The 115343-nt window shown below is 55.8% G+C and carries 101 protein-coding genes and 2 riboswitches (1 of these 103 cut by a window edge); of the genes, 58 read left to right on the forward strand and 43 right to left on the reverse strand.

The genetic code is table 11. The features are described from left to right. The first annotated feature begins 10 nt into the window (after positions 1–10). Positions 11–265: a zinc/iron-chelating domain-containing protein gene (locus ACREYP_RS07115; RefSeq protein ID WP_008459920.1), complete on the forward strand. Its 255-nt coding sequence runs from the start codon at positions 11–13 to the stop codon at positions 263–265. Here ACREYP_RS07115 and setB read toward each other — a convergent pair. Continuing rightward, entirely contained in the window at positions 262–1446 is a 1185-nt protein-coding gene (gene setB, locus ACREYP_RS07120; RefSeq protein WP_008459921.1) for a sugar efflux transporter SetB, read from the reverse strand. The genes ACREYP_RS07115 and setB overlap by 4 nt on opposite strands. A gap of 386 nt (positions 1447–1832) precedes the next feature. Between setB and fruB the strand changes: the two genes are divergently transcribed. The 5 genes from fruB to nadS all read left to right on the forward strand — a co-directional run bounded on the left by fruB (position 1833) and on the right by nadS (position 6514). After that, complete coding sequence (gene fruB, locus ACREYP_RS07125) at positions 1833–2963, forward strand: fused PTS fructose transporter subunit IIA/HPr protein (protein WP_008459922.1); 1131 nt, start codon at positions 1833–1835, stop codon at positions 2961–2963. Further along, positions 2963–3901, forward strand: a complete 939-nt coding sequence (fruK, locus tag ACREYP_RS07130) for a 1-phosphofructokinase (protein WP_008459923.1) — start codon at positions 2963–2965, stop codon at positions 3899–3901. The genes fruB and fruK overlap by 1 nt, the downstream gene beginning before the upstream one ends. A 16-nt stretch (positions 3902–3917) precedes the next feature. Beyond that, on the forward strand, positions 3918–5606 hold the full coding sequence (gene fruA, locus ACREYP_RS07135) for a PTS fructose transporter subunit IIBC (RefSeq protein WP_336984955.1): 1689 nt from the start codon (positions 3918–3920) through the stop codon (positions 5604–5606). Between the two features lie 289 nt (positions 5607–5895). Beyond that, positions 5896–6243, forward strand: coding sequence for a type II toxin-antitoxin system RelE/ParE family toxin (locus tag ACREYP_RS07140; RefSeq protein WP_336819218.1), 348 nt, complete (start codon positions 5896–5898; stop codon positions 6241–6243). After that, a complete protein-coding gene (gene nadS / locus ACREYP_RS07145) occupies positions 6230–6514 on the forward strand; it encodes a NadS family protein (RefSeq protein WP_008459926.1) in 285 nt (94 codons plus the stop codon). Before ACREYP_RS07140 ends, nadS begins: the two co-directional genes overlap by 14 nt. 42 nt (positions 6515–6556) lie before the next feature. Here nadS and nfo read toward each other — a convergent pair whose 3' ends face one another. After that, positions 6557–7414, reverse strand: coding sequence for a deoxyribonuclease IV (gene nfo / locus ACREYP_RS07150; protein ID WP_008459928.1), 858 nt, complete (start codon positions 7412–7414; stop codon positions 6557–6559). A gap of 86 nt (positions 7415–7500) precedes the next feature. Next, positions 7501–8550, reverse strand: coding sequence for a YeiH family protein (locus ACREYP_RS07155; protein WP_008459930.1), 1050 nt, complete (start codon positions 8548–8550; stop codon positions 7501–7503). A 124-nt stretch (positions 8551–8674) separates the two neighbouring features. Here ACREYP_RS07155 and yieE point away from each other — a divergent pair, with 124 nt between their 5' ends. The 11 genes from yieE to ACREYP_RS07210 all read left to right on the forward strand — a co-directional run bounded on the left by yieE (position 8675) and on the right by ACREYP_RS07210 (position 20915). Beyond that, complete coding sequence (gene yieE / locus ACREYP_RS07160; protein ID WP_008459931.1) at positions 8675–9541, forward strand: DNA-binding transcriptional regulator YeiE; 867 nt, start codon at positions 8675–8677, stop codon at positions 9539–9541. A gap of 184 nt (positions 9542–9725) precedes the next feature. Further along, positions 9726–10511 (forward strand): transporter substrate-binding domain-containing protein, encoded by a 786-nt coding sequence (locus ACREYP_RS07165; protein ID WP_166864868.1) that lies wholly within the window; start codon positions 9726–9728, stop codon positions 10509–10511. Positions 10512–10521: 10 nt separating this feature from the next. After that, on the forward strand, positions 10522–11190 hold the full coding sequence (locus ACREYP_RS07170) for an amino acid ABC transporter permease (protein WP_336819217.1): 669 nt from the start codon (positions 10522–10524) through the stop codon (positions 11188–11190). Beyond that, on the forward strand, positions 11187–11843 hold the full coding sequence (locus ACREYP_RS07175) for an amino acid ABC transporter permease (protein ID WP_336819216.1): 657 nt from the start codon (positions 11187–11189) through the stop codon (positions 11841–11843). Before ACREYP_RS07170 ends, ACREYP_RS07175 begins: the two co-directional genes overlap by 4 nt. Further along, positions 11824–12561 (forward strand): amino acid ABC transporter ATP-binding protein, encoded by a 738-nt coding sequence (locus ACREYP_RS07180; RefSeq protein ID WP_039295413.1) that lies wholly within the window; start codon positions 11824–11826, stop codon positions 12559–12561. Before ACREYP_RS07175 ends, ACREYP_RS07180 begins: the two co-directional genes overlap by 20 nt. Positions 12562–12750: 189 nt before the next feature. After that, positions 12751–14220, forward strand: coding sequence for an amino acid permease (locus tag ACREYP_RS07185; RefSeq protein WP_008459942.1), 1470 nt, complete (start codon positions 12751–12753; stop codon positions 14218–14220). A gap of 180 nt (positions 14221–14400) precedes the next feature. Continuing rightward, positions 14401–15516, forward strand: a complete 1116-nt coding sequence (locus ACREYP_RS07190) for an ABC transporter substrate-binding protein (RefSeq protein ID WP_034809653.1) — start codon at positions 14401–14403, stop codon at positions 15514–15516. Positions 15517–15531: 15 nt separating this feature from the next. Then, positions 15532–16608 carry a FecCD family ABC transporter permease gene (locus tag ACREYP_RS07195; RefSeq protein ID WP_008459946.1) on the forward strand — a complete coding sequence of 359 codons (1077 nt, stop codon included), beginning with the start codon at positions 15532–15534 and terminating at the stop codon, positions 16606–16608. Beyond that, positions 16605–17393, forward strand: coding sequence for an ABC transporter ATP-binding protein (locus ACREYP_RS07200; protein WP_085938913.1), 789 nt, complete (start codon positions 16605–16607; stop codon positions 17391–17393). Before ACREYP_RS07195 ends, ACREYP_RS07200 begins: the two co-directional genes overlap by 4 nt. A gap of 126 nt (positions 17394–17519) precedes the next feature. Continuing rightward, a complete protein-coding gene (gene cirA / locus ACREYP_RS07205; protein ID WP_166991066.1) occupies positions 17520–19490 on the forward strand; it encodes a catecholate siderophore receptor CirA in 1971 nt (656 codons plus the stop codon). 276 nt (positions 19491–19766) lie between these two features. Next, positions 19767–20915, forward strand: a complete 1149-nt coding sequence (locus ACREYP_RS07210; RefSeq protein WP_498881212.1) for an integrase core domain-containing protein — start codon at positions 19767–19769, stop codon at positions 20913–20915. 634 nt (positions 20916–21549) lie between these two features. On the opposite strand, the gene fghA is transcribed toward ACREYP_RS07210, so the two are convergent. After that, positions 21550–22386, reverse strand: a complete 837-nt coding sequence (gene fghA, locus ACREYP_RS07215; protein WP_008455256.1) for an S-formylglutathione hydrolase — start codon at positions 22384–22386, stop codon at positions 21550–21552. A gap of 238 nt (positions 22387–22624) precedes the next feature. On the opposite strand from fghA, the gene folE reads away from it, so the two are divergent. The 6 genes from folE to mglC all read left to right on the forward strand — a co-directional run bounded on the left by folE (position 22625) and on the right by mglC (position 29678). Then, positions 22625–23290 (forward strand): GTP cyclohydrolase I FolE, encoded by a 666-nt coding sequence (folE, locus tag ACREYP_RS07220; protein WP_008455254.1) that lies wholly within the window; start codon positions 22625–22627, stop codon positions 23288–23290. A gap of 20 nt (positions 23291–23310) precedes the next feature. Then, positions 23311–24468, forward strand: a complete 1158-nt coding sequence (gene yeiB, locus ACREYP_RS07225) for a DUF418 family protein (protein WP_498881213.1) — start codon at positions 23311–23313, stop codon at positions 24466–24468. 122 nt (positions 24469–24590) lie between these two features. After that, positions 24591–25646: an HTH-type transcriptional regulator GalS gene (gene galS / locus ACREYP_RS07230; protein ID WP_008455251.1), complete on the forward strand. Its 1056-nt coding sequence runs from the start codon at positions 24591–24593 to the stop codon at positions 25644–25646. 283 nt (positions 25647–25929) lie between these two features. Continuing rightward, positions 25930–26925 (forward strand): galactose/glucose ABC transporter substrate-binding protein MglB, encoded by a 996-nt coding sequence (mglB, locus tag ACREYP_RS07235; RefSeq protein ID WP_008455250.1) that lies wholly within the window; start codon positions 25930–25932, stop codon positions 26923–26925. 201 nt (positions 26926–27126) lie between these two features. Further along, the gene (mglA, locus tag ACREYP_RS07240) at positions 27127–28647 is read left to right on the forward strand and encodes a galactose/methyl galactoside ABC transporter ATP-binding protein MglA (RefSeq protein WP_039295397.1); all 1521 of its coding nucleotides are present in this window, start codon (positions 27127–27129) and stop codon (positions 28645–28647) included. A 20-nt stretch (positions 28648–28667) separates the two neighbouring features. Then, positions 28668–29678, forward strand: coding sequence for a galactose/methyl galactoside ABC transporter permease MglC (gene mglC / locus ACREYP_RS07245; protein ID WP_008455248.1), 1011 nt, complete (start codon positions 28668–28670; stop codon positions 29676–29678). A 144-nt stretch (positions 29679–29822) separates the two neighbouring features. Here the strand turns inward: mglC and ACREYP_RS07250 are convergent, their stop codons facing one another. The 6 genes from ACREYP_RS07250 to ldtB all read right to left on the reverse strand — a co-directional run bounded on the left by ACREYP_RS07250 (position 29823) and on the right by ldtB (position 34775). After that, positions 29823–30401 (reverse strand): hypothetical protein, encoded by a 579-nt coding sequence (locus ACREYP_RS07250; protein ID WP_336817913.1) that lies wholly within the window; start codon positions 30399–30401, stop codon positions 29823–29825. Between the two features lie 328 nt (positions 30402–30729). Next, positions 30730–31449, reverse strand: coding sequence for an outer membrane permeability protein SanA (gene sanA, locus ACREYP_RS07255; protein WP_008455244.1), 720 nt, complete (start codon positions 31447–31449; stop codon positions 30730–30732). Positions 31450–31580: 131 nt separating this feature from the next. Next, positions 31581–32468, reverse strand: a complete 888-nt coding sequence (gene cdd, locus ACREYP_RS07260) for a cytidine deaminase (protein ID WP_498881214.1) — start codon at positions 32466–32468, stop codon at positions 31581–31583. Between the two features lie 128 nt (positions 32469–32596). Then, a complete protein-coding gene (locus ACREYP_RS07265) occupies positions 32597–33292 on the reverse strand; it encodes a CidB/LrgB family autolysis modulator (RefSeq protein ID WP_008455241.1) in 696 nt (231 codons plus the stop codon). Further along, positions 33289–33690 (reverse strand): CidA/LrgA family protein, encoded by a 402-nt coding sequence (locus tag ACREYP_RS07270; protein ID WP_039295384.1) that lies wholly within the window; start codon positions 33688–33690, stop codon positions 33289–33291. The genes ACREYP_RS07265 and ACREYP_RS07270 overlap by 4 nt, the downstream gene beginning before the upstream one ends. A gap of 170 nt (positions 33691–33860) precedes the next feature. Further along, the gene (gene ldtB, locus ACREYP_RS07275; protein WP_008455237.1) at positions 33861–34775 is read right to left on the reverse strand and encodes a L,D-transpeptidase; all 915 of its coding nucleotides are present in this window, start codon (positions 34773–34775) and stop codon (positions 33861–33863) included. Between the two features lie 238 nt (positions 34776–35013). On the opposite strand from ldtB, the gene ACREYP_RS07280 reads away from it, so the two are divergent. Next, a complete protein-coding gene (locus tag ACREYP_RS07280) occupies positions 35014–36609 on the forward strand; it encodes an ABC-F family ATPase (protein WP_498881215.1) in 1596 nt (531 codons plus the stop codon). Between the two features lie 90 nt (positions 36610–36699). On the opposite strand, the gene ACREYP_RS07285 is transcribed toward ACREYP_RS07280, so the two are convergent. Together ACREYP_RS07285 and ACREYP_RS07290 are read right to left on the reverse strand one after the other, a co-directional pair. After that, positions 36700–39063 carry a glycoside hydrolase family 31 protein gene (locus tag ACREYP_RS07285; protein ID WP_498881216.1) on the reverse strand — a complete coding sequence of 788 codons (2364 nt, stop codon included), beginning with the start codon at positions 39061–39063 and terminating at the stop codon, positions 36700–36702. Between the two features lie 14 nt (positions 39064–39077). Continuing rightward, entirely contained in the window at positions 39078–40379 is a 1302-nt protein-coding gene (locus ACREYP_RS07290) for an MFS transporter (protein WP_498881217.1), read from the reverse strand. Positions 40380–40674: 295 nt separating this feature from the next. Here ACREYP_RS07290 and ACREYP_RS07295 point away from each other — a divergent pair, with 295 nt between their 5' ends. Beyond that, positions 40675–41745 carry a LacI family DNA-binding transcriptional regulator gene (locus ACREYP_RS07295; RefSeq protein ID WP_498881218.1) on the forward strand — a complete coding sequence of 357 codons (1071 nt, stop codon included), beginning with the start codon at positions 40675–40677 and terminating at the stop codon, positions 41743–41745. A 91-nt stretch (positions 41746–41836) separates the two neighbouring features. Continuing rightward, a riboswitch (M-box (ykoK) riboswitch) is annotated at positions 41837–42009 on the forward strand. A 72-nt stretch (positions 42010–42081) separates the two neighbouring features. Then, positions 42082–43128, forward strand: a complete 1047-nt coding sequence (locus tag ACREYP_RS07300; RefSeq protein ID WP_008455228.1) for a magnesium transporter — start codon at positions 42082–42084, stop codon at positions 43126–43128. 35 nt (positions 43129–43163) lie between these two features. Here ACREYP_RS07300 and moeB read toward each other — a convergent pair whose 3' ends face one another. Together moeB and moeA are read right to left on the reverse strand one after the other, a co-directional pair. Next, complete coding sequence (gene moeB, locus ACREYP_RS07305) at positions 43164–43910, reverse strand: molybdopterin-synthase adenylyltransferase MoeB (RefSeq protein WP_008455226.1); 747 nt, start codon at positions 43908–43910, stop codon at positions 43164–43166. Position 43911: 1 nt separating this feature from the next. Beyond that, a complete protein-coding gene (moeA, locus tag ACREYP_RS07310; protein WP_498881219.1) occupies positions 43912–45144 on the reverse strand; it encodes a molybdopterin molybdotransferase MoeA in 1233 nt (410 codons plus the stop codon). A 210-nt stretch (positions 45145–45354) separates the two neighbouring features. On the opposite strand from moeA, the gene ACREYP_RS07315 reads away from it, so the two are divergent. The 7 genes from ACREYP_RS07315 to ACREYP_RS07345 all read left to right on the forward strand — a co-directional run bounded on the left by ACREYP_RS07315 (position 45355) and on the right by ACREYP_RS07345 (position 54692). Next, positions 45355–47364: an autotransporter outer membrane beta-barrel domain-containing protein gene (locus tag ACREYP_RS07315; RefSeq protein WP_498881220.1), complete on the forward strand. Its 2010-nt coding sequence runs from the start codon at positions 45355–45357 to the stop codon at positions 47362–47364. 214 nt (positions 47365–47578) lie between these two features. After that, the gene (iaaA, locus tag ACREYP_RS07320) at positions 47579–48532 is read left to right on the forward strand and encodes a beta-aspartyl-peptidase (protein ID WP_498881221.1); all 954 of its coding nucleotides are present in this window, start codon (positions 47579–47581) and stop codon (positions 48530–48532) included. Continuing rightward, the gene (gene gsiA, locus ACREYP_RS07325) at positions 48532–50406 is read left to right on the forward strand and encodes a glutathione ABC transporter ATP-binding protein GsiA (RefSeq protein WP_008455218.1); all 1875 of its coding nucleotides are present in this window, start codon (positions 48532–48534) and stop codon (positions 50404–50406) included. The genes iaaA and gsiA overlap by 1 nt, the downstream gene beginning before the upstream one ends. A gap of 12 nt (positions 50407–50418) precedes the next feature. Further along, positions 50419–51957, forward strand: a complete 1539-nt coding sequence (gene gsiB, locus ACREYP_RS07330; protein ID WP_336817921.1) for a glutathione ABC transporter substrate-binding protein GsiB — start codon at positions 50419–50421, stop codon at positions 51955–51957. Positions 51958–52080: 123 nt separating this feature from the next. After that, the gene (gene gsiC / locus ACREYP_RS07335) at positions 52081–53001 is read left to right on the forward strand and encodes a glutathione ABC transporter permease GsiC (protein ID WP_166872389.1); all 921 of its coding nucleotides are present in this window, start codon (positions 52081–52083) and stop codon (positions 52999–53001) included. A 2-nt stretch (positions 53002–53003) separates the two neighbouring features. Further along, on the forward strand, positions 53004–53915 hold the full coding sequence (gsiD, locus tag ACREYP_RS07340; protein ID WP_336817922.1) for a glutathione ABC transporter permease GsiD: 912 nt from the start codon (positions 53004–53006) through the stop codon (positions 53913–53915). Between the two features lie 36 nt (positions 53916–53951). Further along, complete coding sequence (locus ACREYP_RS07345; RefSeq protein ID WP_336817923.1) at positions 53952–54692, forward strand: MipA/OmpV family protein; 741 nt, start codon at positions 53952–53954, stop codon at positions 54690–54692. A gap of 100 nt (positions 54693–54792) precedes the next feature. Here ACREYP_RS07345 and rimO read toward each other — a convergent pair whose 3' ends face one another. Continuing rightward, positions 54793–56118: a 30S ribosomal protein S12 methylthiotransferase RimO gene (rimO, locus tag ACREYP_RS07350; RefSeq protein ID WP_008455208.1), complete on the reverse strand. Its 1326-nt coding sequence runs from the start codon at positions 56116–56118 to the stop codon at positions 54793–54795. A 243-nt stretch (positions 56119–56361) separates the two neighbouring features. Here rimO and ACREYP_RS07355 point away from each other — a divergent pair, with 243 nt between their 5' ends. Further along, positions 56362–56745: a biofilm formation regulator BssR gene (locus ACREYP_RS07355; protein WP_336817924.1), complete on the forward strand. Its 384-nt coding sequence runs from the start codon at positions 56362–56364 to the stop codon at positions 56743–56745. A gap of 111 nt (positions 56746–56856) precedes the next feature. Further along, entirely contained in the window at positions 56857–57978 is a 1122-nt protein-coding gene (locus ACREYP_RS07360; RefSeq protein WP_336817925.1) for a PQQ-dependent sugar dehydrogenase, read from the forward strand. 1 nt (position 57979) lies between these two features. Here ACREYP_RS07360 and ACREYP_RS07365 read toward each other — a convergent pair whose 3' ends face one another. Then, on the reverse strand, positions 57980–58606 hold the full coding sequence (locus ACREYP_RS07365) for a glutathione S-transferase N-terminal domain-containing protein (protein WP_166991115.1): 627 nt from the start codon (positions 58604–58606) through the stop codon (positions 57980–57982). 248 nt (positions 58607–58854) lie between these two features. On the opposite strand from ACREYP_RS07365, the gene dacC reads away from it, so the two are divergent. Further along, positions 58855–60060, forward strand: a complete 1206-nt coding sequence (dacC, locus tag ACREYP_RS07370; RefSeq protein ID WP_442892439.1) for a serine-type D-Ala-D-Ala carboxypeptidase — start codon at positions 58855–58857, stop codon at positions 60058–60060. Positions 60061–60064: 4 nt separating this feature from the next. On the opposite strand, the gene deoR is transcribed toward dacC, so the two are convergent. The 3 genes from deoR to ACREYP_RS07385 all read right to left on the reverse strand — a co-directional run bounded on the left by deoR (position 60065) and on the right by ACREYP_RS07385 (position 62230). Then, the gene (deoR, locus tag ACREYP_RS07375) at positions 60065–60829 is read right to left on the reverse strand and encodes a DNA-binding transcriptional repressor DeoR (protein ID WP_008455203.1); all 765 of its coding nucleotides are present in this window, start codon (positions 60827–60829) and stop codon (positions 60065–60067) included. A gap of 73 nt (positions 60830–60902) precedes the next feature. Then, positions 60903–61511, reverse strand: coding sequence for an undecaprenyl-diphosphate phosphatase (gene ybjG / locus ACREYP_RS07380; protein WP_034807788.1), 609 nt, complete (start codon positions 61509–61511; stop codon positions 60903–60905). Beyond that, complete coding sequence (locus ACREYP_RS07385) at positions 61508–62230, reverse strand: phosphatase PAP2 family protein (protein ID WP_008455200.1); 723 nt, start codon at positions 62228–62230, stop codon at positions 61508–61510. The genes ybjG and ACREYP_RS07385 overlap by 4 nt, the downstream gene beginning before the upstream one ends. Positions 62231–62423: 193 nt before the next feature. On the opposite strand from ACREYP_RS07385, the gene ACREYP_RS07390 reads away from it, so the two are divergent. Beyond that, the gene (locus ACREYP_RS07390) at positions 62424–63656 is read left to right on the forward strand and encodes an MFS transporter (RefSeq protein WP_166872413.1); all 1233 of its coding nucleotides are present in this window, start codon (positions 62424–62426) and stop codon (positions 63654–63656) included. A gap of 37 nt (positions 63657–63693) precedes the next feature. Here the strand turns inward: ACREYP_RS07390 and metG are convergent, their stop codons facing one another. Beyond that, complete coding sequence (gene metG / locus ACREYP_RS07395) at positions 63694–65730, reverse strand: methionine--tRNA ligase (protein WP_498881222.1); 2037 nt, start codon at positions 65728–65730, stop codon at positions 63694–63696. Between the two features lie 163 nt (positions 65731–65893). On the opposite strand from metG, the gene apbC reads away from it, so the two are divergent. Together apbC and ACREYP_RS07405 are read left to right on the forward strand one after the other, a co-directional pair. After that, on the forward strand, positions 65894–67006 hold the full coding sequence (apbC, locus tag ACREYP_RS07400) for an iron-sulfur cluster carrier protein ApbC (RefSeq protein WP_336817927.1): 1113 nt from the start codon (positions 65894–65896) through the stop codon (positions 67004–67006). 84 nt (positions 67007–67090) lie between these two features. Next, positions 67091–67714, forward strand: a complete 624-nt coding sequence (locus ACREYP_RS07405; RefSeq protein ID WP_336817928.1) for a glutathione S-transferase family protein — start codon at positions 67091–67093, stop codon at positions 67712–67714. 61 nt (positions 67715–67775) lie between these two features. Here the strand turns inward: ACREYP_RS07405 and ACREYP_RS07410 are convergent, their stop codons facing one another. Further along, complete coding sequence (locus ACREYP_RS07410) at positions 67776–68201, reverse strand: GNAT family N-acetyltransferase (protein WP_008455191.1); 426 nt, start codon at positions 68199–68201, stop codon at positions 67776–67778. A gap of 168 nt (positions 68202–68369) precedes the next feature. On the opposite strand from ACREYP_RS07410, the gene ACREYP_RS07415 reads away from it, so the two are divergent. Next, positions 68370–68843 carry a DUF1456 family protein gene (locus ACREYP_RS07415; protein WP_166991130.1) on the forward strand — a complete coding sequence of 158 codons (474 nt, stop codon included), beginning with the start codon at positions 68370–68372 and terminating at the stop codon, positions 68841–68843. Between the two features lie 68 nt (positions 68844–68911). On the opposite strand, the gene ACREYP_RS07420 is transcribed toward ACREYP_RS07415, so the two are convergent. Continuing rightward, positions 68912–69841, reverse strand: coding sequence for a LysR family transcriptional regulator (locus ACREYP_RS07420; RefSeq protein WP_008455185.1), 930 nt, complete (start codon positions 69839–69841; stop codon positions 68912–68914). A 71-nt stretch (positions 69842–69912) separates the two neighbouring features. Between ACREYP_RS07420 and ACREYP_RS07425 the strand changes: the two genes are divergently transcribed. The 3 genes from ACREYP_RS07425 to ACREYP_RS07435 all read left to right on the forward strand — a co-directional run bounded on the left by ACREYP_RS07425 (position 69913) and on the right by ACREYP_RS07435 (position 72635). After that, on the forward strand, positions 69913–70914 hold the full coding sequence (locus ACREYP_RS07425) for an aldo/keto reductase (RefSeq protein WP_336817930.1): 1002 nt from the start codon (positions 69913–69915) through the stop codon (positions 70912–70914). A gap of 70 nt (positions 70915–70984) precedes the next feature. Then, positions 70985–72208, forward strand: coding sequence for an MFS transporter (locus ACREYP_RS07430; protein ID WP_008455182.1), 1224 nt, complete (start codon positions 70985–70987; stop codon positions 72206–72208). A 10-nt stretch (positions 72209–72218) separates the two neighbouring features. Continuing rightward, complete coding sequence (locus ACREYP_RS07435; RefSeq protein ID WP_008455181.1) at positions 72219–72635, forward strand: GlcG/HbpS family heme-binding protein; 417 nt, start codon at positions 72219–72221, stop codon at positions 72633–72635. Between the two features lie 37 nt (positions 72636–72672). Here ACREYP_RS07435 and ACREYP_RS07440 read toward each other — a convergent pair whose 3' ends face one another. After that, positions 72673–73686 carry a LacI family DNA-binding transcriptional regulator gene (locus ACREYP_RS07440; protein ID WP_434082307.1) on the reverse strand — a complete coding sequence of 338 codons (1014 nt, stop codon included), beginning with the start codon at positions 73684–73686 and terminating at the stop codon, positions 72673–72675. Between the two features lie 201 nt (positions 73687–73887). Between ACREYP_RS07440 and ascF the strand changes: the two genes are divergently transcribed. Both ascF and ACREYP_RS07450 read left to right on the forward strand, forming a co-directional pair. Further along, complete coding sequence (gene ascF / locus ACREYP_RS07445) at positions 73888–75345, forward strand: PTS cellobiose/arbutin/salicin transporter subunit IIBC (protein WP_336817933.1); 1458 nt, start codon at positions 73888–73890, stop codon at positions 75343–75345. Between the two features lie 12 nt (positions 75346–75357). Next, entirely contained in the window at positions 75358–76788 is a 1431-nt protein-coding gene (locus tag ACREYP_RS07450) for a 6-phospho-beta-glucosidase (protein WP_336817935.1), read from the forward strand. An 89-nt stretch (positions 76789–76877) separates the two neighbouring features. On the opposite strand, the gene ACREYP_RS07455 is transcribed toward ACREYP_RS07450, so the two are convergent. Both ACREYP_RS07455 and ACREYP_RS07460 read right to left on the reverse strand, forming a co-directional pair. Further along, the gene (locus ACREYP_RS07455; protein WP_008455176.1) at positions 76878–79010 is read right to left on the reverse strand and encodes a TonB-dependent receptor family protein; all 2133 of its coding nucleotides are present in this window, start codon (positions 79008–79010) and stop codon (positions 76878–76880) included. Between the two features lie 190 nt (positions 79011–79200). Continuing rightward, positions 79201–80331 (reverse strand): ABC transporter substrate-binding protein, encoded by a 1131-nt coding sequence (locus ACREYP_RS07460; protein ID WP_336817936.1) that lies wholly within the window; start codon positions 80329–80331, stop codon positions 79201–79203. Between the two features lie 189 nt (positions 80332–80520). On the opposite strand from ACREYP_RS07460, the gene hopBF1 reads away from it, so the two are divergent. Continuing rightward, positions 80521–81132: a T3SS effector protein kinase HopBF1 gene (hopBF1, locus tag ACREYP_RS07465; RefSeq protein WP_008455173.1), complete on the forward strand. Its 612-nt coding sequence runs from the start codon at positions 80521–80523 to the stop codon at positions 81130–81132. An 11-nt stretch (positions 81133–81143) separates the two neighbouring features. Then, positions 81144–81599, forward strand: coding sequence for a GNAT family N-acetyltransferase (locus tag ACREYP_RS07470; RefSeq protein ID WP_442892440.1), 456 nt, complete (start codon positions 81144–81146; stop codon positions 81597–81599). On the opposite strand, the gene ACREYP_RS07475 is transcribed toward ACREYP_RS07470, so the two are convergent. Then, a complete protein-coding gene (locus ACREYP_RS07475) occupies positions 81586–82521 on the reverse strand; it encodes a LysR family transcriptional regulator (protein ID WP_008455169.1) in 936 nt (311 codons plus the stop codon). The two genes, ACREYP_RS07470 and ACREYP_RS07475, sit on opposite strands and share 14 nt — an antisense overlap. 255 nt (positions 82522–82776) lie before the next feature. Between ACREYP_RS07475 and ACREYP_RS07480 the strand changes: the two genes are divergently transcribed. Continuing rightward, on the forward strand, positions 82777–83388 hold the full coding sequence (locus ACREYP_RS07480) for an FMN-dependent NADH-azoreductase (protein ID WP_336817939.1): 612 nt from the start codon (positions 82777–82779) through the stop codon (positions 83386–83388). Between the two features lie 65 nt (positions 83389–83453). On the opposite strand, the gene lpxO is transcribed toward ACREYP_RS07480, so the two are convergent. The 4 genes from lpxO to ACREYP_RS07500 form a co-directional block, all read right to left on the reverse strand. Then, positions 83454–84356 carry a lipid A hydroxylase LpxO gene (gene lpxO, locus ACREYP_RS07485; RefSeq protein ID WP_008455165.1) on the reverse strand — a complete coding sequence of 301 codons (903 nt, stop codon included), beginning with the start codon at positions 84354–84356 and terminating at the stop codon, positions 83454–83456. Positions 84357–84493: 137 nt separating this feature from the next. After that, positions 84494–85429, reverse strand: a complete 936-nt coding sequence (locus tag ACREYP_RS07490; protein WP_336817940.1) for a YadA C-terminal domain-containing protein — start codon at positions 85427–85429, stop codon at positions 84494–84496. A gap of 287 nt (positions 85430–85716) precedes the next feature. Then, positions 85717–86106: a DUF943 family protein gene (locus ACREYP_RS07495; RefSeq protein ID WP_008455161.1), complete on the reverse strand. Its 390-nt coding sequence runs from the start codon at positions 86104–86106 to the stop codon at positions 85717–85719. Beyond that, on the reverse strand, positions 86106–86951 hold the full coding sequence (locus tag ACREYP_RS07500; RefSeq protein ID WP_336817943.1) for a DUF3289 family protein: 846 nt from the start codon (positions 86949–86951) through the stop codon (positions 86106–86108). Before ACREYP_RS07500 ends, ACREYP_RS07495 begins: the two co-directional genes overlap by 1 nt. An 857-nt stretch (positions 86952–87808) precedes the next feature. Beyond that, a riboswitch (TPP riboswitch) is annotated at positions 87809–87905 on the forward strand. Positions 87906–87943: 38 nt separating this feature from the next. Between ACREYP_RS07500 and thiM the strand changes: the two genes are divergently transcribed. The 3 genes from thiM to ACREYP_RS07515 all read left to right on the forward strand — a co-directional run bounded on the left by thiM (position 87944) and on the right by ACREYP_RS07515 (position 90362). Further along, complete coding sequence (gene thiM, locus ACREYP_RS07505) at positions 87944–88732, forward strand: hydroxyethylthiazole kinase (protein ID WP_336817945.1); 789 nt, start codon at positions 87944–87946, stop codon at positions 88730–88732. After that, the gene (thiD, locus tag ACREYP_RS07510) at positions 88729–89529 is read left to right on the forward strand and encodes a bifunctional hydroxymethylpyrimidine kinase/phosphomethylpyrimidine kinase (protein ID WP_008455152.1); all 801 of its coding nucleotides are present in this window, start codon (positions 88729–88731) and stop codon (positions 89527–89529) included. Before thiM ends, thiD begins: the two co-directional genes overlap by 4 nt. A gap of 86 nt (positions 89530–89615) precedes the next feature. Further along, entirely contained in the window at positions 89616–90362 is a 747-nt protein-coding gene (locus tag ACREYP_RS07515; RefSeq protein ID WP_008455149.1) for a GntR family transcriptional regulator, read from the forward strand. Here ACREYP_RS07515 and ACREYP_RS07520 read toward each other — a convergent pair. From ACREYP_RS07520 to ACREYP_RS07530, 3 genes are read right to left on the reverse strand one after another with little or no spacing between them, the layout of a single operon-like run. After that, positions 90336–91316: a PfkB family carbohydrate kinase gene (locus ACREYP_RS07520; RefSeq protein WP_336818210.1), complete on the reverse strand. Its 981-nt coding sequence runs from the start codon at positions 91314–91316 to the stop codon at positions 90336–90338. The genes ACREYP_RS07515 and ACREYP_RS07520 overlap by 27 nt on opposite strands. After that, positions 91303–92316: an ADP-ribosylglycohydrolase family protein gene (locus ACREYP_RS07525; protein WP_336817946.1), complete on the reverse strand. Its 1014-nt coding sequence runs from the start codon at positions 92314–92316 to the stop codon at positions 91303–91305. Before ACREYP_RS07525 ends, ACREYP_RS07520 begins: the two co-directional genes overlap by 14 nt. A 2-nt stretch (positions 92317–92318) precedes the next feature. Further along, positions 92319–93611, reverse strand: a complete 1293-nt coding sequence (locus ACREYP_RS07530) for a nucleoside permease (RefSeq protein WP_336818211.1) — start codon at positions 93609–93611, stop codon at positions 92319–92321. Positions 93612–93870: 259 nt separating this feature from the next. Between ACREYP_RS07530 and fbaB the strand changes: the two genes are divergently transcribed. After that, entirely contained in the window at positions 93871–94923 is a 1053-nt protein-coding gene (gene fbaB, locus ACREYP_RS07535; RefSeq protein WP_008455139.1) for a class I fructose-bisphosphate aldolase, read from the forward strand. A gap of 145 nt (positions 94924–95068) precedes the next feature. Here fbaB and yegS read toward each other — a convergent pair whose 3' ends face one another. The 9 genes from yegS to ACREYP_RS07580 form a co-directional block, all read right to left on the reverse strand. Then, positions 95069–95968: a lipid kinase YegS gene (yegS, locus tag ACREYP_RS07540; protein WP_008455137.1), complete on the reverse strand. Its 900-nt coding sequence runs from the start codon at positions 95966–95968 to the stop codon at positions 95069–95071. 250 nt (positions 95969–96218) lie between these two features. Then, positions 96219–97580, reverse strand: coding sequence for a prephenate-dependent tRNA uridine(34) hydroxylase TrhP (trhP, locus tag ACREYP_RS07545; protein ID WP_008455135.1), 1362 nt, complete (start codon positions 97578–97580; stop codon positions 96219–96221). Between the two features lie 129 nt (positions 97581–97709). Beyond that, positions 97710–97967 carry a hypothetical protein gene (locus ACREYP_RS07550; RefSeq protein WP_008455133.1) on the reverse strand — a complete coding sequence of 86 codons (258 nt, stop codon included), beginning with the start codon at positions 97965–97967 and terminating at the stop codon, positions 97710–97712. 113 nt (positions 97968–98080) lie between these two features. Beyond that, the gene (gene baeR / locus ACREYP_RS07555) at positions 98081–98803 is read right to left on the reverse strand and encodes an envelope stress response regulator BaeR (RefSeq protein ID WP_008455132.1); all 723 of its coding nucleotides are present in this window, start codon (positions 98801–98803) and stop codon (positions 98081–98083) included. Beyond that, a complete protein-coding gene (baeS, locus tag ACREYP_RS07560) occupies positions 98800–100194 on the reverse strand; it encodes an envelope stress sensor histidine kinase BaeS (protein ID WP_008455130.1) in 1395 nt (464 codons plus the stop codon). The genes baeR and baeS overlap by 4 nt, the downstream gene beginning before the upstream one ends. Beyond that, entirely contained in the window at positions 100191–101606 is a 1416-nt protein-coding gene (locus ACREYP_RS07565; RefSeq protein WP_498532504.1) for an MFS transporter, read from the reverse strand. Before ACREYP_RS07565 ends, baeS begins: the two co-directional genes overlap by 4 nt. Continuing rightward, entirely contained in the window at positions 101603–104686 is a 3084-nt protein-coding gene (gene mdtC / locus ACREYP_RS07570; protein ID WP_008455125.1) for a multidrug efflux RND transporter permease subunit MdtC, read from the reverse strand. The genes ACREYP_RS07565 and mdtC overlap by 4 nt, the downstream gene beginning before the upstream one ends. Then, positions 104687–107809, reverse strand: coding sequence for a multidrug transporter subunit MdtB (locus ACREYP_RS07575; RefSeq protein WP_498881223.1), 3123 nt, complete (start codon positions 107807–107809; stop codon positions 104687–104689). Then, positions 107809–109062 carry a multidrug efflux RND transporter subunit MdtA gene (locus ACREYP_RS07580; protein ID WP_498881224.1) on the reverse strand — a complete coding sequence of 418 codons (1254 nt, stop codon included), beginning with the start codon at positions 109060–109062 and terminating at the stop codon, positions 107809–107811. The genes ACREYP_RS07575 and ACREYP_RS07580 overlap by 1 nt, the downstream gene beginning before the upstream one ends. Positions 109063–109332: 270 nt before the next feature. Here ACREYP_RS07580 and ACREYP_RS07585 point away from each other — a divergent pair, with 270 nt between their 5' ends. Both ACREYP_RS07585 and ACREYP_RS07590 read left to right on the forward strand, forming a co-directional pair. Further along, positions 109333–109698 (forward strand): type II toxin-antitoxin system RelE/ParE family toxin, encoded by a 366-nt coding sequence (locus ACREYP_RS07585; protein WP_498881225.1) that lies wholly within the window; start codon positions 109333–109335, stop codon positions 109696–109698. Beyond that, positions 109682–109978 carry a helix-turn-helix domain-containing protein gene (locus ACREYP_RS07590; protein ID WP_166991201.1) on the forward strand — a complete coding sequence of 99 codons (297 nt, stop codon included), beginning with the start codon at positions 109682–109684 and terminating at the stop codon, positions 109976–109978. Before ACREYP_RS07585 ends, ACREYP_RS07590 begins: the two co-directional genes overlap by 17 nt. 46 nt (positions 109979–110024) lie before the next feature. On the opposite strand, the gene yegD is transcribed toward ACREYP_RS07590, so the two are convergent. Further along, a complete protein-coding gene (gene yegD, locus ACREYP_RS07595) occupies positions 110025–111377 on the reverse strand; it encodes an Hsp70 family protein (protein ID WP_498881226.1) in 1353 nt (450 codons plus the stop codon). Between the two features lie 161 nt (positions 111378–111538). Here yegD and alkA point away from each other — a divergent pair, with 161 nt between their 5' ends. The 4 genes from alkA to ACREYP_RS07615 all read left to right on the forward strand — a co-directional run. Beyond that, positions 111539–112381, forward strand: a complete 843-nt coding sequence (gene alkA / locus ACREYP_RS07600) for a DNA-3-methyladenine glycosylase 2 (protein ID WP_498881227.1) — start codon at positions 111539–111541, stop codon at positions 112379–112381. Positions 112382–112582: 201 nt separating this feature from the next. Then, positions 112583–113482, forward strand: coding sequence for a Rossmann-fold NAD(P)-binding domain-containing protein (locus ACREYP_RS07605; RefSeq protein WP_498881228.1), 900 nt, complete (start codon positions 112583–112585; stop codon positions 113480–113482). Continuing rightward, on the forward strand, positions 113482–114510 hold the full coding sequence (locus ACREYP_RS07610; protein WP_336817960.1) for an MraY family glycosyltransferase: 1029 nt from the start codon (positions 113482–113484) through the stop codon (positions 114508–114510). Before ACREYP_RS07605 ends, ACREYP_RS07610 begins: the two co-directional genes overlap by 1 nt. Before the next feature lie 122 nt (positions 114511–114632). Further along, positions 114633–115343: the 5' end (the start) of a polysaccharide biosynthesis protein gene (locus ACREYP_RS07615; protein WP_498881395.1), read on the forward strand. The gene runs 1188 nt beyond the window's last position; only the first 711 of its 1899 coding nucleotides appear in the window; its start codon is at positions 114633–114635; its stop codon lies beyond the right edge, outside the window.

Raw genomic sequence — 115343 nt, forward strand, 5'->3', positions numbered from 1 at the left:
GGAAACGTAAATGGATTGTCGTCCTGACTGCGGCGCTTGCTGTACTGCGCCTTCTATATCAACGCCTATCCCCGGTATGCCGGAGGGGAAGCCCGCCAACACGCCCTGTATTCAGCTGGACGAACGCCTGCGCTGCAAGCTGTTTGGATCGCCTTTGCGGCCTAAAGTCTGCGGCGGCCTCCAGCCTGCCAGAGAGATGTGCGGTACCTCACGCCAGCAGGCAATGGCCTACCTGATCCACCTTGAAGCCGCGACGGCACCTTAAATATCTTTGATTTGGGCCATGCAATAAATACTGACGGCTATCATCCCCAGTGCGATGAAAAAGACGCTGTGATAGTTCCAGATCTCGGCCACCACGCCGGCGAGCGAACCGGCAATGATCCACCCTACGCGCGTGGTGTTGGTATACAGCGTGGTGGCGGCCCCTGCCTGGCCAGGCATAAGATCCTGAAAATAGATCATGCCGATCCCGGCCAGAATCCCGATAAAGATAGCGTTGAGCAGCTGCAGCCCCAGCAGCATATATTCATTGGTCAGCGTTATCATTCCGACATAGAAAAGCAACCCGGCGGCAACGGCAAAGCGCATCAGGAAGCGCTTACCGAAGCGTTTGGCGTAGTAACCCGCAATCAGCATGGTCGGGATTTCCAACCCGGCTGCGGTACCCATCATGATCCCGGCGAGCTTCTCCGGGAGGTGTAACTCATTGATGATGTAAAGCGGCATATTGATGATATAGAGGCTGTTACAGCCCCACATCATGGTACAGGCGGCGAACAGGAGCAGGGCGTCGCGGCGGTTGCGACGCGGTGACTCGAGCCGGGCTTCTGCTTTTGCCACCGGTTCTTTGCGCATGGACGGCAAAAAGAGCCACACCATCGCGCCGCAAATCACAAAGGCAAACGCCGCACTCAGGTACATCACCTTGAAGCCAAACCCCATCGCCAGCGCGTAGGCAATTGGCGGCCCAATTACCCAGGCAAGAGACACCTGTGCGCGGAGGATAGAGCTGAACATCACCGCTTCACGCCCGGTGCTGTCGGCATGCTCGCGGGCAAGCGCAAACATCTGCGGGTTGGCGGTGGAGCCGAAGCTGCTCAGAAATACCCCGACGAACAGCAAAATAAAGTAGTTACGGTTCCACGCGAACAGAATGCAGCCCAGCGCACCGAGCAGGCAGCAGGCAAAAATCAGCGTTTTCCGGTCGCCTTTGCGGTCGGAGCGCCCGGCTAAAAACTGGCTCACCAGAATGCCAATCACCGCGCTGCCGGTGAAGAAAAAGCCGACCAGCGCAGGGCGAACGTGGACTTCATCGGTTAAAAACAGGCTTAGCGTTGGGGTTTGTAGTGCCCCGGCGATGCCGGTCAAAAAAGCCACAATCAGAAACGCGGTTGAGGTGAAGTCCAGAGGCTTACGGGCGGCGGTAACGGGAGCGTTTTGCATACTTTTGGACGGCAGGAAAAAGAATGCGCGGAGTGTACCCTCGTTACCCCTAAATAGACAGATTTACCCTTAAGTCCTGCGCGGGAACTCGCACAAATTATCCAGCAAGCGAAGGCCGCTTTGGCGATACGTTGCCAAAGCTGAAATTTGCTGATGCCGGGTTGTAAACTGTTGCCAGTGTGCTGAACACCCGGCCTGCTAAACTGAAAATGTGCTGAAGCTCTAAATTTCGCAAACAGAAATGCGAGAAATGTTGCGTGTCATGCAGCATTAGCGCAACACTCCTTGAAACGTTTCAGCGTCATCTTTTTGCATCCCGCAGCTCGAGATGGCGTATTTTTTCTCAAGCTAGCTGAATCGTTTCAATTCAGCGAGAGAGGCGATCTATGTTCCAGTTATCTGTGCAGGATATTCACCCGGGCAAAGCTGCCGGGAGCAAAGAAGACGCTATCCGCCAGGTTGCCGCCGCCCTTGTGCAGGCAGGCAACGTCGGTGAAGGCTACGTCAACGGTATGCTGGCGCGTGAGCAGCAAACCACCACTTATTTAGGCAACGGGATTGCTATCCCGCACGGCACCACCGACACGCGCGATCTGGTGCTGAAAACCGGCGTTCAGGTTTTTCAGTTCCCGCAGGGCGTGGAGTGGGGCGAAGGGCAGACCGCTTACGTGGCGATCGGTATTGCGGCCAGTTCCGACGAACACCTCGGCCTGCTGCGCCAGTTGACGCATGTGCTGAGTGACGACGAAGTGGCTGCACAGCTGAAATCCGCCACCAGCGCGGAAGAACTGCGGGCGCTGCTGATGGGCGAGAAGCAAAGCAGCGCGCTGCTGCTGGACAACAGCCTGCTGGCGCTGAACGTCGAGGCCAGCGATTTGATGACGCTGCAGGCGCTGAACGCGGGCCGCCTGAAGCAGGCGGGTGCGGTTGATGCCGCTTTCGTCAGCAACGTGATTGCCGGTAATCCACTGTATCTCGGTCAGGGTATCTGGCTGAACGACAGCGCGGCAGGCAACCTGGCCAGCGCCGTTGCTGTCAGCCGTCCGGCGGCCAGTTTTGAAGCGGATGGAAACCCGGTTTCTCTCCTGATGACCGTCGCTGTGGCCGACGACCAGCCCTTGCAGGTGCTGAACCGCCTGAGCGACATGCTGATTGGCAACCGTGCCGACAAGCTTTTAACCGCAGATGCGCCGGCGTTGCTGACGCTGCTGACCAGCGATGATGCCCCGGCAGAAGAAGCGCTCAGCGCCGAATTTACCGTGCGTAATGAACACGGCCTGCACGCCCGGCCGGGTACGGCGCTGGTCAACACCATAAAACAATTCAATAGCGAAATTACCGTGACAAACCTTGATGGAACCGGGAAACCGGCAAATGGACGTAGCCTGATGAAAGTTGTTGCTCTGGGTGTGAAAAAAGGCCACCGGCTGCGCTTTACCGCGCAGGGTGAAGATGCTGAACAGGCGCTGAAAGCGATTGGCGAAGCCATCTCTGAAGGACTGGGGGAGGGCGCGTAATGACCAGACGTGTAGCAACGATCACCCTGAACCCGGCCTATGACCTGGTGGGCTTTTGCCCGGAAATCGAGCGTGGAGAAGTAAACCTGGTGCGCACCACCGGTCTGCATGCGGCTGGCAAGGGCATCAACGTCGCTAAAGTACTGAAAGATCTCGGCATCGACGTGACCGTAGGCGGATTCCTCGGCAAAGACAACCAGGACGGCTTCCAGCAGCTGTTTAGCGAGTTGGGAATCGCCAACCGCTTCCAGGTCGTACAGGGCCGTACCCGCATCAACGTTAAGTTGACCGAAAAAGACGGGGAAGTCACCGACCTGAACTTTTCCGGGTTTGAAGTCACCGGCGCGGACTGGGAACGCTTTGTGGCGGACTCCCTGAGCTGGCTGGGCCAGTTCGACATGGTTTGCGTCAGCGGCAGCCTGCCTGCGGGCGTTTCCCCGGAAGCGTTCACGGACTGGATGACCCGTTTGCGCAGCCAGTGTCCGTGCATCATTTTCGACAGCAGCCGCGAAGCGCTGGTTGCCGGTTTGAAGGCGGCACCGTGGCTGGTCAAACCGAACCGTCGCGAGCTGGAAATTTGGGCCGGTCGCAAGCTGCCTGAATTGAAGGATGTGATTGAGGCGGCGCATGCGCTCCGTGAGCAGGGGATTGCGCATGTGGTGATTTCTCTAGGCGCGGAAGGCGCGCTGTGGGTTAACGCTTCAGGGGAATGGATTGCCAAACCACCCACCTGTGAAGTTGTTAGTACCGTTGGCGCAGGAGATTCCATGGTTGGCGGCCTGATTTATGGCCTGCTGATGCGCGAGTCCAGCGAACACACGCTGCGCCTTGCTACCGCCGTTGCGGCCCTGGCCGTCAGCCAGAGCAACGTAGGCATTACCGATCGTACACAGCTGGCCGCCATGATGGCTCGTGTCGACCTGAAACCTTTCCACTGACAGCAGGAGACAGGCAATGAAAACGCTGTTAATTATTGAACCGGGACTTGGGCAGGCGCGCGCGTATCTCGCGAAGACGCTGCTCGGTGCCGCAGCGCCAAAAGCGCACCTCGACATTATTGATAACCCGAACGATGCCGAACTGGCGATTGTCGTTGGCAACGCCATTCCCGCTGATACTTCACTGAACGGCAAAAAGGTGTTCCTGGGCGATATCGATCGCGCGGTGCAGCACCCGGAATTGTTCCTGAACGAAGCGAAAGGTAAGGCTCATACGTACGCCGCGCCGACAGCTGTTGCAACCGCCCCAGCAAAAGGGCCGAAGCGTATCGTCGCCGTAACGGCCTGCCCGACCGGCGTGGCGCACACGTTTATGGCGGCGGAAGCCATCGAAACCGAAGCGAAAAAACGCGGCTGGTGGGTGAAGGTTGAAACCCGTGGTTCCGTTGGCGCAGGGAACGCGATTACCCCTGAAGAAGTGGCCGAGGCGGATCTGGTGATTGTGGCGGCGGATATTGAAGTGGATCTGGCTAAATTTGCCGGGAAGCCGATGTACCGCACGTCTACAGGCCTGGCGCTGAAGAAAACGGCTCAGGAGCTGGATAAGGCGCTGGTCGAGGCCAAACCTTACGAAGCCGCAGGTAAAGCCAGCGCGGCTCAGGAATCCGGCAAAAAAGAAAGCGCCGGGGCGTATCGCCATCTGCTGACGGGGGTGTCTTACATGCTGCCGATGGTGGTTGCGGGCGGCCTGTGTATTGCGCTCTCCTTTGCCTTCGGTATCACTGCCTTTAAGGAACCTGGTACGCTTGCCGCGGCGCTGATGCAAATTGGTGGTGGCTCTGCGTTTGCGCTGATGGTCCCGGTTCTGGCGGGGTATATTGCCTTCTCGATTGCGGACCGTCCTGGCCTGACGCCGGGTCTTATCGGCGGCATGCTGGCCGTTAGCACCGGTTCGGGCTTTATCGGCGGCATCATCGCCGGTTTCCTGGCGGGTTATATCGCGAAGCTGATTAGCTCGAAGCTGAAGCTGCCACCAAGCATGGAAGCACTGAAGCCGATCCTGATCATTCCGCTGTTCTCAAGCCTGGTTGTTGGCCTGGCAATGATCTACCTGATTGGCACCCCGGTGGCTAAAATCCTGGCGGGCCTGACCCACTGGCTGCAAACCATGGGCACCGCGAACGCGGTTCTGCTGGGCGCGATTCTGGGTGGCATGATGTGTACCGATATGGGCGGCCCGGTGAACAAAGCGGCTTACGCTTTTGGCGTCGGCTTGCTCAGTACCCAGACCTACGCACCAATGGCGGCGATCATGGCCGCGGGCATGGTACCACCGCTGGCGCTGGGCCTGGCTACGCTGGTGGCTCGCCGTAAGTTTGATAAGGCGCAGCAGGAAGGGGGCAAAGCGGCTCTGGTGCTCGGGCTGTGCTTTATTACCGAAGGGGCGATTCCGTTTGCCGCCCGTGACCCGATGCGCGTGCTGCCTTGCTGCATCATCGGCGGGGCGCTGACGGGGGCGCTGTCCATGGCGGTTGGCGCGAAACTGATGGCCCCGCACGGCGGCCTGTTTGTCCTGCTGATCCCTGGCGCGATTACTCCGGTGCTGGGTTACCTGCTGGCGATTGTCGCCGGTACGCTGGTGGCGGGCCTGTCCTACGCCTTCCTCAAACGTCCTGAAACGGAGCTGGCGGCGAAGGTCGCTTAATCTTCCGCTCAGCTAAAAAACGCCTCGCTAATGCGGGGCGTTTTTCTTTCTATGATCAATGTTGCTCTCCGAACAATCCTTAAAGGCCGCTAAGTCAGTTCCTGAGGCATGTCTCGAGCCTGACTGAAAACCTGCCAGGTCGTTGCACCCCATTTATTCTCACTTTTCACACACCTGCTTTTTCAAGCTTGTTTCTGAGTGAATAAAAATAAATATTTTGGCCTGGCACACAATGAGAGTGTACTATGTACCCATTGGTGTACGTAGTACCCTTAAGGATGAGGGCGCAATGACGCACGCTATAACTTTTATTGAGACGACGTTATTTACCCGGCAGATTAAACAGTTTGCGACAGATGATGAACTTAGCGCGTTGCAAAAGGTTTTAATTGGCTCCCCGGAGAAAGGTGATCTGATTCAGGGCACCGGAGGGTTACGGAAAATCAGAACGGCAACCGGCGTTCGGGGTAAAAGCGGGGGCGCTCGGGTAATCTATTTTTTTGCAACGACAGAGATGATTTGGCTGATCATGGCGTGGCCGAAGCACGTAAAAGACAACCTGACGGCAGCAGAAAAAGCTGAACTCAGGAGGCTGACTAAATTACTAAAAGGTAGCGTAGAAAATGAGCTTCTTTAATGACCTTAAAACCTCGCTTGAAGAGGCGGTGGAAATTAAAAACGGGGGAAAATTACCCGCGAAGGTCGTGCGTTATGATGTGGCGGATGTTCGGGCGATAAGGGAACAGCTGAAGGTTTCGCAAAGTGAAATGGCTCAGGCCTTAGGCACCAGCGTTGACACGATCAAAAGTTGGGAGTCAAAACGTCGCAATCCCACCGGATTAGCGGCCAAGGTACTGGCTACCATTCAAAGCAATCCTGCATTTTATTATGAGCTGGCAGCGCACTGAGTGCAGCTACCAGCAATGACCCTGACGCATCCAGCGACAGCGTTATGCCGTCGCTTCCTCGTGCTGCTGTGCTTTAAGCCAGGCGATCTCTTCGGCCCAGATATCCGGGTTGGTAGTTTCCAGAATTAACGGAATACCATCAAAACGGGCGTCACGCATGATCCAGCTAAACGGCGTGTGGCCGATATTCCCGAGGCCGAGGCTGTTGTGGCGGTCAACGCGGCTGCCAAACTCGCTTTTGGCATCGTTGAGGTGCATCCCGCGCAGGTATTTGAACCCGACGATACGCTCGAACTCACTAAAGGTTTTGTCGCAGTCAGCTTCTGTGCGCAGATCGTACCCGGCGGCAAAGGCGTGGCAGGTATCGATGCAGACGCCAACGCGGGATTTATCTTCCACGCCGTCAATAATCGCCGCGAGATGCTCAAAGCGGAAACCAAGGTTACTGCCCTGGCCAGCGGTGTTTTCGATGACTGCGGTCACGCCTTCGGACTTCTCCAGCGCAATGTTAATCGACTCTGCAATGCGCTTCAGGCATTCCTCTTCCGGAATCTGCTTCAGGTGGCTGCCCGGATGGAAATTCAATAGCGTCAGCCCCAGCTGCTGGCAGCGCACCATTTCGTCGATAAACGCCTCGCGGGATTTTTCCAGCGCATCTTCAACCGGGTGGCCGAGGTTTATCAGGTAGCTGTCGTGGGGGAGGATTTGGCCTGGGCCATAATGGTATTTTTCGCAGGCGCTCTTAAAGTTGTCGATAACTTCGCTGGTCAGCGGCGCGGCGCGCCACTGGCGTTGATTCTTGGTGAACAGGGCAAAAGCGGTGGCTTCCAGTTCGTGGGCGCGAATGGCGGCGTTTTCCAGGCCACCCGAGGCGCTAACGTGCGCTCCAATAAACTTCATCTGTCTTCTCCTGTTTCTTGACGGGCAAAACCCGCTATCGGTAGTCCGTCATGATAGCGGGTCAGGAGGCTTTTTTCCGTATTGAATTATGCTAACAGGTGATGAATTGCCAGGTTAATGGCCGCGCCGCCGACAATCAGCCAGATGAACAGCACCAGCGCCATAAGCAGCGGGCGAACCCCGGCTTTTTTCAGGGCACTAACGTGGGTCGTCAGGCCCAGAGCCGCCATCGCCACTGCCAGCAGGAAGGTATCCAGCGTGACCAGCACATTCACCAGCGCCTGTGGCAGGAAGTGGAAGGAGTTGAAGATCGCCACCACGATAAAGAGTATTGCAAACCACGGGATGGTGATTTTACCGGTTTGCGCCGAGCCAGCCGGTGCCAGAGATTTAACGCGGGCGGCCAGGAAAATCAGGAACGGGGCGAGCATCATCACGCGGAGCATTTTGGCAATCACCGCCGCATTTTCCGTTTCCGGGCTAATGGCGTGCCCTGCGGCAACAACCTGGGCAACTTCATGCATCGTTGACCCGGTGTAAATCCCAAAGGCTTCCGGCGTAAACCAGTGGCTGACGAACGGGTAAATCATCGGGTAGATAAAGATAGCCAGCGTCCCGAAGATAACCACGGTGGCTACGGCCACGGTGACTTTACTGGCTTCGGCTTTCACCACCGGTTCGGTGGCAAGTACAGCCGCCGCGCCGCAAATACTGCTGCCCGCACCAATCAGCCAGCTGGTTTGTCTGTCCAGACCAAACACTTTCTGGCCGAGCCAGCAGGCGAGGGCGAAGGTGCTGCACAGCGTCAGGGCGTCAATCACCAGACCGCTGACGCCAACGTCGGCAATCTGCGAAAACGTCAGGCGGAAGCCATACAGAATAATGCCGAGGCGCAGAAGGTGCTGCTTGGCGAACAGCACGCCGCCGTCGCACTGCTGCCAGATTTTGGGATACACGGTGTTGCCGATTATCATGCCGCAAAGGATGGCGAGCGTCAGGGCGCTAAGGCCGACGCCGGCCACCGCGGGAATGTTGCCAAGCCATAACGCCAGGCCGGTAATGGCGGCGGAAAGCGCCAGCCCCGGTAAAAAATGCCACAGCGTGTGGCGGCGAGCTTGTACGGTGAGTACTGTCATAACCTTCTCCTCTGTCTTAGGGAAAAGGCTACGCCTGGCTGGCATAAAAATAAAATTGATTATATATTTATAATTAATCTTTATAAGTGGTAAGCGACGGCTGCCACCACAGGAAATCTCTCTCATGCATATCACGCTGCGGCAGCTGGAAGTCTTTGCTGAAGTGCTTAAAAGCGGTTCGACCACGCAAGCCTCTCAGATGCTGTCCCTCTCTCAATCGGCGGTCAGCGCCGCGCTTGCCGATCTTGAAGGTCAGCTAGGGGTTCAGCTCTTTGACCGAGTGGGGAAGCGCCTCGTGGTAAATGAACATGGCAGGCTGCTCTACCCGCGAGTGGTGGGGCTGCTGGAGCAGGCCGGTGAAATAGAACAGCTGTTTCGGGAAGATAACGGCGCGATCCGCGTGTATGCCAGCAGCACCATTGGCAACTATATTCTGCCGGAGATGATTGCCCGCTACCGGCGCGACTTCCCGAAGCTGCCGCTGGAGCTTAGCGTCGGCAACAGCCAGGACGTGATCAACGCGGTGGCGGATTTTCGCGTAGATATTGGCCTGATTGAAGGGCCTTGTCATATGGCGGAGCTGGTGACCGAGCCGTGGCTCGACGATGAGCTGGTGGTCTTTGCTTCGCCGGGCAACCCGCTGGTGCACCAGGCGGTAACGCTGGAAAGCCTGGCAAAGCAGCCGTGGATCCTGCGTGAGCGCGGTTCAGGCACCCGCGAAATCGTCGACTATTTACTGCTTTCGCATCTGCCAGAGTTTCAGTTGGGTATGGAGCTGGGCAATTCCGAGGCGATCAAACATGCGGTGCGCCACGGGCTGGGCATCAGCTGCCTGTCTCGCCGGGTGATTGCCGAGCAGCTGGAGAGCGGCTCATTGGTTGAAGTGGCTATTCCCCTCCCTCGTCTGGTGCGGACGCTGTACCGGATCCACCATCGCCAGAAGCATATCTCTAACGCGCTGCTGCGTTTTCTGCGCTACTGCGAAGCATAATGCACCAAAATCTTGCAGCTGCACCTGATTGGGGTGTGGCTGCGAGGCAACCTCACGCCCGTTAACTTCTTTTTCACCGCAATGTAGCAGCGATCTTCGCGATTCATCGTCGTTGGCACATTAGTTGCAGAATTGAATTCAAAGAATCTTTTGTTTCAATCAGGCGACGAGGCTGCACATGACGATGAAAAAATGGTTGTTCTCTTTAGTTGGCGCAACGGTGCTGCTGGCTCAGGCCGGGGCGGTAATGGCCGATCAGCTGCAGGATATCGAAAAACGCGGCGTGCTGCGCGTAGCGGTTCCGCAGGATTTCCCGCCTTTTGGTTCAGTGAACGCTGACCTGAAACCTCAGGGTTACGACATTGATATGGCGGCTTACCTGGCAAAAGGTCTGAAGGTCAAGCTACAGCTGGTGCCGGTCACCAGCGCGAACCGCGTGCCATATCTGCAGACGGACAAAGTTGACCTGGTCATTTCCAGCCTCGGCAAGAACGCTGAACGTGAAAAAGTCATCGATTTTAGCCGCGCTTACGCCCCGTTCTTCCTTGGCGTGTTCGGGCCGAAAGATGGCGCAGTGACAGATGCTAAAGCGCTTAGTGGGAAAACCATTGGCGTGACCCGTGGCGCAGTAGAGGACATGGTATTAACCGACCTCGCGCCGAAAGACGCCGACGTGAAGCGCTACGAAGACAATAACACTACCATCTCCGCCTATCTTTCAGGCCAGGTGCAGTACATCGCCACCGGTAACCTCGTTGTGGCGGCGATTGCCCGCCAGAGCCCAGCCAAAGCGCCGGTCAGCAAATTTATGCTCAAGGATTCCCCTTGCTACATCGGGCTGAAAAAGAATGAACCTGCGCTGAAAGCGAAGGTGGACGAGCTGATTGGTGAGGCGCTGAAGGACAATACCCTGAACACCTTGTCGCAGAAATGGATGCAGGCGCCGCTGCCTGCCAACCTCGGCGCTTGAGGTGCCGGGGATGACCACGCAACTTGATTTTGCCGGTCTGCTGCCTTACTGGCCGGAGTTATTGTCCGGCCTGTGGGTGACGCTGGGGCTCACTTTTATGGCGACGGTCGGTGGCGTGGCTATCGGCATTACCGGGGCGGCCATTCGCAGCGGAAAGCCGGGGCTGTTAAGCCTGGCGTGGGGCGGCTACGTGGAACTGATTCGCAACACGCCGTTCGTTGTGCAGCTGTTCTTTATTGTGTTTGGGCTCCCTGCGCTGGGGTTAAAGCTCAACGCCGGGGAAGCGGCGCTTATCGCGATGCTGATTAACCTCGGGGCTTACAGCACCGAGATTATTCGCGCGGGCATTCAGGTGACGCCGAAAGGGCAGTGGGAGGCGGCTCGCGTGCTGGGGTTAAGCCGTAGCCAGACCTTTTTACGCGTGGTGCTGCCGCCGTCGCTAAAGCGTATTTATCCGTCGCTGGTCAGCCAGTGCATCATCGTGATGCTGGGCTCTTCCGTGGTGTCCCAGGTGTCCTGTGAAGATCTGACCTTTGCGGCCAGCCTCATTCAGTCGCGTACCTTCCTCAGCTTCGAGGTCTATCTGGTGACGACCTTAATGTACCTGGTGCTGTCGTTAATGATGCGTCAACTGCTGCTGGCGGCAGGGCGGAAATGGTTGGGGAGTGATGTCGGATGATGACGTTTACCGACTGGGATATCGTGCGCAACCTGCTGCTGGCGGCCCGCTGGACGGTGCTGCTGTCGCTGATTGCTTTTTTCTGCGGCACTCTGGTGACGCTGCCTTTATTGCTGCTGCGCATGAGCCGCTGGAAATGGCCCAAACGCTTCATCAGCGCCTACGTCGCGCTGTTTCAGGGCACGCCGCTGCTGATGCAGTTGTTCCTCGCTTTCTTCGGCATTGCGCTGTTTGGCATTGATGTCAGCCCCTGGACGGCGGCCACGCTTGCCCTGACGCTGTTTACCAGCGCGTTTTTGCTGGATATCTGGTACGGCAGCATTCGTGCTTTGCCTAAAGGCCAGTGGGAAGCCTGCCGCTGCCTCGGTTTGAGCTTCGGGCAGACGCTGTGCCGGGTCATTGCCCCGCAGGCGATGCGTATCGCCGTGGCACCCACGGTTGGGTTTTCGGTGCAGGTCATTAAGGGCACGGCCCTGACCTCGATCATCGGTTTTGTCGAGCTAACTAAAGCCGGCACCATGCTGAACAACGTCACGTTTGAGCCGTTTAAAGTCTTTGCCCTGGTGGCGCTCGGCTATTTCTTACTTTGCTATCCGCTGTCGCGCTACAGCCGCTACCTGGAGAAAAAATTTAATGCCGCTCATCACCATTAATGATGTACAGAAATATTATGGCGACAATCACGTGCTGAAGGGCGTTAGCCTGGATATCGACATGGGCGAAGTGGTGTCGATCATCGGCCGCAGCGGCTCCGGCAAAAGTACGCTGCTGCGCTGTATGAACGGGCTGGAAGGCTACCAGGACGGCAGCATCAAGCTGGGCGGCATGACCATTACCGACCGCGAGTCGCAGGCGCGTGAAATCAGCCGTTCCGTGGGTATGGTGTTTCAGAACTTTAACCTATTCCCGCACATGACCGCGCTGGAAAACGTGATGCTGGCGCCGCGCAGGGTGCTGAATAAAAGCGCCGCCGAATGCCGCGAGTTGGGGCTGGAGATGCTCAATAAAGTCGGCCTGGGCGAGCGGGTGGATTACTACCCGGCTAACCTGTCCGGCGGCCAGCAGCAGCGCGTGGCCATTGCCCGCGCGCTGGCAATGAACCCAAAAGTCTTGCTGTGCGATGAAATCACCTCGGCGCTTGATCCGGAACTGGTGGGCGAAGTGCTGAAAGTACTGGAGCAGCTGGCGGCAGAAGGCATGACGCTGATTCTGGTCACTCACGAAATGAACTTTGCCCGGGAAGTCGGCGACCGCGTGGTGTTTATGCACCAGGGCAAAGTGTGGGAGCAGGGGGAAAGCAAGTCGTTCTTCGCCAATCCCCGGACTCAGGAACTGCAGCAGTTTATTTCGTCCGTGCGCGGGCTGGGTTAATCTTTGACCGCCGGGCAACTGAGCGCGCCGGCGGTTTTTTAATTCCCCTCAACTTATCGGCCTGATAAGTGCCTCGCTAATAATCGCCGGGCGATCATGAAGCTCTCTTATAACCCGGGATTTCTGCTATCTGAACAAAGACGTTTTGTTACAATCTTGCCTCATTTTTTGGATAGGCAACAATTTCCTATGGTTTCACAAGATAAAACGACAGAAGCGCCTGGCTTACGCCGCGAATTAAAGGCGCGCCACCTGACGATGATCGCCATCGGCGGATCCATCGGCACGGGGCTTTTCGTTGCCTCTGGGGCAACAATTTCTCAGGCAGGACCGGGCGGGGCGCTGCTCTCTTATATGCTGATTGGCCTGATGGTGTACTTCCTGATGACCAGCCTCGGCGAGCTGGCGGCGTTTATGCCGGTGTCCGGTTCTTTCGCGACCTACGGCCAGAAATATGTCGAAGACGGCTTCGGCTTCGCGCTCGGCTGGAACTATTGGTACAACTGGGCGGTGACCATCGCCGTTGACCTCGTGGCTGCACAGTTGGTGATGAATTACTGGTTCCCGGACACTCCAGGCTGGATCTGGAGCGCGCTGTTCCTGGGCATTATGTTCCTGCTGAACTGGATCTCCGTGAAGGGCTTTGGCGAAGCGGAATACTGGTTCTCGCTGATAAAAGTGACCACCGTCATCATCTTCATCATTGTGGGTGTGATGATGATCGTGGGTATTTTCAAAGGGGCGCAGCCGGTAGGCTGGAGCAACTGGACAACCGGCGACGCGCCGTTTGCCGGGGGCTTTGCCGCAATGATCGGCGTGGCGATGATCGTCGGCTTCTCTTTCCAGGGCACCGAGCTTATCGGGATTGCCGCCGGTGAATCCGCTGACCCGGAGAAAAACATTCCTCGCGCCGTGCGCCAGGTGTTCTGGCGTATCCTGCTGTTCTACGTGTTCGCGATTCTGATTGTCAGCCTGATCATTCCTTATACCGATCCAAGCCTGCTGCGTAATGACGTGAAAGACATCAGCGTCAGTCCGTTCACTCTGGTGTTCCAGCACGCGGGCCTGCTGTCTGCGGCGGCGGTGATGAACGCCGTTATCCTGACGGCGGTGCTGTCTGCGGGTAACTCAGGGATGTACGCTTCCACGCGCATGCTTTACACCCTGGCCTGCGACGGCAAAGCGCCGCGTATTTTCTCGAAGCTGTCCAAAGGTGGCGTGCCGCGTAACGCGCTGTATGCGACCACCGTTATTGCCGCGCTGTGCTTCCTGACTTCTATGTTTGGCAACCAGACCGTTTACCTCTGGCTGCTGAATACCTCGGGGATGACCGGCTTTATCGCCTGGCTCGGGATTGCCATCAGCCACTATCGCTTCCGTCGCGGCTACGTGCTGCAGGGCAACGACATTAACGACCTGCCGTACCGCTCGGGCTTCTTCCCGATTGGGCCGATCTTCGCGTTCGTGCTGTGCCTGATCATCACGCTGGGCCAGAACTACGAAGCGTTCCTGTCGGATACCATTGACTGGGGCGGCGTGGCGGCGACCTATATTGGCATCCCGCTGTTCCTGGCTATCTGGTTTGGCTACAAGATAACGAAGGGCAGCCGCTTTGTGCGCTACAGCGAAATGGAATTCCCGAAATTTCGTGAGAAATAAGCCTTAGCAACAATAAGTTACTCTTTAGAGGGCGTGATCATCACGCCCTTTTTTATTTCGCTCTCGCCAGCAATAATTCCTCCAGGTTATAGTAGAGAACAATTAAATTGATAACCATTATCATTTGCTTTATCGTTAACGCCATTCTTTAAGGAACGAAGGAGTGTTAGCGTGAAGCGTATGATTAAATTCAAGAATATTTGTCTGGCCCTGGCATTAACCGCCGCTGGTTTGCCTGCCGCACTGGCCGCGACGGTGACCGATATCGTCGGGCGTGAAGTAACCATCCCGCAGAAGGTTGACCGCATTTTGCTGGGGGAAGGGCGGCTGTTTTATGCTCTGGCGCTGCTGGAAGGGCAAAAACCGATTGACCGTATCGTCGGCTGGCAGGGCGATTTCCGTAAGTTAGATACGCAGACTTACGCGGAATATAAAGCGAAATTCCCGAAAATTGATGACATTCCGCTGATTGGCAGTACCACCGCCGACAGCGTCAGCCCGGAAAAAGTGCTGACTTTACACCCAGACGTGGCGATTTTTGGCCTGTCTGGTCACGGCCCTGGCCGCCACAGCGAGCTGGTCTCTCAGCTTGAAAAAGCGGGCGTCCCGGTGGTCTTCGTTGATTTTCGTACCTCGCCGCTGAAAAATACCTTGCCGAGCATGCGCGTGCTGGGCAAAGTGTTGCATCGCGAGAAACAGGCCGATGATTACATCGCCTTTTATGAAGCAAACCTGAAAAAAATTACCGACGTCACCGGCAAGATGGCGGAAAAAGACAAGCCATCCGTGTTCATAGAACTGCGTGCGGCGGCCATGGAAGAGTGCTGTGGTTCGGCGGGCAAGGGTAACATGGGCGACTTCATCGACCTGGCGGGCGGCACGAACATTGCCAAAAATCTGCTGCCGGGCGCGCTGGGCACCGTAAACCTGGAAAAAGTGCTTGCCGCTGATCCGCAGGTTTATATCGCCAGCGGCGGTAAAGCGCCTGGCTCAACCTCTCCGGGCGTAGTGCTTGGCGCTCAGGCTACTCAAGCCGAAGCGCAGGCCAGCCTCAAGAGCGTGCTGGAGCGTAAAGGCATTGACCAGTTAACCGCGGTCAAAGAAGGGCGCGCCTATGGCGTATGGCACAATTTCTACAATTCGCCGTACAACATCCTCGCGATTCAGGCGATGGCAACCTGGTTCCATCCACAGCAGTTTGCTGAGGTGAACCCGGAACAGACAATGCAGCAACTTTATAAACAGTTCCTGGCGGTCGAGCCAACGGGAACGTACTGGACCGATCTTAAGAAGTAACGAAGGTAAGACTTAATGAGTGCCACCACCGATCCAATGCCAAACGAGGCGCAGCCTGCCACCATCATGGGGCGATACCAGCAGGTGCTACGTCACCGCTATTTGCTGATGGGGGCGCTGGTTATTGCGATTTTCGCCTCGCTACTGCTGGACTTTACCCTTGGTCCGTCCGGGCTGCCGCTGGATACGCTGTGGCAGACTCTGATTGACCCGGCCAGCGCTAACGCCGGTACGCGGGTGATCGTGTGGGACATTCGTCTGCCTTATGCGCTGATGGCGCTGCTGGTCGGTATGGCGCTGGGCCTGGCGGGGGCGGAGATGCAAACCATCCTCAATAACCCGCTGGCCAGCCCGTTTACCCTCGGCGTTTCCTCCGCCGCAGCCTTTGGTGCCGCGTTGGCGATTATCCTCGGCATCGGTATTCCTGGGGTGCCCGATCAGTGGTTTATCTCCGCCAACGCCTTCGTCTTTGCACTGTTTGCCGCGCTGATGCTGGACGCCATTACCCGCTGGACCCGCGTGGCAAGTTCCGGCGTGGTGCTGTTTGGTATCGCGCTGGTGTTCACCTTTAACGCCCTGGTGTCGATGCTGCAGTTTATCGCCAGCGAAGACACGCTGCAGGGGCTGGTGTTCTGGACGATGGGCAGCCTGGCGCGAGCCTCCTGGGACAAGCTCGGCGTGCTGCTGCTGGCCTTCGCCATCATCATGCCGATTTCTATGCTGAGTTCCTGGAAGCTGACCGCGCTGCGCTTAGGCGAAGATCGTGCTGTCAGTTTTGGCATCGACGTAAAGCGTCTGCGTTTAGGCACGTTGCTGCGCATCAGTATTTTGTCCGCGCTGTCCGTGGCGTTTGTCGGCCCCATTGGTTTTATCGGCCTGGTGGCACCGCACATCGCCCGTATGCTGTTTGGCGAAGATCATCGTTTCTATCTCCCGGGCAGCGTGCTGGTCGGTGCTCTGGTGCTGTCGCTGGCGTCGGTTGCCTCTAAAAACATTATCCCTGGCGTCATTATTCCGGTGGGGATTGTCACCTCGCTGGTGGGCGTGCCGTTCTTCCTGAGTATTATTCTGCGCCATAAGGGGAACGTGTGATGCAGGGCTTAAAGATTGATGCATTCAACGCCGGTTACCCGAAGCGTCAAATCATCGAAAACCTGAGCGTGCCAACGCTGCCGCGGGGCAAAATCACCGTGCTGCTGGGGCCGAACGGCTGCGGGAAATCGACGCTGCTGCGTTCGCTGGCGGGGCTGAATCGCGCGGAAGGGCAGCTGTATCTTGATGGTGAAGATTTAATGGCTTTGCCGTTCGCCAAACGCGCCGAAAAAGTGGTTTATCTGCCGCAGTCGCTGCCGCAGGGCGTCCATCTCCACGTGCTGGAGTCCATTATCGTGGCGCAGCGCGCGTCCGGTGGCCGCCACAGCGCTGAAAGCGAAGCGCAGGTCATGCAACTGCTGAAACAGCTGGGGATCTCGCACCTGGCGCTGAGCTACCTCGACCAGCTTTCCGGCGGGCAAAAACAGCTGGTGGGCCTGGCGCAGTCTTTGATTCGCCGTCCGTCCCTGCTGCTGCTCGACGAACCGCTGAGCGCGCTGGATTTAAATTACCAGTTCCACGTCATGGATCTGGTCGCCCGCGAAACCCGCGAGCGTAATATCGTCACCGTTGTGGTGGTGCACGACATCAATATTGCTTTACGCCATAGCGAGCACGTTCTCATGCTGCGCGACGGCAAACTGGTTGCCAGCGGCGAGCCGGAGGAAGTGATTACTCCGCGCAGTCTGGCCCAGGTTTACGGCGTGAAGGGGCGCATTGAACGCTGCTCACAGGGCGTTGCCCAGGTGCTGATCGACGGCCTGGTGGAAACGCCCACCGTATAACAACGCATTTCAGAAATACTAAGGAACACAGTATGCAGCCGGCGGCCAATGTAGCCGCTGGCGCATAGTGCAATGTGAGCGCTAAACGGTTGTTTCGTTTGTAATTCACCTCATGGAGAGAAAGAAATGTTAAGGTTGAATCCCATTGTCCGGGGAGGACTTTGTGCGTCTGTACTTGGTCTGGCTTTTCCCGTCATCGCCGACGATCGCGAAGAAACCCTCGTTGTCACCGCGTCTGCCACCGAGCAAAACCTCAAAGATGCGCCCGCCAGTATCAGCGTCATCACCCGGGACGAACTGCAAAAAAAACCGGTTAACAATCTGAAGGATGTGCTGCAGAACGTGCCTGGCGTCCAGCTGACCAACGAAGGGGATAACCGCCGGGGCGTCAGTCTGCGAGGCCTGGACAGCAGCTACACCCTGATTCTGGTGGACGGTAAACGAGTCAACTCCCGTAATGCGGTATTCCGCCATAACGACTTCGATCTGAACTGGATCCCGGCGGATGCCATCGAGCGCATCGAAGTGGTGCGCGGGCCGATGTCCTCCCTGTATGGTTCCGACGCCCTCGGCGGCGTGGTGAACATCATCACCCGTAAAGTTGGTAAAGCCTGGCACGGCACCTTCACCGTAGATTCCACGGTGCAAGAACACCGCGATCGCGGCGACACCTATAACGGCAACTTTTTCACCAGCGGCCCGCTGATTGACGACGTGCTGGGCGTAAAAGTCTATGGCAGCCTGGGCAAGCGCCAGAAGGACGGCCAACAGGCGTCAACGACCAACGCCAGCGGCCTGACGCCGCAGATTGAAGGCTTCACTTCCCGCAATGCCAGCACCGAGTTTGCCTGGACGCCGGCTGAAAATCAGGATGTCACCGTGGGCTACGGCTTTGACCGTCAGGACAGGGAATCTGACTCGCTGGATAAGAATCGCATCGAACGTCAGGATTACTCCCTCGGGCATAACGGCCGCTGGGGCTTCGGCAATACCGAACTGCGTTTCTATGGCGACAAAATCGATAACCTGAATCCAGGCAACAGCGGGGCAATCACTTCACGCAACAACAGCCTGGACGGCAAGCTGGTGCTGCCGCTCAGCGACATCAACCAGTTTCTGACCTTCGGCGGGGAGTGGCGGCATGACAAGCTGAGCGATCCGGTGAATATTACCGGCGGTAATAGCTCGCAAACCTCGGCCAGCCAGTACGCCCTGTTTATTGAAGACGAATGGCGCATCTTTGAGCCGCTGGCGCTGACCACCGGCATTCGTATGGATGACCATGAAACCTACGGTGACCACTGGAGCCCGCGGGCCTATCTGGTTTATAACGCGACGGATACCGTCACCGTCAAAGGTGGCTGGGCCACGGCCTTCAAAGCGCCGTCTCTGCTGCAGCTTAGCCCGGACTGGACCAGTAAATCCTGCCGTGGTGCCTGCCAGATTGTCGGCAGCCCTGACCTGAAGCCGGAAACCAGCGAAAGCTTTGAGCTGGGGCTGTATTACGCCGGGGACGAAGGCATTCTGGACGGCGTGAGCGGCAGCGTGACCGCTTTCCAGAACAACGTTGAGGATATGATTGATATTCAGCGTACCGCGAACCGTAGCGTGGCACCGTCTTACTCAAACTTTGTGGGCTTTGATAAGAGCGGTAACCCAATCTTCCGCTATTACAACGTGAACAAAGCTCGCATCCGCGGCGTAGAAACCGAGCTAAAAATACCGTTTAACGACCAGTGGAAACTGTCGCTGAACTACACCTATAACGACGGGCGCGACCTGAGCAACGGCGGCAATAAACCGCTGCAGCAGCAGTCGTTCCACACCGCCAACGGCACCGTTGACTGGGCGCCGCTGGAGGACTGGTCGTTCTATGTGTCGGCGAACTACACCGGCAAGCAGCGTGCGGTATCCGCGACGGATAAAACACCCGGCGGCTACATCGTGTGGAACACCGGCGGAGCCTGGAAAGCGACCAAGAACGTGAAGGTGCGGGCAGGGGTTCTGAACCTCGGCGACAAAGATCTGAATCGTGATATCTACAGCTATAACGAAGACGGTCGCCGCTACTTTATGGCGCTGGATTATAGTTTCTAAGTTGTGGATACCCGTCCCTGGAACGGCGGCAATGTTTCTTTAAATTCCGCTGTCCAGGGCGGTGACTATATTTTTCTTTCTAAATCTTCAGGGAGAGATCTTTTGCCCTGTCGTTTTTCCGTTCACCTGTAGATTTGTTTTCCCTCTACGCTCAGAGTACGGTGAACGTGTCAGGGGGCATTACGCTGTATGAACTGGCACATAGGTAACACTTTAAACCGGGCACATGGGTAACAGGTTATAACTGGTACGGTAAACTGAGTGAGGAGGTTTATCGTGCCCTGGCTTGAGACTGTTACCATGCAACGAATGCAATTTGTCATGGCATGCCTTGTAGACGGATTATCTGTCAGCGATGCCTGTCGCAGATTCAATATCAGCCGTAAAACGGGCTATAAGTGGTTAGCTCGTTTTTCAGGCGAAGATGTTAACTCTCTGGCTGACCGTTCCAGGGCACGCCATCATCAAAACACCATTCCTGAGTCGATGGTTCAGTTGCTGCTGAAAACTAAAAAGCAGTACATGCTGTGGGGGCCAGAAAAAATCAGGCAATATCTGCTCAATCTGGATACTCCCGGTGTCCCTGCCGCAAGCACTGTCGGCCAGATATTCAAGTCTCATGGATTGGTAAAAGCACGCCCCCCTGTTCGATTCAAGCCGACACAGCCCCATGTTCTGTATGAGGTCAAAGAGCCCAATGATGTCTGGAGTGCTGATTTTAAAGGGAAATTTAAACATGCTAACGGGAAATGGTGTTACCCGCTCACGCTGACGGATAACTGCAGCCGGATCATCCTCGCCAGTGAGGCGACCTATTCCCCTAATAATGCCTTTGTCGTTTCCTGCCTCGAGCGCATTTTTATTGAAAACGGCATGCCCCAATTATTACGGACTGATAACGGTGCACCCTTTGCCGGACATGGGGTGTGGGGGTTGAGTGTCATGTCCGTCTGGTTATTAAAATGTGGCATTATTCCTGAACGTATCCGGCCAGGTAAACCGACTGAAAACGGGCGTCACGAAAGAATGCACCGGACAATGAAGGAAGCGCTCAACCAACATTGCTCATTTTCTTCTCTGGAAGAACAGCAACAATGGTTTGACAGATGGCGAAAGGAATTCAACGAGATAAGGCCGCATAAAGCGCTTCAGGGTAAAACGCCGGCCTCGGTCTGGAAACCTTCGGAAAGACAGTTTGCGGGGCCACGAACAGAAATGCCTGTCCCGGATAATGCCAGAATGTTGAGAGTCGCGCAGAGAGGAGATTTATGGTTCAACAGTACCCGAATATTTCTGAGTGAAGCGCTACGAAATGAGTGGGTCTGGATGAAACCGTTGAATGAGCAATGCGACGAAATAGGATTTGGTGAACTGATACTGGCGCATTACGACAGAATCAATCACCGTATCCTGAGGTTAGATTGAGAGAAAGGTGTAACCCATGTGACCGGTCAGTTCTGTAACCCATGTGACCGGTTCATACAACGCCATGCCCCCTGACAACCCCCGGCGCCCGGCGAGCTCATCGCCGCTGAAGCGGTAAACCCACCGGTTATCACCCAAACATTCGGGGTCGTTCGCGATTCGTTCCCGACGATCGCTCTCTTTCGCTGTTCCCGACAGCTCAACCCCGCCTGAGTTGGGTCATAGCCGGGGGCGATGAGAGCCGGGAACAAGGGCGTGGCTGTATGACTTGCAGCAACGTTAACATCCCGTGTGGCTGCAGGTTAAAAGCGAGGCACGGTTCCGGCTTAAATCGCCTGCGTTTTCTCTCCGACTGGCCAGGGTCCGGCCGTCGGGAACGGCCGGAGGCTGAGAGCGTCGGGAACGCATCTCAGGCGACCCAGGACTGGGAGATAAAACGGAGGTCTGCCGCTTCAGCGGTCGATTTATTTGGCCGGGAGTCCGGGTTCTTAGGGGAGTGACGGTGACTCCCCTAAGACGTTCACCGGTGATGGCGCTACAGATAAAGCAGGACTGGAAGTGAACGGAACTATAGCCGATCCTTCAAAGCGCGACTTTGTGACTAAGAGACTGCGTCCAGGTGACAGGCAACGCCCTATCCCCGCAAATACTCCGCATGAAAACGAAGATGATCCTCTACAAACGTCGCGATGAAGTAGTAGCTGTGGTCGCAGCCCGGCTGTATGCGCAGCGTCAGCGGCCAGCCTTTCTCCTGCGCTACTTTCTCAAATTCTTCCGGCCTTAGCTGGTCGGCGAGGAACTGATCGTCATCCCCTTGATCGATAAGCATTGGCAGCTGTGCCGACGGCGAGGCTTTACCCAGCAGGCAGCAGCTGTCCCACTCTTGCCACAAGGATTCATCTTCACCCAAATAGGCTCTAAAGGCTTTTTGCCCCCACGGCACTCGGGTTGGGTTAACAATCGGTGCAAAAGCCGATACCGATCGGAAGCGTCCGGGGTTTTTCAGCGCCATGATCAATGCGCCGTGTCCACCCATGGAATGGCCAAAGATCGACGCTTTTTCGCTGACGCTAAAGTTCTCTGCAATCAGCTGCGGCAGTTCGTCACGCAGATAATCGTACATGCGGAAGTGCGTGGCCCACGGCTGCTGAGTCGCGTTGAGGTAAAAGCCCGCGCCCTGGCCCAGGTCATAGCCTGCGTCGTTAGGGACTTCTTCGCCGCGGGGGCTGGTGTCCGGCATCACCAGAACAATACCAAGCTCGGCCGCTACGCGCTGCGCGCCCGCTTTGGTCGTGAAGTTTTCGTCGTTACAGGTTAGCCCGGAAAGCCAGTAAACCACCGGCGGCGGGGAGGCGCTTGCCGGCGGTGGGAGAAAAATACTGAACGTCATTGGGCAGTTAAGTAGGGTGGACGCGTGGCGCCAGCGCTGCTGCCAGCCTTCGAAACATCGGTGTTCTTCCAGTAATTCCATCCAGAGGATCCTTATCTATTTTCAAGACTTATGAACAACTTTCACTTCACCTGAGTCTAGCCATCCCGCATTATGGCCGCAACGGTATTGTTCTCGCCCGCTCAGGCAATGAACGGTATTTTCGATTTCAATAATTATGCCCGGCACTACTGGATTCTAAGCACGTGCTGCCGCACAATAAGCGGACACTTTGCCCCATGAAGGGCAGAGGTCAGCCACACCTGCAGGAGAAAACAGCATGTCATCACTCTCAAAAGAAGCCGCCCTGGTTCATGAGGCGCTGGTTGCGCGCGGTCTGGAAACGCCGCTGCGTCCGCCGTTGCGTGAACTGGATAATGAAACCCGTAAAAGCCAGATTGCCGCCCATATGACGGAAATCATGCAGCTGCTTAATCTCGATTTGAGTGACGACAGCCTGATGGAAACTCCGCATCGCATCGCCAAAATGTATGTCGATGAGATTTTCTCCGGCCTGGACTACGCCAATTTCCCGAAAATCACCGTCATTGAAAACAAAATGAAGGTGGATGAAATGGTCACCGTGCGTGATATCACCCTGACCAGCACCTGCGAGCACCATTTCGTGACCATAGACGGGAAAGCCACCGTGGCGTATATCCCGAAAGATACCGTCATCGGCTTGTCTAAAATTAACCGCATCGTGCAGTTCTTTGCTCAGCGCCCGCAGGTTCAGGAACGCCTGACCCAGCAGATCCTGATTGCGCTGCAAACGCTGCTGGGCACCAACAACGTGGCGGTGTCCATTGATGCGGTGCATTACTGCGTGAAAGCGCGTGGGGTAAAAGACGCCACCAGCGCGACCACCACCACCTCGCTCGGCGGCTTGTTTAAGTCGAGCCAGAATACGCGTCAGGAATTCCTGCGCGCAGTACGCCACAATTAATCCCCCCCAGGCAGGTATCCGTGGAGAGAAATGTCACCCTGGACTTCGTCCGCGGTACCGCCATTCTGGGCATTCTGCTGCTCAATATTGTCGCCTTTGGCCTGCCGAAGGCGGCTTATCTCAACCCGGCCTGGTATGGCGAGATAACCTCCCGCGATGCCTGGACCTGGGCGGTGATGGACCTGTTTGCCGAAGTTAAATTCCTCACGCTTTTTGCGCTGCTTTTTGGGGCTGGCCTGCAAATGCTGCTGGCTCGCGGCTCACGCTGGATCCAGTCGCGGCTGACGCTGTTAGTGCTGCTGGGGTTTATGCATGCGCTGCTGCTGTGGGATGGCGACATTCTGCTGGCATACGGCCTGACCGGGCTGGTGTGCTGGCGGCTGATTCGTGACGCGACGGGGCAAAAGCAGCTGTTTAATACCGGCGTCGTGCTGTACCTCATCGGTATTGGCGTCCTGTTGCTGCTGGGCGTCATTTCAGGTGACGGCATTAATCGCTCCTGGGTGCCGGATGCGGCCAACCTGCAATATGAGCAGTGGTGGAAGCTCGGTGGCGGCGTGGAAGCTATCAGCAACCGCGCCGATTTGCTCTCTTCGAACCTGGTGGCGCTGGGGGCGCAATACGGCTGGCAGCTGGCGGGCATGATGCTGATTGGCGCGGCACTGATGCGCAGCGGCTGGCTGAAAGGGGAGTTTAGCCTGAAGCATTACCGGCGAACCGGTGCCATTTTGATCGTCATCGGCATGGCGATTAACCTGCCGGCAATTTTAGCCCAGTGGCACCTGAAGTGGGATTTCCGCTGGTGTGCGTTGCTGTTACAGGCCCCACGTGAGCTGAGCGCCCCGTTTCAGGCGATTGGCTATGCTGCGCTGGCCTGGGGCTTCTGGCCGCAGCTGTCCCGTTTCCGGCTGGTGGGCTGGATTGCCTGCGTCGGTCGGATGGCGCTGACCAACTACCTGCTGCAAACCATTCTCTGCACAACCTTGTTCTATCGCTTTGGTTTCTATATGAAATTTGACCGTTTGTCGCTGCTGGCTTTTGTGCCTGCGGTGTGGGCGGCGAACATTCTGCTGTCGGTGTTATGGCTGCGCTATTTCCACCAGGGACCGGTGGAATGGCTGTGGCGGCAGCTAACCGCCCGTGCTTCAGGGACCGCCTTACACAAAGCACAGAGATAATGATATTCGTCACAAAGGTTAACGAATTGTATGTAACCGCTTTCATCACTGTGATCGACTTCACGCCGAACCGCCCCCCACTCGCCGCAAAATAGCCACCTTGCCTAAAACAGGGTGCACCTATGAGACCGACTCCCCCAACGCCGATTACCATTCGTGACGTTGCCCGTATCGCCGGGGTTTCAGTAGCGACAGTATCCCGAGTATTAAATAACAGCGCGCTGGTCAGCCCGGAAACGCGCGAAAACGTCATGCAGGCGGTTGCTGAGCTGGGCTACCGTCCAAACGCCAACGCGCAAGCGCTGGCTACTCAAGTGAGCGACACCATCGGCGTGGTGGTGATGGACGTCTCCGATCCCTTCTTCGGGGCGCTGGTCAAAGCCGTGGATGTGGTTGCCCAGCAGCACAATAAATATTTGCTGATCGGCAACAGCTACCACCAGGAAGACAAAGAGCGTCATGCCATTGAAGTGCTGATCCGCCAGCGCTGCAGCGCCCTGATTGTGCACGCCAAGGCGCTGAGCGACGAGGAACTGGCTACTTTTCTGGAGCAGGTTCCCGGCATGGTGCTGATCAATCGCCTGGTGCCCGGCTACGCTCACCGCTGTGTTTGTCTGGACAACGTCAGCGGCGCGGTGATGGCTACGCGGATGCTGCTGAACCAGGGGCATTCGCGCATCGGGTACCTGGCCTCCAGCCATCAAATTGAGGATAACGACCAGCGGCATCAGGGCTGGCTGCAGGCGCTGGCGGAGCAGGGGATCGTGCCGCCGGAGGGCTGGGTCGGCATGGGCACGCCGGATATGCAGGGCGGGGAAGCGGCGATGGTTGAGCTGCTTGGCCGCAATCTGCAGCTTAGCGCGGTCTTTTCCTATAACGACAGCATGGCCGCTGGCGCGCTAACGGCGCTGAAAGACAACGGCATTGCCGTGCCGCAGCATGTATCTATCATCGGCTTCGACGATATTCCCATTGCCCGTTACACCGACCCCCAGCTGACAACCGTGCGCTATCCGGTGGTTTCGATGGCGCGTTTAGCTACCGAACTGGCGTTACAGGGCGCAGCAGGCCAGCTGGATCGTGATGTAACGCACTGTTTTATGCCGACTTTAGTCCGTCGTCATTCGGTGGCGATAAAGCAAAATGTGGCGTCGATCACTCCGCTGTCAAAGAGTTAGATGTAACCGGTTTCAATCTGTGAGTAAATTCACAGTTAATTAACATTGCGCTGACTATTATGTCAGCGTTTTATCAGCTGAAACACGATGTAACGGTGACTGCTCATTTTTAGCGTCGTGATAAGGCCATTAACGCTCATAAAAACGCAGTATTGGATTGTTACCGAACACGGAAGTGCACATTTTTTAGGATAACTTCGGCATTCAGTAACTTTTTTATAACATTACTGTCCTGCCTGGTTTCGAACGCGAACTACCCTGCAAAATAAAAACCGGAGATACCATGAATAAGAAGGTTTTGACTCTGTCCGCCGTGATGTCCTGCATGTTGTTTGGTGCCGCAGCGAACGCCGCTGACCGTATTGGCGTGACGATTTATAAATATGACGACAACTTCATGTCAGTGGTTCGTAAAGCTATCGAGAAAGATGCGAAAGCGTCACCTGACGTACAGCTGCTGATGAACGACTCCCAGAACGACCAGTCCAAACAGAACGACCAGATTGACGTTCTGCTGGCAAAAGGCGTGAAAGCGCTGGCCATCAACCTGGTTGACCCGGCCGCCGCGGGCACCGTTATCGAAAAAGCGCGCGCGCAAAACGTGCCGGTGGTGTTCTTCAACAAAGAACCTTCCCGCAAAGCGTTGGATAGCTACGACAAAGCTTACTACGTCGGCACCGACTCTAAAGAGTCCGGTATCATCCAGGGCGACCTGATTGCTAAACACTGGGCGGCTAACCCGGCCTGGGACCTGAACAAAGACGGCCAGATCCAGTTCGTGCTGCTGAAAGGCGAACCAGGTCACCCGGATGCCGAAGCACGTACCACCTACGTTATCAAAGAGCTGAACGACAAAGGCCTGAAAACTCAGCAGCTGCAGCTGGATACCGCGATGTGGGATACCGCTCAGGCTAAAGACAAAATGGACGCGTGGCTCTCTGGCCCGAACGCTAACAAAATCGAAGTGGTTATTGCTAACAACGACGCAATGGCAATGGGTGCGGTAGAAGCGCTGAAAGCCCACAACAAATCGTCTATTCCAGTGTTTGGCGTAGATGCCCTGCCTGAAGCACTGGCACTGGTGAAATCCGGTGCGATGGCCGGGACCGTGCTGAACGATGCCAACAACCAGGCTAAAGCGACCTTCGACCTGGCGAAAAATCTGGCCGACGGTAAGCCAGCCGCTGAAGGCACCAACTGGAAGATCGAGAACAAAATCGTACGCGTACCTTACGTAGGCGTGGATAAAGATAATCTCGCACAGTTCATCGGCAAATAAATACCCGTCATCCTTCGAGCCGCAGGGGCGTGAACTGCACTCGCTCACCCCAGTTGCTTACTTGATGTAAGCGCCTGGGGATTCTCGAGCTTGTTGCCTGCCTGCAACTCGAATTATTTAGGGTAACGTTTTTTAGTTGTACACGGGCGCAGATACCTGCGCCCGGCTTTAGGCAGGTTACTCAGCGACACAGGTATAATTATGGTCGACAATAACTCAGCTACGCCGACGGAATTTTTGCTGGAAATGACCGGCATTAATAAATCCTTCCCCGGCGTTAAGGCACTGGATAATGTTAATTTAAAAGTACGGCCACACTCTATTCACGCCCTGATGGGTGAAAACGGTGCGGGCAAATCGACATTATTGAAATGCCTTTTTGGGATCTACAGCAAAGATTCCGGCAGTATCCTTTTCCAGGGAAAAGAGGTGAATTTCAGCAGCACGAAAGAGGCGCTGGAAAACGGTATTTCTATGGTGCATCAGGAGCTTAACCTGGTTCTGCAGCGCACCGTGATGGACAACATGTGGCTTGGGCGCTACCCGACCAAAGGCGTGTTTGTCGATCAGGATAAAATGTACCGCGACACCAAAGAGATATTTGATGAGCTGGATATTGATATCGACCCGCGAGCCCGCGTCGGTACGCTGTCCGTTTCTCAAATGCAGATGATTGAAATCGCCAAGGCTTTTTCCTATAACGCCAAAATCGTTATTATGGATGAGCCAACGTCTTCGTTGACGGAAAAAGAAGTTAATCATCTCTTTAAAATTATTCGCAAATTAAAAGATCGCGGCTGCGGGATTGTTTATATCTCCCATAAAATGGAAGAAATATTCCAGCTGTGCGATGAAATTACGATTTTGCGCGACGGGCAGTGGATTGCCACCCAGCCGCTGGAAGGGCTGGATATGGACAAAATCATCGCCATGATGGTCGGCCGCTCCCTGAACCAGCGCTTCCCGGACAAATCCAACGTGCCGGGCGAAGTGATCCTTGAAGTCCGCAACCTGACCTCGCTGCGCCAGCCGTCGATTCGTGATATCTCCTTTGATCTGCATAAAGGTGAAATCCTCGGCATTGCGGGCCTTGTCGGGGCGAAGCGTACCGACATTGTAGAAACGCTGTTTGGTATCCGCGAGAAATCTGGCGGTACCATCAAGCTTCACGGCAAAAAAATCAACAACAGCAGCGCGAACGAAGCGATTAATCACGGTTTTGCGCTGGTGACCGAAGAGCGTCGCTCAACCGGGATTTACGCCTACCTGGATATCGGTTTTAACTCACTCATTTCCAATATTCGTAACTACAAAAACAAGGTCGGCCTGCTGGATAACTCCCGCATGAAAAGCGATACCCAGTGGGTTATCGACTCCATGCGCGTGAAAACCCCGGGGCACCGCACTTCCATCGGCTCGCTGTCCGGCGGTAACCAGCAGAAGGTGATCATTGGCCGCTGGCTGCTGACCCAGCCGGAAATCCTGATGCTGGATGAACCGACGCGCGGCATTGATGTGGGCGCCAAGTTTGAGATTTATCAGCTGATTGCTGAGCTTGCCAAAAAAGGGAAAGGGATCATTATCATTTCGTCCGAGATGCCGGAATTGTTAGGGATTACAGACCGTATTCTGGTGATGAGCAACGGGCTCGTGGCCGGAATTGTAGACACCAAAACAACAACGCAGAACGAAATTTTACGTCTTGCGTCTGTGCACCTGTGATGATTTAGGGGCTATTAAAAATGAGTGCGTTAAATAAGAAGAGTTTTCTAACTTATCTAAAAGAGGGCGGCATCTACGTGGTGCTGCTGGTGTTGCTGGCGATCATTATTTTCCAGGATCCGACGTTCTTAAGCCTGCTTAACCTGAGTAACATTCTGACCCAGTCTTCGGTGCGTATTATCATCGCGCTCGGTGTGGCCGGGCTGATTGTCACCCAGGGGACTGACCTGTCCGCAGGGCGCCAGGTGGGGCTGGCGGCGGTTGTGGCGGCTACGCTGTTGCAATCAATGGATAACGTCAACAAGGTGTTCCCGGACATGCACACCATGCCGATTCCGCTGGTGCTGTTGATTGTCTGCGCCGTGGGCGCGGTGATTGGCCTGGTGAACGGGATTATTATCGCTTACCTGAACGTGACGCCGTTTATCACTACCCTGGGCACCATGATCATCGTGTACGGGATCAACTCCCTGTATTACGACTTCGTGGGCGCGTCGCCGATTTCCGGGTTTGACTCCCACTTCTCTACCTTCACGCAGGGCTTTATCGCGCTGGGTAGCTTCCGCCTGTCGTACATTACGTTCTACGCCTTGTTTGCGGTGCTGTTTGTGTGGGTGCTGTGGAACAAAACCCGCTTCGGGAAAAACATCTTCGCTATCGGCGGCAACCCGGAAGCGGCGAAAGTCTCCGGCGTTAACGTGGCGCTGAACCTGATCATGATTTATGCCCTGTCCGGCGTGTTCTATGCCTTTGGCGGGATGCTGGAAGCTGGTCGTATCGGCTCGGCCACCAACAACCTTGGCTTTATGTACGAGCTGGATGCGATTGCGGCGTGCGTGGTGGGCGGCGTGTCGTTCAGCGGCGGGGTAGGGACGGTGGTGGGCGTGGTGACCGGGGTAATTATCTTTACGGTTATTAACTACGGCCTGACCTATATCGGCGTGAACCCTTACTGGCAGTACATCATCAAGGGCGGCATTATCATCTTCGCCGTGGCGCTGGACTCCCTGAAGTACGCGCGTAAGAAGTAATTTCTGCGGTAACCGTATTTTGACCGGGCGCGGCTTCGATTTTCTGGCATAAGCTGCGCCCCTGATATCTGAGTGTTAATGGCTTTAACACCCTGATACTGCCGTTCATCTTACCCACAGGTGGCACAAATGAAGGTAAATAATTTATCCTGTATATCTTGTACCAGGAAACTGTTTATTAATATTACCTTTAACCACTTTATAGGCTAATTCTCGATCACCTTTTACATATTTAGTGAACGGATTATTCCATACTATACGGTTGGTGGGGGCTGCCATGTAAGCAAAGCTGATTCCCTTACTGATGAAGATATCTCGCGCTCTTTCCAGCCAGTTACCCTTTCCAATATAGCAAGCCTGAAATTTGATCACGCCCACGCGGCGTAGAGACATTTTTTTCAAATCATCCGCCAGCGCCTCGGGGCTGTAGTGACCCAGCATATGTTCACTGGCGTGAGCAAAAATATCTATGCGGTCATTTTCCGTCACGGACTGAAGATAGTGGAAGTTGTTATAAATATACTTTTTTTCTTCGATCTCAGACTCTCGACCTACCAGCTCAAGCATGTCGTTATATTTTGACTTCAGGTAAGCATATTCATGAGGTCGGCGTTTTTTAAAGTTATAGGCAAGCACAACCTCTATTTTTCCAAAGGGCCAGTCATGCGATCTTAATAAAGGTATTTTGCCTGCGGTTCTAAATAAGCTGTTTGTAAATTTCATTTTCTCTATTTTTATGAGGACTAAGGTAGGGGGAGTGAATTCTATGTAATACACTCCGCGGGAATGCATATTATTCAACATTCACCTAAATGGCTTAAGAAAGAAAGGTTTTTGGTCTTAATTCATTTTGTTTATGAGTTAAAGATTGAGAATTAAGGTTTCTTCACTTATTGAGATGGAGATATTGCGTTCCGCCAAAATAATATGGGGTGAAAGGCATAAGGGCGAACTCAGATGTCGGATTCAAGGGAATAAGAATGCAGCAGTTGAGGAATTAGGAAAGGCGACGACGGAAGAGGCGCTATCAAAATGAGTGCAATAGTTTATCTCACTTCTTCTCTTTTTTCTGGATTTCCAGCAGTTGCTCCGGCGTAACGGCCGGATAGGCCTGCGCGTCTTCCGGGACTTCCTGCTGCGACGGAATAGGCACTAACGGGCCGAGAAAACGCGGCTCACGCTTGAAGAGATAGAGATCGGCTAATGCCCCCAGGCGAGCGGCAAATTCGCGGGTACGCACGGTCAGCATGTTTTTTGGGGAAGGTACCGCGTAGCACTGCGCCTGAATCCCCATATGCAGGGCGATAAACAGCGCACGCTCGCAGTGGAAGCGCTGGGTGATAATGATGAAATCGTTGGTATCAAAGACTTTACGGGTGCGGACAATCGAGTCCAGCGTGCGGAAGCCTGCGTAATCCAGCACGATATCCGCCGGATCAACGCCGCCGGCGATCAGGTCTTTGCGCATGGTCATCGGCTCGTTGTAGCTTTGCTGCGCGTTATCGCCGCTGAGCAGCAGGTAGTTCACCTTGCCGCTGTTGTAGGCGTTCAGCGCGCCCTGAATACGGTACAGGTAATACTGATTGATGACGCCGGTGCGGTAATACTTGGCGGTGCCGAGCACTACACCCACCTGGCGATAGGGCAAGTCCTGCAGTTCATCGTAGACGTAGGGGGCGGTTTTCCAGCTGATCCAGCGGTCGAGCCCGAGCGCAGCCGCCAGCATTAAGCCGATAACAATAAGCAGGCTGTAAAACACGCGCTTCAACATGGACTTGCAGACTCATTCGCGGGGTGAAATTTCATCCAAGGCTACTTTACCCGGCCCTCAAGAGCAAGAAACGCGGGTTCAGTTGGGGCAAATTTCAACAATGCGAGTGTGGGTACACCCGCAACGGAGAATTATTGAACAATATTAACACGCTCAACGGCTTCACAGCCCAGCGCTTTCAGCGTGGCGGAGGTGGCATCCCACTGCAGCAGCGGCGCATCGATTTTTTCTGCCAGCACGGCGCGCTTAATTTGTGGGTAGTCGTAACCATTCAGAGAAAGCAGGTTCAGCGCGGCCTGCAGCGGCGGAAGGGAAGGGTTAAACGCAGCGTTTTCCGCATAGCATCCGGTGAAGATTTTCCCGTCGACCATTTCCAGCGCAACGCCTGCCGGGGCCTTGCTGTAAGGCGCATGACTGCGGTTAGCCGCGCTAATTGCCGCCTGAGTCAGGGCATCCCCTTTCAGCGCAAAACCGTGGTTTTCTTCGTCCAGCAGCAGCGTTTTGATCTCCAGGTCGCGTGGGCCAAAGGCATCCGGCAGATATTCGCCCAAAGTGGAAGGCTTGCGGCCAGGCAGATGAATACCCAGTGCGGTGCCGCTGTTCAGTTCATTCATAAACTGACGGCAGTGGCCGCAGGGCGTGTAGTTGACCGTGATATCAACCAGGCCTTTTTCGCCGCGCATCCACGCGTGGGTAATGGCGCTTTGTTCGGCGTGCACGGTTTGCTGCATGGTGGCACCCAGAAACTCCATGTTGCCGCCAAAATAGAGATTCCCGCTGACGCCTCGCGCGACGGCGCCGACGTTAAAATGAGAGAGGTCTGCGCGGGCACAGGCTGCGGCCAGCGGCAACAGAGCGAAAGCCAGGTCTTGGTCACCCAGCCCGGTTTGATGTTTTAGCGCTTCAACTTCGGCTGCGGTAAACATAGCCGGGAAGTGGTCGTCGGCAAGCAGGGGTTGCAAAGCGGTTTGCAGCGCGGCGGGGAGTTGCACAACGGCGGCATCAAAACGTGAACGCATGTTAAAGCCTCATCAAAGGTAACGGAAACGTAGTTTACGGATCTGTACCGGCCAAATATGTGATCTAGTTCTAATTGTTTATGCAACTTATGAAAACAAATCTGAAAGTGCGCGATCTCTCGCAAGCTTTAGCCGAAAAGCTTCAGCAGTACCGGGAATAAAAACGGAGCGATAAGCGACGTCATGACCCCGCAAATCACCAGCGCCAGCGAGCTAAAAGCCCCTTCCTGGAAGTCCAGTTCCGCACAGCGAGCGGTGCCCAGCGCGTGGGAAGCGGTACCCATTGCCAGCCCGCGTGAGGCTTTGGTATTGATGCGCATCATGTTCAGCAGCGTGTGGCCAAACACCGCGCCAAGAATACCGACGAAGATAACGCAGACGGCGCTGATAGCCGGGATACCACCAATGCCGCCGCCAACCGCCATTGCAATCGGCGTGGTGACGGATTTTGGCAGGACCGAAGCGGCAATTTCCGGGGACGCCCCCATCAATAACGCGATAGATGTGCCGGTGGACATCGCCACCATGCTGCCAATAAAGCAGATGGTAATAATGGATTTCCAGCGGGCGCGAATCTGGTGTATTTGCTCATAGAGCGGGAAGGCCAGGGCTACAACGGCGGGCTGCAGCAGGTCGTTGAGCACTTCGCTGCCTTTAAAATAGTGGTCGTAAGGAATGCCGGTCAGCAGCAAAAAAGGAATGATCACCACCATGCAAACCAGCAGCGGGTTCAGCAGCGGGGATTTCAACCGGGCGGCCAGCTTGCGGGCGGCAAAAAACACCACCAGCGTTAACGGTAAAGACCACCATATAAAGTGCATCATTTTTTCTCTGCCTCGCCTTCACCAATCACTTTTCTTTCACCGTGTACCAGATGTGAGCTCCAGCTCACGATAACCAGCACCACCAGCGTGCTGATCAAACAGGACACCACCACCGGACCAAACTGGGCTTTCAGCACGTCGTAATACTGCATCACGCCCACGCCAATGGGGACGAACAGAAGGGCCATATAGCGAATCAGCAAATGGCAGCTGGGTTTTACCCACTTCGCCGGCAGGATCTGCAGCGACAGCAGCACAAACAAAATCAGCATGCCGATAATGCTGCCGGGAATGACGATAGGCAGTAAAGAGGCGACAAAAATACCGGCGTATAAACACAGGTAAATTAAGACAAAAGCGCGAAGATACTGCCAGATTATCGTGAACGAGTTGCGCATGGAGGTTACCCTTTAAGAAACGCATTCATCATACAATTAAACTCAAAATTGTGCTATCCATCACATCATGAATTATCAGCATAACAAACATTCCCTGCGTGAAGGTTGTCGGGCGGATTTCGGGCAATAAAAAAGCGGCCCGGAGGCCGCTATTTTGCAAACTGCTGGACTTAGTTCAGACGAACCGGCATCCCGGAACGGTTCTGAATCGCCTGGTCAACAACGGTGGTGTCAACGTCGGACTGAGCGGTCACCTGCTGAACGCTGCTGGTCAGTTTAATCGGCACGATTTCATCGGAGTTGAACTGCGCTTCGGTGGTGGAAAGCGGGTTGTGAACTTCGATGTAGCGGCTGCCGTCTGGCTCGGTGGTGGCTTTTACCGGCTCATCAATGAATTGAACGCGGGTGCCAACCGGCACGTTGTCGAACAGGAACTTGATGTCTTCGTTACGCAGACGCACGCAGCCGTGGCTTACGCGCAGACCGATACCGAAGTTGGCGTTGGTGCCGTGAATCGCATACAGGTTACCGATGTACAGCGCGTACAGGCCCATTGGGTTGTCCGGGCCAGCGGGAACAACGGCTGGCAGCGGCGTACCGGCTGCGGCGTATTCCGCGTGCATTTTCGCCGTCGGGGTCCAGGTTGGGCCATTTTTCTTACGCTCTACCTTGGTGGTCCAGTTGATCGGGGTATCTTTCCCCAGCTGGCCGATACCGATTGGCAGCACGATCACCGTGTTGGTGCCTTTCGGGTAATAGTAGAGGCGCATTTCGGCACTGTTGATCACAATCCCTTCATGCACGGTGTCAGGCAGGATCAGCTGCTGAGGGATGTTCAGGATGGTGCCGGCTTTTGGCAGGTACGGGTCAATGCCTGGGTTAGCTTCCAGCATGTTAGACAGACCCATCTGGTACTGTGCGGCATACTCTTCCAGCGGCGCGGTGCTGCCTTCAGGAATAGTGATAACCTGGTTTTCACCAACCAGGCGGCTGCCGTTAGTCGGTAACGGATAAGTCACGGCGGAAGCAGAGAAAGACGCGACAGCCACAAAAGCCAGTAAAAGCGAGCGTAATTTCATATTCATGTTATGCGAGTGTTATGCCAGACGGGCCAGCTAGTGAGTGTTCATGGACGATTCAGCCGCGCATTATATGTGCATTACATTCATCTGGGAAATCAGATGTGGATGAAATCACAATTTTTTCACACTGATTAACTATTGTACGGTGAAGATGCGGGGCGACCCTTTATCATAGTTATGGCATAATGTGGCCGAAATCACATTCCAAAATCTCGACAACTTATTTCTCCAGGACATACCAGTGCTTGTATCCAGCAACGTTACCATGCAGTTTGGCAGCAAACCGCTGTTCGAAAATATCTCCGTTAAATTTGGCGGCGGCAACCGTTACGGCCTGATTGGCGCGAACGGAAGCGGCAAATCCACGTTCATGAAAATCCTCGGCGGGGACTTAGAGCCAACGCTTGGCAACGTTTCTCTCGACCCAAACGAGCGTATCGGTAAGCTGCGTCAGGATCAGTTCGCCTTCGAAAAATTCACCGTACTCGACACCGTTATCATGGGCCACGGCGAGCTGTGGGAAGTGAAGCAGGAACGCGACCGCATTTATGCCCTGCCTGAGATGAGCGAAGAAGACGGTTACAAAGTTGCCGACCTCGAAGTGAAATACGGCGAGATGGACGGCTACACCGCAGAAGCGCGTGCCGGTGAATTGCTGCTTGGCGTGGGCATTCCGCTGGAGCAGCACTACGGCTCGATGAGCGAAGTCGCTCCAGGCTGGAAGCTGCGCGTGCTGCTGGCGCAGGCGCTGTTCTCTAACCCGGACATCCTGCTGCTCGACGAACCAACGAACAACCTGGACATCGACACCATCCGTTGGCTGGAGCAGACGCTGAACGAACGCGACAGCACCATGATCATTATCTCGCACGACCGTCACTTCCTGAATATGGTCTGCACCCATATGGCTGACCTGGACTACGGCGAGCTGCGCGTTTACCCTGGCAACTACGACGAGTACATGACGGCGGCAACTCAGGCTCGCGAGCGCCTGCTGGCGGACAACGCGAAGAAGAAAGCGCAGATTGCAGACCTGCAATCCTTCGTTAGCCGCTTTAGCGCCAACGCCTCCAAATCTCGCCAGGCCACCTCCCGTGCCCGTCAGATTGATAAAATCAAGCTGGATGAAGTGAAGGCGTCCAGCCGTCAGAACCCGTTCATCCGCTTCGAGCAGGATAAGAAACTGTTCCGTAACGCCCTTGAAGTTGAAGCCGTGACCAAAGGGTTTGAGAACGGCCCGCTGTTTAAAAACTTCAACCTGCTGCTGGAAGTGGGCGAGAAGATTGCCATTTTGGGTGCCAACGGCGTGGGTAAATCTACCATGCTGAAAACCCTGGTCGGCGAGCTGACCCCGGAAAACGGCAGCGTGAAGTGGTCTGAAAATGCTCAGATTGGCTACTACGCCCAGGATCACGAATACGAGTTCGAAAACGATCTGACCGTCTTTGACTGGATGAGTCAGTGGAAGCAGGAAGGCGACGACGAACAGGCGGTGCGCAGCATCCTGGGTCGTCTACTGTTCAGCCAGGACGACATCAAGAAGCCAGCCAAAGTCCTTTCCGGGGGCGAGAAGGGCCGTATGCTGTTCGGCAAGCTGATGATGGAAAAACCAAACATCCTGATCATGGATGAACCAACCAACCACCTGGATATGGAATCCATCGAGTCGCTGAACATGGCGCTGGAAATGTACCAGGGGACGCTGATCTTCGTTTCCCACGACCGTGAGTTTGTTAGCTCGCTGGCAACCCGCGTGCTGGAAATTACCCCAGAGCGCGTGATTGACTTCACCGGTGGCTACGAAGATTACCTGCGTAGCAAAGGGATCGACGGGTAATTTTACCCTCACCCTAAAAGGGAGAGGGAATAGATTATGTACTGTTCTGCCCTGTTGTTTTCCCCCTCGTCCCTTTGGGCTGAGGGGCAATTACAGCCCCCATACCTCGCATTCCACGCCGTTCACCAGCAATCGACGTCTTTCTCCCTCAGGCAAAGACAGCTTAATCTCGCGCCACGCGGGCAAATAATCCCCCTTGCGGCTAAAGGCCACGTTAATCTCGTTGGCTGAGCAGGTTATTTCCCAGCGAAGCCAGAGCGCGTTGCCTTCTTTATAGCCCCAGGATTCTCCGTCATCCTCAAACAACACGCCGTGGGACGTCCCGGTGCCCTGCAGCGGGTAAATTTTTAGCTCACGGACGGTATCGTCCTGCGGGGAAACGTAGCTGATGCGTTCGCTGTGAGGCAGAGCCGCACCGGCGCGAACCAGCAATGGCAAACGCTCAAGCGGGGCGGGCAGGGTGATGGTCTGGCCGCCGCTAAACCACTGGCCGGAATAATAGTCGTACCAGCCGTGCTCATTGGCCGGCAGCCATAAAGTACGTTCGCGTTGTCCTGGTTCCACCACGCTTGCCACCAGAAGATCCCGGCCCAGCAGGAACTCATCGCATTCATCAAACGTCTTCACGTCATGTTCATGGTCGAGGAACGTCGGCCTCAGCATGGGTTCATCATCCGCGTGTGCCTGCCACAGCAGCGTGTAGAAATAGGGCAGCAGGCGATAACGCAGCTCAATGGCGCTGCGGATGGCCGGAGTCACCGCCGGATACATCCAGGGTTCGTTCACTGTGTGGTCATCATTCCACGAATGGATGGTGAAGCGCGGGTGCATCACGCCGTTCTGAACCCAGCGCACGAAAAGCTCGGCGTCAGGCTTGTCGCCCGAAAAACCGCCAACGTCATGCCCGACGTTAAACAGGCCGGACAGGCTCATGCCGACGCCCATCCGCGTGTTGTAACGCAGCGTATCCCAGCTGGTGCGGTTGTCGCCGCTCCACGTCTGGACGTAGCGCTGCATCCCGGCGCAGCCGGAACGGGAAATCAGATATGGGCGTTTTTCCGGGGAAAATTTCTGCTGAGCCTCCATCGAAGCGCGCATCATTAGCAGCGGCATGACCGGGCGAATATGTTTGATGGCTATCGGCTGGCCAAAGCCGTGACAGCGCGCTTCCCCGTCCCACACTTCGTATTCGTTGTTGTCGTTCCAGGTGGAGCCAATGCCCATTTCCAGCAGCTGTGTGGTAACGCCAGCCTGCCACCATTTCACCGTGGCCGGGTTGGTGAAGTCCAGATGAGAGCCTTCATCGTCCCAGAAGCTGGAGTGTTCCGGCGCATCGGATTCCGAATCTTTGATAAACAGCCCGCCTTTGGCAACCTCCTCATAACGCGGATGATCCTGCAGCAGACAAGGCTTGATGTTGGCCGCAAGGCGGATCCCGGCCGCCATAAACGCCTGGCTCATCACCTTCGGCTGCGGCACCTTTTCATAATTCCAGTTAAACACGTAGCGTTTGTTATTGATGGAGGTGTAGCCCGACGAAAGCTGGAATGAGTCGCACGGAATCGCGTGCTGCTGACTCAGCCGAATAAAGTTCATCAGCTGATTTTGGGCGTCGGGTGCGTCGGTGTAATGCATCGTTGAGCCGCTGTAGCCGAGGCTCCATTTTGGCCCGAAGAAGGTTTTCCCGGTCAGGCGCACGAAGGCCTTGGTGACGTCCAGCACGCGCGGGCCGAGAAACAGGTAATAGTCCAGATCGCCGGCTTCTGCCTGCCAGCGGCGATAGGCCAGATGATAGTTGTCTATCTCGTTGCCCAGATCCAGCCAGCAGCTGCTCAGGTTGTCATAGAACAGGCCAAAGCTGACGTCGTCCCGGCGCGTAATGGTGAAGGGAATATGCTTGTAAAGCGGGTCGGTCGACACCGCGTTATAGCCCATTGCGTCCAGATTACGCATCTCATAGCGCCTGCCGGTGCGGTTAAGCGGCCCGGCTTTTTCACCCAGCCCGTAAAAGCGCTCCCCGGCAAAGCGCCGCTGATAGTGGGCCACGCCATCGCCGTGAGCGTTAAGCTGGTAAGCGCTGGTGGGGCGATCGCAGGCGAGGGGCAGCCATTCGCCCTGGGCGGATTTGTATTCCCACTCCAGATAAAGCGGCTGGCGCACGGTCACGCGCAGGCTTTCGCTACTGATGATGAGCCTATCCGATTGCTGTTCCAGCGTGAAGCCGGGCAGGGTAAACCCGGCGTGGCTTTCGCGGTCGCGTCCCTCCCACGGGACATCCTGCTGCGGGGCGATGCTCCAGGTGCGGTCCAGCGCCAGGCCCTGTTGACGTTTAATCAGCACGCGAAACAGCTTATCTTCCAGCACATACAGGTGCAGCGAATGCTTGCCGTCGAGGGTCAGGATAACCTGGCTGTCATCTTGTTTTGCGAGCGTCCAGTTCTTAAGTGTTTTCATGAGAGACCATCCATTCAGGTGCGTTTTGCGCGGCGTTCGGCGATAAATGCCACCAGGAACACCGCGCCGATCAGATCAAAAAAGCCCATGGCGATAAACAGCGGGTTGAAGCCAATCTTGTCGGCGGTCACGCCGATGATCAGAGAGAAGATAAAGCTGGCAATCCAGGCCGCCGAACCGCGCATGCCGTTGACGGTGGCCATCTGGCCTTTATCAAAAGAGTCCACCACCAGCGCGCTGAGCATGCAGGAGATAATCTGGTGCCCGAAGCCGCCGATGGAGATAAGCAGGATGGCAATCCAGGGATCTTTGGTGACGGCGACCAGCGCCAGAGAAAGCATCAGGAACGCGCCGGTTACCGAACTCGCCACCACGGAATTGGTGCGCGAGCAGCCAAAAATACGGACGTAAACTTTGGTCAGATAGCCGCTGGCAATGCTGCCGATATCGGCGGCGAGGAACGGCAGCCAGGCGAACATAGCAATCTGTTTGAGATCCATTCCGCGTTCGTTGGCCAGGTAAAGCGGAACCCAAAAGCTCAGGACCGCCCAGGCGGGTTCCGCCATAAAAGCTGGAATGGCGATGCCGTAAAAGCGTTTATTTTTGGAGACGGTTTTCAGGGCGGTGAAAAACGGCAGTTTCACGGTGGGCGGCTCGTTGTCCTGCTTGATGAACGCCAGTTCTTCCTTGCTCAGGTTCGGGTGCTGTTCCGGGTTGTGGTAAAACAGCCACCACAGCACAACCCACCCTAGCGCCAGCGCGCCGCTGAACATAAAGGCACCCTGCCAGCCAAAAAAACTGTGGGCAAAATAGATAATCGGCGGAGCCAGCATTGCGCCGATGGAAAAGCCCACCCCGGCCCAGCCTGCGGCAATCGGTCGCTCTTTTTTCGGGAACCATTCACCCAGCGTTTTGGCGTTGGCGGGCGTGGCTGCGGCCTCCGCACCGCCCATCATGAAGCGCAAAATAGCCAGCTGTAACCAGCTCCCGGCGCCGGCATGCAGCATGCACATCACCGCCCAGATGCTGGCGCAGATCAGAAAGCCGATCTTCAGGCCAATCACGTCGATCAGCCAGCCGCAGAGAGGCTGGAACAGGGTATAGGCCAGCTGAAAAGCACCGACTATCCAGGAATATTGTTCGGTGGTAATGCCGAGGGAGGTTTTCAGTTCAGGCGCCAGGATCCCCAGCGCATTACGCGTGATGTAATTCACGGTGACGCCAAGTAAGAACAGAACCAGAACCCACCAGCGCAAATGTCGGAAAACGCGTCCTGCCTTAACGGCGGTTATCGGTTGGTCGATGCCATGACTCATAGTTCACTCCACCTTGTAGGGTAATTAGTAGAATTGGTATGCCACTATTTTTGGCGATGGATGTATTTTAATTATTTGATTTTTATGTATTTAATTTTATTTGTGCTTTCAGTGAGAACCTTATTGGTTTACAAAATGGAGCGTAATTGAGTTATCAGCCAACCAATAGCGCAATTTTTGCAAATATTTTCACTACCTCGATCCGACGCGAAGAAATAACGCTAAATCTCCGGCACTATGGCGTACTCGCAGTCATGAAAATTTTTTCATTTCACAAACGGGCGTCGATCACAAAATGAGTAAAACGCTAAAAATCACCGAAATTGCCGCGCAAACGGGGCTGTCGATAAGCACCGTTTCCCGCGTGCTGGCGGGTAAGGGGAATACCAGCGAGTCGGCCCGCCAGCGGGTACTGGCCTGCGCCAAAGCTAAGGGGGTATTGCAGGGCATTGCCGCGGGCAGATTATTGGTCAACAGCCTGGTGGTTTTTGCGCCCCGTCGGGCGTTTGATGAGCGGCTGGACGTCTTCTACTACCGGGTGATGCAGGGCATCGGCAAGGCGCTGGTGCCTCACGACGCCAGGCTGCGCTTCTGCGCGCTGGAAGAGAATGACAGCGATACCGGACTGTTTCTCAGCAAGATGAACGAGCCGGAAACCGAAGCGGCCATTCTGCTGGGGATTGATGATCCGCACATCCACGATCTGGCGGCGGATCTGGGCAAGCCTTGCGTGCTGATCAACTGCCAGGATCGCAAAATGCGTCTTTCAGGCGTGGCGCCGGATCACCTGATGACCGGCCGCTTTGCCGCAAATTATCTGTTCGACATGGGGCATAAAGGCGTACTGACGGTAATGTGCCTGCGTCGCTACACCATGGAACAGCGCCTGGCCGGGATTCGGGATGCGTGGGACAGCCGTAATTTGTCGTTTGATGAGACCCGGCATTTGTTAGTCGCCCAAAGCTTCGGTGCCAAAGAGAGCGAGGCCTTAATCAGCGACTATCTGGCCGTTACGCCGCGGCCGGCCTGGCCGAGCGCGCTGTTAGTCGGCGGCGACTTTATGGCGGCAGGTGCCGTTAGTGCTCTGCAAAAAGCAGGGCTGCGCGTGCCGCAGGATATGTCGGTAATGAGCATCGATGGCTTTAACCTGGCCGAAATCCATGACGTGCCTTTAACCTCGGTTCATGTTCCCAGGGACGAGCTGGGTGAGGAGGCGGTTCAACTGCTGCAGCAGCGCCTGATGCGCCCGGAAGCGCCGGTGGTGAATATTCTGTTGGGCGGTACGCTAAAGGTGCAGGCGTCAGTGCGGCGCGTGGGAGCGGGGAAAGGTCGACCGGCGGTGACCAGCGATAAACTCTACGACTGAGCAGAAAAAAAGCATAAATAAACCCTAAACAGCGCAGGTTCTTTGCCTTGCGCCCGAAGTTTAAATCCCTACTATAGGCCGCGGAAGACTTGCAGTATCTCGTTAGGCGAGGCTCCTGTACAAACATAGGTTGCTGATCTGACGACGTCGAGAGACGCCCAAGATTAGGACAGGTTATATCGAGCGAAGGTATAACCCCAGGTAACTTCCCCCGCTTTAGGGGATACGTTGTGCAGTGCTAAAACCGAGACATGGAGATAGCGTCAGCACTCTCATATCTTGCTTCGCCCCAGGATGAGGACTGTTTATTTTTAAAACAGTAACCGGGGAAAAATCATGACCTTTTCAACTAATACCTCAGCGCACACCCGCGCTTCACTGGCCGTGTCCGTCAAACTGCCATCCTCAGACTCACAAAACACCGTGCTGGCTTACCTGAGCCAGGATTACATCGCTTTACCGCCGGGCACTTCGGTGCAGGATGCGCAGGCGTTGTTCTGTTCGGGCATTAAAAATGAGCAGATCCCGTCGCAGATATTTGTGGTGGACGACGATGCTCATCTGTTTGGCCTCGTGCCGGTAAAATCACTGCTGCAGGCCGATAAAGAGGCGCTACTCAGCGATCTGATGCGGCCCGTGGCGTTCTCATTAACGCCGGAAAAAACGCGGCATGAAGCCTGCGTGGATATTAAAAAGGCGGGCGCTAACTACATCCCTGTTTTGAGCTACGGCAAGCTGAAAGGCGTGCTGGGCCCGCAGGAAATCGCTCAGCTGCTTGAGGACGAAAACACGCTGGACAGCCAGCTGCAGGGCGCGTCGTCGCCGCTGGAAACGCCCTATCTGCAAAGCAGCGTCTTTACGCTGTGGCGCAAAAGATCGGTCTGGCTGCTGCTGCTGTTTGTGGCCGAGGCTTACACCAGCTCGGTGATTAAATCGTTTGAAGATCAGCTTGAGGCGGCGATTGCGCTGGCGTTCTTTATCCCGTTGCTTATTGGCACCGGCGGCAATACCGGCACACAAATTACCTCGACGCTGGTCAGGGCGATGGCGCTAGGCGAAGTGGGGCTAAAGGATTTGGGCGCTATTTTGCGCAAGGAGATCTCGGCCTCGGTGCTCATTGCCTTAACCATTGGCACCGCCGGGTTTATTCGGGCCTGGATGCTGGGCGTGGGTATGGAAGTGATGATGGTGGTCAGCCTGACGCTCATCGCCATCACCGTCTGGAGCGCGATTGTTTCTTCGATTATTCCGATGCTGCTTCGTAAGGTGAATATCGATCCGGCCGTGGTGTCGGCGCCGTTTATCACGACCTTAATCGACGGAACCGGGCTGCTGATTTACTTCGAAATTGCCAAGGTGATGCTCACCGATCTGGCGGTCTAAAAATAACGGGGATAATGATATCCCCGTTTTCGTTTCTACCCGCACACTTCACACTGCGGGTTACGTGCCAGCTTCATCTCTCTGAACTGACAGGTCATCGCATCGTAAAGCACGATTTTCCCGCGCGCTGGGGTGCCGTAGTTTGCCAGCAGCTTGATGGCCTCCATGGCTTCCAGCGAGCCGATAATCCCGACCAGCGGGGCCATAACGCCAGCCTCAACGCAGCTCAGCGTACTTTCGCCAAACAGACGGCTCAGGCAGCGGTAGCAGGGCTCGTTATCCTGATACGTGAAGACGCTAATCTGGCCCTCCATGCGAATGGCCGCCCCGGACACCAGCGGGATCTTATGCTGATGGCAGCCGCGATTGAGCTGGTTGCGTATAGCCACGTTATCCGTGCAGTCCAGCACCACATCGTGGCGGGCGATTAACCCGGAAAGCTGAGGGTATTCGAGCATCGCATTGACGGTGTCGAGTTGGATATGCGGATTAATCGCCGCCAGTGAATCCCGCGCGGAATCCACCTTCGGTTTGCCAATTGTGGCATCGCTGTGCAGCGTTTGCCGCTGGAGGTTCGAGAGCGAAACGGTGTCGAAATCGAGCAGCGTGAGCTGGCCCACGCCCGCGGCTGCCAGATACTGTGCCGCCGCGCAGCCCAGCCCGCCCAGCCCGACGATGAGCACTCGCGAAGCCTTAAGCTTTTCCTGGCCGTCAAAGTCAAAGCCGCGCAGCACAATCTGGCGGTTGTAGCGCAGCATCTCCTCATCGCTAAGCTCGACCATTTCAGCCTCCGAACAGCGGATTAAACGGTTCGACCTCAACCCATTCCCCGGCCTCTACGTTGCCGCGTTCGCGCTCCAGCACCACAAAACAGTTGGCCTGGCTGAAGGAGCTGAAAATATGCGATCCCTGATGCCCGGTGCTTAACACTTCCAGGTCGCCTTGCTCATTGCGGCGAAGAATGCCGCGCTGGAAGTCGAGGCGGCCAGGGGATTTCTTCAGCTTGCCGACGGTGCGAACGCGCATGCGCGGCGGCAGAGGGCTGGCGATTTGCCCGCTCAGCTTCGCCAGCAGCGGCTGCACTAGCTGGTAGAACGTCAGAGCGGCGGAAACCGGGTTGCCCGGCAGACCGCAGAACCAGCTGTTTTTCAGGCGTCCAAAGGCAAACGGTTTGCCCGGTTTAATCGCCAGCTTCCAGAAGCCGACTTCGCCCAGCTCTTCGAGGATTTGTTTGGTGTAATCGGCTTCGCCCACGGAAACACCGCCGCTGCTGATGACCACATCTGCCCGGCTGTCCGCTTCGTTAAACACCGCGCGAAGGGCCGCCTGGTCATCCCGAACGATGCCGAGGTCGATCACTTCACAGCCCAGCTGCTCCAGCATGACGTGCACAGCCAGGCGGTTGGTATCGTAGATTTGGCCTTCGGCCAGCGGCAGGCCCGGAAGTTGGAGTTCATCGCCGGTGGAGAACACCGCCGCACGCACTTTGCGAAAGACCTTCACTTCCGGGATGCCCAGAGAGGCAATCAGCGGCAGTTCGGCGGCGGTTAATTTCACGCCTGCGGCCAGCACGCTGGCGCCCTGATGGATATCCTCACCGCGACGGCGAATATTCTGGCCGTTCTTCACCGGAGCGTTAAAACGCACGCCGCTTTCGGTGACTTCCGTCTCTTCCTGCATCACAACGGCTTCAGCTCCGACAGGGATCGGCGCGCCGGTCATGATGCGCACGCAGGTGCCCGCAGGCCATTCACCGCTAAACGGTTGTCCGGCGAAGGCTTTCCCGGCGACGTGCAGTGCGCCCCCGGCTTTGATATCCGCCAGCCGCACCGCGTAGCCGTCCATCGCTGAGTTATCGAAACCTGGGACATCCAGCGGCGAGACCACCGGGGACGCCGTGACGCGGCCCGTGGCCAGCAGCAGCGGCAGGGTTTCTGTTTCAGACAACGGATGAATACGGGACAGCATCTGTTCAAGTGCGGTTTCAAGCGGGATCAGCCCGGCGGTAAATTCCATTCATGACTCCTGGGGCAGGGGCAAAATAAGGCCTTAGTATGGCAGAAAACGCCGCCTGACGGCATGTCTGGGATCAGCAAAAACCTTTCGTCAGTGGTCGGACATGCGTTACATCACGTTGTCACGTTTCTTCTTTACGCTCGGCCTGCGTGTCAATCGCCATTGGCTATAGTCATTGTGGCTAATAAAAAACCTTGCAAGGAAGAACTGATGATAAGCAAACAAAAAGCATTCAAATTCAGTATGCTGGCCGCCGCTGTGGGCTTCACCTCATCTGCATTTGCCTTTGATTCCCTCACCGTTTTTGGCGACAGCCTCAGCGATACCGGCAACAACGGGCGCTGGACCTGGAACAGCAGCCAGAACAAGCTCTATGACGAGCAGCTCGCCGCACATTATGGCCTGACGCTGACGCCTTCCCGCGAAGGTGGGAGCAACTATGCCGCAGGCGGGGGCACCGCTGTGCCCGCGCTTAATCCGGCCGATAATACGCAAAGCCAGGTTCAGCGCTACCTGAGCCAGACCGGTGGGCGGGCGGATGGCAACGGCTTATATATTCACTGGATCGGTGGCAACGATCTTGCCGCGGCCGCCACTCAGCCTGCGCTGGCTCAGGGGATAGCGGCCAACAGCGCGGCCAACGCCGCCGCTCAGGTGGGGGCCTTGCTTGATGCGGGCGCCGGGCTGGTGGGGGCCTTGCTTGATGCGGGCGCCGGGCTGGTGGTGGTGCCGAACGTTCCGAATATCGGGGCCACGCCAACGCTAATGGAACTGGTACTCAGCGCCGGGCTTGGGGCGGCGGCCACGCCTGCGATTCAGGCTGCCTATGCGTCTTTGGATGCGGCACAAACGCCTGACCTGGCGAGTCGTCAGCAGGCGATTCATCAGGCGCTGCAGGCGGCGGCTTCCGTTGTCAGTGCCAATCCGCTCGTTCAGCAAGGGGTAGCCGCGCAGCTGATAGCCGCCTACGATCGGGCCGTGCAGCAGGCCGCTTTGCTTACCACGTTCTACAACAGCGCCGAAGATCAGGCCCTGCTGCAGCATGGGGGGAATATCGCCCGGGCGGATATCAACGGTGTCTTCCAGGAGATTCTGGCTAATCCTGAGGCCTTCGGTCTGACAAACACCGCCGGGATGGCCTGCCCGCCGGGCGTGGCGGCGACCGACTGCACCAGCTCCACGCCGGGATTTAACGCCGCGCAGGATTATCTGTTTGCCGATCATTTCCACCCGAGCCCGCAGGTTCACAGCATCATTGCCCAGTACATTGAGTCGATTATCGTCGCGCCCGTCCAGGTCACTCGCCTGAACCAGGGCACGCAGGCGATGGTGCGCGGCAGCCGGGCAACGCTCGACAGCCGCTATCAGCAGTTGCGACAGGGCGATAACGCCACAGGTTCACTGGGCGTGTTTGGCGGCTACAGCGGCGGGTATCAGCGGTACAGCGGCAATAGCGAAACCGGCGACGGCAAAGGTAACACCAATAACCTGACGGTCGGTCTCGACTATCAGCTGAACGAAAACGTGGTGCTGGGCGGGCTGATCGCCGGTTCGCTGGACAATCAGCGCCCGGACGACGACTACCGCTACGATACCCGAGGTTTTCAGGCGGCGCTCTTTGGCCAGCTTCGCGCGGGCCAGGCCTGGCTGAACGGGGACGTGCATTATCTCTCTGCCGACTTCACCAATATTCAGCGCGATATCACCCTGGGGCAGCTTACCCGCACGGAAAAAGGCGACACCGACGGCAGGCTGTATGGCGCGCGATTGACGGCTGGCTACGATATCCCCGTCACGGCCTGGCTAACCACGGGGCCGGTGCTGCAGTACGCCTGGGATTACAGCCACGTAAACGGCTACAGCGAAAACGGCAGCAGCAGCACGGCTATGCGCTTTGGCGACCAGAACGGCCATTCGCAAATCGGCAGCGCGGGCTGGCGCGTGGACACGAAGCTGGGCGTCATTAATCCCTGGGCGCAGGCAAGCTATCGCCATCAGTTCGGCGATGACAGTTATCGGGCGAACGGCGGCCTAAAATCCACGGCGCTGACCTTCAGCCGCAGCGGTGAACCGCTGGATAAAAACTGGGCCGATATCGCCATCGGGGCAGATATGCCGCTTTCGAATACCGTGTCCGCATTCGCGGCGGTGGCACAAACGGCAGGCTTAAGCGACGGGAACCAGACCAGCTACAACGTGGGGATCAGCGCGAAGTTCTAAGATTTTGTTATTACCAAAGAAATAGCGGCTTTGGTTTGATTGGCCGCTATTTCTCCTTCCCGCCAGGGCGGCAAAAGGCTCATAGAGTAAAGTCAATTTTCTTTACAACACTTTTACGTCTTTCTATATTCAAAAATCGTATCAATGTTTGGCAACGATTCTGATATTTATAGAAAAAACGCTGCCGGATATCACTTTCTACAGGCAATGCCGAATGACCAAAGCCGTTATCGCTATTCATGGCGGGGCCGGAGCCCTGACCCGCGCCCACCTGACGCCGGAAAAAGAGCTGCAGTTTATTAGCGCACTCTCCGACATTGTTGAAGCCGGGCAGCAGATCCTTGAACGCGGCGGCAGCGCGCTGTACGCGGTGACCGAGGCGGTGCGCCTGCTCGAAGAATGCCCGCTGTTCAACGCCGGGATAGGATCTGTGTTCACCAGTGAAGGTACACATGAGCTGGACGCCTGCGTGATGGATGGCAACAGCCTGAATGCCGGGGCGGTGGCGGGCGTGAGCCATATTCGCAACCCGATCCTGGCGGCAAGATTAGTGCTGGAAAACAGCCCGCACGTGCTGATGATTGGCGAAGGGGCGGAGCGTTTTGCCGCGCAGAATGGGCTTGAGCCGGTCGAAGCCACGCTCTTTTCGACCGAAGAACGCTATCAGCAGCTGCTGCGCGCCCGTGAAAGTCAACAGACTCTGCTGGATCATGACGGGGCTGAGCCGATTGATGCCGATAAAAAATTTGGCACGGTAGGCGCAGTGGCGCTGGATAAACTGGGGAATCTGGCGGCGGCAACGTCCACCGGCGGAATGACCAATAAACTGCCGGGGCGGGTAGGGGATTCTCCCTTAGTCGGCGCGGGCTGCTATGCCAACAACGCCAACGTGGCCGTGTCCTGCACCGGCACGGGCGAAGTTTTTATCCGCACGCTGGCGGCCTACGATATTGCGGCCCTGATGGAGTATGCCGGACTAAGTCTGCAGCAGGCCGTTGACCGCGTGGTGATGGAGAAACTGCCCGCGCTGGGCGGCAGCGGCGGCATGATTGCCATCGACAATCAGGGGAACGTCGCGCTGCCGTTTAACAGCGAAGGAATGTACCGTGGCTTTGGCTTTGTCGGCGATGCCCCGAACGTAGGAATTTATCGTGACCAGGAGAGTTAATGCCGCACAGTCATGAGCTACCGGACGAGCAGGTGCTTGCCGTTAGCGACCTCAATATTCGCTTTCGCCAACAGCAGCAGGTTGCCGACGCGGTACGCCACCTGTCGTTGACCCTTAACCGGGGCGAAACGCTGGCTATCGTGGGCGAGTCTGGTTCCGGGAAGTCGGTTACGGCGATGGCGCTGATGCGCCTGCTGGAGCAGGGCGGCGGGCAGGTTAGCTGCGACAAGCTGCTGCTGCGTCGGCGTAATAAAGAGGTGCTGAACCTGCCCGAGCTGAGCAACGCCCAGATGCGTCGCGTGCGCGGGGCGGATGTGGCCATGATTTTCCAGGAGCCGATGACCTCGCTTAATCCGGTGTTCACCGTGGGCGAACAAATCGCTGAGTCCATCCGTTTACATCAAAAGCTTGATGGACGTGCGGCGCTGGCGGAAGCAAAGCGCATGTTAGAACGCGTGCGTATTCCTGAAGCACAGGCCATCCTGAACCGCTATCCGCACCAGCTTTCCGGGGGGATGCGCCAGCGAGTGATGATTGCTATGGCGCTCTCCTGCCGCCCGGCCGTATTGATCGCCGATGAGCCGACAACTGCCCTCGACGTGACTATTCAGGCACAAATCCTGCAGCTTATTCGCGTTCTGCAGGATGAAATGCAGATGGGCGTCATTTTTATCACCCACGATATGGGCGTGGTGGCGGACATCGCCGACAGGGTGCTGGTGATGTACCGGGGGGAAGCGGTTGAAACCGGCACCGTGGAGCAAATATTCCAGAACCCGCAGCACGCCTACACCCAGGCTTTGCTGGCTGCCGTACCAAGGCTTGGTGCCATGAACGGCAGCGATTTACCGCGCAAATTTCCGTTGATTGTCCCAGGCCAACCGAATCAGCAAGAGCCCGAAACCGAGCAGGATACGATTCCTCCCGGCGCGAAGCCGGTGCTTGAAGTTCGCGATCTGGTGACCCGCTTCCCGCTGCGTAGCGGAATATTCAACCGTGTGACGCGCCAGGTGCATGCCGTTGAAAAGGTGAGTTTTGATTTATTGCCCGGCGAAACGCTGGCGCTGGTGGGCGAGTCCGGCTGTGGTAAATCGACCACCGGGCGCTCGCTGCTGCGGCTGGTGGAAACCCAGGGCGGCACCATCACCTTTAACGGTCAGCGTATTGATAATTTGCCTAACGGCGAGCTGCAGCACGTTCGCAAAGACATTCAGTTTATTTTCCAGGATCCGTATGCCTCTCTGGATCCGCGCCAGACCGTCGGCTACTCCATTATGGAGCCGCTGCTGGTGCACCAGGCGATGCCTAAAGAAGAGGCCCAGCAGCGCGTCGCCTGGCTGCTTGAGCGAGTCGGTTTACAGCCTGAGCACGCGTGGCGTTACCCGCATGAGTTCTCCGGCGGCCAGCGGCAGAGGGTTTGTATTGCCCGCGCGCTGGCGCTGAACCCGAAGGTGGTGATTGCCGACGAGTCCGTCTCGGCGCTGGATGTGTCGATTCGGGCGCAAATCGTTAACCTGCTGCTCGACCTGCAGCGCGAATTTGGCATCGCTTTTCTGTTTATTTCCCACGACATGGCCGTCGTGGAACGCATCAGCCATCGCGTGGCGGTCATGTATCTGGGCCAGATTGTTGAAATTGGCCCGCGCCGCGCCGTGTTTGAAAACCCGCAGCATCCGTACACCCGCAAACTTATGGCGGCGGTACCGGTGGCTGACCCAACCCGCAAGGGACGCAAGCCTGTTTTAGTGTCTGATGAGATCCCCAGCGCCACACGCAGCCTGGGGGATGAACCGCACGTAGCACCGCTGGTTGCGGTGGGGCCGGGGCATTTTGTCGCCCGCCACCCCATCGGCAGCAGTGAAAATCGCCTATAAAGGAAAACAATAATGACAGCTAACACAACGCAAAAATGGCTGCTGGCGGCGGGACTTGCCTCCGCCGTTATCGCCACGCCCGCTTTCGCTGCTAAAGATGTCGTCGTAGCGGTGGCCTCAAACTTCACCACGCTCGACCCTTACGACGCGAATGACACACTGTCCCAGGCGGTGGCCAAATCGTTCTATCAGGGGCTGTTCGGGCTTGATAAAGACATGAAGCTGCAGAACGTGCTGGCAGAAAGCTACAAAGTGTCTGACGACGGCCTGGTGTACACCATCAAGCTGCGCACTGGCGTGAAGTTCCAGGACGGTACTGAATTCAATGCCGAGGCGGTAAAAGCGAACCTCGATCGCGCCAGCAACCCGGACAACCACCTCAAGCGCTACAACCTGTATAAAACCATTGCCAAAACGGAGGTGGTCGATCCTTCCACGGTGAAAATCACCTTAAAAGAGCCGTTCTCGGCGTTCATCAATATTCTGGCCCACCCGGCGACGGCGATGATCTCCCCGGCTGCGCTGCAAAAATACGGCAAAGATATCGGCTTCCATCCGGTGGGTACCGGCCCGTATCAGCTGGATACCTGGAACCAGACCGATTTTGTGAAGGTGAAGAAATTCGCCGGTTACTGGCAGCAAGGCCTGCCGAAGCTGGACAGCATTACCTGGCGCCCGGTCGTGGATAACAATACCCGTGCGGCGATGCTGCAAACCGGCGAGGCGCAGTTCGCGTTCCCGATCCCTTACGAGCAGGCGGGCGTGCTGGAGAAAAACAGCAAGCTTGAGCTGGTTGCCTCGCCGTCGATCATGCAGCGCTACATCAGCATGAACGTCACCCAAAAACCGTTTGATAACCCGAAAGTCCGCGAAGCCATCAACTATGCGATTAACCGCCAGGCGCTGGTGAAAGTGGCGTTCTCCGGCTTCGCTACGCCAGCAGAAGGCGTGGTGCCGCCGTCGCTTGCCTATGCCGAGAAATTCAAACCCTGGCCTTATGACCCAGCCAAAGCCAAAGCGCTGCTGAAAGAAGCGGGCTTCCCGAACGGCTTTGAAACCACGCTTTGGTCCTCGCACAACCACAGTACCGCGCAGAAAGTGCTGCAGTTTACCCAGCAGCAGCTGGCGCAGGTGGGTATCAAGGTGAAAGTGACGGCGATGGACGCCGGGCAGCGTGCTGCCGAAGTGGAAGCAAAAGGGCAGAAAGAGAGCGGCGTGAGAATGTTCTACACCGGCTGGTCGGCGTCAACCGGCGAAGCTGACTGGGCGCTGTCGCCGCTGTTTGCTTCCCAGAACTGGCCACCAACGCTGTTTAACACCGCGTTTTATAGCAATCCACAGGTGGACAAAGACCTGGCCGATGCGCTGAAAACTACTAAACCGGAAGAGAAGGCGAAGCTGTACAAAGACGCGCAGGATACGATCTGGAAAGAGTCTCCGTGGGTGCCGCTGGTGGTGGAAAAACTGGTTTCTGCCCACAGCAAAAATCTCACCGGCTTCTATGTGATGCCGGATACCGGGTTTAGTTTTGATAATGCGGATTTGAAGTAGCGTGATAATGACCCTCACCCCGGCCCTCTCCCTAAAAGGGAGAGGGGGGAAAGCTAAGCCTGTTGGTGCCTTGTCTCTTGATTCCCTCTCCCCTCAGGGAGAGGGTTAGGGTGAGGGGCTGCGATGTTTAACTATTTCCTCAAACGCCTTTTGGGCCTTATCCCGACGCTGTTCATCGTGGCGGTGCTGGTATTCCTGTTCGTGCATCTGCTGCCCGGCGACCCGGCGCGGCTGATTGCCGGGCCGGAAGCGGATGCCACGGTCATCGAACTTGTTCGCAAACAGCTGGGATTGGATCAACCGCTGTGGCGGCAGTTCCTGCATTACATCACGCACGTCGTGCAGGGGGACTTTGGCACCTCGCTGGTTTCGCGCCGCCCTGTGTCTGAAGAGATTGCCAGCCGCTTTATGCCCACGCTGTGGCTGACGCTGACCAGCATGGCATGGGCGACGCTGTTTGGCCTGGTGACCGGCATTGTGGCCGCCGTCTGGCGCAACCGCTGGCCGGATCGCCTGAGCATGACGATTGCCGTGTCCGGCATTTCATTCCCGGCCTTCGCGCTGGGAATGCTGCTGATGCAGGTTTTCTCGGTTGAGCTGGGCTGGCTGCCCACGGTGGGGGCCGACAGCTGGCAGCACTACATTCTGCCGTCCATTACCCTTGGGGCGGCGGTGGCGGCGGTCATGGCGAGATTCACCCGCGCGTCGTTTGTGGATGTGCTGCACGAAGATTACATGCGTACCGCCAGGGCGAAAGGCGTGAGCGAAACGCTGATCGTGGTAAAACACGGCCTGCGTAACGCCATGATTCCGGTGATCACCATGATGGGGTTGCAGTTCGGCTTCCTGCTCGGTGGGTCTATTGTGGTGGAAAAAGTGTTTAACTGGCCGGGATTAGGGCGTCTGCTGGTGGATTCAGTGGAGATGCGTGATTACCCGGTTATTCAGGCCGAGGTTCTGCTGTTTTCGCTGGAGTTTATTGTGATCAACTTAGTGGTGGATCTGCTGTATGCCGCCATTAACCCGGCCATCAGGTACAAATAAGGATGCGACTTTTAAACTGGCGACGCCAGGCCATAGTCAACGCGATGCCCGTGGTACGTGCCGGGCAAATTCGTACCCCGTGGAGCGAGTTTCTGCGGCGTTTTCGCCAGCAGCCCGTGGCGATGACTGCCGGGCTGTTTGTGCTTTTGCTGATAGTTATTGCGCTCATAGCACCGTGGATTGCTCCCTTTGATGCGGAAAACTATTTCGATTACGACAGGCTGAACGACGGGCCGTCGATGCTGCACTGGTTTGGCGTTGATTCGCTCGGGCGGGATATTTTTAGTCGTGTGCTGGTCGGGGCGCAAATCTCGCTGGCCGCTGGCGTCTTTTCGGTGCTTATCGGCGCGCTAATCGGTACCTTCTTTGGCCTGCTGGCGGGCTATTACGAAGGGTGGTGGGACCGCATTATCATGCGAATCTGCGACGTGCTGTTCGCTTTCCCCGGTATTTTGCTGGCAATTGCGGTGGTGGCGGTGATGGGCAGCGGCATGACCAATGTGATTATTGCGGTGGCGATTTTCAGTATTCCGGCCTTTGCCCGCCTGGTGCGCGGCAACACGCTGGTGCTGAAACAGCAAACTTTTATTGAGTCTGCTCGTAGCATTGGTGCCCCGGATGCGACTATCATCTGCCGGCATATTTTGCCGGGAACCGTTTCGTCGATTGTGGTGTATTTCACGATGCGCATCGGGACCTCGATTATTTCCGCCGCAAGTCTGTCATTTCTCGGCCTGGGGGCTCAGCCACCTACGCCGGAGTGGGGCGCTATGTTGAACGAGGCGAGGGCGGATATGGTGATTGCCCCGCATGTGGCTATTTTCCCGAGTCTTGCCATCTTTTTGACCGTGCTGGCGTTCAACTTGCTGGGGGATGGACTGCGGGACGCGCTGGATCCGAAAATTAAAGGCTAAGCTGAGGCAGTAGATTCGTTGCCCTGGAGTGAAGAAATGAGAAAAATAACCGGGGCACTTCTGCTAAGCCCGTTGCTGATTGCCACTGCCTGCCCGGCGGCCAACTGGTCGCTTGGCGCGCAGGGGGGCCTGTATCAAACCCCTTACCAAACCCGGCACCAGCTTCGCTGGGCGCTGCCCTACGTCGGCTACGACGGCAAAACCTGGTACCTCGACGGCACCGAAGCGGGCTATAACTTCATCAATACCGACACGCTGCTGCTGCGCGCTAAAGTCTATTACTACGATACCCTGTATCAGGCAGATACCGGGCAGACGCCCGCGCTGCGGGGGCTGAATAATCGCCATAGCACGATGATGGGCGGCATGACGATGCAATACACCACGCCGATAGGCGCGTTCAGCGCGACAATTGCGGGCGACACGCTGGGCGTCAGCAACGGCCTAACGGCGAATACGGCCTATATTGCAATGGCGCAGTGGGGCAATTTTACGCTGGTGCCGGAAGCGGGAATGGACTTCTCGAATGCGCAAAACACGCGCTATTACTATGGCGTTTCAGAGAAAGAGTCGGCAAAAACAGGCCTTGCGGCATGGCGGCCACAGGGCAGCATAGTGCCTTACGCGCAGCTGGCAATGAACTACGCCTGGACGCCGCTCTGGAACACCTGGGCGCAGTTCACCCAGCGTTTTTATCCGAGTACTATCAGCGACAGCCCAATGGTGAATAAAAATAACCTGCGGGAGTTAACGGTGGGGATGAGTTATACGTTTTAAGTATTTTCTCCCCTCAGCCCAAAGGGGCGAGAGAAAACAAGGAAAGAGGGGGGTATTATTCCCTCTCCCTTGTGGGGAGAGGGTTAGGGTGAGAGGCAAACTAAACCACTGAACCCCACAGATCATACTCATCCGCGTTTTCAACTTTCACACGGACAACGTCGCCTGGTTTCAGCTTGGTTTCGCCATTCAGGTAAACCGCGCCGTCGATTTCTGGGGCATCCGCCATGCTGCGGCCGATGGCGCCTTCTTCGTCCACTTCATCCACCATGACCAGAATCTCGCGGCCCACTTTTTCCTGCAGGCGCTCGGCAGAGATTTTCTGCTGCAGCTGCATAAAGCGGTTCCAGCGCTCCTCTTTCACTTCTTCCGGCACCTGGTCAGGCAGCTCGTTAGCGGTTGCGCCGTCAACCGGGCTGTATTTGAAGCAGCCCACGCGATCCAGGCGCGCTTCTTTCAGGAAGTCGAGCAGCATCTCGAAGTCTTCTTCGGTTTCACCCGGGAAGCCGACGATAAAGGTCGAGCGCAGGGTCAGATCCGGGCAGATTTCACGCCACTGCTTGATGCGCTGCAGCTGACGATCCGCAGAACCAGGGCGCTTCATCAGCTTCAGAATACGCGGGCTGGCGTGCTGCAGCGGGATGTCGAGGTACGGCAGAATCTTGCCTTCCGCCATCAGCGGGATCACATCGTCAACGTGTGGATACGGGTAAACGTAGTGCAGGCGAGTCCAGACGCCCAGCTTAGCCAACTGTTCACACAGGCTAACCATGCTGGTTTTGACCGGAGCGCCGTTCCAGAACCCGGTGCGGTGCTTAACGTCCACGCCGTAAGCGGAAGTATCCTGGGAGATCACCAGCAGCTCTTTCACGCCTGCTTCAACCAAACGTTTTGCCTCTGCCAGCACGTCGCCGATTGGGCGGCTGTCCAGATCGCCACGCATGGACGGAATAATGCAGAAGGTGCAGCGATGGTTGCAGCCTTCGGAAATTTTCAGATACGCGTAGTGACGCGGCGTCAGCTTCACGCCCTGTTCCGGCACCAGGCTCAGGAACGGGTTGTGCTGCGGTTTGGGCACGTAATGGTGAACGTGCTGCAGAACCTGCTCGTAGCTGTGTGGGCCGGTGATTTCCAGTACCTTCGGATGCACTTCGCGGATCTGATCTTCTTTTGCACCCAGGCAACCGGTGACAATCACCTTACCGTTTTCATTCAGCGCTTCGCCGATGGCCTCCAGCGATTCCTGGACGGCGCTGTCGATGAAGCCGCAGGTGTTGACGATGACCATGTCGGCGTCGTCATAGCTTGGCACCACGTCATAGCCTTCGGTGCGCAGTTCAGTCAGGATGCGTTCGGAGTCCACGAGGTTTTTCGGGCAGCCGAGGGAGACAAACCCGATACGGGGTTGTTGGGTCACATTGCTCATAGCTTAAAAAGTGTTCAATTATTAGAAAGATTAGGGCAGGGATTCTACAGAGGTTGGGCGGGAATTTGTACTGGAGAATTGCAGTTTGCGTTAGACGTGATTTATTCCGCTTCGGTTTACCCACCGCATACCCCGGCTTGCCCGATAAATAGCATCAAATGCGAAAGATATTCGGTGCGAATCTCCACCCCTTGACCATACTTACTCTGTGGGTTAATGGGTAACCCACGAGGAGGATGCGCTATGTCCGGACGTACGCTCAAACACGACCTGCTGCAAAAGCTGCAGGTCGCGAAGGGGGAGATCGCCACCTACCTGGCGTTGAGAAAGGCCAAAGGGTACATGTCTGTCAGCGAAAGCGAACAGCTGCGGACCCGCTTGCTGGATGTCTGCCACCGGAGCCGCGATGCTGCCTTTGTGCTGCAGGCGAGCCTGGCCGACGATGAAAAAGATGATTTTCGCCATGCCGTTGAGGCGTGTTCATCCGCCGCACTTTGCCTGATGGGCGGGCGTAAAGACTGCCCGCAATACATCGCGGTTGATGCGGCAAAGCTTGAAACCAGCCTGATGCAGCTCACCCGTAGCCTGAATGCACTGGCAGAACGCGGAAAGGCCATTGAAGCCTGACCCGAGCGCGGGGAGTCTGCCAGGCTCCCCGTTCTTAATGTTATGTAAAACCGGGCAGTCGATTATCTCCGGCGGCTACCCTTAAGGAATAGCCAAAACCAGGAGATTGCCATGCCGCCGTTCCCGTCCCGCACGCTTATTGCCGCCGCGCTACTTTTCTCTGCCTCTTATGCCCTGGCTGCCAAAACCAACGTTGAAGTCCTGCAAACCAACCTGCCCCACCCGTGGGCGCTGGACTTTTTACCGGATAACCAGGGCATGTTGATTACCCTGCGTGGCGGGGAGCTACATCTGTGGCAGCAGGGCAAGGGACTGTCCGCGCCGATCGGCGGCGTACCCGTTGTCTGGGCCCACGGACAGGGCGGTTTGCTGGATGTTGTGCTGGCCCCGGACTTTGCCAGTAGCCGCCGCGTGTGGCTTAGCTTTGCCGAAGGCGGCAGCGACAATAAAGCCGGTACTGCCGTCGGGTATGGAACGTTAAGCCGGGATCTGAAGCGGCTGGAAAACTTTAAGGTTGTGTTCCGCCAGACGCCAAAACTCTCCACCGGCAACCATTTCGGCGGACGCATGGCGTTTGACGGGCAAGGCCATGTGTTTATCGCGCTGGGGGAAAACAACGAGCGCGCTACGGCTCAGGATCTCGATAAGCTGCAGGGTAAAGTGGTGCGGCTTAATGCCGATGGTTCCGTCCCGCAGGATAACCCGTTTATAGGCAAACCAGGCGTCCGGCCTGAAATTTGGTCTTACGGGCACCGTAACCCGCAGGGATTAGCCATTAATCCGGCCAACGGGGAGCTGTGGCTAAACGAGCACGGGCCGAAAGGTGGCGATGAAATCAATATCCCGGCAGCCGGGAAAAACTACGGCTGGCCGCTGGCGACCTGGGGCATTAATTACAGCGGGCTTAAGATCCCCGAAGCCAAAGGAGGGGAAGTTGAAGGCACCGAGCAGCCGATTCATTACTGGAAAGTCTCTCCTGCCATAAGCGGCATGGCGTTTTATTCGACTGACACCTTCCCGCAGTGGAAAGGCAAGTTGTTTATCGGCGCACTCAAAGAAAAGAATCTGATTGAGCTAACGCTGGACGGCGACAAGGTGACGGCCGAACAGCGGCTGCTGGGGGATCGTAAAAAGCGTATTCGCGATGTGCGCGTCGGCCCGGACGGCTATCTGTATGTCCTGACCGACGAATCTGACGGCGAGCTGCTAAAAATCAGCCCGGCCGAAGGCTAAATCAGGTCAGCGGGATCATCACAATTTTCTTGAACGCCGGGCGCTGGGTCAGTTGCTGATACCAGCGTTGAAGATTTGGCACCGCATCCCACGGAATATCAAGGTTGAGCAGGCTGTAGATTTGCGGGCCAAAGGCGAGGTCGCCCAGGCCAAAGGCTTCGCCACCCAGCCAGGGCTGTTTAGCCAGTTCCGCATCTGCAATCGCAAACAGCTTGTTGCAGGCCACAATGCTTTGCTCAATCAGCTTCCGATCGCGCGCTTCCGGCGGGGTTCTGACCAGGCTGGCGTACACCCCACGGTAGGGGCCAGCGACCGCCGTAGCGGACCAGTCCATCCATTTTTCACCTTTGGCACGTTCCGCCGGGGCATTTACCCACAGCGAATCGCGACCATATTCAGCCGCCAGGTAGCGCACGATGGTGTTGGATTCCCACAGCGTCAGCCCGTGTGCGTCGTCGTGAATGCACGGCACCAGGCCATTCGGGTTCATCGCCAGGTATTCAGCGTCGTGCGTCAGGCCAAATTTCCCGCCCGCGGGCACGGAGCGGTACGGCAGTTGCAGCTCTTCCAGACACCACAGCACTTTCTTCACATTGGTGGAGTTATCTCTGCCCCAAACGGTAATCATGGTGGTTCCTTTTTTTGCAGGTGGACATCGAGTATGCCCGGCTCCGCTCACGAAAACACCACTGTTTCTCAACCGAAGCTAAAAAAAATGGCGTGACGGCGGCAACTCGCGCAGATATCGAATAAACTTAAAAAACTTTACCAACTCTATGTTTCTTTAAGTGGATTCGTGCGTTATTACTCACACCCTGACTTTTGGGTGGCGGTGCGCACCGTGAATTTTTTAAGAATGGATACTCAGGTGGTTTTATGACGATCTTGCAAATGCCTGCAACACTACGTGGTTTAGTCGCAGGGACAACCCTGCTGCTGATGGCGGCTCCTGCGCTAAGCGCTGAGCAGACCGCAGATGCGCCCCAGGTCGATGGCAGAGCCTGGATTTTGATGGATTACGCCAGCGGGAAGGTACTGGCGGAAGGAAATGCCGACGAAAAGCTCGATCCGGCAAGTCTGACCAAGCTGATGACCAGCTACGTGGTAGGGCAGGCGCTGAAAGCAGGCAAGATTCACCTGACGGATATGGTGACTATCGGGAAAGATGCCTGGGCCACCGGTAACCCGGTGCTGCGCGGCTCTTCGCTGATGTTCCTGAAACCCGGCGATAAAGTCTCGGTGGAAGATCTGAACAAAGGCGTCATTATTCAGTCCGGGAACGACGCCAGCATTGCGATTGCCGACTATGTGGCGGGCAGCCAGGACTCGTTTGTCAGCCTGATGAACAACTACGCGCAGAAGCTCAAGCTCACCAACACCACCTTTAAAACTGTTCACGGCCTGGATGCTCCGGGGCAGTACAGCACCGCGCGCGACATGGCGCTGCTGGGCCAGGCGCTGATCCACGACGTGCCGGACGAGTACGCGGTACACAAAGAGAAAGAGTTCACCTTTAACAATATCAAGCAGCCGAACCGCAACCGCCTGCTGTGGAGCTCCAACCTGAACGTTGACGGCATGAAAACCGGCACCACGGTGGGCGCGGGCTATAATCTTGTCGCGTCGGCAACCTCCGGCGATATGCGCCTGATTTCCGTGGTGCTGGGGACAAAAACTGACCGCATTCGCTTCAACGAGAGCGAAAAGCTGCTGACCTGGGGTTTCCGCTTCTTCGAAACCGTAACGCCAATCAAACCTGACGCGACTTTTGTGACCCAGCGTGTCTGGTTTGGCGATAAGAGCGAAGTCAATCTGGGGGCAGGCGAGGGCGGCTCGGTGACTATTCCCCGTGGCCAGCTGAAAAACCTGAAAGCCAGCTTTACCCTGAATGAACCTCAGCTAACCGCGCCGCTGAAGAAAGGCCAGGCCGTCGGTACCATCGACTTCCTGCTGAACGGCAAATCCATTGAGCAGCGCCCGCTGCTGGTGATGGAGCCGGTTGAAGAGGGCGGCTTCTTCAGCCGCATGTGGGACTTTGTGCTGATGAAGCTCCACGGCTGGTTCGGGAACTGGTTCTCTTAAGCGCCTACCACGTTAGCGTCAGGTTTTCCGCCGCGGCATAGTCTATAAACTCCGCGGCGGGAGGCCGGTTGGTAATAATCGTATCAAACGCCGTCAGCGGCCCCATGCAGGCGGCGCGAACCTTGCCAAACTTGGTGTCATCCACCACCAGAATATTACGCTGGGCCATGCTCAGCGCCCAATGCTTCACCGCCAGCTCATTCAAATTAAAGCAGGTTGCGCCGTAGCGCAGGTGGACGCCGGCCGCGGATAAAAAGGCGATATCCGGGCAGATATTCCCCAGGCACTCCTGGAAGTTAATCGGATTGAAAATCGCATTGCTGGCGTGAAACTCGCCGCCGCTTAAAATCACCCGGCAGTTCGGCTTCTCCTGCAGCGCCAGAAAAGTGTTGAGGGAATAGCACAGGCCAGTGAAAGGCAGATCGTCGTCAAGGGCGTCAATAATGTAAGGCGTGGTGGTGCCGCAGTCGAAGAACACGGTCTGGCGCGGGCGAACACGCTGCGCGGCGAGCCTGGCGGCGTGGCGTTTCTCTTCAACCTGGCGCGTTTTTTCATCGCTAAGCAGATAGTAGCTGGCCCCGGCGCTGCGAGGCTCCAGCACCACGTATCCCCCCAGCAGAACAACCTGACCCGGTTCGCTGTTAATGTCGCGGCGGATGGTCATTTCGGAGACGCCCAACAGCTGAGCGGCTTCTTTGAGATGAATTTTATCGCTGCGCTTCAGCGCCTGTAGCAGGCGGTTAATGCGCTCTTCACGGCGGGTTTCCATAGCGGCCTCTGAACATTAAAAAGCCCCGCTAAGGCAGGGCTTTAGTTAATACATATTACCTGTGGCGCACAGCTTAGTCACGCACCCAGCCTTTACGGATGGGGAGCGCGAAACAGTAGCGGTAAATCTGATGCAGGCGCTGGTGGATTTGCGGCCCGCGCAGGTTCCAGACAATCTGCGACAGCAGACAGGCGCTCATGCCGACCAGCAGGCCGCCGAGCATATCCAGCGGCCAGTGCACGCCGAGATAGACGCGGGACCAGGCAATCGCGCAGCCGATCGCAAACAGCATCACGCCCGACCAGATGCGATGCCAGCACAAAAATGCCAGGGCGAAGGTGAAGATTACCGTGCCGTGGTCGCTCGGGAAAGAATCATCCGGCGCATGATGCAGGAAGTTGTAGCCCAGTCCGACCACAAAAGGGCGAGGATGCGGGAACACATGACCGATGATCCACGACAGCGCCACGCTAATCACCAGCGCCATGCCTGTTTTGATCACCACCTGGCGCTGGGCCGGCATTTGCTTACGCTGGCCCCACAGCCAGAGCGCGACGATCAGCAGCGGGACGATGCTGATCAGATCCCGGGCGAAGAAGATCGCCAGTTTTATCATCCACTCCGGTGATGACGGGGTGGCATTTATGAGCAAAAACAGATTCTGGTTGAGCGTTTCCATTATGACTTGTCCTGTGCTTTAACTGACCAGGTGGATATCGCGCCGTAAAGCACCACCTGGGTTAACCATACCCACCAACCTGCCCACAGGTTGTGGCTGAAAAAGTGCGCGCCGCGCATCACCTGGCCGTACCCCATTCCCAGGCCGAGAAAAACGCCAAGGCCGAGGAAAAACCACGCCAGACGCGGGCGTTCACGGTAAAACAAAAAAAACAGCGCCATAACGCCAAAGCCGCTGGAAGCATGGCCGCCGGGAAAACATCTTCCTGGCCCGCTGTCTGCCGGAGCGGGGCTGAAAAGCGGGTACGAGGCGGCATTCCCGCCGTACTCCACCAGGCTCCACGGGCAGGAGTGGTGGCTAAACCCTTTCAGGACGCCGACCGTTAATGCCCCAAGCCCGATGAGCAACGCCACTACGACCAGCCGTGGCTGACGACGCCAGAGTCCCCATAGCAGCGCGATAACCCCGCCTGCAATCACCAGGTCCTTTAACAGGCGGTGGTTGAGCAAATCCAGCCGCCGATCGTTTTGCAGCGGAAAACTGTGGCTGGCGGCATCAAACCAGAACCCGGTCAGCCAGCGATCCAGCTCTTCATTCCGGGAAAGCCAGCTAAAAACGGCAGCCAGTATTATCAGGATGCAAAGCTGGAAAAGATAGAAGCGGGACGATAGTCGGTAAAGCAGTTTTGTCTTATTTACCGTTGGTTTAGGAAAACATTTCATCTTGTAGTTGGCGAAGACCGTACTGACCTTAAATGCATGGCAGCAGAATATTCATCACAGATTAAGAAATCCTTAATAGAATTGAGGTATGATGTGCGCGGCTTTACACCCCGTGCTATTTGTCAGCCGCTGACTACCGCTGGTACGGGCAATTGAATACACTCTGCGCGTTTCTTTATCTTCTGAGTTCCTAATGCAACATAATACGATAGCTAACAAAACGTTAGGCCGTCAGGCGCTGCTGTTCCCGCTCTGCCTGGTGCTCTACGAATTCTCAACTTACATCGGCAATGACATGATCCAGCCGGGCATGCTGGCCGTGGTGGATCAGTTCCAGGCGGGCGTGGAATGGGTGCCGACCTCAATGACGGCTTACCTGGCGGGCGGGATGTTCCTGCAGTGGCTGCTCGGGCCGCTGTCTGACCGTATTGGCCGCCGCCCGGTGATGCTGACCGGCGTAGTCTGGTTTATTGTCACCTGCCTTGCAACGCTGCTGGCCCAGGATATTCAGCAGTTCACCTTCCTGCGTTTCCTGCAGGGCGTCAGCCTGTGCTTTATTGGCGCGGTGGGCTACGCCGCTATTCAGGAATCGTTCGAAGAGTCGGTTTGCATCAAGATAACCGCGCTGATGGCTAACGTGGCGCTCATCGCGCCGCTGCTTGGGCCGCTGGTCGGCGCGGCGTGGATCCACGTCGCTCCGTGGGAAACGATGTTCGTGCTGTTTGCGCTGCTGGCCGCTATCTCTTTCTTTGGGCTGCACAAGGCGATGCCGGAAACCGCGACGCGTCTTGGCGAAAAGCTTTCGCTGAAAGAACTTGGGCATGACTACAAGCTGGTGCTGAAAAACCTGCGTTTTGTCTCGGGTGCGCTGGCTACGGGCTTTGTAAGCCTGCCGCTGCTGGCGTGGATTGCCCAGTCGCCGGTGATCATCATCAGCGGGGAGAATCTCAGCACTTATGAATACGGTCTGCTGCAGGTACCCATCTTTGGCGCGCTGATCCTCGGTAACCTGGTTCTGGCCAAACTGACGTCCCGGCGCAGCGTGCGCAGCCTGATCATCATGGGCGGCTGGTGGATTGTGCCGGGCCTGATTGTGGCGGCAGTGGCTACGGTGGTTTCTTCTCATGCTTATTTGTGGATGACCGCTGGCCTGAGTCTGTACGCCTTTGGCATCGGCCTGGCGAATGCGGGCCTGGTGCGCCTGACGTTGTTTGCCAGCGAGATGAGTAAAGGCACGGTGTCAGCGGCGATGGGCATGCTGCAAATGCTGATCTTTACCGTCGGTATTGAGCTGAGCAAGCACGCCTACCAGTTCGGCGGCAACGGTCTGTTCAGCCTGTTTAACCTTCTTGGCGGGGTGGTTTGGCTTGGCCTGATGGTGTTGTTCCTGAAGGATAAAACTGTTGGGCAGGCAAGAGACGCCTAATAAGAAAAAACCCCGGATTTCCGGGGTTTTTTCTCGGTTACTTAACCGCCATGCCGGGCTGAGCACCGCTGTCCGGGCTCAGCAGGAAGATATCTTTCCCGCCAAGACCTGCAGCCATCACCATCCCCTCAGACACGCCAAAGCGCATCTTACGTGGAGCGAGGTTGGCCACCATCACGGTCAGGCGACCTTCCAGCTTAGACGGATCCGGGTAAGCGGGACGAATGCCGGAGAAGACGTTGCGTTTTTCGCCGCCGAGATCCAGCGTCAGGCGCAGCAGCTTGTCGGAGCCGTCCACGAATTCTGCTTTCTCAATCAGCGCAATACGCATATCCACTTTCGCGAAGTCATCAAAGGTGATGGTCTCCTGAATCGGATCGTCAGCCAGCGGGCCGGTTACCGGCGCCGCATTCAGCGCTTTCACTTCTTCTTTAGACGCTTCCACCAGGGCTTCCACCTGTTTGGTTTCGATGCGGTTATACAGCGCCTTGAAGCTGTTTACCTTGTGGTTCAGCAGCGGCGTAGCGATGCTGTCCCAGCTCAGTTCAGCATTCAGGAAGGCTTCTGTACGCTCGGTGAGCGACGGCAGAACCGGCTTCAGGTAGGTCATTAGCACACGGAACAGGTTGATGCCCATGGAGCAAATGGCCTGCAGATCGGCATCGCGACCTTCCTGCTTAGCCACCACCCACGGAGCCTGCTCGTCCACGTAGCGGTTAGCAATGTCCGCCAGCGCCATGATTTCGCGAATAGCACGGCCGAATTCGCGGCTGTCCCACGCTTCGCCGATGCTTTCTGCCGCGTCGGTGAAGGTTTGATACAGCTCTGCATCGGCAATCTCTGCGGCCAGCACGCCGTCAAAACGCTTGGCGATAAAGCCGGCGTTACGGGACGCCAGGTTAACCACTTTGTTGACGATGTCGCTGTTCACGCGCTGCACGAAGTCTTCCAGGTTCAGGTCGATATCGTCGATGCGGGAAGAGAGCTTCGCGGTGTAGTAGTAGCGCAGGCTGTCGGCGTCAAAGTGGTTCAGCCAGGTGCTGGCTTTGATAAAGGTGCCGCGAGACTTGGACATCTTCGCGCCGTTAACCGTCACATAGCCGTGAACAAACAGGTTAGTTGGCTTGCGGAAGTTGCTGCCTTCGAGCATGGCCGGCCAGAACAGGCTGTGGAAGTACACGATGTCTTTGCCGATGAAATGATACAGCTCGGTCGTAGAATCTTTCTTCCAGTATTCGTCGAAGCTGGTGGTGTCGCCGCGCTTGTCGCACAGGTTCTTAAAGGAGCCCATGTAGCCGATTGGCGCATCCAGCCAGACGTAGAAATATTTGCCCGGTGCGTTCGGAATTTCGAAGCCGAAGTATGGTGCATCGCGGGAGATGTCCCACTGCTGCAGGCCAGATTCGAACCACTCCTGCATCTTGTTCGCCACCTGCTCCTGCAGCGCGCCGCTGCGGGTCCACGCCTGCAGCATTTCGCTGAAGGAGGGCAGGTCGAAGAAGAAGTGCTCGGAATCACGCATTTCAGGCGTCGCGCCGGACACCACGGATTTTGGATCGATAAGCTCAGTTGGGCTGTAGGTGGAGCCGCACACTTCGCAGTTATCGCCGTACTGATCCGGGGCTTTACATTTCGGGCAGGTGCCTTTGACAAAACGGTCCGGCAGGAACATGCCTTTTTCCGGATCGTAGAGCTGAGAGATAGTGCGGTTTTTAATAAAACCGTTCTCTTTCAGGCGGCCATAAATCAGCTCCGACAGCTCGCGGTTTTCGTCGCTGTGGGTGGAATGATAGTTATCATAGCTGATGTTAAAGCCTGCAAAATCAGTCTGATGCTCCTGACTCATTTCGGCAATCATCTGCTCTGGGGTGGTACCCAGCTGCTGCGCTTTCAGCATGATAGGCGTGCCGTGGGCGTCGTCTGCGCAGATGAAGTTAACCTCGTTGCCGCGCATTCGTTGGTAACGGACCCAGACATCAGCCTGAATATGCTCCAGCATGTGACCGAGGTGGATTGAGCCGTTTGCGTACGGCAGGGCGCACGTTACCAATATTTTCTTCGCGGGTTGAGTCATAGTGGGAATTGCATCTTCTGATTTTAAAAAAGGGGACTTGATATTACCGGATTGGCAATTGTTTAGTAACCCCAAAGCCCGCAATAACCGTATATGAATCGGTGGTGTGGTTTCTGGTATGCTTAGCGGATTGCAATGTCCGATAAAAACATAAGGAGTCGGGATGAATTCGCAATCCCCGTCCAGCAAGTCCCCGGAACAGCTACGCGCGATGGTTGCCGGGACCCTGGCTAATTTTCAGCACCCTACCTTGAAACACAACCTCACCGCGCTGAAAGCGCTGCACCATGTCGCCATGCTTGACGACACGCTGCACGTTGAGCTGCAGATGCCGTTCGCCTGGCAAAGCGGATTTGACGCCCTGAAAGAGACCTGCAGTTCAGACCTGCTGCGGATCACCGGCGCGAAAGCAGTAGACTGGAAGCTAGGCCATCACATCGCCACGCTGAAGCGAGTGAAAAACCAGCCTGGCATTAACGGCGTTAAAAATATTATTGCCGTCAGCTCCGGCAAAGGCGGGGTGGGGAAATCAACCACCGCGGTAAACATGGCGCTGGCGCTGGCGGCCGAAGGGGCCAAAGTCGGCATTCTGGATGCCGATATTTACGGCCCGTCGATCCCAACCATGCTGGGTGCCGAACACGAGCGCCCAACGTCCCCGGACGGCAAGCACATGGCGCCGATCGTGGCGCACGGCCTGGCAACTAACTCGATCGGTTACCTCGTCACCGACGAAAACGCCATGGTGTGGCGCGGCCCGATGGCCAGCAAAGCGCTGATGCAAATGCTGCAGGAAACCCTGTGGCCGGATCTGGACTACCTGGTGATCGATATGCCGCCGGGCACCGGTGACATTCAGCTGACGCTGGCGCAAAACATTCCGGTTACCGGGGCGATGGTCGTGACCACGCCGCAGGACATCGCGCTGATTGACGCCCGTAAAGGGATCGTGATGTTCGAGAAAGTTGAGGTGCCGGTGGTAGGTATTGTCGAGAATATGAGTATTCATATCTGCAGCAACTGCGGTCACCAGGAGCCGATTTTCGGCACCGGCGGCGCGGAGAAGCTGGCGCAGCAGTATCACACCACGCTGCTGGGGCAGTTGCCGCTGCACATTACCCTGCGTGAAGACCTCGACGCCGGTAAGCCGACGGTCATTAATCGCCCGGAAAGCGACATCACTACGCTGTACCGCGACCTGGCGGGGCGCGTGGCGGCTCAGCTCTACTGGAACGGAGACGTAATCCCTAGCGAGATCGCCTTCAGAGCGGTGTAAAACGAGACGCCTCTCCCGTCATGGAGAGGCGTTTTTGTTTGCAAAAGTGAAACACCACGTTGTTGTGATTGAGGTTTGCAGGCGATGATAAGAATACTGGGTAAACGCTCATCAATTAACGTACGCAAAGTGCTGTGGACCTGCGAAGAGTCGGGGCTGGAATACCAGCAGGAAGATTATGGGAGCGGGTTCCGGTCGATTCAGTCTGCGGATTTCCTTGCCCTCAATCCCAATAGGCTGGTGCCGGTACTGCTGGATGACGATTTTGTACTGTGGGAGTCGAACAGCATCTGCCGTTATCTGGCGCGCAAAGCGGGGCGGGAAGATCTGCTACCTTCCACACCGCAAGGGGCGGCGGACGTCGAGCGCTGGATGGACTGGCAGGCAACTGAGTTTAACACGGCCTGGCGCTATGCGTTCATGGCTCTGGTACGTAAGGATCCACGTTTTCAGGATGCGAATCAGATTCAGGAAAGCATTTCTGCCTGGACAGGTTGTGTGCAAATTCTCGATGAGCAACTTCAGAAAACCGGAGCATGGGTAACCGGCAGCCAGTTTACCCTCGCGGATATTGTCCTTGGCCTGTCGGTTAATCGCTGGAAGATGACGCCGTTCGCTCATCCTCAGATGGCGGAAATTGAGCGCTGGTATACCGCACTGAACCAGCGCCCGGCCTTTCGGCGTCATGGTAACAATGGCGTAGCGTAAGCAAAATTAGCCACGCTACCCTTTTCCTTTATTCTCTATTCAGTTACTGCCGGTGGGAGGACTACCTCAACACAAAATGCATCAAATAGTATTCACCGTCCGGCCCCTCTCCCGGAGCCTCAATATGCCAGCCGTTACGCCGATAAAACTCAATCGCGTGTTCATTTCTCGCCAGGCACTTTAGCGAACCCGTTGCGGTAAATTCACTCTGCACTTTCTTCAGCAGCGCCTTTCCCGCGCCCGTTCCCTGATGTTCCGGGCTGACGAACAGGTTATGCAGGAAGTTATCCTGCACCCAGACGGAAGCGAAGCCGATGCGGTGGCCGTTATCTTCGGCTACCCAGATGCGTTCATCCTGAGTGGCGCTGTCAAAGTCTTCGAGCTGCCAGGCGCTGCCGTCGAGCCAGGGCCAGGCTTTGCGGCGGGCGTGAAGGTAAAGGGTGCGTAAGAAGGGACGATCGGATTCTTGCCAAAGTCGTAGGATCAAATGATTGCCTTTTAGGATGAAAGTTAGCCCATTGAGTCTACCCTTAAGCCTGAAGAGTGCCAATTCACCGCCGGTAAATTTAGCTCCGGCGGACAAATCCGCGCGGTTTTTGTTACAACGCGTTCGCTTCTCTATATACTGCCCGCTTTTGAGCCCTGAGATTGCCCCATGTTGAATAATGACGTACTGCTTAGCGTTCGCTACATGCTGAACCTGAATAACGATGGAATCGTTAAGATCCTTGCCCTGACCGGCACCGACGTCCCTGCGGAACAGATTGCTCCGTGGTTAAAGAAAGAAGACGAAGAAGGCTTTAAAGCCTGCCCGGATCTGATCATGGCGAACTTTCTTAACGGTTTGATCTACTTCAAACGCGGCAAAGACGAAAGCAAGCCGGAGCCGAAGCTTGAGCGTCGGATGACCAACAACATTATTCTGAAAAAGCTGCGTATCGCCTTTGAGCTGAAGTCTGACGACGTGCTGGAGATCCTGACCGCCCAGCAGTTCCGCATTTCTATGCCGGAAATTACCGCCATGATGCGTAACCCGGATCATAAAAACTACCGCGAGTGCGGCGATCAGTTCCTGCGCTACTTCCTGCGTGGTCTGACTCAGCGCCTGAAGCCTGCGAAAGCGGAATAAGACGTTGGGCGGGTGAGCGCCTCTCACCCGCTTCATAACTAGTTGTTGTTTCTTCTACCCGATAAAAATCAGTACAGCGTGGCCTCCCGCATCATCTCGATAAGCCGGCGTAGGCCGGGATGGAGCTGCCTGCGGCTGGGGTAATACATCACCATCGGTTCATCTTCACACACCCACTCCGGAATAACCTGCACCAGCTGCCCGCTCTCCAGCAGCGGCCGCACTCGCACATCCAGGCAATACGCCAGCCCGAAGCCGTTCAGGGCGGTATCAATGATCATTTCGCTTTCATTGAGGATCAGCGAGCCGGGTACATCCAGCGCCAGCGCCTCTTTGCCCCGGTTAAGCTCCCATTTATACAGCGTGCCGTTGCCGAGCCGCATCCGGATGCACTGGTGCTGAAAGAGATCGTCCGGGTGGTTCAGTGGGAGGTGCGCGGTAGAGGTTAAATACTGCGGCGAGGCCACCACAATCCACCTAAGCTTGCGCGTCACGGGCATCGCAATCATGTCTTTAGGGACGCTCTCCCCGTAGCGAATCCCGGCGTCGTAGCCGCTGCCGATAATATCAACCAGCGTGTTATCGACGGTAATCTCCATCTGCAGCCGGGGGTACATCGCCATAAATTTTGCCAGTACGGGCGCAAACAGCAGCTGGGCGGCGTCTCGCGGGATATTGATCCGCAGCCGTCCGACCGGGGATTCGCGGTAATGATCCAGCTCATCAAGCGCCATACGGATATGGGAAAACCCCGTTTCCAGATGCCCAAGCAGCGCTTCACCGGCGTCGGTAGGCACAACGGAGCGGCTGGTGCGGTTGAGCAGGCGCACCCCAAGTCGCTCCTCCAGACCGCGCATCGTGTGGCTTAGCGCAGAGGTAGACACGCCCAGCTCAGAGGCAGCGAGGCGGAAGCTTTTCCGGCGGCAGATGGTCAAAAAAACGTTGAGATCGGCGAGTTCACCACGGACCGGAACCGGCATAAAAGGGGCCTCTGTCATCAAGGGTTCGTTGAAATTAATTCAACTTAACATGAGTTACAATTGGTTCACAGAACAGACAGGGGTAAATCATGGCAATCGAAACAATTCACATCGCGGGCATCGCTGAGCCCGTCAGCCGTATCGGCCTGGGCACGTGGGCCATTGGCGGCAGCATGTGGGGCGGCAGCCACGACGGGCAGTCGATAGCGACGCTGCACGAGGCGCTGGAGCGCGGCATCAACCTTATTGATACCGCGCCGGTGTACGGCTTTGGGCATTCCGAAGAGGTAGTGGGCAAAGCGCTGGTGGGCCGACGGGACAAGGCGATTATTGCCACCAAAGTGGCGCTGGACTGGGACGACGCCGGGCGGGTGACGCGTAATTCCACGCCGCAGCGCATTCGTCAGGAAATTGAAGACTCGCTTCGCCGCCTGCAAACGGATTATATCGACCTGTACCAGGTACACTGGCCGGACGATTTAGTGGCGATAGACGAAACCGCGCGCGTGCTGGAAACGCTGCATCAGCAGGGGAAATTCCGCGCCCTCGGCGTCAGCAACTATTCCCCAGCGCAGATGGACAGATTCCGCAGCGCCGCGCCGCTGGCAACCATGCAGCCACCGCTCAACCTGTTTGAACGCGGCGCGACAGAAACGGACCTTCTGCCCTATGCGAAATACCATCAGATGGTGGTGCTGGCCTACGGCGCGATTTGCCGGGGCTTGCTGTCCGGCCGCATGACGCCGGAAACCGCGTTTGGCGAAGGCGACCTGCGCAGCTTTGATCCGAAATTCCAGCCGCCGCGCTTTGCGCAGTATCTGGCCGCAGTCGAAGCATTGAAAGCGTTTGCTGCAGAGCGCTACGGCAAGAGCGTGATGGCCCTGGCACTGCGCTGGGTGCTGGATGCCGGCCCAACCATTGCGCTGTGGGGCGCTCGTCGTCCTGAACAGCTCAACGGGGTGGAAGACGTGTCCGGCTGGACGTTGACCGCCGAAGACAAATGCGATATTGATCACATTTTATCCAGGTATATTAGCACCCCGCTGGGGGCCGAATTTATGGCACCTCCGCACCGGAAAACATCGCTTTAGTTCTCTCCCGCGTCCCGCTGAATCGCGCCGGGGCGTATTTTGTTGTTCACCTGCACAAGTCAAAAAAACTATGTCATCACTGAATGAACAAACCCTGGAACAGGGGGCCGAGACGGTTTCCCTGTCGCGAGCGGGGCTGCTAAAAGCGCTGTTCGCGCTCGGCATGGGCGGCTTCGCCATCGGTACCGGCGAATTCGTCATCATGGGACTGCTACCCGATGCCGCAAACGGACTGCACGTTTCTATTCCTTCTGCAGGCCACCTGATCAGCATTTATGCGCTGGGCGTGGTGGTTGGCGCTCCGCTGCTGGCGGTGCTGGGTGCCCGCATGGCGAGGCGTGACTTTCTGATTGCCCTGATGGCGATGTTTGCCGTTGGCAACCTGTTGAGCGCTTTTGCACCAGGCTATTACTCCATGATGCTGGCGCGCTTCCTGGCCGGTTTCCCGCACGGCACGTTCTTTGGCGTCGCGGCTTTGCTGGCGGCAAGCCTTGTGGAGCGTTCGAAGCGGGCGCAGGCGGTGTCGATGGTGCTGCTCGGCCTGACGATAGCCAACTTACTGGGCGTGCCCGCCGTGGCGGCCATTGGGCAGCTATTCGGCTGGCGCAGCGCGTTTGCTATCGTGGGCGGGCTTGCCGTGCTGACGCTGATTCTGGTGTGGATCTGGGTACCGTGGCATGCCGGGGATAAAGACGCCAGCCCTCTGCGTGAGCTGACCGCATTGACCCGCAAGCAGGTGCTGCTGACGCTGGCTATCGGCGCGATTGGCAGCGGCGGAATGTTCTCCGTCTTCAGCTACGTTAAGCCAACGATGCTGGAGCTGGCGCACCAGTCGGTAGGCATGATCCCGGTGATCCTGTCGATGTTCGGCCTGGGCATGATTGTCGGCAATATCGTCGGCGGCCGTCTGGCGGATCGCGGGCTGGAGAAAACCATTCGCCTGCTGCTGATTTGGGCGATTCTGGTGCTCAGCGCTTACGTTTACACCTCGCACTATCCGTGGCTGGGCGCGGTCACCGTGATGCTGGTGGGCACAATGGTGTCGCTTTCTTCGGTGCTGCAAATTCGCCTGATGGACGTGGCCGGTGACGCGCAAACTATGGCGGCGGCGATGAACCACTCGGCGTTCAACATTGCTAACGCGTTAGGCGCCTGGCTTGGTGGGGTGACCATTTCCGCAGGCTTTGGCTGGGAGTCCACCGGCTGGGTCGGGGCAATTCTGGCGGTCTTTGGCCTGCTGATCCACACCTGGGCGGTTATTGACGCCAAAAAACATCCGCCGTTAGCACATTGAGGTTTTCATCATGACAGTCAGTTTAGTGCTTGCAGAAGCGCTGATCGCCGGCGTCAAAACGGCGGTGGAGGCCCACCGCTTTCCTCCGGTTTCCGTGGTGGTGTTGGACAGCGGCGGCCACCTGACGGCCTTTGCCCGCATGGACGGGACATTCCTGGCCACCATTGATATCGCCATTCGCAAAGCGCGTACGGCGGTGCTGTTCCAGGCCAATAGCGAAGATGTCGGCGCTAATTTGCACCCGAACGGCCCGGCGTATTCGCTGGAGAACAGCAACGGTGGGCTGGTGGGCATTGACGGCGGTATCCCGCTGCGCAACGCGGAGGGCGCGGTTATTGGCGCGATTGGCGTGTCGGGGGCCACGAAAGAGCAGGATGGGCAAATTGCTGCTTTTGCCGTAGAAGCGGTGTTTGGTAGCCGAGCTTAATGACAGAAAAGGAGCGAATTTCGCTCCTTTTTTTACCTTATTTTGGCTGAAAATACGGTCCTTTCGTCACAGAATCGCGCACGATCATCTCAGAACTGTACAAGTTATCCCGTGAGAAATAGCCGCCGTCCAGCATCGCCGTCAGGCGGTTAATCACTTCATGGATCATCTCGCTCACCGGCTCTTTCACGCTCGACAGCGGCGGGGTGAGAAAAGCCCCGGTCGGGACATTATCAAAGCCAATAACCGACACATCGCGCGGCACCGACAGTCCCGACTGGCCGAGCCTGCTGATAGCGCCGATAGCCATGTCATCGTTGCTGGCGACCAGGGCGCTAAAATCTAGTTTCGCTGAGAGCAGCGTTTCTACCGCCGCCGACCCGCTGGCAGGCGTCCATTTTCCGGTGGCGATAAGCTCGTCCCGGACCGGCAGCCCGGCCTGCTCCAGCGCTTCGCGGTAGCCAGACAGACGCTCTCTCGCCGTGGGGGAGTCGAGGACGCCGGTGATAAAGGCGATATCCCGATGGCCCTGGTCAATCAGGTAGCGCGTGGCCTTGAAGCTGGAGCCTTTGTGATCGCAGCAAATGCAGTGGCTCTGGTGTTTACGCAGCTTGCGGTTCATCACCATGATCGGCTGCTTATGCTGCTCAATCAGCGCATCCATCTCATCCACGCTTAAAAAACGCGGGTAAATGATCACCGCGTCGCAGTGCAAATCGAGCAGAAACTGCACGGCAGCCTGCTCTTCCTGAGCGCTGTGTTTGCCGTCGACCAAAATTAGCTGCCGCCCGCTGGCTTCGAGCTTCAGCGCAGCCTGGGAAAGCAGTTCGCTAAAATAGTTCCCGCTGTACAACGTGTTGGTCACCACCAGGCCGATGTAGCCTGATTTGCTGGTCGCCAGATTGCGTGCCAGCAGATTAGGGCGATATCCCGTTTCCTGAATGGCCTGGTACACCTGCGTTTTAGTGGCCTCGCTCACGTAGCCCTTGCCCGACAACACGCGCGAAACGGTCGCCTTTGATACGCCTGCTTTTTTCGCCACTTCTTGCATCGTCGACATAAAGGCTTCTCGTAAGTTCGTCATTTCTGACCATTTTACACTTTTCGCGGCCAGGACGCAGCGCAGCCTGTATTTCGATGTAAATCACAAAAATCGATCTCAATAAAAATAATCATTGTGATCTGATTTTCAACTACACATGATTGTGTGGAACCGGTTACCTACAAAATCATAACAAGAGAGTTTCACCTCATGGCTAACAAGTACGAGGCAGTATCCCGACAGATTGTTGAGGCTTTAGGCGGCGCGGAAAACGTGGTGGCGGTAACCCATTGCATGACGCGGCTGCGCTTTGTATTACAGGACGATGCAAGGGTGGACAGTGCCCGGCTGAAGGCCATTTCCGGCGTGCTGGGCGTGGTGAAAAACGACCAGCAATGTCAGGTCATTATCGGTAACACGGTGTCTCAGGCCTACGCTGAAGTGCTGAAATATCTCCCCGAAGGGGCTGGCGACAGGCCGCAGGCGGCAAAGGGCAAACTGACCCTGAAACGCATCGGCGCGGGCATCCTGGATGCGCTGATTGGCACCATGTCGCCGCTTATCCCGGCGATTATCGGCGGCTCGATGGTGAAGCTGCTGGCGATGATCCTCGCGATGACCGGGGTATTTGAAACGACCTCCTCGACGCTTACCATTCTTAACCTCATCGGCGACGGCGCTTTCTTCTTCCTGCCGGTGATGGTGGCGGCTTCTGCCGCCGTGAAATTTAAAACCAACATGTCGCTGGCGATTGCTATCGCCGGGGTGCTGGTACATCCGGCCTTTATTGACCTGATGGCGAAGGCGGCCCAGGGGCAGTCGGTTGATTTTATGGGCATACCCGTCACCGCCGTGAAATACACCTACACCGTGATCCCCGCGCTGGTGATGACCTGGCTGCTGTCGTACATCGAAAAAGGCGTGGATCGCATTACGCCAGCGGTGACCAAAAACTTCCTCAAGCCGATGCTGATTGTGCTGGTTTCCGCGCCGATAGCGATTTTACTGATTGGGCCGTTAGGTATCTGGATTGGCAGCGGGATCTCCTCGCTGGTGTACACCGTTCACGGTTATCTGGGCTGGCTTTCCGTCGCCATCATGGGGGCTATCTGGCCGCTGCTGGTGATGACCGGCATGCACCGCGTGTTTACGCCAACGATTATCCAGACCATCGCCGAAACAGGCAAAGAAGGCATGGTTATGCCGTCGGAAATTGGCGCTAACCTGTCCCTCGGCGGGTCGTCTTTGGCCGTCGCCTGGCGAACGAAAAACCCTGAACTGCGTCAGACGGCGCTTGCTGCCGCAGCCTCAGCAATCGTGGCTGGCATTTCAGAGCCTGCGCTTTACGGCGTCGCGGTGCGGCTGAAACGCCCGCTGGTTGCCTGCCTTATCAGCGGTTTTATTTGCGGTGCCGTCGCCGGTATTGGCGGGCTCGCCAGCCATTCCATGGCTTCACCGGGGCTGTTCACCAGCGTGCAGTTCTTCGATCCTGCCAACCCGATGAGCATCGTTTGGGTGGGGGCGGTGATGATTCTGGCCGTGGTGCTGTCGTTTATTACTACGCTTATTCTCGGCTTTGACGATATTCCCGTCGAGGAGCCGAAAGCTAAAGAGCAGGGCAGCAGCACGGCGTTTGTACGACCAGATGATGCAGTAAAAACACTTTAAGCAGAGGTAAGCATGGCTGAGACAGTTTTTCCAAAAGGATTTTTGTGGGGCGGCGCTATCGCGGCTAATCAGGCTGAGGGCGCGTACCAGGCCGGCGGCAAGGGGTTAAGCACCGTCGATATGATCCCCCATGGCGACAACCGCCTTGGGGTAAAGCTCGGGGTGGAAAAGCGGTTTGCGCTGCGCGACGATGAATTTTACCCGAGCCACGAGGCCATAGATTTTTACCATCGCTATAAAGACGACATCGCGCTGCTGGCAGAAATGGGCTTCACCGTTTTCCGAACCTCCATTGCGTGGAGCCGACTATTTCCCAAAGGGGATGAAACGACGCCGAACCCGGAAGGGATCGCGTTCTACCGCGACCTGTTTGCCGAGTGCAAGAAATACAACATCGAACCGCTGGTGACGCTGTGTCACTTCGATGTGCCGATGCACCTGGTGCAGGAATACGGCTCATGGCGCAACCGTAAAATGGTGGAGTTTTTCAGCCGCTACGCGCGCACCTGCTTTGAGGCGTTTGACGGCCTGGTGAAATACTGGCTTACCTTCAATGAAATCAACATCATGTTGCACAGCCCGTTCTCTGGCGCGGGGCTGGTCTTTGAAGCAGGCGATAACAAAGAGCAGGTGATGTACCAGGCCGCGCACCACGAGCTGGTGGCCAGCGCGCTGGTCACTAAAATCGCCCATGAAGTTAACCCGGTAAATCAGGTTGGCTGCATGCTGGCGGGGGGGAACTTCTACCCGTACAGCTGCAAGCCGGAGGACGTTTGGGCGGCGCTCGAGAAAGACCGCGAGAATCTGTTCTTTATTGACGTGCAGGCGCGCGGCGCTTATCCCGCTTACGCGGGACGAATGTTCCGTGAGAAAGGGATTGAGATTGTCACCGAGCCTGGCGACGACGAGATCCTGAAGAACACCGTCGATTTTGTCTCCTTCAGCTATTACGCCTCGCGCTGTGCTTCGGCAGACATGAACGAGGGGAATACCAACCCGGCTAACATCATTAAATCGCTCAAGAACCCGCACATTACTTTCAGCCAGTGGGGCTGGGGCATCGACCCGCTCGGCCTGCGTATCACCATGAACATGATGTACGACCGCTACCAGAAACCGCTGTTCCTGGTGGAGAACGGGCTGGGCGCGAAGGACGAGGTGAATGCCGACGGGGAAATCAATGATGACTACCGCATCAGCTATCTGCGGGAACACATTAAAGCTATGGGTGAGGCAATTGAGGACGGTATTCCGGTCATGGGCTACACCTCGTGGGGCTGCATTGACCTGGTGTCAGCGTCAACCGGTGAGATGAGCAAACGCTACGGCTTTGTGTATGTCGATCGTGATGATGAAGGGCAGGGAACGCTGGCGCGCACGCCGAAGAAGTCGTTCTACTGGTATAAGAAGGTGATTGCCAGTAACGGCGGGGATCTGGCGTAATTTTCCCCTCTCTCTCCCCAGAAGGCAGGGGAGAAATACCGTTTTATCCCCTCTCCCTTTTAGGGAGAGGGTTAGGGTGAGGGTCGTTATCAGAACGCCATCGAAGCCTGTACGAAGTAGGTACGCGGCTCACCTACGTATTTCCCGGAGTTATTGTCATTCGAACGCGTGTAATAACGCTGATCGAACAGGTTTTTAATCCCGGCACCCAGCTTCAGGTGAGACAGCGACGGCCCAAAGTCGTACTCGCCGCGCATATTCCACACCATATAGCCTGCGATATTACCAAACTGCCCGTCCGCGCTTTCGTCGGTGATGTAGTTCGGCCCGGTACCCGGAGAGCTCTGTTTAGACTGTGCAAAACTGTCCAGATTCCATACCCAGTTACCGGTCGCGTAGCGGGTGCCCACGGTGTACACCTGGCGAGAGTAGAACGGCAGATCTTTCCCGGCGAAGTCCCCTTTGTCACTGGTGGCTTTGGTGTAGGTGTATGTGGTGTAAACGCTCACGCCGTCCAGTGCGCGGTCGACTTCGCTTAGATCGTAATTTAGCGCCAGTTCAAGGCCCTGGTGTTTGGTTGCACCGAGGTTCGTCCAGCCCACAATGTTGTTGATGTACTGCAGCTGATCGTCGAAGTCGATGTAGAACAGCGTCGCTTCAGCCTTCAGCGCGGTGTCGTCATAACGGGTACCGAACTCATAGGTATGCGCTTTTTCCGGGGTCAGGCCGGCTGCCGGCTGATTGCCGCTGCCGCCGCGGGTCAGCTGGAAGTACTGCATACTGCCGAAGGAGGTGCTGGCGTTGGCAAACAGTTTCCAGGCATCAGACATATGGTACATCACGCTGATAGAAGGCAGCGGCTGGCTGTAGGTCTTCTCGCGATCGATGTTCTGGAAGGAGTCGCTGGTGTGCGTTTTGATGCTTTCATAGCGCAGACCCGGCGTAATCGTCCAGTCGCTGACGTTGATGGCATCATCAATATAGAAAGCGTTCGCTGCAGTACCGCCCGAGCTGTGCTGGTAGTACTCGGTCATGTCCGGTTTGGTGAAGGTTGTCGCAGGATCATACGCTTTTGGCGTGCGGTAACCTTTCTCGTCCGACGTTTCGTTCAGGTAGCGGTAGCCCAGGGTGACTTCATGAGACATATCCCAGAAGCGGAATAGCTGGGAATAGGTTGGCTCAATCGCCCAGGTGGAGTAGTTGCGAGGCGCTGAGTTCAGGGTACGTTTGTTGCCCTTGAAATACTCCAGATCGCTGCTGCGGTAGCTGTCGGTAAAGTAGGTCAGGACTTCCAGCTTTTTATCGTCTTCTGTGTGCTTATATTTGAAGGACATATCCTTGCGGCGGCCTTCAAAGCTGTCCCAGCGGCGGTCCGACTGGAACGGATCTTTTGCATACTGTGCGGTCGTCAGGCCGCCTGGCATACCTGACTGGGCTTCGTAATAGTGGAAGTTAGCCTGCAGCTCATCGCGATCGGTGAAGTTGTACTTGGTCTTCAGCATGAAATCGTCGATGTCGGTATTGTCGTTGCTTTCACGGTAGCCCTGGCCGTGCAGGCCGGAGTAGAGCAGTTCTGCACCAAAGCCGTTATCCGCCGTGCCGCCCACGGACGCGCTGGTCAGCGTTTTCAGGCCACCGTGGCTGGCGCCCTGGGTCTGCGCGCTGACGGTGCCGCCAAACTCTTTCGGAATGTCGCGAGTAACAAAGTTAATCACGCCGCCAACGTTTTGCGGCCCATAACGCACTGCGCCGCCGCCTCGAACCACGTCAACGGACTGAATGTTGCCCATGCCCAGCGGCGCCATGGAAAGCTGTGGCTGGCCGTAAGGGGCAACCGCGAGCGGCACGCCGTCCATCAGGATGGTTGAACGTGGGGACAGGCGAGAAGTCAGGCCGCGCACGCCAACGTTAAGGGATATGTCGCTGCCGCCGGTGCCGTTGCTGTCACGCACCTGCACGCCCGGAATGCCTTTTAGCGCATCGGCTAGCGTCTCTGAACCTTGCTCACGAAGCTGCTGATCTGTAACGATCGAGCGTGCGCCGGGGTGGTTAAGCAGCACGGTGCTGGTGTCTGGATTATCGAGCCAGTTGCCGACGACGGTAATGTCGTCAGCTTTTTTATCTGCGGGGGCTTTATCTGTTTGTGTGTTATCAGCGGCGAGCGCTGGCAGCGCAAATGCTATCGCGCTTGCCAGGAGAGAGACACGAAAAAGGGGGCGCATCATCATTCCTATAGAATTATGGGTTTGTCGTTATGAGTTTTTTTGGAAATGACAATCTTAATGATAATTATTTTCAAGTAAATAGTTTTGTTGCGGAATAATTCGGGATAAGGCGAAAAGTAAGCAAAAAAAACCGAGTGGTTGGATGACCGCTCGGCAGTACAGATGAACAGACCGGGAATTCAGGCTGTTAAGGGGTAACCCAGAACACGCCGCTGTAATCCAGGGCGGTGAACTGCTTGTGAGCTTGCTCGATGTCGGCCTGTGGATCGATGTCTTTGAACAAATCCGGGTGCAGGAACTTAGCGATGGTTTCCACCGCAATATAGTTCAGCGGAGAGTCGTAGAATTGATGGTAAATCGCCATCACGCGCTTCTCTTTCACCGCCGTGAGCACGTTAATGCCGGTCCGGTTCATCAGCCCTTTGAGCTTCTGTTCGGCCACGGTTTTATCGGCCATATAGCCCAGCGGCACGGCTTTTGGCGAACGGTTGCCGCGGTTCCAGTCGGCACCCGTGATCAGGTAAAAGTCCGGGTTGCTGGTGATCACCTGCTCGGTATTCACCTGGCCGCTCATTTCAGGGAACAGCTTGCTGCCAATATTGTTGCCACCGGCGGTATCAATAAACTGGCCGTAGCTGCCCTTGCCGAAAGTCTGGCAACATTCGTCGCCGCGAATGCCCGCCGCGCGTTCAATAAACACGCTCGGTCGCTGCTCAGGTTTCAGCGTCGCCACGCGCTCGCGCACCAGGTTCATCCTCTGCTGGTAGTGCTGAATAAAGGCGTCTGCGTTTTTCTGCTCATCAAACACTTTGCCGAGTAACTCAATGCTGGGCAAAGTGTTGGTCAGCGGCTGCTGGCGGAAGTCGATAATAAGCACCGGAATACCCACTTTTTCCAGCTGGCTCAGCACGCCGCTGTTCTTCAGTTTGGCCAGCACGCCGATGTCAAAAATAATCAGATCCGGCTGTAAGGTGACCGCTTTTTCAACGCTGAAATCCGTGTAGTACGGATTTTCAAACATCGTGATTTTGCTTACCTGGGGGAATTTTCGCGCATAGGCGTCCGCCAGATCGGGCGCTTTGGTCTTCAGCGAGTTATCCCAGGCAATGATGTTTTCCAGCGGATCCTTCGGGTGAATAATATTCAGCGCCAGCAGGGCGCGCGCATCGGCCAGCATCACGCGCTTTGCCGGATGGGGCAGCGTCACTTCCCGGCCCGCTACGTCGGTAACAACAATCGGGGCAGCCTGGGTGGCGAAGCTCAGCAGGGCAACGGCGGCGAGCAGCCAGCGAGCTTTGGCGGTAAACACTGTGAACATGGATGACCTTCAGAACGGGAAAATTTAGGAAGGGAATGATAATCGATCTCATAGCGTTTGGAATGGGGACGCGGGAATTTTTCTGGTTACGAAAGATGCCAGGGCGAGGCTGACGGGAACCTGTCGTCTGCTTTGGCCACTCAAGGGCTTTACTGAACCGTGGTGTTGAACCACACAGGAGAGTCCACCGTGTATAGCGTTTCAAACAATGCAGCCCAGGGGCGGCACTTTCATACGTCTAATGTACAGACACCGGCCACGGCATTTCAGGATGTACCGTCGCTGGGGCAGAAAATTGGCGCAGGCAGTCAAAAAGATGTTTTTCACTCACGACAGGATCCGCGCAAGTGCCTGTGCCTGTTCAGACCCGGCACCACCGGCACCATTTCAGCGGAGCAGTACGCTTTAAAAGAGCTGGAAACGACCAAACAGCTTAAGCATCTCGGTTTTCCCGTGGTGGACGCTCATGCATTGATTAAACATGGCGGTCACGTGGGCGTGGAGAAAGACTACATTCACAACGCTTTTGATTCCGAAGATATCGTGAATAATAAGAAAAGCCTGCCGGACGATAAGAAATTCAATCAAAACGTCCTGGCCGACTGTAACGCCATTATTAACAAGCTGAAAAATCATGAATTGCACATCGACGATCTGCAATTCTTAGTCGACAGCCATGGCCGCGTGCTGATTAACGATCCGCGCGATGTGATTCGCTCCTCGCCGGAGAAAAGCATCAGTAAAGTTAACGAGCTGCGGGCTCATGCTTTAAATAACCTGCTGGATATTGATAGCGACTAGCAGTGGGATTAATGGGAGGGATAACCGTGCTGCGGATAATGTTGGTGACGCCGGATAACAAAGGCTTTGCCTCACTCAAAGCGCAAAGCGTTGAGGAACATTACAATATGCTGCGCCGGCTTGAAGCCAACTGGCTTAGCGGAGAAAACCGTTTTGACTTGCCCGGAGAAAAACTACTGGGTGTCTTTGCCCGTGAGGAACTGGTCGGCATTGGCGGGCTTAATCGCGACCCGTTTTCAGCAGACGAACGCGCGGGGCGTATTCGACACCTGTACCTTAGCCCGGCCTGGCGGGGAAAGGGAGCAGGGCAGCAACTGCTGCAGGCCCTGGTTGCCGGCGGAGACCACTGGTTTGATTTTTATAACACCCATGCTCCCGAACACGCCTTTTGTTTTTATGAAGCCGCCGGGTTTCAGGCCGTTTTCGGTGAGGAGAGGGTGACTCACCGGTTGCTTACTCGCCGCTAGTTTTGGGCGAACTGGCGGCCAGTTTTGCCGGGCAGAGGTTTTTAAGCCGTTCAATCAGCCAGCGTCCGGCCGGGCCGGGCGGGGAGGCAATCGGGTAGACGCCAAACATCGGCAGTGCGAGCCCTGCCGGCGGAACATCCTCAATGTTCAGCCGCACCAGCCGCCCCTCGCGAATATCTCGTTCGACAACGTGTGACGGCATGCTGCCCCAGCCGAGGCCATCGAGCAAAAAGGCGTGTTTGGCCAGCAGATCGCCCAGCCGCCAGGTGGAAGGTGACATCACGCCAAACTCTTTCCCTTTGGAAAGCTCCGAGCGGTCGGTCAGCACCAGCTGAACGTGTTTGGTCAGTTCGGACTTTGGAATGATGCCTTCGAACTGTGCCAGCGGGTGATCGGGCGCGGCTACCATCACCAGCGAAACGCCGGTCAGACGCTCCCCGGTCAGCGAGGCCGGCATATCCGGCAGTGAGCCCAGAATACCAATCCCCGCGCTGCCGTTAAGCACCGGTTTGTAGCCCCCACCCAGCGCCTCTACAAACAGACGCAGCGGCGTGCCGGGAAACTGTTCGCGGAAGGCTTTGGCCGCCGAAGTCATCGCCTCCAGCGGGAAGAAAACGTCCACCACCACCGAAAGTTCCGATTCCAGCCCCGACGACATACCGCGCGCTCTCGCCTTCATAAAATCGACGCCAGAAACAATGCAGCGGGCATCGATCAGCAGCACTTCACCTTCTGGCGTTAGCTTTGGATAGCGGCCGGAACGGTCGAACAGCTGCACGCCGATCTGGGCTTCCAGCCCCTTAATCAAATCGCTGATCACCGACTGGGCGCGGTACATCTTGCGAGCAGCCGCAGAGAAGCTGCCTTCGTCGACGGCGGCAATAAACGTGCGAAGTTGGTCCAGCGAAATACCGTCCAGCATTGTGGTTCCTGCCTGGCTGTCAAGGGATGAAGCGCAATATAGCCCTTCGGCATGGGTTTGTCATTGGCGATGATGTATCGGACATGGCGATGGATTGCATCGAAATATAACGGCTATTCGGGTGGGAAAGGCGGTGGCATAGTGGCTGCCATGTCCAGAGAATCTTAAAGATTGAGCACACCTATGTTAACGGCTCTAAAAAAACTCTTAACGCGCTTATCCCCTAAATCAGACTCCATTTCAGAGGCTAAAACGATGTCGACTATCCTGCATATTGATACCAGTGTTCTGGGCGGTTATTCCGTCAGCCGCCAGCTGTCCGCGGAGATTGTTGCCCGCCAGAAAACGCTGCTCCCCGGTGCCACCGTGATTTACCGCGACCTGGTGCAGTCCCCGGCTCAGCACCTGTCCGACAAGCACATTGCCGCTTTCCAGGGCGCGGAAGTGACCGACGCTGAGCTGGGCGCAGACCTCGCGGCCGGTGGGGCGTTTATTGACGACCTGTTCGCCGCAGACGTGATTGTCATTGGCGTGCCGATGTACAACTTTTCTATTCCATCCCAGCTTAAGGCGTGGATCGACCGAGTTTGTGTGGCTGGACGCACCTTCCAGTACGGCGCCAACGGCCCGGAAGGCCTGCTGCCAAAAGGCAAAAAAGTGTTTATCGCTTCTTCGCGCGGCGGCCAGTACACCGGCGACAGCCCGGCGGCATTCCTGGAGCATCAGGAATCCTATTTGAAAGCCGTACTGGGCTTCATTGGCCTGACCGATGTGACCATTATTCGCGCAGAAAACCTGAGCCGTGGCGACGAAGCGAAAAGTGTCGCACTCGCCGATGCGAAAAACCAGATTGCGTCACTGGCCTGATTACGGATAACGGATAACGAGCCCTGGCTATTACTGCAAAGGCTCGTTTATTTCGCGGAGGTGAACTAAAACGCCCGCCAGATAAGCACGGCAATCCCGCCAAACAGGATCCATTTCACGATATAATACACCGTTTTATTCCAGCTTTTTAACTTCTTGCCGACGATACGAATCTGATAGATGTAGCGGAAAGCGCGGTTGATCCCACCGATTCGGTCGTTTTCATCGTTAGGTGCCGACGCGGCGCTCATCAGGTTGCGCCCCAGCCAGTGGTTAACCGCCTGAGCCCAGCGGTAGCGCATCGGTCTTTCCACGTCGCAGAACAGAATCAGGCGATTTTCGCCGCTGGTGTTTTCCGCGTAGTGAATATAGGTTTCATCGAACAGCACGCCTTCACCGTCCCGCCAGCTATAGCGCTTCCCGTCCACTTCAATAAAGCAGCGATCGTCATTCGGGGTCGCAAGTCCAAGGTGAAAACGCAGCGAACCGGCGTACGGATCCCGATGCCTCGGCAGGCGGCTGCCGTCGGGCAGGGTGGCGAACATCGCAGCTTTGATGGAAGGAATGGTGCGCAGCAGTTCGGTGGTTTTCGGGCACAGTATGCTGGCCGACGGGTGGGCGTTTTCATACCATTTCAGGTAAAAGCGCTTCCAGCCTGTTTTAAAGAAGGAGTTGAAACCGGCGTCGTTAAATTTATCCGCGGCTTTTATCTGCTCCATTTGTTGCAGATGCATACCTTCGTCGCGAATCACTTCCCAGTTTTCCCGCAGCGTTGTCAGCTCGGGAAAGGTTTCCGGTGTTAAATAGGGCGTATTCGGCACCCTGGAGAAAAGATACATAAAACCGTTAAGCGGGGCGGTAAACGTGGAATGGTCCGACAGCTGCCGCCAGAAACGAAAGCGAATCTTGCCGCGATAATGCACATAGACCACTGAAATAATAATGATGAGTAAAATAATATATTTCATGTTGTTATCTGACCACTGTGTTTTTTTGCTCATTCCCTGCCGGGCCAAAGCCCCGACTGCCCAAAATGCGCCTTTGAAAAGGCGCTGAAATAGAGCTTAGCAGTGGTTTTAACGAAGTAAATGTTGCCTGGGAAAACTTACCAGCCTACAGATAACCCCGCGCCGTAACCCATATTGTTTTCTGTATCATCACTGACGGTGGCTTTCACAACAACAGCATTTCCGATACGTGTAGAGGCGCCCACGGCTAAAGCATTTTCACCTTCATAGCCGCCAATCCCTGCCCCTATAGCCACGGTTTGATTATTCATCACCTGCGGTATATTGCTCATTGCCATCGCGCCAGAGATACCCGCGTTGGCCTCTTTTTGATTATTGTTAACTTCGTCTTTTAATGCAGAAAATGCATTATTTAATTTGGCTATCGATAGGCTGTTGGCCTGAATCAGGCGGGTATTATTTTCTGCATGTTCCGTATTTAAAGAAATATTGTTAGCGTTAGTGGATACGCGTGCCTGCGTTGCCGTATCAAGTTTCGTTTCGGCGGTTATCAGGCCATTTTTGCCATTTTTGCCATTTGTTCCGTTTTTACCATCTACACTGTTTTTAACCTGAGACTGGACATATTCGATCATCGCTTTGTCTTTGGCTGCCTGGTGGTCGGCATCTGTCAGCGGGCTGTCCAGGTGTGAACTTTTATCGGCTGTGGACGGTACAACCGGATCCATAATTATCGCCGTTGAAGGGGTAAGCGTGCTGGCGACGATTGAGTGGGGAGCATCGAGATGCGGCGGAACGGGCTCTGAATGATTCCCGTCCATATGCGGGGTCGTCACCGTCCCACTCACAAAATCGCTGGTATAGTTTGTCTGATGGGCGCGATCGTAATCCCGTACAGCCTGCTGCTGCGACGCATCCATACTTTCAAAACTGGCCTTTGCTTCCTGCCAGGTAATAGATTTATTCACCATATTATTATAGAAGTCGCTTACCACATCAGCCCTGGCTGAAGTCGAAAGGACCAAAATACCAAACACCAAAGCCATTGATTGACCAAAGTTAAAGGATTTCATATTTCTCTCACCATAAATAAATTGAACGTTCCAATGCATTATTGAGTGCACTAATAACGGTGATGAACTATTCCGAAATGTGACAATACAATCCTTGATCTAAATCATAAGAAAATTCTTGGTGGAGAGTGTTTAAAAGCGATAAAACAGGCCGTTCACATTCATTATTTGCGCTGGTGCCAGGCTGCTCACACCGCTGTTACAATCGGGGTGAAAAGGGGTAAGGCGCTTACGTTTGAAAGTGCAGTTACTCGCGGGCCGCTTGATGGCAGAAGGGCGTGGAGCGGCTAAAAGTCATAGCTTGTGCTGCCATCGCGTTCACGCCAGATCTGCATGATAATATTTTTATCAATACAGTTTTTAGGTGGCTTTACATCCTTAAAGCATAATCGATCTTCTTTTCCTTCTTCCTGATAACCATCACCGAAAGCAAACACAGAAATAAGAAATGGGCCAGCCTTACCAGAAGGGATATGATATTGCTCTCTAATCTGGTTCTGATTGCGTTCCCACCAATGAATTTTTGCCGACTCAGTGAACGGCAGTCTATCAACGAGGATTACGGCAGTACTTCCATTGTAATGAGCGCCCTTAATCATCGCATTTCTATTACCTAAGACGTAATAACCACCATAACCCAATAAGGTTACCAGGATCAGAATTGTAAATATACGCATCAGCGTTTTCCTTCTATGTCGATCACTGCTTCCATATTTGTTAAAAATGGTTTAAAGCCAAATCGACTAAATCGCTGTAATACAAACCATATTTTAAAAAACTGGAATTGGTTGAATTTTTTCTTTCTTATGTCATCAACATCTAGCCCAAAATGGTCTTGCCCTGTAAATTTAACTCTTGATTTCCAACCGGAATCGTTCACATCAAAACTTATTATATCTATTTTTGTTGCGTAAACATCATGAACGGTGATCCCCATTCCGTTGATCTTATCATGTATAGGTGAGTTGAACTTAGGAAGAATAGATATTTCAATTGCAGCTTCAAGGTCTTTCAACCTATCTTGAGGGAATCCTTTATTTTGATAATCAACAAGTAACCCAATAGATTTTCGCATGTAAGTTACTGTGTTTTTTGTAGAATAATTAGAGTGCAATTTATGGCTATATGCAGCATTTAAGTGCTCATCATTAAACGGCGTTCCAGATGAACGGTAAAAATGCCTTAGCATTTGATTAATCAAATATTTGTACGGACCTATACAAGAATACGGAAGAGATGTTTTTAGCATTTCTTCAAAAAGTAGTTTTGCACATTCTTGAATGCTTACAGTCCCGGAGTTATGCTTTCCACCGTATACGCCTGCAAATCTTGATTGGGGGTTATCGAACGCGGTAAGCCTGGTTAATGTGTAGGGGTCTACGACATTTGATACGTTTGTTAACCCAAACTCTCTTTTTAATCTGCCTTCTGACATATCGCCGTAACGCATATCATTAGCACTATAATCATTAAAAGGTTTAAGTGTAGTAAATACAGTTTTTGGAAATACAACATTAGCCATGTGGGGTGTTCCTTTCCCTTAAAAATATTAATAAAGATATAATAGCACTGGCGAAAATCTGTGCAATTATTTAGATGGTGAATGAATTTGTGCGGTTTATTGATTTTGAAAATGAAAAAGCACGATATAGCAGAGGGTTAAACAGTCGCCTCAGGACTGTTTCAGTAACGCAGCCAGCACGCCGACGATGCGGGCTTCAGGATCCTGCTCGCGTTTTGGCTGCGTTGCCGATCTGCGCATTGGCACGGCCCAGAGCTGGAGGTACTTTTTCCATCTTGGTGCTGACGATATTAATTTTCTTGAACCTAATATCGACGATCGGACACTGCCCGGTTTGCCCGTCATTTCGGGTAATCTCGACAAGGTTCATTATGGGTTCAGCGATGAATTCGGAGTGCATGTTATATTCCAGTTGATTGATAATGAAATTTTAAAAATTATTGATCAATAATAGAAATCAATAATAGAAATCAATAATAGAAATCAATAATAGAAATCAATAATAGAAATCAATAATAGAAATCAATAATAGAAATCAATAACTAAATAATTATCTATAAAAACGGTCAATGCATATAATTGATTTGATAATTTATTTTTAAGATTATTCTTGTAATTTCTGAGGCTAAACGGTTTTCTTCTTCACATTCAGATCTATGGATTTAAAAACAACAACGAAAACGACAACTGAACGAGGCTGGAGCAATCCGGTTTTTTTGTCGTTTGGCTGTGGGATACAGCGAGAGTCGCGATACCGCGCACATGCCGTTTTTGAGGGGGTTGCGGCTTTGGCTTTCCGCTGGCATGATCCAGAACAGGGATTAACGGGACGTTAATCGCAAGCTTTTGATTTTGATTTAAATGACTCGGGGTGCCCTTCTTTGTGAAGGCTGAGAAATACCCGTACCACCTGATCTGGATAATGCCAGCGTAGGGAAGTCAGATGCCTGTCCGGCGTCCCTTCTTTCACGCCGGACAGGAGCCTTACCGTTATGCAACCTGACCTGCTACCCGGCGCAACCGCCGCCTCTGTTTTACACCACCTCCGTCAGTATTCGCCGCTGGTTCACTGCATGACCAATGACGTAGTGCAAACCTTTACCGCTAACGTGCTGCTGGCGCTTGGGGCTGCCCCGGCGATGGTGATTGAAGCCGAAGAAGCGGCACAATTTAGCGGGCTTGCCAGCGCGCTGCTGATCAACATCGGCACCCTGACTTCAGAACGCGCGACGGCGATGCTGGCTGCTATTCACGCCGCCAATAGCGCCGAAACGCCGTGGGCACTAGACCCGGTCGCCGTGGGTGGTTTGGCTTTCCGCACGCGCTTCGCTCGCGAAATTATTCAACTGAAACCAGCCGCCATTCGCGGTAATGCGTCTGAAATCATGGCGTTGGCAGGGGAGCAGGCCGGAGGCCGTGGCGTAGACAGCACCGATGATGCACTTTCGGCGATCCCGGCGGCGCAAAAACTGGCGCGCGAAACCGGTGCAGTGGTTGCCGTAACCGGAGAAACTGATTACGTCACCGATGGCGAACGAACGTTTGCCGTGACCGGCGGGGGAGAACTCATGACGCGTGTGGTCGGCACCGGCTGCGCGCTTTCCGCCGTGGTTGCTGCGTGCTGTGCTTTACCGGGAGACAGGCTGGACAACGTCGCCAGCGCCTGCCGCTTTATGTCGCTTGCCGGCGAGCAGGCCATCGCCGCCAGCCGTGGGCCGGGCAGTTTTACCCCAGCCTTCCTCGACGCCCTTTATCTGCTTAACGCGGAGGGGCTGGCATGAAACGCATCAACGCATTAACTATTGCCGGAACCGATCCAAGCGGTGGCGCGGGGATCCAGGCCGATCTGAAAACTTTCTCCGCGCTCGGCGCTTACGGCACAAGCGTGATCACTGCGCTGGTGGCGCAGAATACCCGTGGCGTGCAGTCCGTTTATCGTATTGAGCCTGAGTTTGTGGCGGCGCAGCTGGATTCGGTATTGAGCGATGTGCGCATCGACACCACAAAAATTGGCATGCTGGCAGAGGCCGATATCGTTGAAGCCGTCGCAGAGCGACTGGCGTTCTATAAGGTACCAAACGTGGTGCTGGACACGGTGATGCTGGCGAAAAGCGGCGATCCGCTGCTGGCCCCGTCGGCGGTGGAAAGCTTACGTCGGAAGCTATTGCCGCATGTCGCGCTGATCACGCCCAATCTCCCTGAAGCGGCAGCGCTGCTGGATGCGCCCCACGCGCGCAGTGAAAAAGAGATGCGCGAACAGGGTGAAGCGCTGCTGGCAATGGGCTGCGAGGCTGTGCTGATGAAAGGCGGGCACCTCGACGACGCAGAAAGCCCGGACTGGCTATTTACTCGCCACGATGTCCAGCGCTTTACCGCGCCGCGCGTGCAAACAAAAAACACCCACGGCACCGGCTGCACTTTATCTGCCGCGCTGGCTGCGCTCCGCCCCCGCCATGACGACTGGGCGCAAACCGTGGCTGCCGCAAAAATCTGGTTGTCGAAGGCGCTGGCTCAGGCGGATTCGCTGGAGGTCGGGCACGGTATCGGCCCGGTACATCATTTTCACGAATGGTGGTAACTGTCGGTTAAGAGAGAAGTTTTTAGCCAGCGTAATACCAGTGGTACTATACTGGCTTCATCTTCCCTGCCGGACAATTGCGTACCATGGAACAGGCTCATCACCAGTTAGTTGAACAGCTCAAACAGCGCTTTTCCGCTCCGGATAACGCTCCTCTGTACCTCAGGTTTGCCGAAACGGTGAAAAACGCCGTGCGCGCGGGCCTGTTGCCGCAGGGCAATATCCTGCCGGGGGAGCGCGATCTCAGCCAGCTCACGGGTGTGTCACGCATTACCGTGCGCAAGGCGATGCAGGCGCTGGAAGATGACGGCGTGGTGACGCGTTCGCGCGGCTACGGGACGCAAATTAATGCGACGTTTGAGTATTCGCTGAAAGAGGCCAGGGGCTTTTCGCAGCAGGTTGTGCTTCGGGGTAAAAAGCCAAATACGCTGTGGGTGAACAAACGCGTGGTGAAATGCCCGGCAGACGTGGCTGAACAGCTCGCGATCCCGGCGGAAAGCGAGGTTTTCCTGCTCAAGCGCATTCGCTACGTGGATGAAGATGCGGTGTCTATCGAAGAGTCTTACGTGCCGACCGGGCTGATTGCCGACCCGGATGAGATTGGCGTTTCGCTGTACGACTACTTCCGCAGCCAGAACATTATTCCTCAGCGCACCCGCAGCCGGGTCAGCGCCAGAATGCCGGACAGCGAATTCCAGTCACACATCAAACTGGAAACGCCGGTGCCGGTTTTGGTCATCAAACAGGTGGCGTTCGACCCGCACAACCGGCCCATCGAGTACAGCATCAGCCATTGCCGCAGCGACTTATACGTTTTCGTCTGCGAGGAGTAAGGTTTGCTCGAGCTGCGCGAGTTTTGGCGCGCAGTCCCCGCCCCGGTGGCCGACCACGTAGCTGGCTACCGCATTCCCGAGGCAGACTGCTTCTTCCAGGCTCCAGCCTGCCGCCAGGCCCGCAATTGTGCCGCCCGCATGGCTGTCGCCCGCGCCGATGGTATCCACGACGGTAGTCGGGAAGGGCGCAGCGATCCCTATGTTATCGCCGGCCGCAAACCACGCGCCGTCCTTATCTAAACGAACGATTAGCGGGCTGCCGTAGCGGGTGAGCCATGCACGGCAAATCGCTTCAATATTTTCCGCTTCCACTTCAAGCCATTCGGCAACAATCGCCGCTTCCTGACGGTTGAGCGAAACAATCGGTTTGCAGGCCATAATCCGCGCCAGTAGCGGCTGCGGGATATCCGCGATACGCGGGCCAAAGTCGATGAACGGGGTAATTTCCTGCAGCGACTCCAGCCAGCCAACGAGCAGTTCCGCACACGGCCCGGCAAGCTGGTAGCCAGAGAGCGAGAGCAGGCTACCTGGCGGGATGGTCAGGCCGTCAAGCCAGGTCTGATTCCACTGATGCTCGACGCCGCGAAACGACATAAAGGTGCGTTCGCCGTCGGGTTCGACCAGTGCCAGGCACCAGCCATTGTCTCCCGTATCGGTGTGGATCTCGCTGCGGATGTGCTGTTTTTCCAGGCTGTTGCGAATAATGTCGGCCCAGGTGCCCTGGCCAATTGGCAGCGCGTTCTGCGAGTCAATGCCGAGGCGCGAAAGCGTGATGGCGATGTTCAGCGCGCAGCCGCCAATGTTCACGCCCTGCTGATGCAGTTCGATATCGCAGCCGCGCCACGGGAGGGCGTAGGCGTCGGCGATGACGTCAATCACCGCCGAACCGAGCACGCAAACCGGGCGTTGAGCCTGCAGCTGGGGCAGTTTGCTCAGCAGTTCATTTGGCTTCATGGCTGGCCTCTCTTTGCTGGCGATAGGCCATAAAGATGCGGCTGTAGCGCGTGAAGTCGAGCTGGTTCTCTTCATCCAGCTCCTGTTTCAGCGCCGGGTCGATGCTTTCCACGCCGTTCAGCGCGCCGCAGATAGCGGTGGCCATAGCGCCGATGGTGTCGGTGTCTCCGCCGAGATTGGCGCACAGGATGGCGCAGCGGTTAGGGTCGGTTTTCGCCAGTTCGACCATCGCAATCGCCGCCGGTACCGACTCAACGGTGCTGGTACCGGTGCCGACCAGCTGGTAAATCTCTTCCATGGCGGATTCGGTACCGCGCGCTTTTCTTGCCACGCTCAGCGCTAATTCCAGGCGTGCCGCGAGGGACGCGCTAAATGTCGTGATGCGTTTTTCCTGCGCGTGGCGGGCGATGGAGGGCAGCTCATCGCAAATTGTGGCCCAGCTTGCGCCGTCGATAGCGCGGGAAATGGCCCAGGCAATAACGACTGCCCCGGCAATGGCCAGATCTGATTTGTGCGTCGGGCTCGAAGCTAACGCGACCTCGTCCACAAACTCATCGAGATTGGCCGTGGGCAGCAGGCAGCCAAGCGGGGAGGCACGCATCGCCGCCCCGTTGGTTACGCCGTTGTTTTCCAGCTCGCTTACCGGCGTGCCTTGTTTAATCGCATTCAGGGCTATTTTCGACGTCGGGCCGAGCACGTTTTTGTTAAACGCGTCGAACCCTTCTGCCCACGCCAGAATATGGCGGCCAATGGCGTCCGGGTTGATAACCCCGTGGTGCTCGATGATGGCGTCCGCCAGCGCCAGCGCCATTGAGGTGTCATCGGTAAACTTAGCGCGGGCAAAATAACAGGCGGCGTTGTTTTCTGCCGGACCCGGCAGGAACTTGTCTATCCAGCCGAAGTGGGCCTTCACCCGCGAGCGCGGCCACAGTTCGGACGGCATCCCCATCGCATCACCTAACATCTGGCCGTAAAAGGCTCCCAGAATACGATTTTCCATTGTTACGCTTCCTTTAATACTTTTTCAGATTCATCACCGGCAACGGCGATGGCAGCAATCTCTTTGTCCGACTCGCGGAAGAAGACCATGAACAGCACGGCGATGACGGCAATCATTATTGCGCCAAAGCCCCACATCCCCGCCCAGTTAAAGGTCTGACCGTTCACCGGTGAGGAGTAAGCAAACATTTTTTCCATCATTTTGCCGCCAAGGCTGTAGCCCAGCAGGCTGCCGAAGCCCTGGCAGCAAAGGGTGATCAGCCCCTGCGCCGCGGTGCGCATGTACACCGGGGATTTCTTGTCTACGTAAATGTAGGCGGTGACGTAGTAGAAGTCGTAGCTCACGCCGTGCAGCAGAATGCCGAGGAACAGCAGGCCGTAAGTGAACAGGTGCGACGCGTCGCCGTACACAAAGAAGCCGTAGCGGATGGCGGCGGTGATCAGACCCAGCAGCAGAACCTTTTTAATACCAAAGCGCTTAGTGAAGAACGGCAGCGCCAGCATAAAGAAGATTTCCGAGAACTGGCCAAGCGTCATCCAGCCCGTGGCGTTGTGCATCCCGACTTCGGTCAGATAGCCGTTGGCGAAGATGTAGTAGAACGCCAGCGGCATCGCAAACAGGAAGGAACAGAAGAAGAAGACCAGGAAGTTTTTGTCCTTCAGCAGCACCAGCGCGTCCAGGCCCAGCATCACCTTCAGGCTGAGCTTGCCGGTGCTTTTCGGCGGCGTGTTCGGCAGGAACAAAGCGAATACGCCTAACACAACCGAGCTGATGGCGGTGATCAGCAGCGGCACGTTGGTTGGCGAGATATCGCTAAAGCCCATTATCTGCGGCAGGAAGCCACACACGATCCCGGAGGCAATCCAGCCGATGGTGCCCATCACGCGAATACGCGGGAAATCACGCTCCACGTCGTCGACGTTGGAAAACGCGATGCTGTTGGTCAGCGCGATGGTCGGCATATAGGTGAGCGAGTAAGCCAGCAGTAACGGGAAGAAATAGACAAACTCCGTTTGCTGGGCGGCCAGATACATCAGCCCGGCGCCGACAAACATCAGCAGCGCCAGTACTTTTTGTGCGGCAAAGAAGCGGTCGGTCAGCGAGCCGACCAGAATAGGAGACAGAATAGCAGCGATGGCGGTGCAGGCGTAGGACCAGCCGATTTCACCGGCGGTAAAACCACTTTTGTTGAGGAACAGCCACAGGGGCACAAACCAGGCGCCCCAGATAAACCATTCCATAAACATCATGAACGAAAGGCTAATCGTTGTACGTTTCATGCTCAGGACCTTCATGACAGGTGTAGGGTGTGCCTTAACCATACCAATTAATAATACCTTTTAAATACCTTTGCGTCGATTCTATGATCGCCTTTGCAAAAATAGCCGGGGTGGCCACCTGGCTTTACTCCTGGAAAGGAGGCAAAAGTGCGCTTGAACTGGCAAATCCCCGCCGTCGGTACCAGGCTTAGTGCGGCCGGTTTTTTCGACCCGGCAGAACAGGATTCTTCATGCGCAGCGGGCAGGGGGCTCGCTGCCTTTACGGGAGCGTATTATGACTGATATTGCGCAGTTGCTTGGCAAAGATGCCGACGGCTTGTTACAGCATCGTTGTATGACTATTCCGGCAGACCAGCTTTATCTGCCCGGCTCGGACTACGTTGACAGGGTGATGGTAGACAACAATCGCCCGCCTGCGGTGCTGCGAAACATGCAGACGTTGTACAACACCGGGCGTCTGGCTGGGACTGGCTACCTCTCTATTCTTCCCGTCGATCAGGGCGTTGAACACTCGGCGGGGGCTTCTTTCGCCGCGAACCCGCTCTACTTCGATCCGAAAAACATCGTTGAACTGGCCATCGAGGCAGGCTGTAACTGCGTGGCTTCTACCTATGGCGTACTGGCCTCGGTTTCACGCCGCTATGCCCACCGCATTCCGTTCCTGGTGAAGCTTAATCACAATGAGACGTTGAGCTACCCGACCACCTACGACCAGACGCTGTATGCCAGCGTAGAGCAGGCCTTCAACATGGGCGCCGTTGCTGTCGGGGCCACGATTTACTTTGGTTCACCGGAATCCCGCCGCCAGATTGAAGAGATCTCCGCCGCCTTTGAGCGTGCGCATGAACTTGGCCTGGTCACCGTGCTTTGGGCCTATCTGCGTAACTCCGCATTTAAAAAAGACGGGGTGGATTATCACGTCAGCGCCGACTTAACCGGGCAGGCTAACCACCTGGCGGCGACTATCGGGGCCGATATCGTGAAGCAAAAAATGGCGGAGAATAACGGCGGCTATAAAGCGGTAAACTTTGGCTATACCGACGAAAAAGTTTACAGCAAGCTGACCACCGACAACCCTATCGACCTGGTGCGCTACCAGTTGGCTAACTGCTATATGGGCCGCGCCGGCCTTATCAACTCCGGCGGTGCCGCAGGCGGTGAAACTGACCTGGCAGATGCGGTGCGTACGGCGGTGATCAACAAACGTGCGGGCGGTATGGGGCTGATTCTGGGGCGCAAAGCGTTCAAGAAATCAATGGCCGACGGCGTGAAGCTGATCAACGCCGTGCAGGATGTTTACCTGAATGAGAAAGTGACCATCGCTTAAGCTCTGTTGAGTAAGGTTATAAGGCCCTCTTTTATGAGGGCTTTTTTATGCGGATTTTTATACTGTGGCATTATTACCCTCACCCTCACCCTCACCCTAACCCTCTCCCTGGAAGGGAGAGGGGAAAAGGCTTCACCGTGCTGGCTTACCCCAATAGCGGGCAATTAGGCGGTAAACGACAGGCCAGCGCATTCGGATGCACTTCAATGCGAAAATGCCGTCCGCTCAGCGGTTCCCCGTCCAGGTTAAAGGTAATATCGTGCGGGGCCGAAATCTCAAACCAGGCCGATTTCCCTTCAATAATGTTTGGGTTTTCATCCGGGCGCGTGAGCGTAGTCAACAGCGCAGGAAGCAGGTCTTCACCGGTGAAAATCCGTAGATCAAGCAGCCCGTCGTTGATCAACGCCTCCGGGCAAAGCTGTTGCCCGCCGCCGGCCTGGCAACCGTTACCGATGCCGATCACTAATGCGTCGCCCTGCCAGCTAAAGCCTTCTCCGCGAATGTCGCAGCGATCCGGTTTGAGCATGTCCATGCGCATTAAACCGTGAATAAAGTATGAGACGCCGCCAAGCGCTGCTTTGAGTTTTTCTGGCGTTTCGGTGGTGATGCGTGTGCCAAATCCGCCGGTCGCCATGTTGATGAAGAAGGCTTCATCGTTGACCTGCACCAGGTCGATATTGGCGGCTTTGCCAAACAGCGCGAGCCGCAGCGCTTTTTCAAAGTCCTCAGGAATACCGACGCTGGTGGCAAAGTCGTTGGCCGTCCCCAGCGGGAGAATGCCCAATGCCGGGCGGCTGTCCGGAGAAAGCTTCGCGAGGCAGGTGGCAATCTCATTGATTGTGCCGTCACCGCCGCCGGCAACCACGGTGTCTACGCCTAGGCTCAGGGCTTCGTCAATGTAACGTTCGGCATCACCTTTTTCCCAGGTCACCCTGATATGCAAGGTGTAACCTTCCTCACGCAGCGTATGCACGGCCTCGCGCAGCTGTGGGTTACCGGCGCCTTTACCGTTCAGAATCAAAAATGAATGCGGGGATCTCTCCATGACTTACCTCAGAAAAGTGAGCATTATCAAAGTGTAGAGCAAAGTGGGCGCGGGGGAGTAAGAACTGGCTGAATCAGCGGAAAAAAGAAAGCCTGCGCAAGGGAGATTGCGCAGGCCAAGGAGGTGGTTCCTGGTACAGCTAGCATTTATGGGTTATGTTTTTCAGCTTGCGGATAATAACGTTATCTTGTGTAACCGTATGTGATCGGTTTCTAAGAATGCTCTTAGCGCGAAAAATAACCCTAATTCACTAGTTTGCGTGCGGTTTACGGGTTGTCTGACCAGAGAGATTGCGCATCAGTAGAGCATAATCCAGCGCTATCTCCTGAGGTACAGGCATCCATACGGTATGACCGTCGCCCGGAGCCACGTCTATCGGCTGGGATTTGCCGTTTTCCAGCGTTTCCAGCGTAAAGGTGATATTCCCCTGCGGGGTCATCATTTCCAGACTGTCGCCCAGCAGGAATTTGTTTTTCACCGCCACGGCCGCCAGATCACCCCGGCGTTCGCCGGTAAACTCGCCCACAAACTGCTGGCTCTCGGAAATGGAGTGCCCGTACTCGTAATTCTGATGGCTGTCGTGGGTATGTCGGCGCAGGAATCCTTCGGTATAGCCACGGTGGGCCAGGCCTTCCAGCGTTTGCAGCAGCGTAGGGTCGAACGGCTTGCCCGCTGCGGCGTCGTCAATGGCGCGACGATACACCTGCGCGGTACGTGCGCAGTAGTAGTAGGACTTAGTACGGCCTTCGATTTTCAGCGAGTGCACGCCCATTTTTGTCAGGCGCTCCACGTGCTCAATGGCGCGCAGATCTTTCGAGTTCATGATGTAGGTGCCGTGCTCGTCTTCGAAAGCGGTCATGTATTCGCCTGGACGTTTGGCTTCTTCCACCATAAACACTTTGTCCGTTGGGGCGCCGACGCCAAGCGTAGGCTCAACGTTTTGCACCGGAATTGGCTCGTGCACGTGGACGATATTGCCGATGTCGTCTTCTTTGCCTTCCTGAACCTTATATTCCCAGCGGCAGGCGTTGGTGCAGGTTCCCTGGTTAGGATCTCGCTTGTTGATATAGCCGGAGAGCAGGCAGCGGCCCGAATACGCCATGCACAGTGCGCCGTGGACGAAGATCTCCAGCTCCATTTCTGGAACCTGTTCGCGAATTTCGGCGATTTCTTCCAGCGACAGCTCGCGGGAAAGAATCACGCGCGTCAGCCCCATTTGCTTCCAGAACTTCACTGTCGCCCAGTTAACGGCGTTAGCCTGCACGGAGAGGTGAACGTCCATTTCCGGGAACGCCTCGCGCACCATCATGATTAGCCCTGGATCGGACATGATCAGCGCATCCGGGCCCATGTCGATAACCGGCTTAAGGTCGCGAATAAAGGTTTTGAGCTTGGCGTTATGCGGGGCAATGTTCACCACCACGTAGAATTTTTTACCCAGCGCGTGGGCTTCGTTGATCCCTAGCTGGAGGTTTTCGTGGTTGAATTCGTTATTGCGCACGCGCAGTGAATAGCGCGGCTGGCCAGCGTAGACGGCGTCTGCACCGTAGGCGAAAGCGTAACGCATGTTTTTCAGCGTTCCCGCCGGGGAGAGGAGTTCCGGTTTAAACATGAAGTTCTCGTTCTGATATCAGGTCAGAACCGCTCCATCTGGTGAAGCGGCTAAAGTCGAGTGGATTACCACAATTTAAGGGCGGGAATTGTAGCGCCGTGAGGCTGGGGAGTAAACCGTCTTGCGGATTCAGGCGATGAGCGGGATACCGACAAAAAGGAGCGACGCGAAGGCAATATTCTCCGTGTACTCTTTCAGTGCTTCGGTATTTTCTTTGAAATGCGCGATGAACTTGTCGAGCGCGGCGGCTTCATCCGTCGCCAGTATCTCGAAGCCAATTTTTTTAAATCCATCAGCGGCCAACTCTTTTTTCTCTTCCACACCAAGAGATGCCTTCGGGTAGATATTGAAAGCAATATCCCGGCTATAGAAAACATACTTTTCCACGACAACCTCCTTGCAGGGAAGACGCCGGTCAATGTTGACCGGCCTGTGTTCTATCGTAGAGTTTTTTGGGTTCTCTGAACAGTCTACTAAAAGTAGTCGTCCCGGATATGAGTTTAAATTACTCGCCCGGCATCCGCCTCCCAGCGATAACCCACCCCGTAAACGGCGCGAATAAACGACTGATCGGTATCCAGCGCTTCAAGCTTGCGGCGCAGGTTTTTTATGTGACTGTCGATGGTGCGGTCGGTGACCACGCGGTAGTCGTCATACAGATGGTTCAGCAGCATTTCGCGGGAGAACACCTTCCCCGGCTCGTGGGACAGGGTTTTTAGCAGGCGGAACTCGGCGGGGGTGAGATCCAGCAGTTTACCGCGCCAGATAGCCTGGAAACGGCCTTCATCAATCACCAGCGGACTTTCTTCCGACCCGGCGGAAATGGCAAGCTGACGCTTGCAGCGGCGGAGAATTGTTTTCACGCGTGCGACGACTTCGCGCGGGCTGTAAGGCTTGCAAATATAGTCGTCAGCGCCAATTTCCAGCCCCAGCAGACGGTCAATTTCTTCTATTTTGGCGGTCACCATGACGATGGGGACTTCGGAGAAACGTCTAATCTCTTTGCACAGCGTCAGGCCGTCTGTGCCGGGCAGCATCAAATCCAGCAGAATGAGATCCGGCGGCGTGTGGCGAACATACGGCAGCACCTGGTCGCCGTGGTTCAGCAGAGTAGGGGCATAGCTTGCCGCGCGGAGGTAGTCGATGAGCAACTGTCCAAGCTTAGGTTCATCTTCTACGATCAAAATACGGGGCGTACTGTCGTCAATCGGTAGCTCGGTCATAGTGTCCTCGACGTTTCTGTTTCCAGAGGAAGTTCAACGGTAATACTAACGCCGCCAAAGCGTGAATGGGAGGCGGTTAGCGTTCCGCCATGGGCGGTCACAATATTCTGGCAGATAGACAGGCCCAGCCCTGAACCGCCGCTGGCGCGGTTGCGGGAACCTTCCGCGCGGTAGAAACGGTCAAACAGCTGGCCTAGCTGCTCGTCCGAGACGCCGGGTTCGCTGTCGTCAAAGCTCATCACAAACTGCTGATTCACAATTTTACCGCCGATCACCAGTTGCCCACCGCTGTCGGTGTAGCGGAGGCTGTTTTCCAACAGGTTATTGAACAGCTGCATCAGGCGGTCTCCGTCACCGAAAATAGTCGCGGTTTCCGGTAGCGCAAGGCGTATTGTCAGCCCGCGTGACTCAAAACGGGATCGAAATGCCCCGGCAACCACTTCCAGCAGCGCAATGATATCCAGCGATTTTTTCTGGTAGGCCAGCGCGCCTTCATCGGACATGGAAAGCTGGTGCAGGTCGTCAACGAGCTTGGTCAGGGTGGCGACTTCCATCTGCAGTGACGTGACGGACTCCGGCGTAAACTGACGCACGCCGTCCTGAATTGCCTCTAGCTCACCGCGCAAAACGGCAAGCGGGGTGCGCAGCTCGTGAGAAATATCCGCCATGTAAGCCCGGCGCATTTTATGGTTTTTTTCCAGGGTGCTGGCAAGCTGGTTAAAGTCCTGTGCCAGCCGCCCCAGCTCATCCTGGCTGCCGACCGCAACCCGGGTGGAAAAATCTCCGGCGGCCAGCTTGTGCGTACCTTCAACCAGGCGTTTCACCGGGGCCAGAAGGCCACGGGCAAGCAGGAAGGTGGCCGCTGCCGCCAGCAAACTGGACAGGGCGACGATGATCCAACTTGTGCGCCGCTGCTGGCGATCGAAGTTAATGTCGGTATTGCGGGTCAAACGCTCAATGGGGGAGGCTATCACCCAGCCAACGTCCTGACCATTGACGTTAATCGGTTTGCGCATCCCGTCTGGAGGGAGCTTCTCTCGAGGGCCAACCAGAACCTGATAGTTTTGATCGACCACCCAAAACTTAGTGCGCCAGCCCTGCGGCGGCATGCCGTGAGCTTCATCCCCTTCGCGCTCAAACGAACGTAAAATCTGAAACACAAACCTGTCGTTGTGCCGCAGGAAGCGCCAGTTGCCGTGCAGCGCATACTGTTCGCCCAGGGCATCACTCAGCATCTCAATGCGCTGAGTATTACCGCGTTTGATGTAGTCGATAAAGCCACGCTCAAAGCTTAACCTCACGCCCCAGTGCATGATGGCCAGCACCAGCAGGCAGGTGGAGAATATGGCGAGGAATAATTTCCCGGTGATCCCGGAGCGGTAAAGTTTCATGTTTCGCTCCTTTTACGGCGGCTGATGACCGTGTTTTCTGAACGGTCATTTGGGACGCGGGCAAACAGCAATGCCGGAAGGGCGATGACCAGCGCCATGCAGAAATAGGTGTACATAAAGATGCTGTGAGCCTGTTCCCCACCCACCGGAAGCTGCTGGTGGCCAAACATGCCCAGCAGCAGGCCCGCGACGGTCACGCCGATACTCATGGAAAGCTGCATGACCATTGAGAGCATGCTGTTGCCGCCGCTGGCGAGGTCATCCGGCAGATCTTTTAGCGTCAGCGTATTCATGGAAGAGAAGCGCATGGAGTTGACCATGCCCTGTACAAACAGGACGACCGGCAGCAGCCAGAACCAGCCCATCAGGGCCGTACCCATAAACATCAGCGTGATCAGCGCCAGGCCGAGCGTGGCGACGACCAGCACGTTGCGGTAGCCGAAGCGGTTGACGACCTGCACAACGATACGTTTCATGCCCATGCTGCCAAGCACCATTGGGACCATCATCAGCCCGGCATGGAATGGCGAGAAACCCATCCCAATCTGCAGAAACACCGGCGTCATAAACGGCAACATGCCGCTGCCGATGCGCCCGCACAGGCTGCCCAGCAGGCCAAGCGAAAAGGTTTTCGTGTTGAACAGATTGAGATTGAACAGCGCGTTTTCGTTGTCGCGGGCATGCCACAGGTAAAGCAGAATGGCGATAACCCCGCCAAGGATCAGCAACCCGAGCGTTTCACTGGAAATGCCCAGGCCTTTTTGTCCGTCCAGGGCAATGGTCAGCGCCGCCATCCCAAACGCCAGTAGCAGGAAGCCGGAAATATCAAAGCGTCGGGTTTGCATGGTGTAGTTGGGCATCAGCCACAGGGTAGCGATGGCCCCGACAATGCCGACAGGAATGTTTATCAGGAAAATCCAGTGCCAGGAGGCGTACTCCACCAGCACGCCGCCCAGCGCAGGGCCGAGCAGGGGGCCTACCTGGCCTGGGATCGTCACGAAGGTCATCGCCGCCATATATTGCGCCCGCGGAACGATTTTCATCACCGTGAGGCGCCCCACCGGTACCATCATGGCCCCGCCAATGCCCTGCACGACGCGGGCGAGAACAAGCTCGTTGAGCGTTGAGGCATTGGAGCAAAACAGGGACCCGAGGGTAAAAAGAATTATCGCCGTGAAGAAGATATTGCGAACGCCCACTCTGTCCGCCAGCCAGCCGCTTGCCGGAAGCATGACCGCAACCGTTAACACGTAGGCCACCACCACCGAGTGCATATGCAGCGGGCTTACGCCCAGACTATGCGCCATCGAGGGAAGCGCGGTGTTCACAATCGTGGTGTCCAGCGCCTGCATAAAGAAGCCAAAAGCGACAATCCATAACTGCCAGCGAACGGCGGTGGGCAAATCAGTCATACGGACAGAGCCTTACTTTCACGGGGTTTGCGGCTAAAGCGCAATCTCAGTCGGTCAAAGAACAGGTAAACCACCGGCGTGGTGTAAAGCGTCAACAGCTGGCTCATCACCAGCCCGCCTACGATGGTGATCCCCAGCGGCTGGCGAAGTTCTGCGCCATCCCCGCTGGTTAGCACCAGCGGTAGCGCGCCAAACAGCGCGGCCAGCGTGGTCATCATAATAGGGCGGAAGCGCAGCAGGCAGGCCTGGAAAATCGCCTCTTCCGGCGTTAAATCGCCCTTACGCTGCGCCTCTATTGCGAAGTCCACCATCATAATGGCGTTCTTTTTCACGATACCTATCAGCAGCATGATACCGATTAGCGCAATCAGGCTGAAGGGGGCGCCGAAAAGTTCCAGCGCCAGCAGCGCCCCGACGCCCGCAGAAGGCAGCGTCGAGAGGATGGTCAGCGGGTGAACGTAGCTTTCGTACAATATACCCAGCACGATATACACTGTGGCAATGGCTGCCAGAATCAGAATCACCTGCGAGTTCATCGTCTGCTGGAACACCTGTGCCGTCCCGGCGTAGCTGCCGCGCACGGTAGTCGGTACGCCCAGCGAGGTCATGGTTCTGTCGATGGCGTCGCTGGCTTCAGAAAGCGATACCCCGTCAGGCAGGTTGAACGAGATGGTTGATGCGGCGGACAACCCCTGATGGTTAACCGACAGCGGGGCATTCGCTGGCTGCCATTTGGCAAAGTAGGAGAGGGGGATCGACTTCCCTTCGCTGTTAATCACAAACATCTGGTTGAGCGAGCTGATGTCCTGGGTGTAGCGCGGGTCGACCTCCATGACCACCTTATACTGGTTCAACGGCTGGTAGATGGTGGAAATCTGGCGCTGACCAAAGGCGTTGTTGAGCAAATTGTTGGCATCCGAGACGCTGATCCCCAGACGTGACATGGTTTCACGGTCGTAAATCAGGTCCATCTCCGAGCCGTTATCCTGCTGGTCGGAGTTAACGTCAGCTAGTTCCGGCAGCGCCGCCAGCGCTTTACGGATTTTCGGCTCCCACTCTCGCAGGGCGCTTAACTCATCGGAAAGCAGCGTGTACTGGTAGCTGGCGTTCGCCTGACGGCCACCAACGCGAATATCCTGCACCGCCATTAAATAGAGGTTGGCGCCGGGCTCTTTTGCAAGCTTGCCGCGCAGTCGGTCAATCACCTGCTGGGCGGTTTCCTGGCGTTCGCTCAATGGCTTAAGTGAGATAAACATCATGCCGCTGTTAACCCGAGAGCCGCCGGTAAAGCCGGTGACGTTATCCACCGCCGGATCTTCACGAATGATCTTCATAAAGTCCTGCAGCTTACCGCGCATGGCCTGGAAAGAGATGCTCTGATCGGCCTGAATATTGCCCATCAGCCTGCCGGTGTCCTGCTCCGGGAAGAAGGTTTTTGGGATCGCAATGTAGAGCCAGACGCTCAGGGCTATCGTCCCCAGCAGCACCATGCCCACCAGCCGCGTATGGTTTAGCACCCATTTCAACGACCGGGCGTAACCGCCCTGCATGGCAATCAGCAGGCGACCAAATCCACGGTTTTTGTTTCTCTTTTCCGGCGGACGGTTCTTCAGGAGCCAGCCACACATCATCGGCGTGAGGGTGAGCGACACCACCAGCGAAATCCCGATAGCGACCGAAAGTGTGACCGCAAACTCGCGGAATAGGCGCCCCGGCAGACCGCCCATCAACAGCAGCGGCAGGAAGACCGCCACCAGCGACAGACTCATGGACAACACGGTAAAGCCCACTTCCCGCACGCCCTGGAGCGCCGCTTGCATGGGCTTCACGCCCGCTTCCAAATGACGGGAAATGTTTTCCAGTACCACGATGGCGTCATCGACCACAAAACCTGTGGCGATGGTCAGCGCCATCAGCGACAGGTTATTGAGGCTGAAGCCGCACAGATACATGGCGGCAAAAGTCCCGATCAGCGACACCGGCACGGCCACCGCCGGAATAAAGGTCGCGCGCCCTGAGCGAAGAAACAGAAACACCACCAGAATCACCAGCGACACGGAGATCACCAGCGATTGTTCTACCTCGGCCAGCGAGGCGCGAATGGTTGGCGACCGGTCCTGGGCTACCTGCAGGTCGATGGAAGCCGGAATGGTTTCTCGTAGTTCGGGTATTTTGGCGCGGATGCGGTCCACGGTTTCGATGATGTTCGCTTCCTGCGACTTGCGAATCATCAGCAAAATGGCTGGTTTGGCGTTGGTCATCCCGGCGTTACGCACGTCCTGTACGCTGTCGGTGACGTTGGCGACATCCTGAAGGCGTACGGCCGAACCGTTATTGTAATGCACGATAAGCGGCATATAGTTTGCCGCTTTTTTTAGCTCGTCGTTGGTCTGAATTTGCCAGCGGCTTGTACTGTCCTCTACCGAACCAAGGGGACGGCGAACGTTGGCATTGCTTATTGCAGTCCGGACGGCATCCAGCGACACGCCCTGGTTAAACAGCGCCTGTGGGTTGAGGTCCACGCGCACCGCGGGCAGAGAGCTTCCGCCGACGTCCACGTCGCCCACGCCGTCGATTTGTGAGACGGTTTGCGCGAGCTGCGTGGAGGCAAAATCATACAGCTCACCCTGCGATAGTGTGTCTGAAGTGAGCGTCAGGATCATGATCGGCGCATCGGACGGGTTGGCCTTGCGGTAAGTTGGCCGCCCCGGCATCCCGCTTGGCAGCAGGCTTTGGGCAGCGTTAATCGCCGCCTGCACGTCCCGCGCGGCACCGTTGATGTCACGGTCGAAATTAAATTCCAGAATGATGCGGGTGCTGCCCAGCGAACTGGACGAGGTCATTTCGTTGACCCCGGCAATGCGGCTCAGGGAACGCTCCAGCGGCGTGGCCACGGACGACGCCATGGTTTCCGGCGACGCGCCCGGCAGCGAGGCGCTGACCATGATCACCGGAAAATCGACCTGCGGCAGCGGGGCAACCGGCAGCAGGCGGAAGCCCAGCACGCCGCACAGCGTAATGGCGACGGTCAATAAAATCGTCGCCACCGGGCGGTAAATGAAGAGGGCAAAAAACTTCACTTACGCCTCCTCATGCTGTCGGCCGAAACGACGGCGCGTGTAGTGCGACAGGCGGTCGAACAGCAGGTAAATCACCGGCGTGGTAAACAGCGTCAGCACCTGGCTGAGCAGCAGGCCACCCACCATGCCAATACCCAGCGGGCGGCGAAGTTCTGCGCCAACGCCGGTTGAAAGCATCAGCGGGAGTGCACCCAGCAGCGCGGCGAGCGTGGTCATCAGAATCGGACGGAAACGCAGCAGACAGGCCTGGTAAATCGCTTCGTACGGGGCCATGCCCTGTTCACGCTCGGCGGCCAGCGCAAAGTCGATCATCATGATCGCATTCTTCTTCACGATACCAATGAGCAGAATGATGCCGATAATAGCGATAACGTCCAGTTCGGCCCCCGCCAGCATCAATGCAAGCAGTGCGCCAACGCCCGCCGTGGGCAGCGTCGACAGGATAGTGATCGGGTGGATAAAGCTTTCATACAGCACGCCAAGCACGATGTACATCGCCACGACCGAAGCAATAATCAGCCAGATGGTGCTGCCCAGCGCGGCCTGGAAGGCGAGGGTGCTACCCTGGAACTGCGTCGTGATATCGGACGGCATCGCCAGCTCTTTTTCCGCCGAGGTGATGGCGTTCACCGCGTCGCCCAGCGATTGCCCTTCCGGCACGTTAAAGGAGAACGTGGTGGACGGGAACTGGTCCAGGTGATTGATCGACAGCGGGGCAAAGCGCTGCTCCACCTTCGCAATCGCGCTTAATGGAATGCTGCCGCCGGTGCTGCTGGTGAGGCGAATGTTGTCGAGCGCGCTCAGCCCTGGCGTGGTGCTAGTGTCATGTTCGAGTACCACGCGATACTGGTTGGCCTGGGTGTAAATGGTTGAAATAAGGCGCTGGCCGAAGGCGTTATACAGGGCGCTGGTCACCGATGACATGTTGATGCCGAGGCGGCTGGCGCTGTCGCGGTCAACGTTGACGTAGGCCATCAGCCCCTGATCCTGCCAGTCACTGCTGATATCCGCGAGCTGAGGCAGCGTTTTAAGCTTGTCTTCCAGCTGCGGCACCCAGGTGCTCAGTTCGTCCAGCGAGGTCGCCTGCAGGGTGAACTGGTACTGGGTGCGGCTCACCGTGGTGTCGATAGTCAGATCCTGGATCGGCTGCAGATAAAGCTGCACGCCCGGGACGCTGGCGACATTCTGCTGCAATCTGTCAATCACCGTCGGGATGCGGTCATCACGGTCGCTGAGCGGCTTAAGGTTAATTTGCAGGCGGGCGCTGTTTAACGAAGGGTTGGTGCCGTCTACGCCGACAAACGACGTCAGGCTTTCCACCGCCGGATCTTTCAGTATCACGTCTGCGACCTGCTGCTGACGCTGGGCCATGCTGGCGAAGGAGACCGACTGCGGAGCCTGCAGCGTGCCCTGGATAATGCCGTTATCCTGAATCGGGAAGAAGCCTTTGGGGATAAAGATCCACAGCACAATGGTCAACGCCAGCGTGCCAAAAGCAACGCTCAGCGTCAGCCACGGATGATTCAGCACTTTGCTAAGCAGGCGGCCATAGGCGGCAATGATGTTATCAAACATCTTCTCGCTGGCGCGGGAGAAACGGTTCTGCTTACGCAATGATTCGTGGCTCAGCATTCTGGCGCACATCATCGGGGTAAGCGTCAGCGAAACCACGGCGGAGATTAAAATAGAAATTGCCAGCGTCACGGCAAACTCGCGGAACAGACGGCCCACGATATCACCCATAAACAGCAGGGGGATGAGTACCGCAATCAGCGAGAAGGTCAGGGAAATAATGGTAAAGCCGATTTCCCCGGCGCCTTTTAACGCGGCGGCCAACGGCTTCTCACCTTTTTCGATGTAGCGAGAAATGTTCTCTATCACCACGATGGCATCGTCCACCACGAACCCGGTGGCGATGGTCAGCGCCATCAGCGTCAGGTTATTGATGGAGAAATCAAGGAATACCATCACCGCAAATGTGCCGACCAGCGACAGCGGCACGGCGACGGCAGGAATGATGGTGGCCGGCACGTTGCGCAGGAACAGGTAAATGATCATCACCACCAGCGCAATGGCCAGCATCAGCTCGTGCTGGGTGTCGGTCACGGAGGCGCGAATGTTGGTGGTACGGTCGCTGAGCAGTTTTACTTCAACCGACTTCGGCAGGCTTTGGGTCAGCGTCGGCAGCATCTGGCGGATGCTGTCTGCCGTCTCAATGATGTTGGCCCCAGGCTGGCGCTGGACGTTCATCACGATGGCCTGCTGCTTGTTTGCCCAGGCGCCGAGCCAGCTGTTCTCTGCCCCTTGCTCAACGGTGGCAATATCCCCGAGGCGGATTGGCGCGCCGTTCTGATAAGCGATGATTAAATCCCGGTATTCCTGGGCCGACTTCATCTGGTCGTTGGCGGAGAGCGTGACGGCGCGCTCCGGGCCGTCAAGGCTGCCTTTGGCAGAGTTGACGTTGGCATTGGTGATGGCGGTGCGAATGGTTTCGCTGGTCAGGCCGAGTGCGGCAATCACCGGAGCGTTCAATTTAACGCGAACGGCGGGGCGCTGGCCGCCCGCCAGCGTGACCAAACCGACGCCAGAAACCTGGGAGATTTTCTGGGCTACGCGGGTTTCCACCATATCTTCCACCTGCGTCATCGGCAGGGCGGTTGAGGTCACGGCAAGCGTCATGATAGGCGGATCCGCCGGGTTGACCTTGCTGTAAACCGGCGGGTTTGGCAGGTCAGTGGGCAGAAGGTTTGTCGCGGCGTTGATGGCCGCCTGCACTTCCTGCTCGGCAACGTCAAGCGCCAGCGTCAGCTGGAACTGAAGGGTGATAACCGACGCCCCGCCGGCGCTTTGCGATGACATCTGCTTCAGGCCGGACATCTGCCCAAACTGGCGTTCGAGTGGGGCAGTGATCGCCGAAGTAATGACATCCGGGCTGGCGCCGGGATAGAGCGTGACCACCTGAATGGTAGGGTAGTCCACCTCCGGTAGCGCTGATACCGGGAGAAAGCGATAGCCAATAATCCCCGCCAGCAGGATAGCCACCATCAATAACGTGGTGGCAACTGGACGAAGAATAAACAGGCGGGAAGGGCCGCCAGTGGAGCCTGGAGGTAACACCTGCATCAGGAGCGTGCTCCGTTGTGTTTGTGGCCCGATTTTGCCTGGGCGGCAGGTTTGGCGTTATCGTCGGCTGCGCTGTGCGGTTCGACAACCTCAACCTGCGCGCCTTCCGTCAGGCGGTCAATACCGTCGGTCACTACGCGATCGCCTGCGGAAACGCCGGCGCTAATCACGACTTTCTGACTGTCCTGAATTCCCGGCGTAACCAGGTGTTTACTGACTTTGTTATCGCCGTTCAGTACCCAGACGAAGTGGCCTTCATTGCCCATTTGCAACGCACCGGCTGGGATCACCACGGAATTTTGCTGGGTGTCCACCAGCATACGGGCGTTCACAAACTGATTTGGGAACAGAGCGTCATCCAGATTATCAAAGCGCGCTTTCAGCTTGATGGTGCCGGTGGTGGTATCGATTTGGTTATCAAGGCTCAGCAGTTTACCGCTGCTGAGTTTTGCGCTGTTGGTGCGGTCCCAGGCTTCAACGCTCAGCGTTTCGCCGGCTTTCTGCGCTTTAATCACCGTGGCGATGTCGTTTTCCGGCAGGGTGAACACCAGGTCAATCGGGTGCGTTTGCGTCAGCACGACAATACCGTTGGTGTCGCTGGTGGAAATCTGGTTGCCAATATCGACCTGCTTCAGGCCAACCCGGCCGTCGATAGGGGCGGTGACGCGACTCCAGTTAAGCTGCAACTGAGCGCTGGCAACGCTGGCTTCATCGGCCTTAACCGTGCCGAGTGTGGATTCCACAAGCGACAGCTGAGTATCGAGGTCCTGGCGGGAGACTAAGTTGGTTTTTACCAGTTGTTGGTAGCGGGCGAGGTCGCGGCGAGCATTTGCCAGGGTGGCCTGATCCTTAGCCAACTGCCCCTGGGCCTGAGCCAGGGCGACTTTGAACTGGCTCGGGTCAATTTCTGCCAGCAAATCACCGGCTTTTACCTGCTTGCCTTCCTGGAAATGAATGGCCAGAAGTTGCCCGTCAACGCGGCTGCGCACCGTCACGGTATTGGCCGCGGTGATAGTGCCCAAGCCGGTTAAGTAATGCGGCACGGCTTCACTGGTTGCCGTTGCGGCCTGAACCGGGGCCAGCGCACCGCCGCGCATTCCGCGTCGGCCGCCCTGGGCGGTTGTCTGGCCTGATTTAGCCTGGGGCTGAGTCCCCGAAGATGTATTGTGGCTGCGCCAGAACCAGACGGCGGCAATCACCACCAGAATAAAGGCTGTAATCCACAACCAGCGAGAAGTCTGCGTGCCTTTCATAGATGACGTGTTCTCTTTCTGAAACGATTAGGCTTAATGTGACTAGTTTAGTAATCAATAGCCCCGTAATGATGGAGGAAATATGAAGTACTGTCAGATTAGCAACATATAGTAAGTAAGTGATGTTTTCGTGGCCAAATAAAACTGTTATTCCCAAAACGTTTTCCGAGGCGTCACGCAAGTTTCAGTCCCAGGAGTAGTCATATCACGAAGCGAGAAATAAGCTGTGGTTTATATTTCAAATATAATCTATAGTTTATGAGGTGAGTGATGATCTGGCGCGTGATATTTACCGACTCTTTCTACTTTTGGTATCAGGCCCAGCCCGTAGAGCTCCGCAAACGACTTGTGGCGGTCTTCGGCAATATTGAGTTCTGGGGGCCGGCTTTAAGCCGCCCGCAGGCGGACACGGTAAAGGGATCTCGCTATCCCAATATGAAGGCATTACGTTTGCTATGGTGCGGCAAGCCATATCGGATCTTTTTTGCTTTTGACCCGCATCGCAGAGCCGTTGTGCTGTGTGGTGGAGACCAATCAAACGATACGCGTTTTTATCAGGCGCAGATAAAAGTGGCCGATACGCAGTTTGCGCATCACCTGGCAGAACTGGAAGATGAAAATGAAAACGTTAACTGAAGTGATGGCGGGGTTTTCGGCGGAAGAGCAGGCCGAGATCCGCGCAATGACCGAAGTCTTAATTCTGGAAACGGGATTGCAGCTGGTACGTGAGCAGCAGGGACTTTCTCAAAAACAAGTGGCGCAAAAAATGGGGGTTTCCCAGCCGGCAATCGCCGCGATTGAACAACGCGGTAACGATCTCAAAGTGCTCACGCTGAAGCGCTACGTTGAGGCGCTGGGCGGTAAACTTTCGCTGCATCTGGAGTTTCCAGAAAGCGACCGGCGTTTCCAGATATAAAAAAACCGCAGGAGGCCTGCGGTTTGAGCGGTATGTTTGAACGTGATTATCTGAAAACCACGTCTGACCAACGGGCAAGCCCCTGCGTCACCGAGCCAAAGTCATCCCCTCCGGCAATCGGAATATCAGGCAACTGCTGGGCGAGCGCATGGCGCAGCAGCGGAGAACGAGCGCTGCCGCCGGTCAGGTAAATAACCTCAGGTTTAGCCTGGCTGTTGTCCATCGCCAGCGTGACCTGCTCCATGATGCGCTGTAGCGGCTGGCTGATAGCGGTTTCCAGCGCTTGCTGGCTGATATCGCAGCCTACGTATTTGGCAATAAACGGCAGCAATGCTGAAACCTGCTGGCTGTTGGAGAGCGCAATCTTGCTCTCTTCTGCCGCCCTGACAAGGCGATAGCTCAGACGCTGACGCCAGACTTTCTGCAGATACGCCACCTTTTCCGGCTCGCGCGCGTCCCGCACCAGCTCATTGAGCGCGCGGCCGTTAGCCGCGCTGTAGAAGTCATTCTGAGCCGGGACATCGTTAATCGCGACGGCGTTCCACCAGGGTAATACCGGCAGCGCGATGCCTTTTTCCGTCTGGCCGCCCATGCCAAGCAGCGGAGCCAGCTGTTTAAATGCCAGCATAATATCCAGATCGTTACCGCCCACGCGGCAGCCGCTGTGGCCCAGAAGGCTTTGTTCACGGTCGCGGCGCTGGTGCCAGTCAGGCCCCATCAGCAGTACCGAGCAGTCGGTGGTGCCGCCGCCAATGTCGACCACCAGCACCTGCTTTTCTTCCTGCAGTGTGGCTTCAAAATCCAGCCCCGCAGCTACGGGTTCAAACTGAAACACCACGTCGCGGAAGCCAGCGCGGTGCGCGGCGCGTTCCAGAATTCCCTGAGCCTGCTGGTTAGCATCTTCCCCGCCCAGTCCCTGGAAGTTAATCGGCCTGCCAATCACGGCCTGGTCGATGGTCCCTTCCAGCTGGTTTTCCGCCTGTTTACGGATGTGCAGCATCATCGCGCAGACCAGATCTTCAAACAGCGCGACCTGCTGCGGTTTCAGGCCGGTGGCGCCGAGGAAGGACTTTGGCGATTTAACGAAGTAAACCTCTTCCGGATCTTCCATGTACTGACCAAGAGAACTTAAGCCAAATTTTACGCTGCCGGGCAGCACATCAATGTCTTCTTCGCGGTTGTAGCTCACCGCACGGCGCAGCAGTGCCTGGGTCTCGCTTCCCGTAGCCGGAACTTCGTGGTGACGGAAGAGCCACTCGCTCACCGCTTCACGCGTCGGTGCACAGAGCATAGAAGGCAGCAGCGATGAGCCGTTCTCCATCTCCAGCAGCTGTGGTTTTCCGTCGCGCATAATGGCGACCGAGCAGTTCGCCGTCCCGTAGTCAAAACCGATTTTCATTTTCGTTGATTATCCCCATGCCAGTGAGAAGGGGGGCGACTTTAGCGGAATGCCGGTCCGTGGGCAACTGAATATGAAAGCAAGGCAGAAATCGGCATTTGGCGGTATGCTAAATAAGCTGTGTTGTCTGCCTAATGCCCTCATTCTCTTCAGGATTATTTATGTACACCCTTAGCTATCAACCGCCCTATGACTGGTCCTGGATCCTTGGTTTTTTACGGGGACGTGCCGTGGAGGGCGTGGAAGTTGTTACCGCCAGTCGCTATCAGCGCAGCTTCGCGCTGGGAGAATATGCCGGGCTGGTGACGCTTGAACCAGACGAGAAAAATCTTTGCCTCAATGTGACGCTAAGCGACGGCCTGCAGCCTGTGGCAGGCGAAGTTTTACAACGCGTGAAGAACTTACTGGATTTGGACAAGGATCCGCAGCAGGTATTAAGCAGCCTGGGCACGTTGGCGGCAGCCCGGCCCGGCCTGCGTCTGCCGGGATGTATGGACCCGTTCGAACAGGCCATTCGGGCCATTCTTGGGCAACTGGTTAGCGTGGCGATGGCGGCAAAATTGACCGGCAAAGTGGCAAAGACATTCGGAAGGAAGCTTGAAGGTCACGAGGGCTGGTATCTGTTTCCGGATACCAGGACGCTGGCAAACTGCGATGTTCAACAGCTGAAATCTTTAGGCATGTCGCTTAAGCGTGCAGAGGCTATTGTGCATCTTGCCGGAGAGGTGGTGAAAGGGCAGTTTCCGCTGCAGCTACCCGATGATTTGGAGCAGGGAATAAAAACCCTGATAGCATTGCCCGGTATCGGGCGCTGGACAGCCAACTATTTCGCCCTGCGCGGCTGGCAGGCCAGCGACGTTTTCCTGCCGGACGATTACCTGATTAAACAGCGCTTTCCTGATATGACGTCTGCACAAATCCGCCGCTACGCCGAGCGCTGGCAGCCCTGGCGCTCCTACGCGCTGTTACACATCTGGTATAGCGACGGCTGGACGCCAGACTGATTCACAGGATTATATGCTACAATATTTGAACTTGTAACCGACCTTTATTAGTAAGAAAATCCCGATATAAAAGTGGTGTCTGAATTTTATATTTAAATTAATATTACTGAATGAGTTTCATTTTTAATTCAGATGAACGGATTATAAGGGTCGAATGTGAGAGTTTTAGTTACAGGGGCCACGGGTTTCGTGGGGAGTCGCTTGGTTACAACGCTCAGGGAATTGGGGTATGAAGTCGTCGGCACAACTCGTCGTGGCTCGCAGAATACTGCTGGACTGGTTGATATCGGCGATATTTCGGCAACAACGGACTGGTCCCCGGTGCTTGAAGGGTGTGATGCCGTCGTGCATACCGCCGGTCGGGCTCATATCTTAAAAGATTCAGCTGCGGATAAACTCTCGGCGTTTCGGCAGGTTAACTGTGACGCAACCTTAAAGCTTGCTCACGACGCGTTGAATGCAGGGGTCAACCATTTTATTTTCATCAGTTCTATTGGCGTAAATGGCAATGCCACTACTCATACGCCATTTACCGAAAAATCAATACCTAAGCCTGTCTCAGATTATGCGATTTCTAAATTTGAAGCTGAGCAAAAGCTGAACGAAGCATTTTCTTCAGGCCCAATGGCGATTACGGTGATTCGTCCGGCGCTTATCTGTGGCGAAAATGCACCGGGCAATATTCGGCGTTTGTTAAAACTGGTTGCCAGTGGGCTGCCGCTTCCTTTCAAAGGAATAAAAAACAAGCGAAGCATGGTTTCTCTGGAAAACGTTGTCAGCTTTATTGCCACTTGCCTGAACGATCCTCGTTCAAAAAATCAGCTTTTTGTTCTCGCCGATAAAGATAAACCCACCACGGAAGATATTGTTCGATCATTCGCGGGTGGAATGAACAAATCTCCTCGTGTCTTTTGGTTTCCAGCGGCTATATTGAAGGTTTTACTGATGCTAACAGGGAAGCAAAGCATTTATGAGCAACTCTATGGCTCATTGGATATTGATGCCTCCTACGCCTCCGAGCTGTTGGGTTGGCAGCAACCCGTTACGCTTTCCGAAACGATGGAAAAAGCAGCAAAATATTATTCAAAGGACGCTCAGTAATGCAGGCATTAATTGTGGCCGTAGTCGTTTTTATTCTCTCATTTATTCTGACCTGGTGCCTACGAGCCTATGCGTTAAAAAACAACGTTATTGATATACCGAATCAACGTAGCTCTCACTCTATACCGACGCCTCGTGGTGGCGGTGTGGCCATTGTTATCAGTCTTATGGTTGGGTTGATTGCGCTGTCCCTCCTTCAGCTCATTTCATACTCGACGATGTTCTCGCTGATTGTTGCCGGCGGAATTACCGCGGTGGTCGGTTTTCTTGACGACCATGGGCACATTGCGGCTCGCTGGCGATTACTGATGCACTTCCTGGCCGCCGCAGCAGGGCTTTTCTTTCTTGGAAACTTTCCTGCGATCGAGCTTTTCGGCTACACCTTCTCTGCCGGATGGATTGGGATGGTTTTCGGATTAGTCTATCTGGTATGGATGCTGAATCTTTATAACTTTATGGATGGCATTAATGGGCTGGCGAGCATGGAGGCGATTGTTTTTTCCCTTACATCTCTGCTGATTGTCTGGATTGCTGTGCCTGATGCTTTGGGGTCAGACGCATCGCTTAGCGTTTTGCTGCTGGGGGCTGCCGCGCTCGGTTTTATCTTCTGGAATTTCCCGAACGCAAAAATTTTCATGGGCGATGCCGGAAGTGGCTTTCTGGGAATAACCATCGGCTTACTGGCTCTTCATATTGGCCTGCTTGATAGCAAACTCTTCCTTGCCGAGATGTGTTTACTTGGCGTTTTTATCGTAGATGCTACCTTAACGTTACTGCGCCGTTTGCTGGCAGGCAAAAAGGTGTACGAAGCTCACGCAAGCCATGGCTACCAGATACTTGCAAGAAAATATGGTAGCCATAAGCCCGTTACTCTTGGTGCGCTGTGCGTCAATCTTATCTGGTTAACCCCTTTTGCCATGTTGATTGCAGCGGGTGCCATTACGGGAGTGGTAGGATTAGCGATAGCCTGGGCTCCGGTTGTGATTGTCGCGTGGCGCTGCGGAGCTGGCGTAAAGGATAAGGGCTAACAGCCATAAAGCAGGGTTACGGGCACCACTGATATATATTTAGTTGTACCAGAGGGTGCTCAGTAAAAATTTTCACTCTATAACAACAGGTTGGTGAACAGGTGTCCTGTTCTATTGAAAATATGCTTACGTTTCTGCTTGCTTTACCAAGACCGGTAAAAAGAATTATTACGCTGGCAATTGATGTTGTGCTGCTGTTGTGTGCTTTCTGGTTCTCTTTCTGGGTGCGTATTGATGCCCTGACACCTCTGACAAGTGGGCCGCACTGGTTACTGATTTTGTCGATTATTCTGGTCACGCTAGGCTTCTTTGTCAGACTTGGCCTCTATCGTGCTGTTATTCGATATATTACGGCTAAAGTTTTTGTCTCGGTTGCGGTGGGTATGGTGGCGTCGTCCATCCTGCTTATCGTGACCGCGTTTTATACAAATATCTATTTGCCTCGCACCATCCCATTTATCTATTTTTCCTTTGGTTTACTGCTAGTTACAGGCTCAAGACTGGCGTTAAGAATGCTGGTCAACCATGGATTAAAACTGGGAGCTAAGGTCATTATCTACGGCGCAGGTGCATCAGGGCGTCAGTTACTGCCTGCCTTAAGCCAGGCATCTGAGTATTACCCGGTTGCTTTTGTTGACGATAACCCTCGTCTACAAAAAACCGTTATGCATGGTGTGACGGTTTACTCGCCTGAAAAGCTGGCCTGGTTAGTCGAGAAGTACGAGGTCCAAAAAATCCTGTTGGCCATGCCAAGCTTGAGCCGCTCTCGTAAAAGCGAAGTGATGAAAAAGCTGGAAGGCCTCCCCTGTGAGGTGCTTTCTATTCCCGGGATG

Origin of the sequence: Enterobacter sp. TMH.L2 (assembly GCF_050847315.1) — a bacterium.
GTDB lineage: Bacteria > Pseudomonadota > Gammaproteobacteria > Enterobacterales > Enterobacteriaceae > Cedecea.

Excerpts from the sequence above, each read along its gene's own strand:
- fbaB (WP_008455139.1), top strand. The coding sequence starts at position 93,871 with ATGACTGATATTGCGCAGTTGCTTGGCAAAGATGCCGACGGCTTGTTA.
- ACREYP_RS07470 (WP_442892440.1), top strand. The coding sequence starts at position 81,144 with ATGGGAGGGATAACCGTGCTGCGGATAATGTTGGTGACGCCGGATAAC.
- ACREYP_RS07425 (WP_336817930.1), top strand. The coding sequence starts at position 69,913 with ATGGCAATCGAAACAATTCACATCGCGGGCATCGCTGAGCCCGTCAGC.
- ACREYP_RS07390 (WP_166872413.1), top strand. The coding sequence starts at position 62,424 with ATGCAACATAATACGATAGCTAACAAAACGTTAGGCCGTCAGGCGCTG.
- ACREYP_RS07250 (WP_336817913.1), bottom strand. The coding sequence starts at position 30,401 with ATGAAATTTACAAACAGCTTATTTAGAACCGCAGGCAAAATACCTTTA.
- fghA (WP_008455256.1), bottom strand. The coding sequence starts at position 22,386 with ATGGAATTACTGGAAGAACACCGATGTTTCGAAGGCTGGCAGCAGCGC.
- ACREYP_RS07290 (WP_498881217.1), bottom strand. The coding sequence starts at position 40,379 with ATGAGTCATGGCATCGACCAACCGATAACCGCCGTTAAGGCAGGACGC.
- fruK (WP_008459923.1), top strand. The coding sequence starts at position 2,963 with ATGACCAGACGTGTAGCAACGATCACCCTGAACCCGGCCTATGACCTG.
- yieE (WP_008459931.1), top strand. The coding sequence starts at position 8,675 with ATGCATATCACGCTGCGGCAGCTGGAAGTCTTTGCTGAAGTGCTTAAA.
- ACREYP_RS07440 (WP_434082307.1), bottom strand. The coding sequence starts at position 73,686 with ATGCAAGAAGTGGCGAAAAAAGCAGGCGTATCAAAGGCGACCGTTTCG.
- ldtB (WP_008455237.1), bottom strand. The coding sequence starts at position 34,775 with ATGAATATGAAATTACGCTCGCTTTTACTGGCTTTTGTGGCTGTCGCG.
- ACREYP_RS07355 (WP_336817924.1), top strand. The coding sequence starts at position 56,362 with ATGTCCGGACGTACGCTCAAACACGACCTGCTGCAAAAGCTGCAGGTC.
- ACREYP_RS07315 (WP_498881220.1), top strand. The coding sequence starts at position 45,355 with ATGATAAGCAAACAAAAAGCATTCAAATTCAGTATGCTGGCCGCCGCT.
- ascF (WP_336817933.1), top strand. The coding sequence starts at position 73,888 with ATGGCTAACAAGTACGAGGCAGTATCCCGACAGATTGTTGAGGCTTTA.
- ACREYP_RS07345 (WP_336817923.1), top strand. The coding sequence starts at position 53,952 with ATGAGAAAAATAACCGGGGCACTTCTGCTAAGCCCGTTGCTGATTGCC.
- ACREYP_RS07565 (WP_498532504.1), bottom strand. The coding sequence starts at position 101,606 with ATGACTGATTTGCCCACCGCCGTTCGCTGGCAGTTATGGATTGTCGCT.
- ACREYP_RS07300 (WP_008455228.1), top strand. The coding sequence starts at position 42,082 with ATGACCTTTTCAACTAATACCTCAGCGCACACCCGCGCTTCACTGGCC.
- ACREYP_RS07455 (WP_008455176.1), bottom strand. The coding sequence starts at position 79,010 with ATGCGCCCCCTTTTTCGTGTCTCTCTCCTGGCAAGCGCGATAGCATTT.
- ACREYP_RS07405 (WP_336817928.1), top strand. The coding sequence starts at position 67,091 with ATGATAAGAATACTGGGTAAACGCTCATCAATTAACGTACGCAAAGTG.
- ACREYP_RS07575 (WP_498881223.1), bottom strand. The coding sequence starts at position 107,809 with ATGCAGGTGTTACCTCCAGGCTCCACTGGCGGCCCTTCCCGCCTGTTT.
- ACREYP_RS07530 (WP_336818211.1), bottom strand. The coding sequence starts at position 93,611 with ATGAAGGTCCTGAGCATGAAACGTACAACGATTAGCCTTTCGTTCATG.
- ACREYP_RS07435 (WP_008455181.1), top strand. The coding sequence starts at position 72,219 with ATGACAGTCAGTTTAGTGCTTGCAGAAGCGCTGATCGCCGGCGTCAAA.
- gsiA (WP_008455218.1), top strand. The coding sequence starts at position 48,532 with ATGCCGCACAGTCATGAGCTACCGGACGAGCAGGTGCTTGCCGTTAGC.
- thiD (WP_008455152.1), top strand. The coding sequence starts at position 88,729 with ATGAAACGCATCAACGCATTAACTATTGCCGGAACCGATCCAAGCGGT.
- alkA (WP_498881227.1), top strand. The coding sequence starts at position 111,539 with ATGTACACCCTTAGCTATCAACCGCCCTATGACTGGTCCTGGATCCTT.
- ACREYP_RS07170 (WP_336819217.1), top strand. The coding sequence starts at position 10,522 with ATGACCACGCAACTTGATTTTGCCGGTCTGCTGCCTTACTGGCCGGAG.
- gsiC (WP_166872389.1), top strand. The coding sequence starts at position 52,081 with ATGTTTAACTATTTCCTCAAACGCCTTTTGGGCCTTATCCCGACGCTG.
- ACREYP_RS07265 (WP_008455241.1), bottom strand. The coding sequence starts at position 33,292 with ATGATGCACTTTATATGGTGGTCTTTACCGTTAACGCTGGTGGTGTTT.
- ACREYP_RS07140 (WP_336819218.1), top strand. The coding sequence starts at position 5,896 with ATGACGCACGCTATAACTTTTATTGAGACGACGTTATTTACCCGGCAG.
- cdd (WP_498881214.1), bottom strand. The coding sequence starts at position 32,468 with ATGCGTTCACGTTTTGATGCCGCCGTTGTGCAACTCCCCGCCGCGCTG.
- yegD (WP_498881226.1), bottom strand. The coding sequence starts at position 111,377 with ATGAAAATCGGTTTTGACTACGGGACGGCGAACTGCTCGGTCGCCATT.
- dacC (WP_442892439.1), top strand. The coding sequence starts at position 58,855 with ATGACGATCTTGCAAATGCCTGCAACACTACGTGGTTTAGTCGCAGGG.
- fruB (WP_008459922.1), top strand. The coding sequence starts at position 1,833 with ATGTTCCAGTTATCTGTGCAGGATATTCACCCGGGCAAAGCTGCCGGG.
- baeS (WP_008455130.1), bottom strand. The coding sequence starts at position 100,194 with ATGAAACTTTACCGCTCCGGGATCACCGGGAAATTATTCCTCGCCATA.
- ACREYP_RS07520 (WP_336818210.1), bottom strand. The coding sequence starts at position 91,316 with ATGAAGCCAAATGAACTGCTGAGCAAACTGCCCCAGCTGCAGGCTCAA.
- ACREYP_RS07165 (WP_166864868.1), top strand. The coding sequence starts at position 9,726 with ATGAAAAAATGGTTGTTCTCTTTAGTTGGCGCAACGGTGCTGCTGGCT.
- gsiD (WP_336817922.1), top strand. The coding sequence starts at position 53,004 with ATGCGACTTTTAAACTGGCGACGCCAGGCCATAGTCAACGCGATGCCC.
- mglC (WP_008455248.1), top strand. The coding sequence starts at position 28,668 with ATGAGTGCGTTAAATAAGAAGAGTTTTCTAACTTATCTAAAAGAGGGC.
- galS (WP_008455251.1), top strand. The coding sequence starts at position 24,591 with ATGAGACCGACTCCCCCAACGCCGATTACCATTCGTGACGTTGCCCGT.
- deoR (WP_008455203.1), bottom strand. The coding sequence starts at position 60,829 with ATGGAAACCCGCCGTGAAGAGCGCATTAACCGCCTGCTACAGGCGCTG.
- ACREYP_RS07475 (WP_008455169.1), bottom strand. The coding sequence starts at position 82,521 with ATGCTGGACGGTATTTCGCTGGACCAACTTCGCACGTTTATTGCCGCC.
- metG (WP_498881222.1), bottom strand. The coding sequence starts at position 65,730 with ATGACTCAACCCGCGAAGAAAATATTGGTAACGTGCGCCCTGCCGTAC.
- ACREYP_RS07500 (WP_336817943.1), bottom strand. The coding sequence starts at position 86,951 with ATGGCTAATGTTGTATTTCCAAAAACTGTATTTACTACACTTAAACCT.
- ACREYP_RS07115 (WP_008459920.1), top strand. The coding sequence starts at position 11 with ATGGATTGTCGTCCTGACTGCGGCGCTTGCTGTACTGCGCCTTCTATA.
- ACREYP_RS07495 (WP_008455161.1), bottom strand. The coding sequence starts at position 86,106 with ATGCGTATATTTACAATTCTGATCCTGGTAACCTTATTGGGTTATGGT.
- baeR (WP_008455132.1), bottom strand. The coding sequence starts at position 98,803 with ATGACCGAGCTACCGATTGACGACAGTACGCCCCGTATTTTGATCGTA.
- ACREYP_RS07590 (WP_166991201.1), top strand. The coding sequence starts at position 109,682 with ATGAAAACGTTAACTGAAGTGATGGCGGGGTTTTCGGCGGAAGAGCAG.
- yegS (WP_008455137.1), bottom strand. The coding sequence starts at position 95,968 with ATGGAGAGATCCCCGCATTCATTTTTGATTCTGAACGGTAAAGGCGCC.
- apbC (WP_336817927.1), top strand. The coding sequence starts at position 65,894 with ATGAATTCGCAATCCCCGTCCAGCAAGTCCCCGGAACAGCTACGCGCG.
- lpxO (WP_008455165.1), bottom strand. The coding sequence starts at position 84,356 with ATGAAATATATTATTTTACTCATCATTATTATTTCAGTGGTCTATGTG.
- ACREYP_RS07515 (WP_008455149.1), top strand. The coding sequence starts at position 89,616 with ATGGAACAGGCTCATCACCAGTTAGTTGAACAGCTCAAACAGCGCTTT.
- ACREYP_RS07460 (WP_336817936.1), bottom strand. The coding sequence starts at position 80,331 with ATGTTCACAGTGTTTACCGCCAAAGCTCGCTGGCTGCTCGCCGCCGTT.
- fruA (WP_336984955.1), top strand. The coding sequence starts at position 3,918 with ATGAAAACGCTGTTAATTATTGAACCGGGACTTGGGCAGGCGCGCGCG.
- cirA (WP_166991066.1), top strand. The coding sequence starts at position 17,520 with ATGTTAAGGTTGAATCCCATTGTCCGGGGAGGACTTTGTGCGTCTGTA.
- ACREYP_RS07420 (WP_008455185.1), bottom strand. The coding sequence starts at position 69,841 with ATGACAGAGGCCCCTTTTATGCCGGTTCCGGTCCGTGGTGAACTCGCC.
- moeA (WP_498881219.1), bottom strand. The coding sequence starts at position 45,144 with ATGGAATTTACCGCCGGGCTGATCCCGCTTGAAACCGCACTTGAACAG.
- thiM (WP_336817945.1), top strand. The coding sequence starts at position 87,944 with ATGCAACCTGACCTGCTACCCGGCGCAACCGCCGCCTCTGTTTTACAC.
- folE (WP_008455254.1), top strand. The coding sequence starts at position 22,625 with ATGTCATCACTCTCAAAAGAAGCCGCCCTGGTTCATGAGGCGCTGGTT.
- trhP (WP_008455135.1), bottom strand. The coding sequence starts at position 97,580 with ATGTTTAAACCGGAACTCCTCTCCCCGGCGGGAACGCTGAAAAACATG.
- ACREYP_RS07190 (WP_034809653.1), top strand. The coding sequence starts at position 14,401 with ATGATTAAATTCAAGAATATTTGTCTGGCCCTGGCATTAACCGCCGCT.
- ACREYP_RS07175 (WP_336819216.1), top strand. The coding sequence starts at position 11,187 with ATGATGACGTTTACCGACTGGGATATCGTGCGCAACCTGCTGCTGGCG.
- ACREYP_RS07360 (WP_336817925.1), top strand. The coding sequence starts at position 56,857 with ATGCCGCCGTTCCCGTCCCGCACGCTTATTGCCGCCGCGCTACTTTTC.
- ACREYP_RS07295 (WP_498881218.1), top strand. The coding sequence starts at position 40,675 with ATGAGTAAAACGCTAAAAATCACCGAAATTGCCGCGCAAACGGGGCTG.
- nadS (WP_008459926.1), top strand. The coding sequence starts at position 6,230 with ATGAGCTTCTTTAATGACCTTAAAACCTCGCTTGAAGAGGCGGTGGAA.
- ACREYP_RS07155 (WP_008459930.1), bottom strand. The coding sequence starts at position 8,550 with ATGACAGTACTCACCGTACAAGCTCGCCGCCACACGCTGTGGCATTTT.
- ACREYP_RS07450 (WP_336817935.1), top strand. The coding sequence starts at position 75,358 with ATGGCTGAGACAGTTTTTCCAAAAGGATTTTTGTGGGGCGGCGCTATC.
- ACREYP_RS07580 (WP_498881224.1), bottom strand. The coding sequence starts at position 109,062 with ATGAAAGGCACGCAGACTTCTCGCTGGTTGTGGATTACAGCCTTTATT.
- ACREYP_RS07180 (WP_039295413.1), top strand. The coding sequence starts at position 11,824 with ATGCCGCTCATCACCATTAATGATGTACAGAAATATTATGGCGACAAT.
- ACREYP_RS07415 (WP_166991130.1), top strand. The coding sequence starts at position 68,370 with ATGTTGAATAATGACGTACTGCTTAGCGTTCGCTACATGCTGAACCTG.
- ACREYP_RS07385 (WP_008455200.1), bottom strand. The coding sequence starts at position 62,230 with ATGAAATGTTTTCCTAAACCAACGGTAAATAAGACAAAACTGCTTTAC.
- mglB (WP_008455250.1), top strand. The coding sequence starts at position 25,930 with ATGAATAAGAAGGTTTTGACTCTGTCCGCCGTGATGTCCTGCATGTTG.
- ACREYP_RS07480 (WP_336817939.1), top strand. The coding sequence starts at position 82,777 with ATGTCGACTATCCTGCATATTGATACCAGTGTTCTGGGCGGTTATTCC.
- sanA (WP_008455244.1), bottom strand. The coding sequence starts at position 31,449 with ATGTTGAAGCGCGTGTTTTACAGCCTGCTTATTGTTATCGGCTTAATG.
- setB (WP_008459921.1), bottom strand. The coding sequence starts at position 1,446 with ATGCAAAACGCTCCCGTTACCGCCGCCCGTAAGCCTCTGGACTTCACC.
- ACREYP_RS07365 (WP_166991115.1), bottom strand. The coding sequence starts at position 58,606 with ATGATTACCGTTTGGGGCAGAGATAACTCCACCAATGTGAAGAAAGTG.
- ACREYP_RS07430 (WP_008455182.1), top strand. The coding sequence starts at position 70,985 with ATGTCATCACTGAATGAACAAACCCTGGAACAGGGGGCCGAGACGGTT.
- ACREYP_RS07610 (WP_336817960.1), top strand. The coding sequence starts at position 113,482 with ATGCAGGCATTAATTGTGGCCGTAGTCGTTTTTATTCTCTCATTTATT.
- ACREYP_RS07195 (WP_008459946.1), top strand. The coding sequence starts at position 15,532 with ATGAGTGCCACCACCGATCCAATGCCAAACGAGGCGCAGCCTGCCACC.
- gsiB (WP_336817921.1), top strand. The coding sequence starts at position 50,419 with ATGACAGCTAACACAACGCAAAAATGGCTGCTGGCGGCGGGACTTGCC.
- ACREYP_RS07285 (WP_498881216.1), bottom strand. The coding sequence starts at position 39,063 with ATGAAAACACTTAAGAACTGGACGCTCGCAAAACAAGATGACAGCCAG.
- nfo (WP_008459928.1), bottom strand. The coding sequence starts at position 7,414 with ATGAAGTTTATTGGAGCGCACGTTAGCGCCTCGGGTGGCCTGGAAAAC.
- ACREYP_RS07525 (WP_336817946.1), bottom strand. The coding sequence starts at position 92,316 with ATGGAAAATCGTATTCTGGGAGCCTTTTACGGCCAGATGTTAGGTGAT.
- moeB (WP_008455226.1), bottom strand. The coding sequence starts at position 43,910 with ATGGTCGAGCTTAGCGATGAGGAGATGCTGCGCTACAACCGCCAGATT.
- ACREYP_RS07270 (WP_039295384.1), bottom strand. The coding sequence starts at position 33,690 with ATGCGCAACTCGTTCACGATAATCTGGCAGTATCTTCGCGCTTTTGTC.
- rimO (WP_008455208.1), bottom strand. The coding sequence starts at position 56,118 with ATGAGCAATGTGACCCAACAACCCCGTATCGGGTTTGTCTCCCTCGGC.
- mglA (WP_039295397.1), top strand. The coding sequence starts at position 27,127 with ATGGTCGACAATAACTCAGCTACGCCGACGGAATTTTTGCTGGAAATG.
- ACREYP_RS07185 (WP_008459942.1), top strand. The coding sequence starts at position 12,751 with ATGGTTTCACAAGATAAAACGACAGAAGCGCCTGGCTTACGCCGCGAA.
- ACREYP_RS07490 (WP_336817940.1), bottom strand. The coding sequence starts at position 85,429 with ATGAAATCCTTTAACTTTGGTCAATCAATGGCTTTGGTGTTTGGTATT.
- ACREYP_RS07585 (WP_498881225.1), top strand. The coding sequence starts at position 109,333 with ATGATCTGGCGCGTGATATTTACCGACTCTTTCTACTTTTGGTATCAG.
- iaaA (WP_498881221.1), top strand. The coding sequence starts at position 47,579 with ATGACCAAAGCCGTTATCGCTATTCATGGCGGGGCCGGAGCCCTGACC.